The sequence below is a fragment of the Chryseobacterium sp. HNCC26DJ240 genome (genome assembly GCF_057180485.1).
This window is the reverse complement of the sequence record NZ_JBXUGK010000002.1, coordinates 57,672-173,014: the sequence shown is the minus strand read 5'-3', so window position 1 is coordinate 173,014 and position 115,343 is coordinate 57,672. Positions and strand designations below refer to the sequence as shown.

The following is a 115,343-nucleotide window of genomic DNA, read 5'->3' as shown; positions in this document are numbered from 1 at the left end:
ACCAGGTAAAGCTGTTGCAACTGTATCTGAGTTTGCCAAAAACTCAATATCCTCATCGATTGTTGCTTCCAAATGGTCTGCAGATTTTGCGCCGACTTCCACAGCGATTCTCGAACTTCCCGGCGTAAATTGGTCGGCATGAACGGTAATTTCAAAACCTAAATCTTTAGTTTTAAGTAAAAATTCTTTACTTTCTTCCGGCTGAAATGCTGATTTTTCAATAAAAATATCAACGCGGTTTGCGAGTTTTTCTTCTTTTACTTTTGGTAAAATTTCTGTTAAAATATAATTCAAATATTCTTCGTTCGTTCCCTCAAAATCTCTCGGTTTTAAATGAGCTGAAAGACAGGTCGGAACTAAAGTCGCTTTTGTCTGCTGCTGTGCTTTTTTAATGATCCGAAGCATTTTAAGTTCATTTTCTACATCTAAACCGTAACCGCTTTTTACTTCAATCGTTGTAATTCCAAGAGAAATTAAAAAATCAATTCTTTCCAAAAGTGTTTTGAGTAATTCTTCTTCTGAAGCTTTTCTCGTATGTTGAACGGAACTCCATATTCCGCCTCCACTTTCGGCAATTTCAAGATATGTTTTTCCGGCATTTCTCATGGCAAAATCATTCGCCCGGTTTCCGCCGAAGCAAATATGGGTGTGAGAATCTACAAAAGCCGGAAGCACAATTTGCTCACCATCCACAGCTTCAATTTCTATACTTTGATTTTCAGATTTTAATAATTCGAAATTTCCGATTTGCTGAATTTTATTATTTTTAATTAAAATTCCACCATCAGCAATAATTTCGAGTTGTTCGTCTGAAAGTTTTCCTCTTAACGGGAGATTGGCAAGTGTAACGACCTGCCTGAAAGGACCAATTAGTTTCATTAAAAATTAGGTTAAGGTTGACGTTGAGGCTGAAAAGCGCAACTCATCAATTTCATTTCAAAAATACTTAAAATATATCAATTGGTTTACTGTAAAACATTCCGGATTCCAAACTTTGAATTTGACGAAAATTTATACAATCTCAACCTTTGCCTAAACCTAAAATTGTTATCTTTACGGTAAATGAAACTGAATTAATGCCCGATTTTTTACATCCAGACAAAGACAATTACTCCAATGAGGAGCTGATGCAGGAAGAACAGATTCGCCCGCAAAGCTTTAAAGATTTCGCAGGACAGCGAAAAACACTGGAGAATCTTGAAGTTTTCGTGACCGCCGCCAAAAGACGTGGCGGTGCTCTTGATCATGTCTTGTTGCACGGCCCGCCCGGTTTGGGGAAAACTACTTTGGCGAATATTATTGCCAATGAATTGGGAGTTGGCTGCAAAATCACTTCAGGTCCTGTTTTGGATAAGCCCGGAAGTTTAGCCGGCTTGCTGACGAATCTTGAGGAAAACGATGTACTGTTCATCGATGAAATTCACAGACTTTCACCTGTTGTAGAAGAATATCTCTATTCTGCGATGGAAGATTATAAAATCGACATCATGCTGGAAAGCGGCCCGAATGCGAGAAGTGTTCAGATTGGTCTGAATCCTTTTACCTTGGTGGGAGCAACCACCAGAAGCGGAATGCTGACCAAGCCGATGCTGGCAAGATTCGGTATTCAAAGCAGGCTGGAATATTACACGATTGAACTTTTATCGATGATAATCATCAGAAGTGCAAGGGTTTTAGGTGTGAAAATTTATGAAGATGCTGCAATTGAAATTGCCAGAAGAAGCCGCGGAACACCGAGAATCGCCAATGCTTTACTGCGTAGAGTTCGTGATTTCGCCGAAATCAAAGGTGACGGTGAAATTGAAATTGAAATCACAAAATATGCCCTGAATTCTCTGAACGTTGATGAATTTGGACTGGATGAAATGGACAATAAAATCATGCGTGTGATGATTGAAAACTTCAGAGGAAAGCCTGTGGGAATTTCAGCTTTGGCAACATCCATCGCTGAAAACCCTGAAACGCTGGAAGAAGTGTATGAACCGTTCTTGATTCAGGAAGGCTTTATCATCAGAACTCCGAGAGGAAGAGAAGTGACTGAAAAGGCTTATAAACATTTGAATATTGCTGTGCCGAGAAATCCGGGGGAACTTTTTTAAAGGAAAAAGATTTTGATGTGCTCATTCTTTTAACTTAAAAAATTGGAAATTCATTCAATATTACTGCAGCGCCATAATTTAAAATCAATAACATAAAATAATAAACTTATATGAAACTATATCCAATTCAATGCGGAAAATTTAAGCTCGACGGCGGAGCGATGTTTGGGGTCGTCCCAAAAAGTCTGTGGGAAAAAACCAATCCTGCAGACGAAAGAAATTTAATTGAACTCGGAACAAGATCTCTGCTTGTGGAAGACGGCAAAAAATTAATTTTAATTGATTGCGGCCTGGGAAATAAGCAGGACGATAAATTCTTTGGTCACTATTCGCTTTGGGGCGACGATACTTTGGATAAAAATTTGAAGAAGTATGGTTTTGTGAAGGAAGACATTACTGATGTTTTTCTTACCCATCTTCACTTCGATCACTGCGGTGGTGCAATTGAATGGAATGACGACAGATCAGGCTACAGACCGGCTTTTAAAAATGCACAGTTCTGGACAAATGAAAACCACTGGCAATGGGCAACTGAACCCAACCCAAGAGAGAAAGCCAGCTTTTTAAAAGAAAATATTTTACCTATTCAGGAAAGCGGACAGTTGAATTTTCTACCACTTCCAACCAACGGAAATTATGGTTTCGCTCCGGATTTAAAAATGGATGTGATTTTTGTTGACGGGCACACCGAAAAACAGATGCTTCCGGTGATTCAGTATCAGGAGAAAACAATTGTTTTTGCAGCTGATTTAATTCCGACGACAGGACACATTCCGCAGGTGTACGTGATGGGTTATGATACAAGACCGCTTTTGACAGTGGAAGAAAAAGCTAAGTTTCTGAAACAGTGTGTGGATAATGATTACCTGTTGTTTTTTGAGCATGATGCACACCACGAACTGGCAAGTTTAAAAATGACTGAAAAAGGAGTTCGATTGGATGAGACTTTCAGTTTTAATGATGTTTTTGGATATTAATTTTGAGCTATGGAAGAATTAATTTCAGAAAATCAGAAAAGCGAACCCGATCCCTTATCTGCGCCTAAAATAATTGGTTTAACAGGAGGCATTGGTTCAGGAAAAACCACGGTGGCAAAATTCATTGAAGAGTGTGGATTTCCTGTTTATTATTCAGATGACCGTGCTAAAGAGATTGTGAACGATAACGAAGAATTAAAATTAAAAATCAAAGCACTTCTGGGTCCGCAATCCTATAATGAAAAAGGACTGTACGACCGCAAGTTTGTATCAGAAATGGTTTTTAATGACAGTGAGCTGCTTCAGGCTCTTAATGAAATCATTCATCCTGCAGTACGCATCGATTTTGAAGATTGGGTAAAGAAACAGGAAAAATATCTGGTATTCAAAGAAACGGCTTTGCTGTTTGAGTTAAAATTAAATAAGCAATGTTACCGCTCGATTTTAGTAACTGCCGAAGACAATATCAGAATCAAAAGGGTGATGGATAGAGACGGAAAAACATATCGTGAAGTACAATCGGTTATGGAAAAACAAATGCCGGAAAAGGATAAGATAAAGCTGGCAGATTATGTTATCTACAACAACATAAATCTTGATGACCTGAAAGATCAAACCGAAAAAATCATCTTTGATATTGAATAACAAAATCCCGCTGAATTTTTCAGCGGGATTTTTAATTACTATATGTACTGATAGGATTGCATCCTATCCTTTGTTAAGGCGTCCCTTTGGGACTTTTACATATCCTATCAAAAAAAATAAGCTCCCATTTCTGAGAGCTTATTCTATTTAAATTTAATTTATTATTCTTTAATAAATTTCTTCTGAACTGTTTTGTCGCCATCAACCAATTCAATCACGTAAAGTCCGTTGATCAATCTGCTAACGTCAATCTTATTGTTCAGGATCAATCCATCTGAGATTAACTGACCTGCTGAGCTGTAGATTTTGTAATTAGCTTTTTTGCTAATGTTTTTCACGTTCAGTACAGTCGCTACCGGGTTAGGGTAAATCATAATGTCAGTTTGGTTAAGAGGATTTACAACAGCCTGCTTAACGATTCTTACACGATAATCTTCAACTTCACCGTTTGCAAAATTAGTACAGTTCACAGGGATACCGTCTTTTTGCATTGCTACTCTCATCATAACATACTTATAATCTGTTAAACTTACGAAAGCATCATCAGGAACTGTAAATGCTGCACTTGCAGTATCTGCACTGTTGGGTCCGTTTGAAAGGATTTTTTCGTTGATATCAAAATATCCGTTTCTGTTGAAGTCAATCCAAACTGCTACACCTGTATTAGAACCAGAAGATGAAGTTTTATCAATTTTAACAACGTTACCCTGGCTTCCCTGAACCAAAACAATCTCCTTATTGTCTGGGTCAGTTGTATAGTATTGGTATCCAAGATTAACAGATGGATTCGCAAATGCTGCACCCTGAAGAGGAGTTACTGTAACTTTGTTGATATAATCTGGTCCTCCAGGAGTTCCTCCTGTTTGGCAATATGTTACAGTAGGAGTTGTGAAATAGTAAAGCGGAGTAAAGTTACCCGGAGTACCAGTACAAACATTCGCAACCTGCATTTCGTATTTAGTCAATTCTAATAAACCATTAATAGTATACGTATTGGCGTTATTAACATTAATAGTTGTCCAGCTAGGAATTCCTACTTTTCTGTATCTTAAGATATAGCTGTTTGTAGCACCGGTACCTGTATAAGGTTCCCAAGTTACTTCAGCACTTGTAGGGTTCAGTTGAGTAATCGTTAATCCCGGAGGCGGAATAGAACAAACTCTTACAGTGGTAAACACCTGTGGATTAGACCAAGGGTTTCCTGTAGTTGAACCTACACATATAGTTCTAACCTGTACCTCATAGGTTTTATAAGACTCTAAACCTTGCATTAAATAACTGTTCAATGGAGGCTGAGGAGTAGTTCCACCTGTAGTCTGCGGAGTAAACCAACCTGGTGTACCCACTTCTCTCCATCTGATTTCGTACACAGCACTAATCACTAAAGGCCCCCAAGTCGCCAATGCAGAATTTGAAGTTACATTGCTTACAACAACGTTTGGAGGTGTAGGGTCACAAGTTGTAGAGAATGGAACTGAAGGTGCCGCACCTTCATTAGCATTACAAAGCGCTACAACTTTCACTTCATAATTCTTAGCCGGCTGTAAACCAGTATTTATTACAAAAGATGTAGTTGGAGGATTTAAAACCGGTGAAGAGTTTGGCCATGTCGTTAATCCTGCTTCTCTCCAATATACTTTGTAACTTAAGTTATCTGGTGATTGAGTCCAATTTACCTGCGCAGAAATATGATTGATATTTGTAACATTTACGTTTGTAGGAGCTGTGGTTGAACATGGTCTGATTATAAATGTATAATCAACATAGTTTCCATAAGCTGCAGGTCCACAAGGAGTAACAGCACCCAACCAATTTGAAGCAAATCTTACTCTATAAGAACCAGAGGGTCTACCCACTGAGCTTATCGGAAATGATACTGAAGTAAGGTATCCCGTTGGAGTATATACACTTTCATTTGAATCAAATACCATGTTTTGGTTCCAATCCACCCAAGCATGATAATAATGCGTTCCGGAAGGTGTCGCCAAATTTACAGTTACAGAATTTCCTGGCAATACAGAGAAACTTTGGGCGGAATTATTTACATAGGCACTATAAGAATTTGCTGTGTAAGCTATGTTTGTAAAACCTGTTGTTCCGGTATTGATATTATTTAGATAATACGTAGTAGATGAAGATCCACCAGCAGGCACACAATAGTTTGTATATATTTGAAGTGGTCCCGTCCAGTCACCAATATCTGTAGCACTACATTTTGCTCTGATCCAGATATAATAGGTTGTACTTGGAATAAGAGGGCTAATTAATTGAGTAGGACCAGCAACCCCAACATACTGAGGAGTAACCGTTGCAAGCGGAGTTGCAGGGTTTGTAGCGTAATAGATATCATATCCATTTGCCGGTGCAGTAGCTGGTACCGTCCACTGTACAGTAGTACTTGTAGTAGTAGTATTTGTTACCGTAAATCCTTGAGGATCTAAACAAGTTGGTGCTACTCTCAATTTGAAATCATCAACACCTAAGTACCAAGGAGCACCTGTAGATGATACATTTACAGCAAAATTATAAGTAGCTGAAACTGTTGGAGTAAAGTACACTTTATGCTGTGTATAACTGTTAGTTCCCTGAGTGGCAGTTATAAAGCCTCCTAAATTAGTTGCTCCGGTAGATGACTGCGATGTGTTCACTAAAACATTACCGGTATATCCTACATTTGAAGAACCAGTACCACCAGTATGATAGTAAAATGAATATTCATAGGTCACACCTGCTGTTAAAGTAAAACCTGGAGTCCAGAGCTGGCTTGCAGTTGTATTACCATATTGGATTCTTACATAGTTTGGTGTAGATCTTGGACCAGGAGAGGTCGTAGAAGCTGTAGCATTTGAAGAAGTCCAGGCACTTGTACCTGTCACGTTTTTCCAACAAGAAGGAAGAACTGCTGCTCCTAAGCCAGTCATTGCATCAAAATTTTCTGTCCAAGGAAGCACAGTTACAGCAACACAAAGCGTTGTGAATGACGATGCCGGCATCCAGATACTCTGTCCTGATGCACATTTTGCTCTTACCCAAACGGAGTATGTTGTAGAACCAGCCAAGCCAGGAATTACTACACTGGTAGCATTTGTCTGTACAGAGTTTGTTGCATTTAAAACTGTTGCGCTTGTAGGTGGAGTTCCTGTAGTATTGTAATAAACATCATAACCGTTTACAGGTACAGGAGTTGGTGCCGTCCAGCTTACCTGAGCTGAAGCTGCCGTTACCGTTCCAACAGTTACACCTGTAGGATATGGACAGGTTGATGGAGTATCACCATTAAATTGTAGTCGAGGTATAGACCCTACCCTGCTGCTCGCTGTTGGAGGAGAAGCCGGGTTGGGATTTGTACCATCACTATAATAGTAGATCCCGCTGTTCGTTGTTGATGTATATGCTCCCCAGGTAGCAGTACATGACCAGTTTGCGGCATTTTCATCTACAGCAATTACAAGGTTGTCTGTACCATTCCATACAAAAGGTGTACTTAAAGGAATGTCAACCCAAGTTCCCGCAGTCATATTAGGTAATGTTCCGCTATAAACCGAAGTCATTGAGGCAAGTGGAACCCAATCCGTTGTTGATGCAAATGCGGTCTTGTTTGTATTACCCATATAAACCACCCATTGATTGTAGTTGGCTTGAGTAGCAGCGGTTTCACTTACAAAAAATTTTACTTTTGTAATTACAGTGTTGGTACCTAAAGCTGTTGTAAGCTCGGAAGCCTTGTACAATTGCTGTGAATAGTTGTATCCAAAACAAGAGTATACCGGAAGATTGCTTGAAGTAGCAGTACCGGCTCCAATCTGCCAAGTCTGTCCCGAAAGTTTGGGCATAAATGCTAGCAAAAAGGTAAAAAATAGTAATATTCTTTTCATATTTTAGGAATATTTTAAATATTAGCGGATATCAGTATATCCTTATTGTTAATGAATTCTTCATCAATACAAAGTGCTTTTTTCGAGACAATGCAAAACTGTACTGACAGATAAAGTGTAAAAGTTTTTTCCATAGGCTATAAAATTTTATATTAAATACAAATCTAAACATTTTTAATGACTATCATAAAATTTAAATATATTTTTTTATGAAAATTTTACCAAAATCAGTAAATAATACTCGAATAATAAATTATATTTTTATTAAAGTACGAATACACAAGCATTTCAAAAGTTTTAATCAGAATATTTCAAAACAAAAAACCTCAGAAATTTCTGAGGTTTTAAATAATTTTAGAGAAAATTTACTTTTTTATAAACTTAAAGGTCTCTGTAAGTTCTTTATCTTTAATTGTAATCAAATATGTACCTTTCACCAATTCGGCTACTCTTACTTGATTATCATTAATAACTCCTGATTTAACCAATTGCCCAACTGCACTGTAGATCTCATATTTTGCATTAGCTGATACTTTTGTAATATTTAAGACATCAGTTGCAGGATTAGGATAAATCTGAACGTTATTTTTAATTAATGAAGTTTCATCAGTGCTAAGTACAGGTATTTTCACAGTGTAATCTTCAATCTCACCATATCCCCAAGTACCACATCCTGCAAAAGTAGAACCTAAAGACCCACCAGCATTTGTAGATCCGTAATACGCAAGGATAACTCTCATTCTGAGTGATGTATTAACTGCAGCAGTTGCAGGTACGGTGAAAGTTCCTGTGATTGGCGACAATGGCACTGCAACAGGATAATTTAAAACTCTTTCACTATTTTCAAAAATACCATTGTTATTAAAGTCTATAAATACAACTGCAGTATCATAATCCGGATCCGTAACCGTAATCGATAATCCATAAGTATTACCTGTTGCTAAGCTCGGCTGAAGTAAAGTATTTGTACTGTAGTTGGTATAATTTGAAGGACCTGATGTATTGCTCATCAAAGCCACAGCATTGTAACTAAGTGTAACATTTGAAATATATTCATATTGCACTGTGTTTGTTGCTGTTGCTGTACAATAAGATAAAGTAATTGTACTAAAATTAGTACTTGCAGAAAATGGTCCCTGTGTGGTACAAACTGCCGCAACCTGTACTTCGTAAGCTGAAGCTTCAGCAAGACCTGAAAGTCCTACCGTATTTGTCGTAGAAGTTGTTTGCTGCCAAACCGTTTCACTTGTTTTCTTATAACGAATAACGTATGAGACAGCACCACTTACTGCCGGCCAAGTAACTGTAGCCTGAGAAGCACTAATATTTGACACTGAAACTCCCGTAATTGCAGCACCGCATACCGCTTGTGCAGCAACAGTCATTTTCTTTAGTGCATAGAAAACGTTCCCTATTGAAGAAATTCTCAAAGCGACATTCTGGCCATTCAATGCTGCGGGGAATGCAGCAATAGATTCTGTTCCGTCATTAGCTGTTGATGCTAAAAGCACCGTCCAGGTTAAACCGTTATCTGCAGAATAATCTATTTTAACATTCGGTGAGTTATAAGCTCCTCCTGCCGTATTTGCAACATCCCAAGTTACTGCATTTGCAGCATTACTATATAAATATGTGCCTGTAGTCAATTTGAAAGGACCATCAGCACCAACAGTAATATCCTGTTCAGCAAATGAAGTCTGTTGCTGTGTAGTTGCAGGATTATTGTCTCTTACGGTAACAGCGAACTTCATTGTTCTTGCAACCATTGGTACAGATTCCCAACCGTCATTTGAGTTGTCTAAGACACCATTAAGTACAGATGCTAACTTAGGAAAATACCTTATTGGGCTTGCAGTAGGTGTGAATGACCTGAAAGAAGGACCAAAAGTAGTGGTTCCCAGATTAGTCTTGTTAATCAACTGAGTTGTAGCAGTAATACTGTTCACCTGCTCCCAAGTATAAGTCATTGGGTCGTTTTGAGCATCTGTAGCAGATGCTGTAAGAACAAACGCCGTTCCTTTCGGAATTGTATAAGCCGGTAAAGCTGCAATTACAGGTGGGTCATTGGCAACCGAAGTCTCTACGTCACACGCTTTAGTATTTAAATTTGTCTGCACTTGAGTAATACTACCCTTGTGGAAATACGCATCTGAATTTGCCTGTACATCTGTAGTAGCACCCGTAATCCCTGCATATCCCATAATTGTAGAACCAGATCCCGGCTCCATATTTACACCTGAACCTTCATATCCTGTTGTAAATGTATGGTTTGCACCCAATTGATGGCCAAGCTCATGAGCTACGTAATCTATATCAAAAGTATCTCCCTGTGGAATAGAATTCGCTGGAGATGTATATCCGGAACCCTTACCTTTAGGTACTGCTGTTGTAGGATTTACACACACACAACCAATACAGCCAGCATTACCTCCTCCGCCGGAAGCACCAAAAAGGTGACCAACATCATAATTATTATTTCCTACATTTGCTGTAAGTGTAGTCTGCAATTCTAGATTCCATCCACCTTGAGCTCCTGTAGCAGCATCCTGATAAGGGTCTGTTGCAGCGTTGGTATAAATAACATTAGGATAATTCTGTAAATTTAAATGCAATGCAAAATCTTTTTCAAAAACAAAATTCACCCTTGTCATAGTAGCATTAATTGCCGCCAATGCACCAGCAACAGTACCACCGTGGAATGTTGTATACTCACCCGTTACAGACATTGCCAATCTCATTGTTCGGTATTTTTTGTCTGACATCTTAGAGAAATCTGAAAATTGGTTATTGAAAGAACTTCCTTTTTTCGCCATCTCTTCGATTTGCTTCACAGCCCCCAAACCTTCATCTGTACTGCAAATAAAACTTTTAGTGCCTGTAGCTTTAGACTTCGGATGTACTCTGTATGTAGATTTATCCGTAGCTAAAGGGTCAATAAATTCATATTCGCCAGATCCTCCAATCATCATCGATTGAAAATCATTAGGAGCAAGTGAAAATCTTACAGATTTTGATGGATCATCAATTCCGACTCCCACATAAGAGCCTAAATCGTATTGTTCAGCAAGCTCTTTTACCACTACAGGAAAACTGTAGACAGCAAATCTTTCCATTTTCCCACGAAGTGTAGGAAGTATAATTTCTACAGGCTTGGCACCCAATCCTGTTTCTTGAGCATTTTTAAGCTGGCTCTTGATTTTCGCAATATCAAGTTTATATTCTGCTTGCATAGGATCTGATACCATGCCTCTCTTCTGATTGACTGGAGACCACTGTCCGAAAGCAAAACTACCGACAGTACTTAAAAATAAAGCAGTAATAAGTTTTTTCATGAAAATGAACTATTTTTGAATTATTTGTAAACTTTTAACCTCCAAATGTAAGCATTATCATACAATTCATGTATAAGAATTATGAATTTAACATTTTATACATACATTAGCTACATACTTAAACCAAAAAAACCTCTGGAAAGCCAGAGGTTTTCAATAAATCAAAAAATGATCTTTACTTTTTTATAAACTTAAGTGTTTCTGTAAGATTTTTATCTTTTACAGTAATCACATAAGTACCTTTTACAAAATCGGCTACTCTTACTTGTCCGTTTTCAATTTTACCGGATTTTACAAGCTGACCAACTGCATTATGAATTTCAAATGTAGCTTTGTCTGAAACTTTAGTTACATTAAGAATTTCTGTTACAGGGTTCGGATATATTTGAATATCGCTTTTTACTGAACCATTTGCTTCTTTAGTATTTAAAACCAATATTTTGAACGCTTTAGATTGAGTAGAACCAAAATCAACAGATCCTTCAGAAATCAATACATTTCCAACAGCATCCTGCACATTATAATATCCATACAATTCTATACCATCTCCATAACTATCATTGATTGTAAATACATAACAATCCGGCACTAAATTCCAGGTCTGTGTAACCAAAGCAGGCAATGATACGATTTGAGTACCCGAAGCAACACCATCCAAGTATGGTCCTCCAGAATACAAAGTAGTTCCAGCACTGTTTTTCAATGTCCATGTAGTTTCTGTACCGTAGAAGTCAGGCTGAAGTGTGAAAGTTACCGCTGTGGTAGCCGCAGGTGTCGTTGTAAAGTTTCCAACCGCTGAAAATGCACTATTATTAGTCGCTCTAGCATCAGAAGTACCATTTACTGATGTTATCTGTGCAGAAATTATAGAGGTTTCAGTCCCCGCAAATGAAATAATAGCATACTTATCCTGAGCAAGATTTCCTGTCCAGTTAAAAGTTTGTGCAGGACCACCGCTTACAGTGTAGGTAATTACTGCAGATGTAAGATTCGCTGTACCTCTGTTGTATAAACTAAACGGAAAAGTAACAGGAGCCGTACCACCACAAGTTGTTGCCGAGCTACAGATCTTTTCTGCTTTCAGCTCAGCATCATTTGGAAATAATGGAATTGCAACATCTTTTGTAGAAGTTTTGAGTTCTACTCTTCTCGGCGAATTGTTCATTACTGCAGTTATTCTGGATTTCTGATCAACAGTAAATATGTTCATACACGTGTCATTGGTGTAATCCATATAATTTTGAACCATTTCAAAAACACTCGTACTTGTACAACTTGCGATATTGGGATTACATGTGTAGTTTGAAGTATGTGCAGTTGGTGTATCAGCACAATAGTCTGTACCACAAGTTGCATCACCCCATATATGTCTTAGACCTAAAAAGTGACCTACCTCATGAGTCATTGTTCTACCCTTATCATATGGTGCACTCAACAAGAATGTTCCATCATTAAAAGCAGAACTCCCAAAAGTTGCATAATTAGCAACCACACCATCTGTATTGGCAGCTCCACCGTTTGCATTCATACCAGCCAAACCTGAGTTTGAAGGAAACTGTGCGTAACCAAGGATCCCTGCACTACCACCTCCTAGCTGCACACTCCACATATTCATATACTGAGCAGGATTCCAGATAGTAGCAGGTTTTACGATAGCATCAACTTCATCAGTTTCCCAAAATGCTTTACACATATTGACACGGTTAATTCCATTGGTAGGATTTCCGTTAGGATCTACTTTTGCCAACGCAAACTGAATCATTGTATCTGCTCCTACAGCATTAGTATTAAAACCAGGAGTACCAGTCATTTTTCTGAAATCCTGGTTCATTACTGTAATTTGTGAAATAACCTGATTGTCTGTAATATTCGGTGCTGCACCTAAAGCCTGCCCGTTGTGAATAACGTGTACTACCACGGGAATAGTTACAATACCTCCATTTTGAGATTTATTTGCCTTAGCATTTTCTATCAAAGGAGCAATCCAAGATTCAAACTGCTCATCTGTCATTCTTTTAGGGTCTTTCTTCTGCAACATAGTTTCGTACTCTGTAGAAGCACATCTAATAAACCCATTCATCTTCTTTAAATCTTCTATTGTGTAGGTTTTGCCAAATACAATCTGATCTTCACCATTTTGTTTTGAAAGTCTTTGACCAAAAACTGAACAAACCAATAACACAGAAAGTAAAAGAGATACTTTAAATGTAATTTTACTACTCATATTATAAATTATCTTTAAAATTGAAGCTTCAAAAATACGATTTTTTTATAGCTAAAACACCAAAACTATCAAAATATTAGTGAAATCAATCGATACTTATCATTAAAATCTCCAAATTCTGATAGAATTATTAAATAAAAAAACCTCCGGGAGGAGGTTTTATAATGATCTGATTTTAAATTTATTTTTTTATAAATTTCAATCTCTCTGTAAGATTTTTATCATTTACAGTAATTACATAAACACCTTTTACAAAATCTGCAACATTTACCTGTGCATTTTCAATATTTCCGGCTTTTACAAGCTGCCCAACTGCATTATGAATTTCAAATGTAGCTTTATCGGAAACGTTTTTAATATTCAAGACATCAGTAGCAGGATTAGGATAAATGCTGAAAGTATTTTTTGTAGCCTCGGATGTACCAAGTGTCTGTATTTTGAAATATTTAGTCTGGCTGGATGCGAAATGAGATCCTGTTACCAAAGTAGATCCAGTAGTAGATTGGATATTATAATAACCCCCATAAGGATAAAGACCGTCGCCATAAGAATCTGAGATCACAAAAGTGTAACATTCATTGGCATTCAAAGTCCAGTTTTGAGTAATTAATGGCGGATTTGCCTGATCTGTATATGGCCCTCCGCTGTACACTGTTACACCACCACTGTTTTTAAGAGTCCAGGAAGTTTCACTTCCATATTGATCTCTCTGAAGATTAAAGACCACACTTTCATTTAATCTGGTAGGAGCACCCATGTAATTAACAAATATATTGCTGTTTGATGCCCTTTGATCTGCAACTCCATTTACTGTAGTTACTGTAATATTCATATATCCACCAGAAGCAGTAGTAGGCATTGGCAAAGTAACGATAGCGTACTTATCCTGAGCAAGGCTTCCAGTCCAGTTGAAAGTTTGTGATAGATTGTTAACAGAATAAGTAATAACTGCTGACGTCATTGTAGTATTTCCTCTGTTATAAAGAGATACTTTGACACTTTGAGCAGTTGTTGTAGCACAGCTTAAAGTTGTACAATCTCTCTCTAATTTAACTTCTGCATCATTTGGAAACAACGGAATTGCAACATCTTTTGTAGAAGTCTTTAATTCAAGTCTTCTCGGAGAATTATTCATTACGGCAGTAATTCTATCCTTTTGATTAATTGTATAGATATTCATACAGGTATCATTAGTATAATCCATATAATTCTGAACCATATCATTTCCTGTAGCTGCCGGACACGTATCTATCGTTACACAATTATAATTGGCTGCTGCTGCTGCCGGTGTATCAGGGCAATAATCTTTATTACTATCTGTAGCATTCACTACACAAGAAGCATTATCTCCCCAAATATGTCTTAAACCAAGAAAGTGACCAACCTCATGAGTCATTGTACGTCCTTTGTCGTACGGTGCACCTAACAAAAACGGCCCTGTAGTTGAGTTGCTGAAATCACTGCTTCCAAAAGTAGCATAATTGGCAACTACTCCATCTGTGTAAGCCTCTCCGCCCACAGGATCAAGCCCGCCTAATCCAGAACCGGAAGGGAACTGAGCATAGCCGAGAAGTGATGTACTTGTAAACTGTACACTCCACATATTCATATACTGTGTAGGATCCCAAATAGTTTCAGGTTTTACAAATGAATTTATCTGAGCCTGAGACCAGCTCGCCTGACAAAGATTTACTCTATTGATACCATTGGTAGGGTTACCAGCCGGATCTGATTTCGCCAAAGCAAACTGAATCTGGGTATCAGCTCCCACAGCATTACTATTAAAACCAGGTGTACCTGCAAGTCTTCTAAAATCCTGATTCATTACCGTAATCTGAGAAATAACCTGTTCATCAATAATATTAGGTGCAGTACCATAAGCCTGACCGGCATGAATAACATGTACTACCACAGGGATAGTCACTATGTTTCCGTTCTGAGATTTATTATTTCTTTCTTTTTCAATTAAGGGTGCAAGCCACGCCTCAAATTGTTCTGCAGTCATTCTGCCTGGAAAATGTTTTTGCAAAAACGCTTCATATTCGGTAGATGAACATCTTTCTATGCCCCCAGACTTTGATAATTCTTCAGCAGAAGGATGTGAAAACTCAGCGTGCTTATCCCCTTTTACAGATTGACCGAAAAGCATTCCGCCACCATAAAAAGCAAATAAAACTGCCGTTTTGAAGATTGTAGATTTTATATTCATGTAGATTCTATTTTTACTACAAATATAATTCAAAATTGGAATTTGTATAAATATTTAATAAAAAAAATTAGAAAAAATAAAAATATGGCATTATTATTAGTGTATTTTTACAAAAAATTTAAAATGAAATTACATTTTGCATTGGCTATAAGTTTATTTACTTTAATTAACTGCAATACAACCAAAACTACCGGAAGCACGATGAATGAAGACAAAACTGTGGTAGGAAAACTCTCTGTTCAAAGAATTTCGTTGTCTGAAAAGACTCGTGGTACCAATAGATTATTCACCATCACTCCGACTAAAATTGAGACTGATATGAACGGTAATATGACTAATAAAAGCATATCTTCTGAGAGTTGGAAAATAATTTCGGGCAAAATTGCTCAGATAAATCTTGAAGAAATAGACTCTTACAAGTCTCCAACCACCAAAAGATACAGTGATGCTGCATTGTCTTCTGTCATCAGTATTGAAAAAGATGGCAAAACATACAGTTCATCAGATTTTGATTCAGGAAATCCTCCCCAGCAAGTTGCAGATCTTTATCAAGAAATTAGAAATGCAATAGAAAATAAAAAAGGTGAAAAATAATTTCACCTTTTTTTTATTTAAATTGATAAGCCAGACTCCAGGAGAAGCCCATATTGAATTTATTTGAACTTCTACCAAATCCCGGAACAATCATCGGCTCCACCTCATCCTGTTTTGATGTAGCAACAAGATATCTTGGCTGCATATTGACATCAATGAAAAAATGGGATCCAAAAAGCTGAACCCTGCCTCCTATTATTCCTTCAAGCCAAAATGAAGACTGTGATGATGCAGGCATAGAAACACTTGCAGAACTTCCGCCGAAACCTCTTACAGGAATCGCCTTATATTCCTGATTGTAAAACGATCCTGCAACTTTTCCTCCGGCATAAAAACCATTAAATTCGTTTTCTTTATCTACTGCCAACATATAAAATGCACCAATTTTTGCAAACGGACCATTTACTGCTGCATCGTAGCCATTTTTCTGATATACATTTTTTTCAAAACCTGCTTCAATAATGGCGTGGGTATTTCCTTTTACTTTTGATGAAATAAAACCCTGAAAAAGCTGGCGGTCCGAGAAAAACGAAACTGTGGTATTCAATACATCCACACCCACCATAAAGTTGGGTTCGTATTTCCATTTTTCTTTTACTTCTTCTTCCTTTTTGTTTTGTGCAGAAAACTGCAGTGCGATTGCACTAAAAAGTAAGGAAAAGATTAGTCTTGTCTTCATTTTCAATAAAGTTTTGTCCGTTTGCCACTTCCAGTACCTTTCCGGGAGTTATAAGCTGTGAATTCACATTCTGATACGTTTTTTTTACACCGCATCCGGGAGAAACATAGGTCGCAGTCGTGGTATAATTTACTCTGACCTTAGATTCCGCTTCCGCTCTTCTGGTCTTGAAATACATATCTGTATAGGGTGCATCGTCTACTCTTAAAGGAATTAAAAGCGAATCTGCGTTTGTTGTTCTGCCAAAATCCACTACGCGCGTTCCGTAGTCTACTCTCAGATAAAGAGAGTCAACTGTTCTCAGCTGGCCCCCGACGTTTCTGAATCTCACCTTCATTCTCGGTGTTCCTTCACCGCTTTCGCAGATATCGTCGTCACCACCGCAACTTACAGCAGTTCCGAGACAAAAAATAAGGAATGTATATTTTAAAAACTGCTTCATTTTATTTTGGGTCTAGCGCTTTTTCTATTCTGAAAACCAAATCTTCGTAATGGTATTTATTTACCGTATTTGAATCTGTTTTTGCTGCCAGTTCTTTTTTAATTGAATTTAAATTTCCTCTTGCAATTGCCGAAACATCAGTTTTATCGAAAGATTTTGAATCTGCCAGTTTTATCTGCTGATCTACATAGCTTCTCTGAAGATTTCTCACATAAACATCAGGATTATCTTTTCTGATAATTGAAGTATTTAAATCTGAAAACAGTTCGATTAAAGTGTACGTTTTTGGATCAACTGTTTCCATCTGAGCCATTTTCTGTAAAACCATCGGGCTTAAAATTCTTGCCAGAACTGCGTTTTGTACATCCGAAACTGTTCCCGCAGGTGTTTTTCCTGTTTTTTCGAAAATTTCTTTTTTAATCAACCAGTTTGGCGTCGTGAAAATATTTTCATCTAAAAACTTCATCGCTTCCTTTTGGTCTTTTTTAGAAACCGGTTCGTAAACCGCTCCCGACTGCTCTACATTTTTAGGCGTTTCCATTTCACCACCGATGTATTTTGAAACGTGACCGGAATATCTCTTCAACTGAGTTACGACCTGATCATACATCATTCCTAAGTTATCGTAATCTTCATTTGGTTTTTCAGTCCATTTTTCAAGATTATCAACTATTCTTTTCAGGTTTTTAATTCCATAAGTGCTTGCAATCATGGCGTTATCACCTACCTGTTCGCTCTGAGATCTCGGATCAAAAGGATTCATTTCTGTTCCAAACCAAAGTCTTTCGTTTTTAAGGTTTTTGATGACCCATTTATTTAAAAATTCCTTTTCAGCTTCAGGAGTTTTATATTCATTAAATCTTCTGTAACCCCATTCAATTGCCCAGTCATCATAGTCACCAATTCTAGGCATGATTCCCGCATCGCCGATGTTGTCTTCCGGCTGTGCAACATAATTAAATCTTGCATAATCCATGATTGATGGTGTGTGACCATTTTTTTCAACCCATTTTTTATCTCTCAGTTTTTCAACAGGAACTGTCGAACTTGAACCATAATTGTGTCTTAAACCTAAAGTGTGACCAACCTCGTGAGAAGAAACGAATCTGATCAGTTCTCCCATCAGTTTATCATCGAAATCCACCATTCTCGCTCTCGGATCGTTCGGAGAGGCTTGTACAAAGTACCAGTTTCTCAGCAACAACATCACGTTGTGATACCAGTTGATATGACTTTCCAAAATTTCACCAGTTCTCGGATCTGAAATTGATGGTCCGGAAGCATTGGGAACATCTGATGGTTTGTAAACAATCGCAGAAAATCTTGCATCTTCAAGGCTCCAGTCGGGATTTGTTTTTAAATCAGGAACTTTTGCAACGATAGCATTTTTGAAACCTGCCTTTTCGAAAGCTTTTTGCCAGTCATTCACACCCTGCATTAAATAAGGAACCCATTTTTTAGGAGTTGCAGGATCGATGTAAAATACGATAGGTTTCGCTGGCTCTACCAATTCACCTTTTTTATATTTTTCCAGATCCTGAGGCTTAGGCTCAAGTCTCCATCTTTTAACTAAAGAAACTTTCTTCACACCTTGAGGATCCAAATCGAAATCTGTGTATCCAACAGCAAAATATCCAACTCTCGGGTCAAAATATCTTGCCTGCATTTTGTTTTCAGGAAGGAGAACGAATGAAGAGTTCACTTCCACTGTATAATTTCCGCTGATTTTAGGAGCATCTTTTGCCAGTTCCGGCGGTAATTTGCCTAAAGTTCTTGCGAAAGTTTTAGTGGTATTAATTTCAATATTTGTAGGATAAGATTTCACAAAATTAACGAAAGACATATCTTTCTGAAAAGCTCCTACGCGGAAAGCGTCTTTTGCCCAAACGGAAAACGATGTGAGCTCGGTGTCGGCATTCAAAACATCCGTTACCTCAATTACTGTTGTCTTTTTGTTGACTCCGTACGTTTTTACGTCAAAAGATTTGATAATCGACTGAACGTTGTTTCTCGTTACCGAATTGTACATAGCTGAAGTAGAATCTTTCGCATAATCTACGAAGGAAATCGATCTCAAAAGAATTTTGTCTTTCGGACCTCTTTCGAAAGCGACAACCTGCTGCCCAATTTGATCACCTGCATAACCGGACATTCCGGAACGCATTCCTGCAGCGGCTTTGGTTAATCTTGTTACCAAAAGAAACTCTTTTTTCAGTACAGAATCCGGAATTTCAAAGTAATATTTATCGTCAACTTTATGAACTGTGAAAACGCCGTCGTCGGAAACCGCTTTATCTGTGATGATTTCTTTATAAGGCTTTATCGGAGATTTCTTCTTTTCATCTTCCTTTTTCGCACCAGCAGCAGCCGGTTCTTTTTTTGTAGTGGCAGAATCTTTTTCCTGAGCAAATAAAGTCTGCGTTGACAACATCATTGCAGCGGCAGCCATTGCTAAGCTTATGTTTTTCACGTTTTTCATTCAGTTCTTAAAATTTATAATTTCAAAATTAAGCAATTATTTCTTGATAAGTAAAGCAATATTCTCCACGTGGTGCGTCTGCGGGAACATATCTACTGGAAGAATCTTTACGACATCATAATCCTCTTTCATCAAAGCTAAATCTCTTGCCTGAGTAGCCGAATTACAGCTTACATACACCACTTTTTTAGGAGCTAATTTTAAAATCTGCTCTACCACTTTCTGGTGCATTCCGTCTCTTGGCGGATCGGTAATTAATACATCTGCCGGTGGGTGGTTTTCTAAAAACTCGTCGTTGAAAACGTTTTTCATATCTCCACAGTAGAACGTTGTGTTGGTTAAGCCGTTCAGTTCAGCATGCTCAATGGCTGCATCGATGGCTTCCTGTACAGATTCGATGCCGATAACATGTTTTGCATTTCTTGCAACGTATTGAGCGATGGTTCCTGTTCCGGTGTACAAATCGTAAACGACTTCATCACCTTTCAGATCAGCAAATTCGAGTGTCTTTCTATATAATTCTAAGGCTTGCTTATAATTCGTCTGGAAGAATGATTTAGGTCCGATTTTAAATTTCAAACCATCCATTTCTTCCATTAAGAAACCTTCCCCGAAATAAGTTTTCACATCTAAATCATAAATGGAATCGTTCTGTTTTGGATTGATGGCATACACCAAAGTTTTAATCTGCGGGAACTGCTCCAAAAGAAAATCAAACAGCTCGATGCGGTTTTCTCTTTCTTCTCTGTGAAGCTGGAATAAAACCATCCATTCACCTTTAGAGTTTTGTCTCATCATCAAAGTTCTCAGGAAACCTTTCTGAATTTTAACATCAAAAAAATCAAGTCCTTTGTTCTCAGCAAATTTCTTCACCGCCAAACGGATTGCATTGGACGGATCTTCCTGCAGCCAGCATTCCTTTAAATCCAAAATCTTGCTCCACATGCCCGGAATATGAAATCCTAAAGCATCTCTGCTTCCGAAATTTTCTTCTGAACTGATTTCGTACTGTGTGAGCCAGCGTGCGTTTGAGAAAGAAAATTCCATTTTATTTCTGTAGAAATACTGTTCTTCAGCACCTAAAATAGGAACGGTTTCAAAGTTTTCAATACCGCCAATTCTTTTAATATTGTTATAAACCTCTTCCTGCTTAATTTCAAGCTGTTTTTCATAACTCATATTTTGCCATTTGCAACCGCCACACACACCGAAGTGAATACATTTTGGCTCAACTCTGAACGGAGATTTCTCAACGACTTCCTTTACTTCTGCCTCGTAATATTTTGACTTTGATTTTTTAACTCTGGCATTCACCACATCGCCTGGGATTGCTCCGGAAACCAAAACAGTTTTACCTTCTTCGGTTTTTCCAATGGCAACACCTTTTGCACCGGCAGCAAAAAGCTTTATATTCTCAAGAATGACGTCTTTCTTCTTTCTCATAACAATTTCTATCGCTACGGATCTAACATTCTATTTTTATCTCCGTAAAATTTCTATTTTTTCTAATAAACTTTCAGAAACTTTTCAGTTTCAGTCTGCAAAAGTACAAATAAAAAAAACCTTATCCGAAGACAAGGTTTTGATCTATTTTGAAATTTATATTATTTTGTCTGAGCAGGTTGTTGTTGCTGTTGTTGCGCCGCCATTTCCTGCATCTGCTGCATTTGCTCTGGCGTTAACATTTGCTGTTGCTGCTGAGGATTTGGTGCAGCCATTGGCGCAGACAATCCTGTTTGCTTATCAAGAATAGTTACAATTTCCTGCTCGCCAAGATTCATGTATGGTCTGCTTGCTACTTTTCCTGTTTTATCTAAAACGATGAAACAAGGTAGTTTGAAACCATAGATTCCGAATTTTTTAGCAGCATCAGAATTAAGACCTCCTTCTCCGTAAACATTTGTACCAGCAACTCCACTGAACATTGCTTTGCTTGTTTTTGCGAACTGATCTTTGGTATCATCAAGATTTACGAATACGAAATTCATTTTAGCTTTATAGAAATTTACCACTTCTTTTACAATTGGTGCAGTTCCTTCAGCAAAGTATGGATTCCATGATGCGTAGAACATTACCAAAGTTGGTTTACCTCCGTTATCAGAAAGTTTAAATGCGCTACCATCCTGCTTCGTTAATTTTACATCTGGAGCAACTTCACCGATTTTAACACCGTTGATGGCAAACTGCATTTTCTTAAGATCTTCTTTTACTGAAGAGTCTTTAATATCTTTTTCGATAATTTCTGAAATCTTCGCTGAAGCTTTTGCAGGTGTTCCCAAATGCATATCAGACTGAGCAATCACGAATGCCAAAAGATAATCTTTGGTAGTTTGAGAAAGGTCTTTCTTAGTTTTAAGGAAATCATTGAAAAGTTCTGAAGTAGAAATGTCAGTTTTTCCTTTCGCTTTAGCTTCAGCAAATTTTTGGAAATCCATGCTGATTTTTGTCAAAAGATACTGTCTGAAGAATGGGCTTGAAGTTACCATTTTTTCTTTATCTTCCTGAAGCTTGTTTTCGTAATCTGTGAAAGCTTTAGAAACTTTGAAAGAAGGATTTCCTGCATTCTGCTGTTTCTTAGACATTTCGTAACCTGCCATTACGTTAAGAATTGCAGTGTTTACATCATTCTTTTTCCACTCAACAACCTCATTTCCAGGATTGAATTTCTTCACGTTTTCTTCAACGTTTTTATTTAAATCTGCTGCAATTTTCTGAATTCCTTTAATGAAAGCATCTTCAGTTCCGCTGCTTAAAGTCGCAATATCAATCGTCTGACCGTAAGTCATTAAGAATTTCTGACAAGCCTGGTAAAATTCGTTATCCGCTTTACCATCTCCGGCAACCGTAAATTCGTTTGGAAACGTAGCAGAATTCCCTGAAATATTGATATTCTGACCACCTTTCAAGAAAATAAGGTTAGACTTTCCTGCGTAATTCATCAGGTACATTCCGTCTTTAGGAGCTTCAAAAGTTCCCGTGAAATTTCCATCTTTATCTAAACCGATGTTGGTTAACGGTAAAGTAGCAACACCAGAAGCCTCTACAAACTCTATCCTTTCGAGTGGAGAACTTCCTGCGATCTTTCCTTTGATCTCAACTTTTTTTGAACAAGACATTACAAATATTGCAATGACAAATAACAAAAGATATTTCTTCATTTTTGAATTTAATAATTAGGCAAAAATAAGTTTTTCAAATCAACTAAGAATACTGTTTAAACTTATTTTATGAAAGATTTAACTAAAAAAACAAATTTATTTTATTCTTGAAATTTTACTGTCTTTTAAATATAAAACTTCATCAGAAATTTCTTCTAAATGTTCTAAATTGTGACTAATCACAAAAATTATTTTATCTTTTTTTATTCTTTCAATGAGTTGATAAATAAAATCTCTGTTGTCTTTGTCTAATGATGATGTTGGTTCATCTAAAATTAAGAATTGCGGATTATGATACAATGCTCTCATCCAGCCTAGCAATTGCTTTTGACCGCCTGATAAATTTATACCTTCTTCACCTACAATTGTCATCAAGCCTTGAGGCAAAGAATTAATAAATTTATCAAAACCTAAATTAATTATATGATTGAGTTTTTTACTATCAAAATTTTCTTCTAAAGTTATGTTTTCCAAAAAACTTATATTAAATAATTGTATATCTTGTGAAACGATTGAAATATTATTTCTCCAATCTTCTGTAGAAATTTCTTTTAATGAAACATTATCATTAATTAGTACACTACCACTTTCTTGCTCATAATTTTTCTGCAAAATCTCTGTAAATGTTGTTTTTCCGCTTCCGCTTTCACCTAAAAGACAAGTGATTTTACCTTTCTCTAATGTTAAAGTAATATTTTCTAACAATTTACGCCTTCCTTTAAATCTAAAATCCAGCTGTCGAATTTCTATTTTTTGAATATCATTAGTTTCTATTCCTTCTAATTTTTCCTTTGGTATTGATGCATATTCAAACATTCTGTCAAAAGCAACTTTTGCCTCTTGAATAGTAATGCTTACTAAAGCCAAATTTGTAATAGATCCCAATAATGAACTGGAAATACCAATGATAGCCATCAGCTCACCGATTTTAATTTCTTTGCTTAAAACATGATAGGATGAAAAACCCAAAATTGCAACAAGAAAAGCAACCAAAGCCAAACCAGAGTATAATGTAATCTTAATATTTAATTTTCCTAAATCAAATATTTTATTTTGGAAGTTCTCAAAAATAAATAGATTTTTTCTTAAGAATAAATCATGTTTTCCAAATCCTTTTATTACACCTATTCCCCTTATGCTATCTATGTAGTTTGCCTGATTGATGCTATAAGAGTGCATCACTTCTTTTTGAGCTACAATAATTTTCTTATTGAATCTGGAAATAATATAAAAAACAACAGGTGAAATAATCAAACAGATTAACGCTAACTTCCAAGAGTAATAAAATAAGAAACCTATAGAAATAAAAACTCCTAAAATATCTACTGCAGTATTGGTTATCAAATGTCTTATTACATTTTGTATTCTTTGGGTATCGTTTAATCTTGCAACAAAATCACCAATTTTTCTTGTATCAAAAAAAGATTTGGGGAGATGAAGTAAAGAGCTAAAAAATGATTTGTTAATTCTCTTGTTAAACTCCTTACTTTGTCTAATAATATAATAATCGCGCAATGTTTGTATTATAACTTTGCCTAATAAAAGAAAACTTAGAAAACCTATACTTAAAAAAAGAATATTTAGTTTTCTTTTGGGCAGAATATCATCTATAAGTTTTTGCGAAAAAATGGACATTGCCATGCCTAATAAAGTGGTAACAACGCCTAAGACAATTATGGTGTATATTGACTCTTGATCTTCTTTTACTAAATTATACAACCATGTTTTCTTATCTGAAACTGCTTTCTCTTTTTTCTCAAATTTAGCGTTTGGTTCTAATGTAAGACAGGTTTTAGTAAGCCAAGCTTCTACCAACTTTTCTTCACTCCAATATTCTAAACCTTTGGCAGGATCTCCAATAAGAAATTCATTATTTCTAGCAGAATCTCTGTAATAACAAACCACATAATGCTCGTACTTATTTTCTAAAATAACATGTAAAATAACCGGTTGATTATGCTCTATCAAAGCAATAACATCTGCTTCACAACCTTCTGCATCAAAACCTATTTCCTTTGCACACTGATACAACCCTAAAAGTGTAGTTCCTGATGTAGCAGTACCACTTTTTTCTCGTAAAGTTTCTAATGAAACATCTCCACCATAATATTTTACCAAAGACTGAAGACAACCCACGCCACAGTCTGTCTGATCTTTTTGGAGGGAAAAAGTTTTCTGAATTCTCTTATTTTGTATCATCTAAAAGCTTTTCGAGTTTTATAGCTCCTGAATTACGTTTTATAAGCCTATTATTTTTGTCATAAACTAAAAAATTGGGCACACTTTTCAGTTTGAAATTTCTGTAAAAGCTTGCTTTTTCATCATGACACCAGTAAATATTCTCTTCCTTATCTAAGTGATACTTCTGTGCAAATACTTTCGTTTCTCCAATTGGTTCACTTGCCACCCAAATCCATTGCATTTTATTGTATTTTTCAATATTTTCATATAATTCCGCAGCTTCCGCATGACAGAAATGACATTCAGGGCTAAAATATATTATGACTTTAACTGAGCTTTTTACATTATCTAAAGTAAATGTTCGGTCATCAATTGTTTTGAAATTAATCGGAGGGATTGTTTCAAGTAATTTTATACTTTCCTTTTTCTGCTGAAAATTAAAAAACAGACATACTACTATTCCAATGATAGAAACTGGAATAATCACCGCAAGTGTTTTTAATTGATTTTTTTTCATCAAGATTGTGCATTTAGAATTAAAAAACATACTGTCATTACCCAAAAAATCAGACCAACGCCATAGGTAAGACAAACTAATCCAAAGGATTTTATGTAACTTATTTTTTCATTTAAAAAATCTCTAACTCCCCATGCAAGAAGTCCCCAATAAAATAATTCAAAAAGATTAACGAGCTGTAAAGGATAAGCCAACCATTTTTCATCTGAAATATATTCCTTTATATTTATCAAAGAGATAGGATAATAAGTTTGTAGATCTTCAATTGTATAATCTGTCTGGATAAAATAGAAGTTCACAAACTTGTAAAATGCTGCAATAATAAAAACAGACTCTGCAATAAGTGCTAAGAAAACAAAATCCCCAAATTTAATCTTATCGACATCTGGAAGCTCAAATAATTTAAGGAAATTGAGACAAAATGCTACTAACAATACTTTAAGACCAATTATTAATGGCGTAAAGGCATAAGACACCCACCACCATTTCTTCTGACTTTCCATGTAGTTTTGCACAATCTCACTGGGATAATCTTTTGTAAGGAAATCAATCATTTTGGAATTAGTTGTGATAAAACTCTTATCCAAATACGTAAGTACGATATACAGAAGAATTACAACTATATATATTGAAAAATTTTTCATAATAAGTGTTTAAAAATGGCTGTATCAAAATAAGAAACAGCCACATTTATATCAAAATATTAAAAAATATAAAGAATTTTTAATATTTTTATTAATGATTATTATTCCAACATTGAAGAGTAGATTTTACATCAACAAATAATGGAGACAATACTGCGTAAGACAACATAAGCCCATGCAAAATACAAGATAAGCCACCTTCGACCTTAACCATTTCACAATTATTTAATTTTCTCATTTTTATTTATTTTTTTGTTTAATAAAACTTCTAAAGCAACACCCATTGAACAGTATAAAATAATTTTATAACTATCATCTATATCGAAAACTTGGTTAATAACTAATAGCAGTATTAAAAAAGCCAAATAAATAAATAACTTATTTTTACTATTCATAACGTACACTTTTACCAACAATCCGCAGAGGCAACACCTATTCCTATTGCTGGACCCCACAAACCAAGACCTATGGTTCCCAGCAATCCAACACCAGCTAACAAGCATTGTCTTTGTGACAATCCACCTTGCAAATTTTCCATTTGCGAAACATTTAATTTTTTCATAATGTTCTTTTTTAATTTTTATGGCTTTTACTTTAAAAGCCTAAACAAATTTGAAAATAAAAACTTTCATAACCTATTCTATATTAGAATAATCGTACACCTTAAAAACATTTTTTTTTTGCATGTGAATTATTTTTTTTTACATTTGTACAACACAAAATGATAAAAAATGACTCACAAAGAAAGAGGTTTTCGTCTACGAAAACTTAGAGAAAGAAAAAATATTTCCCAGGAAACATTAGCCATAGACTTAGGCATTCCCCAAAGCAAGGTTTCTAAAATCGAGAATGGCAACGAAAAAGCCACTTTGGAATACCTCGAAAAAATTAAAGCTTATTTTTCATTATCATGTAATGAAATGAAAGAATTTTTAGAAGAAGATTAAAATACAAAAAACGGCTTCAAAAATATTGAAGCCGTTTTTACATTTATTTTAAAACAGATTATCCTCTGTCTGCATAAGCAGCCATGTACTCTCTGTTCATTCTTGCGATATTTTCAAGAGAAATTCCTTTAGGACATTCTACTTCGCAAGCTCCTGTATTTGAACAGTTACCGAAACCTTCTTCGTCCATAGCTTTCACCATGTTCAAAACTCTTCTCTTCGCTTCTACTCTACCTTGAGGTAATAGGGCGTACTGAGAAACTTTAGCTCCTACGAACAACATTGCAGAACCGTTTTTACAGGTTGCTACACAAGCTCCACATCCGATACAAGCTGCAGCATCCATTGCTTTGTCTGCATCTTCTTTAGGAACCGGAATTGCGTTGGCATCCAATGTATTTCCAGAAGTATTTACCGAGATGAAACCACCTGCAGCCATTACTCTGTCGAATGCACTTCTGTCTACCATCAAATCTTTGATTACAGGGAACGCAGCACTTCTCCATGGCTCAATAACGATGGTTTCACCGTCTTTGAACATTCTCATGTGAAGCTGACATGTTGTAATTCCCGTATCAGGACCGTGAGCTCTACCATTGATGTAAAGAGAACACATACCGCAGATTCCTTCACGACAGTCGTGATCGAAAGCGATTGGTTCTTTTCCTTCGTTGATAAGGTTTTCGTTCAGAATATCCAACATCTCCAAGAAAGAAGAATCTGTAGATACATCTGATATTTTGTAGGTCTCAAACTGACCTTTAGTTTTCGTATTTTTTTGTCTCCAAATTTTCAGCGTAAGATGAAGGCCTTTTTTTGCACTCATAATTTTATATTTATAGGTTGGAGATTATTTATAACTTCTCGCTTTAACTTCGATGTTCTCGTAAACAAGATCTTCTTTATGCAGAACTTCATTTTTAATATCATCACCTTGATATTCCCAAGCTCCTACATATTTGAAGTTAACGTCATCTCTTTCTGCTTCACCTTCAGGCGTAGCGTGATCTTCTCTGAAGTGACCTCCACAAGATTCGTTTCTGTGTAAAGCATCGATAGCCATTAACTGTCCTAATTCGATAAAGTCTGCCACTCTGAAAGCTTTTTCAAGTTCAGTGTTCATACCTTCGGCTTCACCCATTACTTTTACATTTTGCCAGAAATCTTTTTTCACTTCATCAATTTCTGCAATTGCCTCTCTTAAACCTTCAGGAGTTCTTCCCATTCCAACTTTATTCCACATGATGTGTCCTAATTTTTTGTGGAAATGATCTACTGAATTTGTTCCTTTATTATTAACGAAGAAGTTTACTTTGTCTTTAATTTCTTTTTCAGCTTGGTCAAATTCAGCAGAATTTGTAGGAATTGTGCCCGTTCTGATGTCTGCAGAAAGGTAATCTGCAATTGTGTAAGGAAGAACGAAATATCCGTCTGCCAAACCTTGCATCAAAGCAGAAGCTCCCAATCTGTTGGCTCCATGGTCTGAGAAGTTAGCTTCCCCAACAACGAAACATCCAGGAATTGTGGATTGTAAGTTATAATCAACCCAAACACCACCCATGGTGTAGTGAACTGCAGGATAAATCTTCATTGGAGTTTTGTAAGGATCATCCGCAGTAATTTTTTCATACATTACGAATAAGTTACCGTATTTCTCCTCGATCCAGGCTTTTCCTAAATCATAGATTTGCTGATCTGTAGGATTGTGAATATGCTTTTCGATAGCAGCTTCCTTACCTTTTTTAATGATTTCTGTAGAGAAATCTAAGTAAACACCTTCTTTAGTATCGTTATTTTCGATTCCGAAACCAGCATCACATCTTTCTTTACCAGCTCTGGACGCAACGTCACGAGGAACCAAGTTTCCAAATGCAGGATATCTTCTCTCTAGATAGTAATCTCTGTCTTCTTCTTTAATATTTTCAGGTCTCAATTTACCTTCTCTGATCGCTACTGAATCTTCAATTTTCTTAGGAACCCAGATTCTTCCAGAGTTTCTAAGAGATTCAGACATCAAAGTCAGTTTAGACTGCTGTGTTCCGTGAACCGGAATACAAGTTGGGTGAATCTGAACATAACAAGGATTTGCGAAGTACGCTCCTTTTTTGTGAATCTTCCAAGCCGCAGAAACGTTTGATCCCATAGCGTTGGTAGACAAGAAATACACATTTCCGTAACCTCCTGATGCAATAACCACTGCGTGAGCTGAATGTCTTTCGATTTCACCTGTTACCAAGTTTCTTGCGATAATTCCTCTTGCTTTTCCGTCTACGATTACCAATTCAAGCATTTCGTGACGGTTATACATTTTTACTCTTCCTTTTCCGATCTGACGGCTCAATGAAGAATATGCACCCAATAATAACTGTTGACCAGTTTGTCCTTTTGCGTAGAAAGTTCTTTTTACCTGAACCCCACCAAATGAACGGTTATCTAATTGTCCGCCGTAATCTCTACCGAAAGGAACTCCCTGAGAAACACATTGATCGATAATATTTGCAGAAACTTCTGCTAAACGGTAAACGTTTGCCTCTCTTGCTCTATAATCACCACCTTTGATAGTGTCATAAAATAGTCTGTAAGTTGAGTCACCGTCTCCCTGATAATTTTTAGCTGCATTAATACCCCCTTGAGCAGCAATTGAGTGCGCTCTTCTTGGAGAATCCTGATAGCAGAATGCTTTTACATTATACCCTTGCTCAGCCAAAGTAGCTGCAGCAGAACCACCTGCCAAACCTGTACCTACAACAATAATATCAATCTTGTCTCTGTTGTTTGGTGCAACAAGGTTCATATGGTCTTTATGATTTTTCCATTTATCCTTAAGTGGACCAGCAGGAATTTTCGAATCTAATTTACTCATATTAGTATATTGATAATTATTGAGTTACGTAATGAAAAATTGCGATAATAATGAATCCTAACGGAACAATTACTGAAAACCAAAAACCAACCGCCTTAATAACCGGTGTGTACTTTGGATGTCTTGCCCCAACAGATTGGAATGATGATTGGAAACCGTGAGCCAAATGCAGTCCTAAAAGCACAAATGAAATCACATAAAGCACCACTCTCCAGATATCATGGAATTTATGGTGAAGTTCATCCCAATATCTTGTTTCGTCTATCGCATTTTTGGCTACAAATTTATAATCTAATTCTGGAAACCAGAAGTCATAAAAATGCAATGCAAAGAATGCTAAAATTACAGCTCCTGAAATAATCATATTTCTGGAAACCCATGTAGAATTGGCAGCTCCATTATTGCTGGCATACTTTACAGGACGTGCCTTGTTGTTTTTGATTTCAAGAATGAATCCCATAATAAAATGGAAAAGAATCCCGATGGTAAGCACAGGTTGCAATACATACTGAACCAAAGGATTGTAACCCATGAAATGAGCTACTTCATTGTAAACATCAACGCTGAAAATCGATGTGATGTTAGACGACACGTGGATCACCAAGAAACTCAGCAGAAACATTGCCGAAAGTGCCATTGCATACTTCCTACCTATAGTAGAACTTGTTAAACCTGCCATAATTAGCTTTTAATTTGAATTTCCACAAAATTAGGAAATGTTAACAATACTAAAAAGTGAGAAATCTCACTATTAGGCAGTTTGTAATGTTTCTAAATAAGATTTGTAACGATATTTAATTCAAGAAAAACCTATAAAATTTGAGATTACTTTAATTGATAATTTTGATTATTAAACTTTACCATTCTTGCAGAGGTTGGAATATTTTTAACTTCCATATTTTTTATTCTTCGTGAAGACAAATATGGATTGATAATATACTGCTGGATTTTAGCCTTTTCATTTTCAGAATCCATCCAAAACTCTACTTTATTTCCTTTTTTTACAGAGACGATAATTTCTTTTTTATAATGATGAACCAGCATCTCATCTCTTTGATATTCAATTAAATTGAAAGAAATCCGGACTATTAAAAATGCAAAAATAATCATGATCAGATTTGTACAATTTTTAAAATTAAATCTATCTAAAACAAATCTCAGAAAATAGACAATTCCAAACAGAGCAAAAACTTCGGTCAAGTTTAGCGGAATATTTTCAAAAAACACCGAATCAAAATCGGCAAACCAGTGAATGATTTTCAGCAAAATCTGAATGATGAAATCGTAGGTTAAATTGATGAATTCAAAATCCAGATTTAAACCAATCATAGCGGTCATCACAAAAGAAAAAACAATGATTAATTCTGAAAACGGAACGATAAAAAAATTTGCCAAAACCGAAATCAAAGAAAACTGATGAAAATAGTATAAAACCAAAGGCAAAGTTGCCAACTGTGCTGCGATGGAAATTGAAATTGTATTAAATATCAGCTTTTTAAAATAATTATCCTGCCTTGGAAGGTGTTTCAAAATAGGTTGATTCAACCAATAAATTCCTAAAACCGCCAAAAAGCTCAATTGAAAACCGACATCAAAAATCTGCTGCGTATCAATCATTAAAATAACAAATGCAGAAAGTGCCAATGAATGCAGTAAATCCGGTTTTCTTTGGAGTAAAACATAAGTAAAGTAAACCGATATCATAATACAGGAACGTACTACAGAATTTCCAAATCCGATGAATACAGCAAAAATCCAGATAAAAATTAAACTGATTACGATTGCATATTTTTTGAACTTAACGGGTGAAAACCTCATTATCAAAAAATAAAACATTCCGAAAATCACAACAATATGCGTCCCTGAAATTGCCAGAAAATGCACCAAACCTGAGCGGTTAAAGTCCTGAACGGTTTCGGAATCAATTTCTGTGCGGTCTGCAAGAATAATTCCTTTTAAAAATTCACGGCTTCGGAAATTCATTTCAGAATGGCCAATTTCCTGTAAAGTTTCTAAACGTTTCTTTTTAATTTTTTCAGAAAAACTCAGATCATTTCTTTTTGAAGAAGAAATTTCCCCGTTGATAAAACATTGATAATAGATATTTTTTCGCTGCAGATATTTAGAATAATCAAACTGAAAATCATGCTCAGGAGATTTGGGTTGAACAATATAAGCTTTTGCCTTGTAATAATGATTGAAATCTAATTCTTTCTCGTCTTTTTCAACGCTTACAATAGCATCAAACGGCTTTTTTCCAACCTGAGCTACAATTTCATATTTTTTATACTTTTCGTTAGAGTTTAATTTTTTTGAAATTTTAAAGACGATGGTTTCATTGGTTTTTAAATTAAATTTTTCGTCATTCAGTTGATTATAAAAGTGAAACGAAATTCCTAAACCGAAAAATAAACTTATAAGAAAAACATTTCTAAACTTAAATAAAATCTGATTTTTCAGAAAAAGTAATCCTGAAATTATTAATGAGAAAATTAAAATCAGATAAACAGAATTTTGAGCAAAAGAAAAATAATCCTGAAAAAAAATTCCTAGGATAAAGGAGAGAACAAGAATCAAAAGAGGCTGTCTGTTCAAAATCACTTGTGTTTGAACAAACTAAGTTAGAAAATTTTAGAATATGAAAACTAAAATATTTTATTTTTTTAGATTTAAAATAATATCTGCAGCATTTTCGCTTGCCCCTTTCCCACCTAACTTTTCTTTTAAAAGCCTGAAATCCCCAAGCATTTCATCTCTTTCTCCGCCTTCAACAATAAGTTTAAGCTCGCTGACAAGATTTTTTGTATTGAGTTCACTTTGAATTAATTCTTTCACCACTTCCCTGTCCATAATCAAATTCACCAAAGAAATATATTTGATGTTTTTAACCAGTCTTTTGGCGATAGCGTAGGAAATTTTGCTTCCACGATAGCAAACCACTTCAGGAATATTCAGCAAAGCAGTTTCCAGAGTTGCCGTTCCTGAAGTAACTAAAGCTGCTTTCGAACACCTCAGCAAGTCGTACGTTTTATTGGAAACAAAATGTACATTTTCATCCACATATTTTTGATAAAATTCTTTATCCAAACTTGGTGCACCGGCAATCACAAACTGATAATTTTCGAAATGGGGACGAACAGAAAGCATGATTTCAAGCATTTTTTCGACTTCCTGTTTTCTGGAACCTGGCAAAAGAGCGATGATTTCTTTATCATTTAAACCATTTTCACATTTAAAATCATCCACATCAATTTCATTTAAATTTGAAATGGCATCCAAAAGCGGGTGTCCTACAAAATGAGATTTTACGTTATGCTTTTGGTAAAATTCTTCCTCAAAAGGCAAAATGACCATCATTTCATCAACATATTTTTTGATGATTTCCACACGGCCCTCCTTCCAAGCCCAAAGTTGAGGAGAAATATAATAAACCACTTTGATTCCGAGTTCTTTTGCAAATTTTGCAATTCTAAGATTGAAACCAGGGTAGTCTACCAAAATCAAAACATCAGGTTTGTTGTTTTTGATGTCTTCTTTACAGATTTTAATATTGTTTAAAATTGTTCTGAGGTTCATCGCTACTTCAAGAAAGCCCATGAATGCGAGATCGCGGTAGTGTTTTACCAAAGTCCCGCCCTGTTTCTGCATCAAATCTCCACCCCAAAATCTGAATTCTGCGTTGGAATCTTTTTCTTTTAAAGCTTTCATTAAATTGCTCCCGTGCAAATCTCCGGAAGCTTCTCCTGCGATGATGTAATACTTCATAAGTGATAAATGATCAGTGATGAATGATTTTATCTATTGAATCAAAATTAAATATCGTGTTTCAAACCTCAAATTTCAAATTAGAAATGAGTAAATTTGCTTCAAAGATAATGATTAAAAATGTCAGAAGAATTTGAAATAAAAAATAAAGTAGCCGCCAGCGGATTAATCAATTTTGATCTTACCGATCTTGTTCCGAAAGGTGCAAGAAAAGGGATTGACCTTAAAGATTTCCTGTTTATGGAAATGGTTTTAAAGGAAAAAGATTTTCGTGAAAAAGTAGCACAAATCAATACTGAAGATTACAGAGATTCTTACGTTTATGTTTACAATTCTGCAGATGCGATTGTTCCGCTTTGGGCCTATTTTTTAATAACGGCCAAACTGACTGATGTTACCAAAAAAATCGTTTTCGGTAACTTAGAAAATTTAGAAATAATTTTGATGCACGACGCTATCACCAACCATGATTTTTCAGAAATGAACGGAAAAAGAGTTTTGGTGAAAGGCTGTTCAGACAAACTGATTCCCGAAAATGCTTATGTGGAACTGGTAGAAAAAATTCAGCCGATTGTAAAATCGCTGATGTTTGGCGAAGCCTGCTCGAATGTTCCTATTTTGAAAAATTAATTGATGAACAAATATCTGACGGGGCTTTTATTATTTTTAATTTTTCTTGGAGTTTATACTTGGGGCAGCTTTGCAAGAGTTCCCTTTGGTGATGGAATTGCATTTGCCCACATGGTTGAAGAGGGAAAATACATAACAACAGCTACAGCCACCTCTCACTTTTTATATGTTAATATCTGTATATTTATTAAAAATATTTTTAATATTTCAGCAATTGATGCCAACAGGACACTCATTTTACTTTCTGCAGCAACAACGGTTTCTTTCGTTTATTTTTCTATAGATATTCTCACAAAAAAAATTCTTCCATCTGTAATTGGTGCAGTCGTTTTTGGTTTTAGTTTTAGTTTCTGGAAAAATGCCGAAATTTTGGAAGTTTATACCTTAAACGCTCTAGTAATTTCTATATTTCTATATTTTACAATTAAAAGTTTTATAGACTCTTGTGAAAAAAGTATTTTTTTAAGTGGTCTCTTTTTGGGCATAAGTCTTTGGGCACACATTCAGAATGTTTTATTTATCCCTGCATTTCTGCTTTTTTTATATTACTTCAAAAATAAAAGAAAATGGGTAGGCCTTTCTTTGGCAGTATTTATCATTCTTTTTTCGTCACTTTTTATTTTAAATACCATTCAGGGATTACCTTTTAATTCCCCTTATTCATCGGGACAAGGCAGTTGGGTAGAAAATTCTTTCAAAAAAACAGCAACACAGTATTTATCTGACTTTGTAAAATCAGTACTTTACCTGATTTACAATTTCACAATCTTTATATTTTTTGCTTTCGTGGGAATAAAAATGCTTTTCAGAGAAAACAAAAAGATGTTTTATACTTTTTTCGTGGCATCTTTGTGCGTCTATGGATTTGCAACTTTTTATGCTGTTTCAGATAATTATGTTTTTTTCATTCCGTTTAATTTAATTTTTGCGGTAGCGATTGGTTATGGTATTTCATTTAAAAATGTACACATATACAAAACTGCTGTTCTTGCCTTGATGATCCCTTTGTTTTACTTAAGTTCTTATAAATTAGCTTTTTTCAGTGAGAAAGCGAGAGAATTTAATGATTTTAAAAGTTATAAAGGCGGACTTGAATTTTATTTGCTTCCATGGATGAATACAAACAAAGGAATCATAGAGTTTGTAATTGATAAAAAAGAAAGCCCGGAAATCAACTGGATGAAAGAAGGTACACAGGATTACATCAATTTCCTGAAATCTAAAGGTCACACTGAAAAGGAGATCCGGAAATTGTAGCTACAATAAATTCTTATACCACGAATCATTTTTTTGTACTAAATTTGAAATCTAACAATAAAATTTAAACACAATATGAGTTTATTAGACCTTTTAACAGGAAACACAGGAAATCAGGTTGCTGAGCAGGCAGAAAACAAATTCGGAGTGAGCAAAACTCAGATTTTAGCACTTCTTGCAGTGGCTGCACCTTTGGTAATTTCTTATCTTAGAAACAAATCTCAGGATGCTAAAGAAGCCGAATCTCTAAACAATGCTTTAGACAAAGATCACGACGGAAGTATTCTGGATGACGTTTCTCAGGCAGATGCAAGACAAGGTGAAGGAGGTTCTATTCTTTCGCACATTTTCGGAAACGACAAAAATACTGTAGAAAATAATCTTTCTCAAAACACAGGGATTTCGATGGATAAAATCGGACCTATTCTTGCGATGTTAGCTCCTGTAATTATGGGTTACATTGGTAAAGAAAAACAACAAAATAATGTAGGAGCCGGAGGCATCGGCGATCTTTTGGGCGGAATTCTAGGAAATGCACAAAGCCAATCTCAGGCATCAAGCGACCCACTCAGCAATATCTTAGGAAGCGTTCTTGGTGGCGGTGGCGCACAATCTTCTGGTGGCGGACTTGGCGATATCCTTGGAAGCGTTCTCGGCGGAGGCGGAAACAACAAACAAGGAGGCGGACTGGGAGATATCTTAGGCGGTTTTCTTGGAGGAAAATAATAGAAATTAGATTTAATTATAAAATACCGGAGATTTTTTATCCGGTATTTTTTTGTTTTATTTTTTTAAATTTTAATAATTATTTATTGTTTTACGATAATTAATTATATATTTGCAGTAATAAAACATTAAAACAATGAAATTACTCGGACCAAAATCTATTTCTACAGGATTATCCTATTTATTCCTTTTACTGTTTACCTTTTTGTTATTACACGCAGTTTATATGACTTTTTTATTTGGAGTTAGCTATTATAATCACACTTACTCAGAAAATCTATTACCTTCACTAATTGAAATTGGAAAATCAAAAGGAAATTATGCTCCACCTTTTGATGTCTATTTCATCTTCAAATACCCATTTTCTAATCAACACATGATGATGGGATTTTTCACCAAGCAAACCGTAATGTTCCATTCTTTTCAGAATGTGTTCTTCTGTTTATTTTTTTTCTTTTTGTATAAAATCTTTACTCAGTTGAGCAATCAAAGGCTTTTCACAGAAAAAATAATAAAGCAGCTAAAAGCCTTTTCAATTATAAATACTCTTTACGCTCCCATATACTTTTTCATTTGGCTTTATCTTTTTAATGCCAAAATAGACAGTGGAATATTTATCACTTGTTTTATTTTCTTCTTTTTAGGAATTACCATGTATTTTACTTCTGCATTCTTCAAAAGAGGATATCAATTACAATCTGAAAACGATTTAACCATATAAGCCATGCCAATCATCATTAACGTAGACGTCATGTTGGCGAAAAGAAAAATGCAGTCTCAGGAATTGGCAGAAAAAATAGGAATAACGCAGGCAAATCTTTCCATTTTAAAAACAGGAAAAGCAAAAGCGGTAAAACTTTCTACATTGGAAGCCATCTGTAAAGCTTTGGATTGCCAACCGGGCGATATCTTGGAATACAAAGAAAACTAAATCTTCAAAATTTCTTTCACGAAAAAAAAACATTTCTATTGAGAGTAGTTCTCAATACAGGATTCTTTTTGTCTGAATTCAAACCAATAGACAGTTAATATCAAAACAAAAGTACGAATCTTCTTATTTAAAAATTGATAAGTAATTGAATTTGATATCAATCATGATGAATTAAAATCAATCAAGTATAAACGTCAATACTAGCAAATGGAAACTATACTAAGATTAAAAGAACCAATACAATCCTTTTAAACCAGAATTATTTTTTAAAAAAAACACATCTAAAAGGTTTTTAATAATCGATAATTAAGATAAAATCACATGAAAACAAAATTACTAATAATCCACCTATTCATATTAACGGTAACATTCGGTCAAACAAAAGAAATTCGTTTTAATGCACAACTTCAAAACCAAAACTCAGACTCTCTCGTAATCCATAATAAAGAATTTAAAATCACCATTAAAGGACACAACGGAATATTTTCAGATAATTTCATAGCACCAAAGGGATTTTATCAACTTTTCGACGGTGCAAAATTTGCAAATCTTTACCTAAGTGATGGATTTAATATAAATATAAAGGCTGATGGAAAACGCTTCGAAGAAACACTTGCATTTTCTGGGAATGGTGCATTAGAAAACAATTACCTACTGCAGAAAAAAGCAAATGACAACAAAATTAAACAAAGTTTTGGCAATAGGTTACCAGAGAATAGTGTGTTGCAATCAGTACTGGATAAACGCTTTGCAGATGCAAAACAACAGTTACTTTCCAATTCCTATGAAACAGATTTTCCGGCATTGATGTTAGCAGAATATCTAAATGAAAATCAAAAAATCATAGACCAGCTCAACAAAGCAAAAGATATAGAAAATAGACTTTTAGAATTGAAAAACAAACCAGCTCCAGACTTTGAATTTACAAATCAAAAAGGTGGCAAAACAACATTATCGTCTTTGAGAGGAAAAATTATCTATGTCGACATTTGGGCATTATGGTGTAATCCTTGTCGAACTGAAATTCCACATTTGAAAAAACTCGAAAATGATTTTAAAAAACAGAACATTGAGTTTGTAAGTCTATCTATCGACGAACCAAAAGACATAGATAAATGGAAAAAATTTGTATTAGAAAAAAATCTTAAAGGATTACAACTTATTGCTGACAATACGTGGGAAACACCATGGATTAAATATTTTAAAATCACCGGTATTCCTCGATTTATTATCATCAACAAAGAAGGAAAAGTTGTCGACCCTGATGCCCCAAGACCTTCATCAAAGGAAATAACTGAGATATTATCAACACTTTTAAAATAAAAATAGAAAGATAGTCATTTTAAAGATGGTAATCACGAAGCTCCGGCAAAAATGCTTAACATATTCAACAAAACGATTATTGATTTTTTCAAAAAATTAAAGTTTGAATCTTACAACGTCTGAAATTTTTCATAATTCCGTACAATTTCAGATAAAATAGAAAACTGTTTATGATAATTTGTCAAAAAAATATGTAGATTTGTAACTAATATATCAAGATTTGGTCTATGAAAAATATAATCTCTACTTTTTTATCTTTAGCATTTGTAATTATCTCAGTAACTGTAAATGCCCAACAAATCACGAAAGAACAGCAAAAACGTTTCCAGACAGGAAATGTGGAAGAGTTTAAAAAAGCTTTCCCTGCGGGTTCTTACAACACATGCATCAATGTGAAAGGTGAATCTTTCACACCGCTTGCATACAGCACGAGATACAACAAAACTGAAATTTTCAATTATCTTTTAGCCAATGGTGCAGATGTGAATCTTGCCTGTAAAGGAAATACAGCTCTAATGGAAGCTGCAAAATTTGATGCTCCCGCTCTTGCAAAAACACTTTTGAAGAAAGGTGCGAACAAAGACGTTAAAGACGCTGATGGTCTTACCGCAAAAGATTATGCTGTAAAATATAAGCGTACAGAAATTTTGAAACTTCTGAAATAGAAAAATCATCCAAACTATATCTAAAACTTCCTCCGGGGAGTTTTTTTTATTTAAAAAAGCCCTCAAAAATCTTATCTTTGCACACGAAAATTCAAAGTTCAAAATTCAGTCATTCAAAGTTGATACACTGAACATTAAACCTTGAACCATAAACTTTAAACTTTATACAAGCATGTTTCGATCACACACAAACGGAGAATTATCTCTGAAAAATCTTAATGAAGAAGTTACACTTTCAGGATGGGTACAGACCATTCGTGATAAAGGATTTATGATTTGGATAGATCTTCGGGACCGTTACGGAATTACGCAGTTGGTTTTCGACCAAGACCGTTCTACAACAGAACTGATGGAAAATGCAAAGAAACTGGGACGTGAATTTGTGATTCAGGTTTCCGGAAAAGTGATTGAAAGAGTCAGCAAAAACCCAAATATTCCAACAGGAGAAATTGAAATTCTTGTTGAAAAATTATCTGTTCTGAATGAATCTCAACTTCCACCTTTCACCATTGAAGATGAAACGGACGGTGGGGAAGAATTAAGAATGAAATACAGATATCTCGACATCAGAAGAGCTCCGGTAAGAGATAAACTGATTTTCCGTCACAAAATGGCGCAGAAAGTAAGAAATTATCTTTCAGACGAAGGTTTTATCGAAGTTGAAACGCCTGTTTTAATTAAATCTACTCCGGAAGGAGCGAGAGATTTCGTCGTTCCGAGCAGAATGAATCCTGGACAGTTTTATGCATTGCCACAATCGCCACAAACTTTCAAACAATTGTTGATGGTCGGTGGAATGGACCGATATTTTCAAATCGTAAAATGTTTCCGTGACGAGGATTTGAGAGCCGACAGACAGCCGGAATTCACCCAAATCGATTGCGAAATGGCGTTCGTAGAGCAGGAAGATATTATGAATGTTTTCGAAGGCATGACAAAAGTTCTTTTGAAAGACATCACCGGAAACGAATTCGGAGATTTTCCGAGAATGACCTTTGCCGATGCGATGCAGAAATATGGAAATGACAAACCGGACATCCGTTTCGGAATGGAATTTCATGAGTTGAATGACTTAACGAAAGGAAAAGATTTTAAAATATTCGACGAAGCAGAATTGGTTGTCGGAATCAATGTTGAAGGAATTGCAGATTATACAAGAAAGCAAATCGACGAACTGGTGGATTGGGTAAAACGCCCTCAAATCGGCGCAACAGGATTGGTTTGGATTAAGTTCCAAAATGATGGAGTTGTAACTTCTTCTGTAAATAAATTTTACAATGAGGAAGATTTAAAGAAAATCACAGAAAAATTCGGAGCAAAAGCGGGAGATTTAATGTTCGTAATGAGCGGAAACGCAGACAAAGTAAGAACGCAACTTTCTGCATTGAGAATGGAACTCGGAAACCGTCTTGGCTTAAGAAAAGGAAACGAATTTGCTCCACTTTGGGTTGTAGATTTCCCGTTATTGGAATTTGATGAAGAATCCGGAAGATATCACGCAATGCACCACCCTTTCACCTCTCCGAAAACCGAAGATTTCCATCTTTTAGAAACCGATCCAGGAAAAGCAAGAGCCAACGCTTACGATTTGGTTTTGAACGGAAACGAAATTGGTGGCGGTTCTATCAGAATTTTTGATAAAGATTTACAATCCAGAATGTTTGATTTGTTAGGATTCTCAAAAGAAGAAGCAGAAGCTCAGTTCGGATTCTTAATGAACGCCTTCAAATATGGCGCTCCGCCTCACGGTGGTTTGGCTTTCGGATTCGATAGATTGGTAGCAATTCTTGATGGAAACGAAGTGATTAGAGATTATATCGCTTTCCCGAAAAATAATTCTGGACGGGATGTGATGATTGATGCGCCGGCTAAAATTGCTGATGAGCAGTTGGATGAACTTGAACTGAAATTAAATTTAAAATCATAAATTAGAAGCGGAGATTATTCTCCGCTTTTTTATTTTATTGATATGAAAAAATTAAATTATCTTTTTCTTCTGATAGGATTTTTCAGTTCAGCACAAAATTATATAGTTGAAAATGAAAAATTAAAAGGCAATATAAAATCTATTGATCTGTTTATTATCGAATATGGTAATAAAGAAAAACCTGTTGAATTAAAAACTTTCGACATTAAAGGAAGACCTCTCGTTATAAAAAAATACAGTGATGGATATTTCAGAAGCGAAGAACGAAACGAGTACAAACCCAATCAAATTATCACGACGCTTTGTGAACATTGTGGTGATAATTTCGAACAATATTTTTCTAAATTTTCTATTAAAGAAAATCAAAAATACCCTTATTCTGGTTATGCAACAAATGATCCCAGTGTAAGAAATAAAACCTACAAAACCATTGATAAAAAAGGCAATATTGTTTTGGAAAAATATTATACAGAAGAAGGGTACCTGACTTCTATCGTAAAATCTACTTACAATGCTCAATCTAAACTTCTTTCAAGAGAAAGCTATGACGATGAAAATAAATTGCTTTCGAGCACTAAAAGTATTTATAACAAAAGTAATTTGATAACCGAAGAAGTAAGTAAAAGTGAACACCGACCTGTATTAAAAATGAATTATTTCTACGATAATCTGGGAAGAATAACACTTGAAAAACAAAACTATAACAATAGCCTTTATGAAACATCTTATGATTATCTTAAAGAAAAAGACACTGCAAAAATTTTAAGATACTCTGCAAGTCCACCCAAAGATAAAAAACTGTATCAAATTGAATTAACATATCCCAAACAAAAAGGTAAAATAATAGAAAAACAAAATGTGTCTGATAATAAAGTTGGTTACAGAACAGTTTATGAATATGATGAAACCCAAAAACTAGTTGTACAGAAATATTACGATGACAAAAATGAACTTATCAGAGAAGCGCATTATTCTTATGATAAAAATAGTAATTGGATTGAAATCAATATTTCAGAAACCATAAATGTAATTTATAATAACGATTCTCCTAAAAAAGAGATTCAAAAAAAGAAATACATCAGAAAGATTGAATATTATTGATTTTAAGGCAATTTTATCTTTTCCAGTACGACAAGCAACAATCTATCTTGAAAACAAAAACCGGAGGATATTTCTCCGGTTTTTTTAACTTTTATATAAAATTGCTTTACAAATACCCATTTTGCACCAGCCACGCTGTAATTCTTTTCAGAGTAAGAGCATTCGGATCTACAGCAGACGAAAGAAATTTCACATTATCCTTTTGAGGAATAGAAACCACTTTTCTCACATTATCTTTAGCGCTAAACAGTTCAAAATTCTGAGCGTTATTACCACCTGCAAAATTTACTTTAGCAACCAAAATTCCTCCCGGAATAAAAAATTCATAAAAATCCTGACCGTTTCTTTTTCCTGTAGGATTAAAAAATCCAATTTGTTCTCCACCTTGCTCAATAGCTTTCGATTCCTTTAACTCAATTGGCCAACTTTTGTTACGTGAAACTAATGTGTAATTAACGGCAGTTCTCGGCGATACACCTTTAGATGCAATAAGCTCGGTAATCTTGGCTTCATTCAAATTATTTCCTTCAACGACTCCGCCTTTTCCGATCAGATTTACAAAACCTTTTTCCATACCTAATGTTGATAATTTGAAAATCCCCACTTGATTGGTTGGTAGAAACGTAAAGCGATAATACATTGTTGTATTGTCATTTTTATCGCCTTCAAACTCAGTACTCAAAACTGCAATGACCAATTTTTCGCCTTCCATTGAGTAAAGGTTAAAATTTTTGGTTAAGCCAAGATTCTGTTTCTGTACTTCGACTTTCCCTATTTTCTGACCATCGACAGTAATAATATTATTCTTGTAATCAACTTTTTGCGCTAAAAGAAAAATATTTATTCCTAGTACGCATAAAAACGTAAAAATTGTTTTCATCTAAAAATTTTTTAATTGTGCTCAAATTACAAATAATTTTCCACGGCACAATCATTGTAAGTTTTACTGAAAAGAAAGACAATGAAAGCAATTTGGAACGGTGCCATTGGCTTTGGCTTAGTCAATATTCCTGTGAAGATTTATTCTGCTACAGAAACCAGCAAACTGGATCTTGACATGCTGGATAAATCTGATTTTTCTAATATTAAATTTAAAAGAGTTAACGAAAAAACGGGTAAGGAAGTCAAGTGGGCAAACATTGTGAAAGGTTTTCTGATCGACGATAAATATGTTGTCCTCGAAGATGAAGATTACGAAGCTGCCAGTCCGGAAAAAACAAAAATTCTGGGCATCGAACATTTCGTTAAAGAAGTGGAGGTGGATTCTGTTTATTTTGAAACTCCTTATTTTCTCGAGCCACAGAAAAACGGTGAAAACGCGTACAGACTTTTAATCAAGGCTTTGCAGCAGACTAAAATGGTCGGTATCGGAACTTTTGTTTTGCGTGATACTGAAGCGATTGGAATGATTCGACCTTACAATGATGATGTTTTGGTTTTAAACCGTTTGAGATTCGATCAGGAAATCAGGGATTACAAACAGCTGAAAATCCCTGCCAAGAAAGCACCGAAACCAGCCGAACTGAAAATGGCTAAAAATCTGATCGAGCAACTTTCAGAACCATTTGATCCTACATTTTATAAAAATACCTATTCCGAATCACTGCTTAAAATCATTAAGAAAAAAGCGAAAGGAAAATCTGTTAAAGTGAAAAAATCTGAACCTGCAAAACAGGGTAAAGTAATTGATTTAATGGCACAGCTGAAAGCCAGTTTACAAACTCCAAAATCTAAAAACGCTTCCTGATCATGGCTCTTAAAGACTACAACGACAAACGGAAATTCGATGAAACCACCGAACCGAAAGGCAAAACCAAAAAGAGTGATGACAAACTTATTTTTGTGATCCAAAGACATGCTGCGTCAAGGTTGCACTACGATTTTCGTCTGGAGATGGAAGGTGTTCTGAAAAGCTGGGCAGTTCCGAAGGGACCATCACTGAATCCTGAAGACAAGCGTCTTGCAATGATGGTGGAAGATCATCCGTACGATTACAAAGATTTTGAAGGAAATATTCCGGAAGGAAATTATGGTGCCGGACAGGTTGAAATATGGGACAGCGGGACATACGAGCCTTTGGACGATACCAGCAAACTTTCGGATGAAAAAGAACTTTTGAAAGAATTAAAAGGTGGTTCGCTTAAATTTATCTTACACGGTAAAAAACTGAAAGGAGAATTTGCTTTGGTTAAAATGAAAAATGCAGAAAACAATTCATGGCTTTTAATTAAACATAAAGACAAATTTGCCAAAGATGAATATGATGCTGAAGAAAACGTATCACCTAAATCGTTAGTTTCAAAATTCATCGAGGAAAAAAAAAGCCTAAAAAGCAACAAAAAAGAGAAGTAATCACTTCAGAGATAAAATCAAAATTTCAACGATTCAATTCTTTGGTTGATGAGAAGAAATTGGAGAAGTTCATCAAACCGATGCTCGCAAAATCTTCTGATGATGCGTTTGATGATGAGGACTGGATTTTCGAAATTAAATGGGACGGTTACCGTGCCGTAGCCGATCTCAGCAATAAGCAACCACTTTTTTACTCCCGAAACGGAATTTCATTTTTATCTAAATTCAATTCTATCACCGAAGATTTTAGTCAGCAAAAACATCACATGATTTTGGATGGTGAAATTGTAGCTTATGACGAAAACGGAAAACCAAGCTTTCAGCTTTTACAACAGATTGGCGACAATCCGGATTTGGCTCTAACCTATCAGGTTTTTGATCTTTTGTGGCTGAATGGTCATTCTACCGAAGAACTTCCTTTAATTCAACGAAAGGAGCTTTTAAAAGACGCGTTAATTGAAACGGATCTGATTAAATTCTGCGATCACGTTCCTGAAAAAGGAATTGACTTTTTTAATCAAATGAAAAAAATGGAGCTTGAAGGAATGATTGCTAAAAAAGCCGACAGCGTTTATACCGAAAATTCCCGAAGCACAGATTGGCTCAAAATAAAATTCACCAACACCGAAGAAGCGATTATCTGTGGTTTTACCGAACCAAAAGGTTCAAGGCAAGGCTTTGGTGCTTTGATTTTAGGAAAATATATAAACGGAAAATTAACCTATTCCGGACATACGGGAACAGGCTTTAATAACGAACTGTTGAATTCTCTTCATGCGCGGTTGAATAAATTAGTAGTAAAAACTTCACCTTTTGAGACAATTCCCAAAACCAATATGCCCGTGACATGGACGAAACCCGAATTGGTCTGTGAAATAAAATTTTCGGAAATTACCAAAGACGGAATGTTCCGCCACCCTGTTTTTGTGGCACTTCGTGAAGATAAGGAAGCGAAGGAAATCAGTAATTCAGTTAAAAAACCTGCTCAGAAAACTTCAAAATCCAAAACTATGACGACAAAAAAAACATCCGAAAAGTCAGAAGATGAAAACGAAAAAGACAGCGAAATTACACTGAACCGACATAAAATAAAACTCACCAATCAGGATAAAATCTACTTTCCAAAAGATAAAATAAGCAAAGGCGATGTCGTGGAATATTACCAATCGGTAGCGGATTATATTTTACCGCACCTTAAAAACCGACCGCTTTCCCTCAACCGTTTTCCCAGCGGAATCGATCATTCCGGATTTTACCAGAAAGACGCGGGAGATTCCTTTCCGGATTGGATTAAAACGACCAAAGTACATTCTGAATCTACCGATAAATACATTGATTACGCCATCTGCAATGACAAAGCAACCTTAGCTTATCTCAACAATTTGGGCTGCATCGATTTCAATCCGTGGAACTCATCACTTCCCGATCTGGATCATCCCGATTATCTGGTTTTAGACCTCGATCCGTCAAAGAAAAATACTTTTGATCATGTGATCGAAACAGCACAGCAGGTGAAGGAAATTTTAGACCTAATTAAAATAAAAGGCTACTGCAAAACTTCCGGAAGCACGGGAATTCACATCTACATTCCGATGGGTGGCGGTTACGATTACGATCAGGTGAAAGATTTTGCACTGATTCTGATGCAGCAGGTTCACGAAAAACTCCCAAAAATTACAACACTGGAACGCAGTCTTCAAAAAAGAGACGACAAAAAAATATATCTCGACTACCTTCAAAACAGACAGGGTCAAACTCTAGCCAGCGTTTACAGCCTCAGACCGAAAGAAGGCGCCGCCGTTTCAATGCCACTGAAATGGGATGAACTGAAAAAAGGTTTGAAACCAACAGACTTTAATATTGAAAATGCTTTGGAAAGAATTAAGGCAAAAGGAGATTTGTTTAAACCTGTTTTTGGAAAAGGAATTGATATGATGAAGGCGTTGGAGATGTTGGAAGGGATGAATTGATGTTCGCAAATATTAACATTCTATTTCTTTAAGGTAAGTTTGTCATTCTGAAAGAATCTAGCACAAATTGCTATATAAAATCTCTAATGCTTTGTTGAGATCCCTACGGGATGACAAACTGAGTGCTGATATTGAACTAAAATAAAGAATCAAGGCAATTTCGCCACCAAACTCTCCGGCAGAATTTTTAAAATAAAATAAATCATTTTCCACTTAAAATTGGGAACGATGGTGAAAGAATTTCCGGCATCAACGATATGTGTTGCCACATAATCAGGTTCCATGAGAAGATTTTTATTTAATTCTAAACCTGCATTGATTTTAGTATTGATGTATCCGCTGACCAAAACGTTCACTGTAATATTTCGTTGAGCCAATTCCTGTCTTAAACCTGCCAGATAGGTTGTGAACGCAGCCTTTGTACTTCCGTAAACAAAATTGCTTTTCCTTCCACGAACACCCGATAGTGAAGACAACCCGATGATTCTTTCTAAATTTTTATTGGATTGATCCATCGCAACGATATTCAGAATCGAAACACCGCCCATGTAATTGACCTGCATCATTTGCTGAGTTCCTTTAAAATCTTTTAGAGCATCAACGTTTTCAACCAAAAATCCTGCAGTGTAAACGACGATGTGAGGCTTCACCAACAATTCATCATAAAATTTTTGATGGGAATCAAAATCCGCTGCGTCAAAATATAAAACAGAAACTTTATCTGACAAATTATTTTCTGCAACAAAATCTTCCAAAGAATCTGTACTTCTGGAAGCGGCGGCGATGGCAAAACCTTTTTCAACATATTGCAAGATGCACTGCTTTGCCACATCGGAATTGGCACCAAGAATAAGAACGTTTTTGGCTTTATTTTGACTCATTGGGCAAAGATATTTTTTAAAATAGGGTTTTACAAATCGTTGTTTGCATTAAACAGAAATTTCACAACTGTTTTACACAAATAACCACGGTTTTTGATTCTCTTTTAGAAGTATTTTCATTAAAAATCTCTTTAAAAGTTAATAAGCATCAGATGAACGCAAACTCTTGAAACACCCATAAACAAAAGGATTTCCATTCCGAAACCGAAATGATGTGTTACGAAAACCAGTTTTCCTTATCAGAAGCAGTAAATCTTCAGTCCGAAGCTCTGGCGCATCAGTCCGAAGCATTAAATCCGCATTCCGAAGCATTGGCGCGTCATTCCGAAGCCTCCGGGAGGGCATCTTTTTGTCTTCGGAATAAGGATTTTTCTTTACGGACTATTTTTAAGTCGTTTTTATATTGTAAGATGAATTAATGAAGAACAAAGCTAATTTATAAAGATACTTTCAGGAGTTGTTTTTTCGTTCCTTTTCTTCCGATGAAGAAGGTAGAATTTCCTGACAGAGCGCCATTGGAAACCATAAACGGAACTTCATTTTCTTTGTCATCCAAGATTTCCTGATAATCAAAATCGCCGTTTTCGCTGATTTTGATTACATTAAGATTGGATCTTTTAACGCCCGTCTGCCCAAACTGAATTCTGTCGTTGCTTAATTTTCTCACTTTTTCACCGGTATTGATAAAAAAGTAGGCATCGTTTCCGACAGCAGTGGATGTATAGGAAATATAAGCTTCATCATCGCCGGTTTTCTGTCTTTTATTAATATTCCTTGCCCACACAATTTCACCGTTTGAATTGATTCTTGCGCTTACAATATCATCATAATGATAAATCATCTGCGTAGAACCGCCACCGTAGGGCGATGCGTAATAATGCGAAGTGATATAAAATTCTTCTGCATTAAAAATGATATCTCCATTTGGAGTCGTAATTATTTTTCTGAAGAAAAGATTTTTCAGTTCTTTATCTTTGTCTGTACCGTATTTATCGATCATAAACTGCTCGGTAAACGGATTGAATTTTACTTTTTTTACCTCTAAATCTGTTGGGTTCAGTTCAAAATAACAGATTCCTTTGAACCTTGTATCTTTTCTGTCCGAATAAAAGCCAAGACAAATCAGGCGGTTATCCAGAACAATGGTTTTTAGAGAGGCGGCATAATGTTCGTTAGAATCAAAAACCTGTGTTTTTACATTTTCTCCGGTGATGCTGGTCAGTTCGTACTGGTATTTTCCTCCTTCTTTTTTCTTCTTCTGTTCATCGGTGTATACTTTTCCGAGAACGTAGATTGTTTTTCCGTCTTTAGAAACATCGATATTCTCATAAACGAATTTCCGGTCTTTGATATCTCTTTTAAAGGTATGGTCAATATTTTTGTGAAGGGATTTATCAAAGACAAACATCTTGTGTGTTTCCACATTTCTGTCTTTAATATCGACAGTTACAGCAAATGCAGTTCTGTCTTCATTTACAATCATTCTTGCACCCGAGTCACGGTCAAAAACTCCGAAACCGAGAAAAGCAAACTGCTTAATCTCATCACTGTTCACACGGAACAGTTCATTTTTTTTGAAATTAAAATCATTGATATTGGCAGTCATCGAGGAGCAGATATAGGCTTTCTGATCTTTTTCGTACATAAAATCGATGATATTTACATTTTCGCCATCCATGATCACTCCTAAAACAGAGCTTTGTCTCACAGCTTTTGAGTATTTTAATTCATATTCAAATTCCTTGATCAGTTTTAGATTGGCGTCGTAGTGTTCGAAATAATAACCCAAACCGGTTGAGAATGCACCGCCAACATACGAGCGGACAACAACTACTCCACCTTTTCCGTCATCTTCCACCAAGGCGATTGACGAATGTTTGTATTCGTCTTTAAAAACAGAACTTTTTTTAATATCAAACGGAATTTTCTGTGCGAAAGAAATGAAGCTTACGAAAGCCAAAACAAAGCAGAGGAGATTTTTTTTCATGGAAAAATAGTTTATCAGCAGCAAAGATATTTTTTTAACCTATATATTCATCATATTTTAATTGCAATTGTAATATTTATCAGTATTAATTAAATATTGTTCAAAAGATTAGTCATCTTACTTCAAGAATCGGTAATTCCAATAAAACAAAAACGGCGGTGAAACACTTGGTTCCATCGCCGTTTTGATTTTATTTTAAATCTGAAAATTACTTCTTTTCAGTATCTATCGCTTCTTTTTTGTCAGCTTCTTTCGTTGCTTTTTCACCGAAACGGGCATCTGTAAACTCTCTTGAGATCGCTGCCTTTTCGAATTTCAATTTTCCTGAAAGAGTTTCAATTACGATTCCGTCATCATGGATTTGGGCAATTCTTCCGTGAAGACCAGATGTAAGCACTACTCTGCTTCCCACTTTCAGCTCTTCCTGAAATTTTTTCTCCTGCTTCTGCTTTTTCATCTGAGGTCTGATCATCAGGAAATAAAACCCGACAACCATTGCTGCCATCATGATTGGCATCATGTAAGGATTGCTGTTTGGAGCTGCTGCCTGTAAAAATACTGTTAACATAATTAATTCTGGATATTAGCTGTGAATGTAAGTTTGATAGGTGCTTTCTCCACGTTGGCAAAAACATCAGCATATTTATTTACCATTCCTGCATCGAAGGAAGAAGAATCAAAACTTAAAGTAATCTGTCCTTTTTTACCCGGCAGGATTGGATCTTTCGTAAACTCGGGAGCTGTACATCCGCAACCAGGCTTCACTTCAGAAATAACCAAAGGATTTTTCCCTGTGTTGGTGATTTCGTAAACGTGGTTTACTTTATCTCCTTTTTTAATTTTTCCGAAATCAAAATTGCTTTCAGAAAGGGCAACTGATGTGGTTGGCTGATTAGAAACCGGTGCCGCCGCAGTGGTAGAATCTCCTGAAACAGCCGGAGCCGTAAGAGAATCCTGAGCTGGTGCTGCAGTGGAATCTGCGCTTATACCTGATGAATTTGTAGTTTCTGTAGTTTCTTTTTTACACGAAACCAAACCAAAACCTATAACCGACAATGCGATGATTGATAATGTCTTTTTCATATTAGATTTATTATTTATATTCTGTTTAAATCTTTGCAATATTTATCTAAAATTCCGTTGATGAAAATGTTTGAACGGTCTGTAGCAAACACTTTGGCAATCTCGATATATTCGTTGATGATTACTCTTGAAGGTGTAAGAGGAAATTTATCGATTTCAGAAATTGCGCATGATAAAATCACTTTATCCATTACAGCAACTCTTTCCAAATCCCAGTTTTCAAGTCTTTCGGTAAGCACTTTTTCGGTACTTTCCCATGCATTAAGTGTTTCGCGTAGCAGTTTTCCGGCAAAAGCTTTGTCATCCTGATCTTTGATCATTTTTATCAGCGTTTTGCTTTCCTGATCTTCCTTTAAAAAACCGATTGTTTTCTGTACCATAGAATTGGCGATGTGTACATCATCAGACCATGAAAGTTCCTTGTCTGAAATATAGTCCTGAAAATCTTCATTTTCTGCCATATATCTTAGGAAAAGCTTACCGATGAATTTCTGATCAGCTTCGAAAGAATATCCTTCCTCTTTCATAAAATCCTGATATCTTTTTCCGGCAGTCATTCTCTGGAATGTTTTCTTTAAAAGATCGTCATGCAAATCCCATTTGAGTTCTTTGTGCTGACCTGTGAAAAACAATCTCTCCGGATTTTCTTCCAGCTTTTTAAGAACCTGATTGTTGATGAATTTCTGATTAGGATTGGTGTCTGAATCAGTCTTCAGATATTTGTTTTTACTGATTTCGATCTGGTTTTCTGCCAAATCTTTCAGGGCTACCAAAAAATTCAGTTCATAGATATACAGATGGTAGATCTTTTCGATTGAGGAGAACATATTTTTCTCCAAAACATCAAATTTGATCGGGTTTTGACAGTACGAGTACACCGATTCTACAACTTTCTCACGGATTTGTCTTCTTCCTAACATTCAAAGAGCTTTTTATGGGTGCAAAGATATGAAATTTAAAATTATTGAAATTCGTAGTCTGAACCTATTTTCGTAATTTTGTAAAACTTTATGAAAGCGCTTAAAACCTTAAATCCATATTTCTGGAAACACAAAATACTCTTATTTTGGGGATTACTTTTCATCATTGCAAGTAATTTTTTCAACATTTACAAAGTACAGTTTATTGGAAAATCTGTGGATGAGCTTACCAAAAGCGGGCATCTGGGATTCAACAGACAGGTATTGATTTATGTTGCAATTATTGTCGGTTGCTCACTTCTCACAGGTGTTTTTACTTTTATGATGAGGCAGACCATCATTGTCGCATCCCGAAGAATTGAATACGAACTGAAAAATAAAATCTACAGCCATTATCAGGATCTTTCGCTGACGGATTATAAGCAGACAACGATTGGTGATTTGATGAACAGACTCAGTGAGGACGTTGTAGCTGTAAGAATGTATCTCGGCCCAGGCGTGATGTATGTGGTGAATCTTTTTATTTTGCTCATTATCACGAGCATTTATATGTTGACCACTGATGTTTCGATGACGTTGTGGACCTTGCTGCCATTGCCCGTTTTGTCGTATGTGATTTTTAAGGTAAGCTCTATCATCAATCAGAAATCCAAGATTATGCAGAAAAGCCAGTCGGGGATTTCTACATTTGTTCAGGACAGTTTTTCGGGAATAAGGGTGGTGAAATTTTTTGCCAAAGAAAATTACATCAAGAAAAATTATGGTCTTAAAGTTTCCGATTATCAGGATAAGGCACTGGATTTAGCTAAAACCGAAGCGTATTTTTTCACTATTATTCTTTTCGTCATCGGACTTCTGAATGTTTTGGTAATCCTTGTTGGTGGACAGAAATACATCAACGGAGAATTGAGTATCGGAAAGATTGCAGATTTCTTCATGTACATCAATATTCTGATCTGGCCATTTTCGATGGTGGGCTGGGTAACTTCTATCAACCAACGTGCAGAAGCATCAATGCAAAGAATTAATGAATTTTTAGATAAAAAATCAGATATCGTTAATACTAATTTTGAAGACTATCCGATAAAAGGTGATATTGAATTCAGGAATGTATCTTATGTTTATCCCAATACAGGTATTCGCGCTTTAGATAAATTAAATTTTAAAATAAATTCAGGTGAATCTCTTGCTATCATGGGAAAAACAGGAAGTGGAAAATCTACCATTGCACTGCTTTTATGCCGACTTATCGATCCTACAGAAGGTGAAATTCTGATTGACGGAAAAAATCTCAAAGAGCATAATTTAGAAAATTACAGAAAATTCATCGGTTACATTCCGCAGGAAAGTTATCTTTTTTCGGACACGATCGAGCATAATATCGGTTTCTCTATCGAAAATCCTACTCATGAAAAAGTGGTTGAATACGCTAAAATCGCCGATGTTCATAAAAATATTGTTGGCTTTAAAGATCAGTATGAAACGACGGTTGGCGAACGTGGCGTGATGCTTTCCGGAGGGCAGAAGCAGAGGATTTGTATTGCCCGTGCTTTGATTAAAAATCCTAATATTATTATTTTTGATGACTCATTATCTGCTTTAGATACAGAGACTGAGCAGAATATTCTTGAAAACATTGACCGCAAAATTCAGAATGCGACGTCAATTATCATTACGCACAGAGAATCGAGTGCACAGCGGGCAAATGTGATTATCAACTTGTCTGAAATTAACAATTCTGTAATTCCTTAACAGTTTCTTTCATAATTGTTAAATAAATCATAAAAAAAATTTTGTGGTTGAAAGAAAACTTTTATATTTGTTCTGAACAAGATTAAAAATTTATCTAACAATGAGTGATTACAAGGAACGCCATGAAAATGAAATTTTCACGAAGGTGTTAAAGGCAGGAAGAAGGACGTATTTCTTTGATGTGCGCGAGACGAAAGCAGGAGATTATTATCTTACGATTACCGAAAGCAAAAAGAACTTCGGAGACAATGGAGAGGCTACTTTTGAGAAGCACAAAATATATCTCTACAAAGAAGATTTCAAAAATTTTCAGGATATGTTTAATGAATCAACAGATTTTATCATCAATGAAAAAGGTGAAGATGTAATCTCTGAAAAGCATGATAAAGACTTTAAAAGCAGAACTTTCACGATCGATTCTGACGACGAGGTTTAAATTTCAGAAAAATAAAAATATACAGCATCTTTTTGAGATGCTTTTTTTGTGTGTGAAACTATGGTTTTGGAAATCCCTGAGAATACAAAATAAAAAAGTACACTATAAAAGTGTACTTTTCTGGGGTGAATGAGGGGTCTCGAACCCCCGACCTCCGGAACCACAATCCGGCGCTCTAACCAACTGAGCTACAATCACCGTTTTTGGTGGTGCAAATATAAGAAAGATTTTTTAATTACAAAATTATTCCGTCAAAATTTTTCAAAGCCATTAACTTTTCTGTTGTAAAGCCCTCTGCATAGGTTACTCCGGATAATCTTCCCAAATCCTGTGCGCGATAAGTTAAACTTTCATAGAAGTCTTTTGACGTAATCGGCGTTTCTGGCTCTGTTGATTTTGGATCATAGAATTGAGTTTTGAATGCCATACATGCTTCAATCTTCTTATCAAGGTGTTCTGAGATATCAATCACAAAATCCGGCTGTACATCTTTCCATTGAATGTAGTGATAAATCTGCTTTGGTCTCCAGACATCCTGAGCTTCTCCATCCAGAATTGTTTCTATCTTTCTTAAACCTGCTAAAAAGCAAGCATCTGACTCTAATTTTGCCGCTTTCGCATGATCCGGATGTCTGTCATCAATGGCATTTGCCAAAACGATTTCCGGTTTGTATTTGCGAATCATTTTCACCAATTCCATTCGGTATTCTTCAGAATTAACTAAAAAACCATCTTTCAGACCTAAATTTTCTCTCGCTGCTACTCCTAAAATCTTTGCAGCTTCAGTAGCTTCTTCTTTTCTGGTTTGATCTGTCCCTCGTGTGCCCAATTCCCCTTTAGTTAAATCAACTATAACACAGGTTTTCCCTTCTGAAATTAATTTAGCTATTGTTCCGCCACAACCCAATTCCACATCGTCGGGATGAGCTCCAAAAGCGAGTATATCTGTTTTCATATTTCAAAGATAATTACTTTAGATGAAAGTAAAAAGAGACTGCTAAAAAGCAGTCTCTTTCATTTATGGTAATCTAAAATTATTTAGATAGTTTCTCCTTCAGTGCAACAGCATCCGGTGTAGAGAAAGTTTCAATAGATTTGTTAATGTATTGTAAACTTCTCTCCTTGTCACTCGTAGTAAGGTTTGCGAGATTGTAATAAACATTTGCCAAAGTTTCTTTAGCATTTGCTTTTTCTTCTGCAGTTTTTGCTCCCAAAACAGATACGAATCTTTCGTAAGAAGCAATTGCGTTTTCAGCATCTCCAGCTTTCTGGAACGCAAAACCTAAACCATAGAAACCAGATTCCCAAGTAGGAAGCTCTACAGTAAGTTTTTGCCAAGCATAAGCTGCTCCTTTCCAGTTTTCAACTGCCTGATATTCGTTAGCTAATTTAAACAGTGCATCAGAATCATTAGGTTTAGCTGCAAGTTGCTTATTTAATGCGTCGATTGTCGCATTGGTTGCTCCTTCAGTTGGTGCTGAAACCTGAGCAATTGCTTTTTTAGCTCCGCTTGCAATATCAAACTCTTCATCCCAATTGAACGTCGTGTCTTTTGCTGCCTTTGCTGCTGCTATTTTTGTCTTCGCATCCTGCATCATGGCCTGATCGTTATTAACTTTTGCCAAACCTGCCTGCACAAGACCTAAAAGACCTGTATCGCTCACCTGAACTCTTGATTTTTCAGCTTGAGAAATAAAGTTTTCTATATTTGTTTTTGCTCCTGCATAGTCTTTTTTCTGATATAGAAGATAAGCTTTAATTCTATACTTAGATGGATCCTGAACTTTATCAAAAACTGTATCCAATGCATTTCCTGCACCTGTATAATCTTTAGTTAAAAAGGCTAATTTTGAATAATCCAAAACTGTATTTGGGTCATTATCTGCTAATGACAAATATTTCTTGTAGTTGGCAGATGCCTGATCCCAATCCTGATATAAACTAAAATAATTTCCTAATAGCTTATATGTTGGAGCAAAACTTGGATCTGCTTTTGCAGCCTGATCAAGATTTGCCTTTGCTTTATCCACTGCTTTGGCATTCAACCAAAGAGAACCCATTCTTGTGTATACTACCGCTTTAGATTTCGCTACCGGCAAAGCCTTTTCATAAGCTGTCATTGCGTTACCATAGTCTACCCCACTTTTAGTTTGCACACCCAATGCAGTATATGCGTCACCCAAACTGTACAGGTAAGACGCAGGAGCACCAGATTTCTCAGATTTCTCAATAGCTTTATTCAATAATTCTATCGCTAACCTTGGGTCGTTGCTCTTATCATATTTAACTAAAGTTTTACCTGCTTCAGCAAGCAAATCTGCATCTTTTTCACGAGAATCTTTTACAATAGCGTTAATTTCTGCAACTGCTGCAGCTTTCTCTCCTTTTCCTAATTTTACAGAAGCTAAACCTAATCTGCTGTAGAAAGATTTTTTAGCATCTAATGCCAAACCTTTATTGAACGCTTCAGTTGCCTGAGCAAAATCTGGCTCAGCCTGAGAAAGATAAGTATTACCTAAATAGAAAAAGTTTTTATCTGTAGGCTCTTTTGCAATTAACTGAGTAAATACCTCTTTAGCCTGACCAAATTTATAGCTTTCCACCAAAATTTCACCTTGCTGAACGCTTTGTGCATACGCTACATTTAAAAAAGAAAATGCTGCAACTCCTCCTAATGCTAATTTTTTTGATATTCCAACTCTTATTTCCATTGACATATTTTTGAAATTATAATTATTTTTTAAATTTAACCTTTTATATTTTATCAATTATCAGACCATTTGTGTTACTCCTGGCTAATCTTCACTTCTCTCGGAATGATGTAAAATGGCTGTAAGCCTTGTTTTTTAACTATTATTTGCCCGGGCTGCGAGCATGAGAACCTAATAAATCCATTACCTAAACCAAAATAAGCTTCGTTAGTAAGAAAATACAAAACTCTTGTAAAAGGATAAGTATTGTTTTTCATTGTCTCCGTCGAAATACTGATACTCTTTCCTTTGGAATCAACAATTGGTAATATATTTACAGATTCACGGAACATTTTAGATTCTGTATTGTGGGGACGACTCAATGCGTTGTAACCAATTACTCCAATACTGTTTGGATATTTATTGATTTCTTTAATAATGTCTTCGTTATTGGGAAGCGAAGAATATTTTAAATCATTAGGTGAAATCCCAAGTCTTTTTGCAATAAAACTGGTATTTGCGGAATTTGAACCGTCAAAAATGAGACTGTTTTTACCATCCAATAATCTCCCTTTAATTTCATCTACTGAAAGTTGTGTGATTGTGGAATTTTTTGAAACTATAAAAACCAAGCCGTCAGCAGCAAATCTCGCTGGTTCAACTTCAGAATTAAATTTTTGCTTAAATGCAGTTTTTTCGTCATTAGTAAGCTCTCGGGACATTACAATAACTCTTGCTTTACCGTTTAGAAGATCCTGTAAAGCAACATTTTCTTTTTTAATAACAAAATTAATTTTTGTCTTTGGATAAAAAAGCATGTACCGATCCTTTAAAACGCGAGTCACATTTTCGAAAGATTCATCTGCAACTACAGTGATAGCACCCGTTTGAGGTGAATCTGTTTTGTCTTTTGAGCAAGATGATAAAAATATTAATACAAAAAGAAGATATACTAAACTCTTATTCATCCTGATCAGATTTTTTTATTTGATAGTAGCCTCTCGTAATTCTAAAAATACCATATCCAATAAGCACAGCACCTAGTGGGTAAGCAGTCATTTGCTCCAGTGGAAAAACGATAAATGCTTTGTAAACAATGGTAAAAATTCCTACAACAATGTAGCATAAGCCTACCAAAATTGATAAATATCTAAACAACATAAAGCAAAAATACTAAAATAAAATCAGTCTGAAAGTTAAAAAAAGTTAATAAAAAAGAGCAACAAACTAAATTGCTGCTCTTTTATTATTTAATTAAGAATCAGATTATTCGAAAGCCATTTTCAATGGTAATCTAAATCTGGATCTTACATTTTCTCCCTGCATTTTACCCGGAGTCCATTTTCCTTTGATACCTCTTACTGTTCTTTCTGCTTCTTTGTTGAATGCAGAATTAGGACCAGAAGCTTTCACATCAGAAATAGTACCATCTCTTTCTACAACGAAACTGATACTTGTACTGATAGTTTCACCAGCACCTTCAAAATCAGACTGATCGAAGTTTTCACCTACTAATCTTCTGAATTTTTCGATACCCCCCACAAAGTCGGCTTGTTGCTCAAGTTGCCCGTCAAAAACTTTATTTTTATCAACCGGCTGTACATCTAAAGCTTTACCCTGACCTGTACTTTCAGGTGGTTTCTGTTGAACGTAAGTAGTTTTCTTCTCACCTTCAACATCTTTAGTACCAATTGTAGTTTCTTTCACTTCTTCCATTTTCTTAGGTGGTTCCTCGATTTTTGGATTCGGTTTAGGCTCAGGAATCATATCCTTCACAATTTCCACTTTCGGTGGCTCCACTGGTGGAGGTGGTGGTGGAGGTGGCAATTCTTTTTCTACTGGTGGCGGAGGTAAATCTTTGATATCATCTAAATTTACTTCCACAATTTTCTCCTCTTTAGCTTTTTCCTGAGTCATTTTTAAATATAAAAACGGCCCAACAACCAAAAGAACGAAAATAAGAGTACCCAAAAGAAATGCCTTTGTTAACAATGATCTGTACGCCTGTCTCAGGTCATACGCACCATATTCTTTATTTCTGTGCTCGAATACCACCTCATCAAGAGTAGGCGTTGCAGCAGTATAATTATCTGTTGACATACTTTTAAATTTAATTGTTAAACTTATTTATTACCAACTTTTTGGTCATAAACAGTCTTTTCCCAAGGCTTTACTTCACCGATACCGTAGTGATCAGTTTTAGTAATTGCCATCTCATCTAATATATCCACAAAATTCTCATAAGTAGAATCATCGGTAGGTTTGATGATTACTGTGAAAATCTCAGGCTTCTTAGCTCTAGCCTTCGCAGTAGCGATAACTTTTGCAATATCTTCAGAATCTAAAGTAGATTGCGTCAACTTTCCAGGATCTGTAAGACCTGTCTGGTCATACTGATGATAGTACATTTTATCATCTTTTCCCAACAGGAATGTAATTGCATTTGAAAGATCGATTTGAGGTTCGTCTATCTTCTGAGTCTCATCAGGTTTAGCCGGCAACTTCATATCCATAATATTGGGTTTGCTGAAAGTTGTGGTAAACATAAAGAATGTAATCAAAAGAAAACCTAAATCCACCATCGGAGTCATATCTACTCTGGCGTTATGTTTCTTGGAGCGTACCTTGCCGCCCTTGCCGCCTTTTTCTTGTACTTGTACTTCTGCCATTTCTCTTCTTTTTTAAATCCGACTACTCTGTAGATGTAATCAGTACAAATTTATAAAACTCAATTTCTTTCAATCCGTCAAAAAGAGCTTTGAACTGAGGATACTGTGCTTTTGCGTCACCTTTGATTGCTAATTTAGCATCAGGATTTGCCTGCAGAGAATATTTAACCCAATTTGTAAGTTCTTTATTCACAGAATCCATAGGAATTGACACTCCTTTGATTTCCTGTCTCACATCTTCCGGCTTATCAAGATAAGATGGAAGCTGCTTCATTGCAACACCGATTGCACTTGCGTTTCTGAAAGCTTTTTTCTGAGCATCAGAAAAACCGATTCTATATTCTCCAGCCATCATGTCTAATAACTCGTCTCTTTCAGCTGGAGCAACAGTAGGTGTAAAAAAGAATCTTCCATCCGGCGTTACACTTATTGTCATCAAGTTGGTATCATCCAACTTTTGTGTTGAAACTGAAGATGGCGTAGTAATCTGCTCTGCATCCGGTTTTTTAAACTGCGTTGTAAGGATGAAGAACGTAAGGAGCAGGAAAGCAACGTCGCACATTGCCGTCATATCCGTAACTACCCCGTGTCTTTTTGGTTTGACTCTCGCCATATTAAATATTTATAAAATTTAACAAAATAAGATTGTGTCTGTTTGCAGACCAAATTCAACTCTTAGTTGAATTCTGCAAAAGATTGCTGAATGCTTAATCCGATTTCGTCTATTTTATAAGTTAATCCATCAATTTTAGATGTAAAATAGTTGTAAAGGATAATTGCAATCGCAGAAGTACCAATACCTAAAGCCGTGTTGATCAATGCTTCAGAGATACCTGTTGATAGAGCAGCAGCATCCGGAGATCCTCCACCTGCACCTAACGCAGCAAATGCTTTAATCATACCAAGTACTGTACCTAAAAGTGCAATCAAAGTTGCTACAGTACCTAAAGTAGAAAGAATCATCATGTTTTTCTCAAGCATTGGCATTTCTAAAGTTGTAGCCTCTTCTAAAGACTTGCTTAGTGCAACCAATTTCTGCTCTTTGTTTAAAGTGGCGTCTTTCTCAAGAATTTTGTAAGTAGTAAGACCTTCTTTTACAACATTCCCTACAGAACCTTGTTGTTTGTCACACTCTTCCAAAGCTTCGTTGATTTGGTTTTTGTTCAGATACGTTCTGATTGTTGTAACAAAGTTATCCAAATTGTTTTTACCGCTTGCTCTACCTAATACCAAAGCTCTCTCGATTGAGAACACCAATACCGTGATCATAAATGTAAGCAAGATTGGAACTACAGGACCTCCTTTGTAAACGATACCCATCATTGATCCTTCAGCTGGTTCAATTTTTTTACCCTCAACATCAGACAAAGCTACAGAAGCTGCACCTTTAAACTGATCTGGATGTTGGAAGTTTGAAGGGTTACCCAATACAAACATATAAATAGCAACTCCAATTACGAATAAAATAGGAATTACAATTGCAGGGTTAAGACCACCCATCTTTTTAGCAACTACTTGCTCATCATTTTTTGAAACATTCATTTCCATATTTAACTAAATTATATTGTTTAAAAATTTCAGATTGTAAAATAAAGATAAAATAAATTAACATGCAAGAGACATAAATAAACATTTTGTATTTTTAGAATAACATTTAATTAATATGTTTCATTTCATCTAAAAATAAAAAATTATTTTGTCAACTTTATACCAACAATTGAAAAAACATTGAATATTCAAAAAAATAGATTGCGTATTTTTTTGAATATTCTAATGTTAATTATTTTTTAAATTACTATGTTCACGATTCTTTTCGGTACAACAATGATTTTTTTCGGAGTTTTACCCTCCAAAATCTGTTCCATTTTGTCATTTTGAAGCACTAAATCTTCAACTTCTTTTGCAGAAAGTTGTGCAGACAGCGATATTTTAAATTTCACCCTCCCATTTACACTGATTGGATACTCAATTTCATCCTCTTCAAGGTATTTTTCTTCCAATTTCGGGAACTCAACATATTCAATTGATCCTTCTTTGCCCATAAGACTCCACAACTCTTCACAGATATGCGGTGCATAGGGAGAAATTACAACGGCTAAAGGCTCTAAAATATTGCGTTTGTTACATTTTATTTTTTGCAATTCATTTACAGCAATCATAAATGAAGATACAGAAGTATTGAAAGAGAAGTTTTCGATATCGTAAACGACTTTCTTTATTAATGTATGTAATATTTTATATTCTGCTTTTGTCGGCTCTTCGTCAGATACTTCAAAAACCTCTCCATTAAAATACAAATTCCAGAATTTCTTAAGAAAACCGTAAACTCCGCTCAAACCCTGTGTGTTCCAAGGCTTGGATTGTTCCAACGGACCTAAGAACATTTCATACAATCTTAAACCGTCCGCACCGTACTCTTCACAGATATCGTCAGGATTTACAACGTTGTATTTTGATTTGGACATTTTTTCTACTTCACGATCAACGATATATTTGCCATTTTCTGTGATTATAATAGCATCTGCAAAATCTTTATTATAAAGTCCATCATTTTTAAATGCGTCAATATCAAGTTCGTCTGTTGTACCTTTTAACAAAGAAATATTGATATGAAATCTTTGAGGAGAAAAACCACTAAACTTTTCAATTTCAATTCCTATTTGTTCTTGAATTTGTTTAATGACTTCTTTTTCATGTTTTTGACCAATAACAAAAACTTCTTTTACTTCTTTTCCATCTGGATTTTCCCAAAAACTAAGATATTTAGAAGGAATTACTAAATTCAACCTTTTCTTTTCAAGAGTTTTATCTTTTAGTTCATAATATTTTGGATCAAGAAAAATTCTATTACCCAAAGCACTCATCCCCAAAATCATCCCTTGATTAATCAACTTTTGGAAAGGTTCATCATTTTTAATATATCCTCTATCCTTTAAGAACATATTCCAAAAACGGGAATACAATAAGTGACCGGTTGCGTGTTCGCTACCTCCAATATATAAATCTACCTGTCCCCAATAATCAGAAAGATCTTTGTTGGTGAAAACATCTTCATTTTTAGGATCCATGTATCTCAAGAAATACCATGAGCTTCCTGCCCAACCCGGCATTGTAGATAATTCTAATGGGAAAATAGTCTTCTCATCAATTAAATTAGTATCAACAATTTTTTGATTCGCTTCGTCCCATGCAAAAGTTTTGGCATTTCCTAATGGAGGATCTCCATCTTCTGTCGGTAAATATTTTTCAACTTCAGGAAGTTCCAAAGGCAAAGCGGAAGTCGGCAACGTGTAAGGCATTCCATCCTTATAATATATAGGAACGGGCTCGCCCCAATAACGTTGTCTTGAGAAAATCGCATCACGTTGTCTGTAGTTCGTAGTGCCGTGACCAATTCCTTTGTTTTCAATCTCTGCAATTATTTTTGATTTTGCATCATTATAATTTAAACCGTTTAAGAAATCAGAATTTACACAAACAGAGTCTTTAGAATCAAAAGATTTTTCCTGAACGTCTTCTTCTGTTTCTACAACTTTTTTAATTTCAAGATTAAATTTCTTTGCAAATCTGTGATCGCGCTCATCGTGTGCAGGAACAGCCATTACAGCTCCCGTTCCGTAACCCATCAAAACATAATCTGAAATATAAACCGGCATTTTTTCTCCGCTGAACGGATTGATTGCATAACTTCCTGTGAAAGCTCCTGAAACATTTTTCACGTCTGCCATTCTATCGCGTTCGGTTTTCTTGGAAGTTTCTGCGATGTAATTTTCCACTTCAGCTTTCTGTTCTGCTGTAGTAATATTTTCTACTAAAGGATTTTCAGGAGCCAAAACCATAAAAGTCGCTCCGAAAATGGTATCAGGTCTTGTTGTGAAAACCTCAACGATTTCGTTATGACCTTCAACATTGAATCTAACCTGTGCTCCCTGAGATTTTCCGATCCAGTACTCTTGTGAATCTTTCAAAGGTTGTGGCCAGTCTAAAGTTTTTAAACCTTGCAACAATCTTTCAGAGTAAGCAGAAATTCTCATGCTCCACTGCATCATTTTCTTTTGGAAAACAGGGTAACCTCCTCTTTCAGATTTTCCATCTTTAATTTCGTCGTTTGCCAAAACTGTTCCTAATGCAGGACACCAGTTGACAGTTGTTTCTGCTCTGTAGGCTAAACGGTAATTTAAAAGAATATCTTCTTTATCCATTTCAGAAGCAGATTTCCATTCTTCTGCCGTGAAATTTAATTCATCATTTTGATTGGCATTTAGACCTTCCGTTCCTTGTTCTTCAAAATGCTTAATCAAAGTTGAGATCGGTTCTGCCTTGTTTGTATCTTTATTATACCAAGAGTGGAACAACTCAATGAAAATCCATTGTGTCCATTTATAATAAGAAGCGTCAGAAGTTCTTACCTCTCTGCTCCAGTCGAAAGAGAAACCGATTTTTCTTAACTGCTCTTCGTATCTTGTAATGTTTTGCTCAGTAGTTACAGCAGGATGTTGCCCTGTCTGAATCGCATACTGTTCAGCAGGAAGTCCGAAAGAATCATAACCAACCGGGTGAAGCACATTGAAACCTTGGTGTCTTTTATATCTCGCATAAATATCTGATGCAATATATCCAAGCGGATGACCTACATGAAGCCCCGCTCCCGATGGATACGGAAACATATCGAGAACATAAAATTTCGGTTTATCGGTTTTATCGGAAGTCTTATAGGTTTGATTTTCTTCCCAGTATTTCTGCCACTTTTTTTCTATCTGCTGATGATCGTAAAACACGTTTCTTAATTTGTTAGATGTTAGATGAAGGATGCCAGATGTTTTTTAAATCTAAAATCCTGATTCACAAAAATAATGATTTTAAAAGAAATAATACTTAAAATAAACAATGCTTAAAACAAAAAATCTCATCCGAAGATGAGAGTTTATATGGTAATTGAATATATTCAAAAAATTATTGCGGAATTCTTTTGAAAGAATAAGTCACCGTTTTATATACTAAAGGATCAGTTTTATCTTCAATCATCAGGTTTAATGCATCTGCATCCAATCTGGTAATTTTACCTTTATCTGAAACAACCGTTCCCTGATATTTAAGCTCTATAGTTTTAGCACCTTTATCATAAGCGTAAGAGAAAGTACGGTTTGAAGTCTGAGTACAAACCACTGGTGACACTCCAGATTCTTCAAAGGTAGTACGGGTACCAGAAGCGTTTTCTTTAAAAACCCATCTCGCCTGTTGCTGGCAAGTGCTGTATGTAACCTGATCGCTGAAACCGTCTCCGTTTACATCAACCTCAGTTCTTACTTCGGCTAAGGGTTGCCAAGTTCCTACCAAAGGAACTTCAGGAGCTGTATTTTCGTCGTCGTTACAAGCCGTTGTTGTTGCAAACAAAGCTAATCCCGCAAATAATAATGCTAATTTCTTCATAGATCATTTTTTCAAGGCCTAAAATTATGATTTTTTTTAAATACTTTGTTATTTTTTTTTAATATTTGGAATCATATTTTACAATTTCTTATCATTTTGCTTTATTTGAACACGTTTTAAAAAGTTTATATTTGCAAAAACCCGCAAATGCCCGAAATTTCTATCATCACTCCTTGCTACAATTCTTCAAAATTTTTGAAAGAAACGATAGACTCGGTACTCAACCAAACCTATACAGATTGGGAATGGCTGATTACAGATGACTGCTCCAAAGACGATTCTGTAGAAATCATCAATAGTATTTCTGATCCAAGGATTAAACTTACAGTTGCTGAAAAAAACGGTGGAGCGGGTCATGCAAGAAATATTTCTCTGCAAAAAGCTTCAGGAAGATATATTACTTTTTTAGACGCAGACGACTTTTGGAATCCCGATTTCTTAGCAGAGATGATTACTTTTATGAAAAAAGAAAATACCGAGCTCGCCTACTCTAATTATGCGAGATGTGACGAAAATCTGAATCCACAAATTGAAGATTTTAAAGCTGATAAAACAGTAACTTTTCAAAACTTACTTAAAACCTGCAGACTTTCGCTTCTTTCCTCGATGTATGATTCAAAAAGAGTTGGGAAAGAATTTTTCCCAGAAGGAAGTAAACGTGAAGATCACGTGATGTGGCTTAATTTGTTAAAGAAAATCCCCGAAGGAAAAGCTTTGCCGAAAACGATGGCAAAGTACCGCATGCACGCTACAAGCATTTCCAGAAAAAAGCAGAATATCATAAAGGATCAATATTTGGTGTACAAGGATTTTATGAATTTTTCGACAGTAAAATCGATGTATTACACTTTGAACTGGGCGTTTAATGGTTTTAAAAAATATTCAAAATTATTTAACTGATGGAATATTCTAAAGAATTTAAAACAGCTTTAAGTCTGCTAACTCCGGTAGAAAAAGACAGACTGATTTTCAGATTGCTGAAAAAGGATAAAATTTTATCTAAAAAACTTTATTTTGAACTGATTGACACCGAAACTGCCGACCAGAAGCGTGATGCAATGGAAGAACATATCAAAGAAAAAGTAGAATTCGCTTCTAAATACATCAGTAATCAAAAATATTTTGTTGTTTTAATAAGGAAAATCAGCGCTGAAATTACGGAACACGTGAAAGTTACTACAGATAAATTTGGTGATGTTTCTCTGAATCTTTTTCTCATCAACCAGATTTTAGAATCTAATGATAAATTGAGCCGACAAAGGTTTAATGACATTTATAAACTTTACCTATACCTTATTAATAAAGTGGTGAAATCTCTTCTGCTTATCAAAAAACTGGACGAAGATTACTGGATGGAATTAGACGGATTGCTATCGGAACTTCACGATAAAATTACATCAAACGTTTATCTGGAAAAGCTCTTCATCAACAACGGAATAGATTTCAACTGGCTTACCATCGAAAGAATTCCGGATCATTTTGATTTAATTATTAAAGATATCAAGAATCACGGTTTTTTAAAGTGACAGAATTTTCTGAACAATCAATTCTGAGGAGTTTGGTTTTTCACTGACGAATTTTGAAGCATTTTGAGACATTTCAGTCAGCAACTTTTCATTTTTAACAAGTTTTAAAATAAAATCTGCCGCTTCTTTTTCAGTTTCAAAAGATTTTCCGCCATTGGCTTTTATTAAATCATCCGCTTCAGGATTTTTGCGATACTGATTTCCGAAAATCACGGGCACTCCAAATGTTGCAGCTTCAAGAATATTGTGCAATCCGGCATCATGAAAACCACCGCCAACAACGGCGAAGTCGGCATACGAATATAATTTTGAAAGTAAGCCGATGCTATCTATAATTAAGATGTTGGATGTTGGATGATGGATGATGGGTGTTTGCAATTCGCTGGATGAAATGTTGGATGCGGGATTCTGGATGTGGGATACCTGCAATTCGCTGTACAAGATTGCGTTTGGGAAGATTTCTTTTAAATTTTGAACTCTTTTTAGATCATGAGGGGCAATGATGAGTTTTAAATTTTTATTTTTTTCTGAAATATTCTTTGCAATTTTCTCTTCTGCCTGCCACGAGCTTCCAAAGACAACTGTTTTATTTCCGGAAATAAAATCTGTTATAAAATCAACATTATTATCCCTGTTTTTAATCTGTTTTACACGGTCAAATCTTGTATCTCCGGTTACAGATGATTTTTCAAGACCAATACTTTTCGCTAAAACATAAGAATGTTTAGTCTGATGGAAAAACCAGTCAACATTTTCTTTCAATTGCTTTACAAACCATTTTCCGTAAGATTTGAAGAAACTCTGTCTTTCATAAAACAGTGCCGAAACTACAAATATTTTCGCATCGTTTTCTTTTAACTGCCTCAATAAATTATACCAGAAATCGTATTTTACCGTAAAAAACAGTTTAGGTTTAAAAGCTTGTAAAAACTCCTTTACATCTGAATTTCTGTCAAACGGAAGATAGCAGACAGCATCAGCAATTGTTGTCTTTTTAATCACATTTTCGTAGCCAGAAGGAGAAAAAAAAGTGACTAAAACTTTATAATCAGGAAATTTATTTTTCAGTTTTTCAAGAACAGGAAGTCCCTGTTCATATTCGCCAAGACTTGCAGCATGCATCCACAAGACTTCATCATCAGAAGAAAATTTAGATTTTATGATACTCAAAGACTGCTTTCTTCCTTCAACGCCTTTTTTAGTTTTGGTATTGAAAAGAGCAAAAACCTTCATCCCGAAGATCATAAGACTGACAAAAATAGAATATAAAAATTTCAACTGTTCAGATTTAAGGTTTCTTTCTGTCCTTCTTTTATCATCCTGAAAATATGAAATCCTATGGTAAAAAACATTAAGCCTAAAAGGAAAAATACAGCATCGGACATTTCAGTTAATTTCCCCTGCGCAATGAGAATGCTTTCCAACACTGTATCTGCGATCAAAAAAAGTACTGTAAAAAGAATACTGTAAGAAATCACTTTCAGCTTTTCCTTATTTCTGAAGCTTTGAGGAACATTCAGCATCGGCGATTCCGGATTTTGCTGCATTCCTGCCAAAAGCAAAAAAAGGAATGATCCGATTGCAGGAAGAAACCAAATGGTCTTTTTATGATCTTCCCCGTTTACCGTCCCATTTACTGCAAAATGAGTAGGCACAATTTCCGGCAGATTTGAATACGAAAAAATGGTGAACCCCCAGATAAAGCTCAACAAAACAATGTTTGCAATAAAAAAGACAGTGGAAATTTTCATTTTTTTTAAATCAATTTTTTGATCACACGAAGTTTATGGGTATGCTTATTCAGTTCTTTATTAAAAATCCCTGTGGAATCTAAAGTATCAATTCTCACTTTTCCCGATGCGTGAATGATTTTTTGATTTTCAAGCATAATCCCAACGTGAATAATTTTACCTTCTGCATTTTCAAAAAAAGCTAAATCGCCCGGCTCACTTTCTTCCACAAAAGTCAAAGACTCCCCCACCTCAACCTGCTGTGAAGTATCACGGGGAAGCTTAATATTATGAACTTTATAAACCAACTGCGTGAAACCGGAACAGTCTACGGCAAAAAAGCTTTTTCCACCCCACAAATAAGGAACATTGATAAATTCTTTGGCTGTAAGTACTATACTTTCTCTCAAATCATGACTTCGTTGAGAAGCTACGACAGGAAATTCAACCTCAGAACCCATCGACAGAAGCGTTTTTCCATCTCTCATCAGGACAGAAGAAAAATCTTCGGTTACCACAGTTACTTTTCGTTTTGCAAAATCTTCGTCAGAAATTGGCTTTAGCTGTTTGGTATCCATCCAGCCCTCGTAGCCGTCGTAGTGCATTTTTATCTTGGTCCAGTTTTTATTTACCTCCAAAATATTGGCACTTTCACCAAAAAGAATCTCGGTTACGATTTCTGCTTTATCCGAATTTTCTGCACGCACCGGCGCTACAGTTACTGTACAAATTCCTTTATCCATCATTGATAGGTTATAAATTAAGGTTGAGAATTCTATTTTCTCAATTTATTTTCTTCTCAGAAAATTTACTCCGTCACGCAAAGGTAAAATAAGATTATCAAAATCTTCGTCCTGAGCCGTCAAATCATTCAGTTCTTTTATGATTTGTGTAGATTTTTGCTTAGGATTTTCATCTAAAACTTTTCCGTACCACAAAACATTGTCAAACAAAACCACAGAACCGGATTTGGTTTTAGGTTTTATTAATCTGAAATATTCTGCATAATTTTCTTTATCTGCATCAATAAAAACGAGGTCAAAAATTTCTTCTGTGTTTTTTAGAAATTCTTTAGCATCCTGAATTTTAAAATCAATTTGAGAAGAAAATTCACTTTCTGTAAAATATTTTTTCGGGAGATAAGCTAAATCTTCGTTAACGTCTAAAGTTGTAATTTTCCCGTCAGCAGATAATCCTTCAGCTAAAGACAATGTTGCGTAACCTGTAAAGGTTCCTATCTCCAGAATATTTTTAGGATTGAGCATTTTAGAGATAATACTCAAAAGTCTTCCCTGCTGATAGCCGGAAATCATGTGTGGATGCGTGGTTTTCTGAAAAGTTTCTCTTCTCAGTTTTTTAAGAATTTCAGGTTCGGAAGAAGTGTGATTTTCCAGATACCTGTCCATTTCAGGATGTTTTTCTTCGAAATAACTCATTTTCTAATTTTTAATAACACGAATTTAAAAAAATCTCTATACGAAAATTTTCCCATTTAAAATACCGTAAAAATACGGATTGTATATGTAAAATAAGGCTTGTACTTTTGACACATCAATGATATAGGTAAAAATACTGTATTAAAGGTGATGAAAAAAAATAAACTAGGGTTTACAAACCTGCAAAATTTCCTCGATTACATTTTCAGCTTGATTGAAAGAGAAAATGTAGTTTAACTAAATTAAAAAAAGATCCCGATGAAAATCGAGATCTTTTGTTTTTTATCAATGGAAGATATTATTTCTTAGGCGTAATATCCATCAGTTTCATAAATTCATCCAGCTTAGGCATGATGATAATCTCCGTTCTTCTGTTTTCAGCTCTTCCGGAAACGCTCATGTTTGTCGCTTTAGGATTGTATTCAGAACGTCCACCCGCTGTAATTCTTGCAGGATCTACTCCAAACTGAGTCTGCAGAACTTTAGCAATTGACGTACCTCTCAAAGCAGAAAGATCCCAGTTGTCTCTCGGTAAGCTTGAAGAATTCAGAGCAACATTATCTGTGTTACCTTCGATCAGTACAGAATATTTGTCGTAGTCGTTGATTACTTTAGCTACTTTACCCAAAACTTCCTGAGCTGCAGGCAAAACGTTGTAGTCTCCTGTTTTGTACAACATTTTGTCTGATAATGAAATCATTACCACACCTTTAAGAACTTTTACCTGAACATCCTGATCAGTTACGTTATCCAAAGATCTTTTCAGTTTGTTTGATAAAGCTAAATTTAAACTGTCGTTTTTAGCATTTGAAGCGATAAGTTGCTTGATGTAAGAGTTTGAAGAGTTAATCTCTCCCACCAATTTGTCAATATTTGCAGAACTTTTTCCTGAATTTGAAAGACATGCATCCAAAGAAGACTTCAAAGCATCATGCTGACTTTTCAATAAATTGTTTTCGCTAGACAGGCTTGCATTTTGAGATTTCAGATCCTGAATTTCTCTTTGTCTTTCTCCGATGTTTTCGATACACTGCTTGTAATTTGAACTTAAAGCTTCGTACTGTTTTTTACTGACACACGAAGTCATTCCCAAAACTACAGCAGAAGCTGCTAAGATTTTAAAAATTTTCATAAACAATTTTTTTTAATTTTTAAGATAGCTCCAAAGGTAGAAAAATTCAATTAAATGGTAAATGCTATCTTTGTTAGGTCAAAACCCGAAGCAAATGCTGAGCCTAAAATCGGTACAATCTAAAATTTCAAACCTGATTTCTGAATTTAAAACCAAAAAATATCTCTTAGCAGTGAGCGGAGGTGCCGATTCTATGGTTTTGACGCATATTTTCAGAGATTTACAGCTTTCTTTTGAAGTTGCACACATCAATTATAAACTGCGTGGAAATGATTCAGATTTGGATCAGAAAACGGTGGAAGACTTCTGTAAAAATTTTAATATTAAATTTCATTTATACAAAGTTTCAGAGGAAGATCATAAACCTAAAAACTCTGTTCAGCTTTGGGCGAGGGATCTGAGGTATCAGTTTTTCAGAAAAATTCAGGAGGAAGAAAATATTGATTTTTTGGTGACAGCGCATCATCTGAATGACCAGCTTGAAACATTTATTATCAATCTTTCAAAAGCTTCAGGTGTAAAAGGTTTGAGTGGAATTCCATCGAATGAAAATCAAATTCTGAGACCACTTTTAGATTTTACTAAACAGGAAATCTATGATTTTGCTAATGAAAACAAAATTGAATTTCGTGAGGATCTTTCCAATCAGAAAAATGATTATCTGAGGAACAGAATCCGTAATGAAATTGTTCCGAAATTGCTTGAGACAAATGAACATTTTCTTCAGAACTTCAGTAAAAGTTTAGATTATTTAAATCAAACCAAAAATTTTGTCGAGGAAAAAATCGCTGAAATTGAATCTAAAATCACTATTTCAAACCAAAATCATCAAATTTTATCTAAAGAAAAACTGGCAAAGGAATCAGATTTTGTGAAATTTGAGATTTTGAAAAAGTATGGTTTCAACAAACCTGAGGAAATTGCTAAAATCTTTTCGGCAGATAACGGAAGTTCATTCTTTTCTGAAAGTCATCAGATTGTCATTCACAGAAACGACTTAATCATCCGGAACAAAATTGAAAATCAGGAGTTTAATAAAGATGAAATTGTTTTAATTGATAGTTTTGACTTTTCTGAAAACCATTTCACGTTCAATATCGAAGATAGAATTGAACACGTCGAAGGAATTATAAATGATTTTAACTGGAATTTTGATGCTGAAAAATTAAAATTTCCATTAAAGATAAGACGGCCGCAAGATGGAGACCAATTTTCCCCATCAGGTTTTTCGGGCAAAAAGAAGGTTTCTAAGTTTCTCAGAGATGAAAAATTGTCTATTTTAGCGAGGCAAAAAATCTGGCTGATCTGCGATGCCGAAAATTCGGTTTTGGGTGTGATTCCCTTACGACAGGACAGACGTTTTTTAGCGCTTGAGAACACTGAAAAAGTTCTTGTAATCAATAATAAAAAGTAAAATGAAATTCAGAAGTTGGTTTTTATTCACGCTGTTATTCCTTGCAACAGCGATCAACGCACAGATTAAAGATCCTGTAAAATTTAAATTTTCCATCAACGAACTCGGCAACAATGAGTACGAAGCTGTACTGAACGGAACCATTGAGAAAGGATGGCACATTTACTCCAGAGACATCCCGGAAGATACGGGTATTCCCACTGAGTACAAGGTTTCAGGTAAAAACGTTGAGCTGATTGGTAAATTTGTAGAAACCGGAAAGAAACATTCAGAATTTTCTGAAGCTTTCGGCGGAACAATCGTGTATTATTCCGATGCTGCCGGATTTAAACAAAAATTCAAACTTAAAGACGGCACAAAACCGGCTGATGTTGTTGCAGAAATCATGTATCAGACTTGTGATGACAGAGTTTGTCTTGCCCCAAATACTTTAGAATTCACCAAAAAAGTTACCCCAAAAGGTGCGACGGAAGTAGTTACTGATGAAAAAACTGTTGCAAAAGACTCTTTAAGTCCGATTATAGACACTTTAGAGGAAACCGCAACTACAACAAAAACTACTGTTGCCGCTGCTTCAAAACTTGACCCTAAACAGCTGAAAATTCCATCAATCGACATTACAAAACCTTTAACAGACTGCGGAATCGGCACCAAACTCGAAACGAATTACTGGAAAATTTTAATTTTAGGTTTCATTGGTGGATTGATCGCTTTATTGACACCATGCGTGTTCCCGATGATTCCACTTACAGTTTCTTTCTTTACAAAAGGAAATAAAAACCCGGCAAAAGGGAAAAGAGACGCTTTTGTCTATGGCTTTTTTATCTTACTGATATTTGTTTTATTAAGTGTTCCATTTCATTTAATTGATGGAATTGCAGGAAATATTTTCAATGAAATTTCTACCAACGTCTGGCTGAATATTTTATTCTTTGTCGTATTCATATTTTTTGCAGGAAGCTTTTTCGGGTACTACGATATCACTTTGCCAAGTTCAATCGCCAACAAATCTTCAAAAGCTGAGGAAGTAGGTGGAATGATTGGAATTTTCTTTATGGCGCTGACCTTGGTTATCGTTTCCTTCTCCTGTACAGGTCCTATTTTGGGAAGTATTCTGGGAAGTATATTAAGCGATAATTCGGTGGATATTCCTACGGTTCTTACATTTGCTTTAGCTGGTTTCGGCTTGGCTTGGGCGATTGTTTTCGGACTTTTAGCATTGTTTCCACAGGCTTTACAAAGTCTTCCGAAATCCGGTGGATGGATGAATACGGTGAAAGTTGTTTTAGGATTTATTGAACTGGCATTAGCCTTAAAATTCCTTTCAAAAGCAGATTTAGTTTCCAAAACATTCTTTATCAAAAGAGAATTGTTCATTGCTATCTGGATTATCATCGCGATCGGTTTGGTAATCTATTTATTTGGGTTGATAAGATTTCCACATGATGATAAAAAACCGAAAATTTCAATTGGAAGAAAAATTATTGGGGTCTTAGGAATTGGGTTTGTCGCTTATTTAATCCAAGGATTAATTCCTGCCGAGCGACCAAAACTGCAGCTTTTAAGCGGAATTTTGCCTCCGTTGAATGTAAGTTATTTCCATGACGAAAAAGACGGAATTTTAGGAATGCATCCTGAACACGATTTCTTTAACGCAATCGAACTGGCCAAAAAAGAGAATAAACCAATTTTAATTGACTTCACAGGTTATGGTTGCGAAAACTGCCGTAAAATGGAAGAATTCGTATGGAGCGAACCGGATATTTTACCGATTCTTCAGAACGACATTGTTCTGGCCTCATTATATGTTGACGATAAAGAAGAACTTCCGGAAGACCAAAAAACCAAGATTGAAATGGGAGACGGACAAGTGAAAAAAGTAAAAACAATTGGCGACAGATGGAGCTTATTCCAAACCGTTAATTTCAATAACAATTCGCAACCTCATTATGTTTTAATTACACCTGATGGAAAGGTCATTAACACACCGGTATCAGGATATATGGATAAGGAAGACTTCAAAAAATTCCTTGAATGCGGAGTGAATTTTTATAAGAATAATAAGTAGTATTTTCTAAATATTTTATTGAAACTCATGTCGAAAGGCGTGAGTTTTTTTGTTTTAAATATCAAAGTAAATTGCAGCAATGCCATATTAAGAAAAATTATTAAATTTGGTAATACTCACAAATTCAGACGTATGAAATACAAAATCTTTATTTTTTCATTTCTTTTACTTTGTTCATTTGCCAGAAGTCAGGCGCCAAATATTGTGTGGCAAAGTGCATTCGGTGGCTCAAATGATGATATGGCCAACTCTGTAGCACAAACTTCTGATGGTGGTTACATTATTGCCGGAACATCAACGTCCACACAAGGAAATCTCACGGTAAACTACGGCGGCAACGACGTCTGGATTGTAAAAACCAACGGTTTGGGAATTTTACAGTGGCAGAAATCTTTTGGAGGCTCAGGAGATGACCAGGCAAAATCTATCACCACAACAGCCGACGGCGGGTACATTCTTGCAGGTACCACAAACTCATCCAACGGGCACATCACCCAAAACAAAGGTCAATATGATTATTGGGTTATAAAATTAGATATAAACGGAAATATTCAATGGCAAAAAACCTATGGCGGCAACGGAAATGATCAGGCACACTGCATAAGGCAAACCGCAGACGGAGGTTACATCATTGCAGGATTTTCAAGCTCAAACTCAGGAGATATCACCAACCATCATGGCGATCGTGACTTCTGGATTGTAAAAACTGATAATTCAGGAAATTTAACATGGCAAAAAGCACTTGGCGGATCCTCATCAGACACTGCCTGGGAGATTCAGCAGCTAAAAGATGGTGGCTACATCGTGGTAGGTGACACTTCGTCAGGTGATGGAGACCATTCCACAGGCAATTACGGAGCGGCAGATATCTGGGTCGTAAAGCTTACTTCTTCGGGAAATATCAGTTGGGAAAAAAGATTGGGCGGCTCTACAAATGATTATGGAACCTCCATAAAACAGACTTTCGACAACGGCTTTATTGTTGCCGGATATACCCATTCTCAAAATGGCGACATTGCGTCTAACAACGGAGGCAGTGATTTTTGGATTATCAAACTGAATCCGCAGGGCAATATTACCTGGGAAAATACTTTTGGCGGTATTGGGAACGAAAACGCAAGATCAGTTTTTCAAACTACCGATGGGAACTATGTGGCTTCCGGCTGGACAGTCTCCCATGGAGGCGACGTTTCCGGAAACAACGGAGCTGTAGACTACTGGGTAATAAAAATTAATCCTGACGGGAACCTGCTTTGGCAAAAATGTCTTGGCGGCGACAATCAGGATTTTTCCAATCAGATTATTCAGACATCAGATGGCGGTGCAGTGGTTGTAGGAGAAGCCAATACTTTTAATAACGGTCAGGTATCAGGAAGTTTTGGTAGTAAAGACTTTTGGGTGGTCAAGTTAGAGACAGTTTTAAGTACAGATGAAGTATTATCAAAAAATAAAATCTCAATATACCCGAATCCTGCAAAAGACTACATTTATATTGAAAACCTTCTGAATAATTCGACAATTACGATTACCGATATTTCCGGACGAAAAATATTTTCTGAAAAATATTCAGATTCCAAAATTTCAATTGACGTTTCGCAATACCAACCCGGAATTTATGTTTTACAGGCAGAGCACCAAGGAAAGCAAATACTTACTCATAAAATTATACTTTCAAAATAATTTACTTCTAATAATAAAAGAGTTTATATTCCTATTTTTTATAATCGAACAGATTTGAATTAATCAGATTAGAAATTTTTTAAGTTGGGTGAGCTTCTTTTTTTAATACTATGGAAAGAAACACAGTATTTCCTTCAACTCAATTTAGAATCAATATCATGAAATAAATATCTAATATTCAAAAATTAACTGACAATTCAATAAACCATTAAAACTTAAGGTATCAAATTTGCATCAAATTCAGAAATAATCCAATTTTATAATAATCTAAAAATTGAAAATTATGGCAGAAGTAATTACAACTGAAAAAGAAGGAAGACGCAGACCAAGACAAGCCTCAATCCGTGTAGACATGACCCCTATGGTCGATTTAGGATTCTTATTGATTACATTTTTTATGTTTACCACCAATTTTTCAAAACCCAATACAATGGATGTGAAATTGCCCGCTAAAAGTATTAAAGGAACCGAAACAGAAATCAACGAGAAAAATCAGATTACTTTTATTTTGGGTAAAAACAACAGAGTTTTTTATCATCAAAGCAGTGACGGAAGATTGAATGCAGGGAATTTCAGGGAAACTGAATTTACAGACAGCAGCATCAACAAAATTATTGACGGAGCTTACAAAAACGCACCGGTAAAAGAGAATTTCACAGTAATTATTGAGCCTACTGACGACGCAAATTACAAAAATGTTGTAGACATTCTAGATAATGTTTCGTCAGCTGAAAAACACCGCTACGGAATTGCAGACATGAAACCTTGGGAAAAGAAAGTTTACGAAACCATTGCTGAGTAAAAACTGATACAAACTGCCCCTTTCGAGGGGTGCTTTTTTGTAGATAAAAGTCATTTAAAAAGAAAATTTTCCCTCTAGGATTTTAATTAACTTTACCTCGTTCAAAACATCAAAAAGACCGATAAAGCCTGATGAATCGGCTTAATATTTGATGCTAAACCAAAAATCAAACTGAAGACTATGCTACACTTCGAAAAAACAGGAAACGGCAAGGAAATCCTCGTTCTTCTTCATGGTTTCATGGAAAACACAACCATCTGGAAAGACATGGAAAAACATCTGTCTGATGAATTTTCTCTTTTAAAAATCGATCTTCCCGGTCACGGAAAATCTGATATTCTTGATGATGTACAAACCATGGAAATGATGGCGGATGAAGTGAACCAAGTTTTAGAAGATCAAAATTTAGAACAGATTCATTTGCTTGGCCATTCGATGGGAGGGTATGTTTCTCTCGCTTTTGCTGAAAAACATGCTGAAAAATTAAAAACTCTGACTTTGTTTTTCTCAACCTTTCTCGAAGATGATGATGAGAAAAAACAACAGCGCATCAAAAGCTACAGAATCATCAAAGATGCTTTTCCGCATTACGCAAGGGCTGGAGTTCCGAATCTTTTTAACCCCAATGAAAGAGATGTTTTGGAAGGAAAAATTGAAATTGCGCTCGAAACAGCACTTTCAACAAATAATCTTGGCGCCTTAGCTTCTGTAAAAGGAATGGTAGAAAGGACAGACAAAAAACACATTCTCGAAAATCTAGGAGCAAAAATTCTAGTTCTTGCAGGCAAACACGACAACGCCGTAAAAACCGAAGCTTTGCTTAAAAACCTCCCGGACAGAACCAATATCAAATCTTATGTTCTCGACTGTGGACACAACGGGCATTGGGAAAAGCCTTCCATCTGCGCCGAAATCATTAATACAGAACTCCTGCACCACTTACCGAAAAAATTTATTCTTTAATATAATGAAATTAATAATTATTTCCGCCATCGTCACCTTGATGACAGGCTTTACCAAAGCAACTCCAAAAAATTATGCATTCGAAAAATCTTTTATTACACCACAAAAGATTGCCGACACTTTAGACAAAAAAACAAGTCAGACAGCAATTTTCCCTTTTGTTACGGAGCTATGCGAAAGTAAAGGATATTATAATCCTAAAAAATATCAGTTAAAAGAACTGGAGGGAACTTACAGATTATGGTTCGGAAGCAACGAAGCCTCTCTTACAGGACCATCACTATACAGACCGGAAGACTTAGACCTTACCCGCCAAAACATTAAACAGATACTTTCAACATTTGACAAAGATTACGCTGTTGCAAAAAAGAATTTTCAAAATTTAACCGTCGTAAATACTCCTTATTGGCAGAACATTAAAAAACTGCACATGAAGGAGCTGGATCAGGACTACGAAAAAGAAAAAATAATGCACGAAAGTTTTGTAAATCCTAAAGTTTTACTCAATAACCGATACAGCAAATCCTGCGGAAATTTCGCGAATGCATTAAATGGTTCAGAAGAAAATTTAAAAGCAGAATGGAGAAAACTCCGTGAGCTAATGAGCAAAAGAAACTCAGACCCGCAAAGAATTATCAGAGAATTTGAAAGCCGCCTGCAGTCTGCTGACTGGAAAAAATATGCTATTCTCGATCTCACTGTTTATGGCTGGGGAAATTGCGCCAACGAACTCATAGAAAGACCTATGCATGACGAAAAAATGACAAAAGAATTTGAATCTCTTTTCATTAAAATTACTGCTGAATGCGACGAACCTTAATGTTTTCGTTTCGAAAAAAAATGTATTTTAGTAGAGCATAAAACGATTCATGGGATTATTCTCTTTTCAAAAAAAGAAACCGGTCATCGGTCTCACACTTTCTGGCGGCGGAATGCGCGGCATTGCTCATATCGCCGTCCTTAAAGCTCTTGAAGAATACAATCTAAAACCTGATATTATTTCGGGAACCAGTGCAGGATCCATCATTGCAGCCTTCTATTCATTCGGGAAAACACCTGATGAGATGATGGAAATTGTAAGAAAAACCACTTTTTTTTCAAGATCATTTTTAAGACTTTCCAAAAACGGAATTTTTAGTTCAAACTTTATTTTAAAATTATTTCATGATTATTTTCCTGAAGATGATTTTAAAATCTTAAAAATCCCAGTGTACGTGGCCACAACAGAACTTACTCACGGAATTGTAGATTTCTTTTCCGAAGGCGAACTTTTTGGGCCGCTTCTCGCTTCGTCGAGCGTTCCTTTTGTATTACCTCCCGTGAAAATGAACGACAGAATCTACGTTGACGGTGGGGTTTTAGATAATTTACCCATCGAACCGATTGTTGATAAATGTGATTTTTTGATTGCTTCACACGTCAATTCAATAAGCTACGACAGCCTTGAAAAAATGAGTTTAATGAAAGAATTTGACAGAATTTTACACCTCGCCATCGCCAAATCTGTATATGCAAAAGTGAATACCTGTGATATTTTTTTAGACCCACCGAAAATGACAAAATTCAGTCTCTTTAATAAAAAATCTCTTGACATTATGTTTGAAGAGGTTTATGAATACACCTGTAAAGAGCTTGAGGAAAAGGGATATAGGAAGATTTAGGTTAAGATTGAGGTTAAGGTTAAAATTGAGGCTAAGATTGAGACTAAGGCTGAGTTTAAAAATCTATCTTTCTCCGGAGGAGAATAACTTTTGTAGTTAAACCATATCAAGTCAAGCGAAGCTCCGCAGGTGCGACACCTTTGATCTTTACTTCAAGAAATTTTTAATTGATTTAAATAATTAGGTTTTGAATTAAAACCCTTCCTCTCCTACTCTTTCTTTGAATGTTTCAATCGTGTCCTGCAAAGACTGAAGAGATTTTCCTCCGGCTGCATTGATATGCCCGCCACCATTGAAATATTTTCTTGAAAACTGGTTCACATCAATCGCATCTTTACTTCTGAAAGAAATTTTGATGAAATCTTCATACAGATCTTCCATGAAAAACGCTGCCATTTTTACACCTAGAATACTCAGTCCGTAATTGACAAAACCTTCGGTATCCCCTTTCTGAAAGCCATACTCTTTCAATTCGTTTCTTGTAAGATAAAGAACAGCAACGGTATCATTTACCACTTCAATTCTGCCTAAAATCAAGGCTAAAAGCTGAAGACGTGTTACCGTATTCGTATCCCAGGTATTGGAAGTAATCAAAGCCGGATCAGCTCCTTTTTCAATTAAATTAGCGACAATTCTATGTGTAGTTGCACTCGTAGAACGGAATCTGAACCCACCTGTATCAGTCATTATTCCTGTATAAAGACAATCTGCAACTTCCTTATTAACCAAATTTTCATCGCCCATCACCTCAATAAAATGATAAATCATCTGGCAGGTTGCAGGGATTATGGTATCAGAATACACAAAATCAAAATTTTCTGGTTGCTGATGATGGTCAATCAAAATCTTTTTTGCCGTTGCTTTTGTAAGCCAATCTCCTAAAATACCAATTCTTGAAGGAGAATTGAAATCCAGACAGAAAATAACATCAGCCTCAAAAACCAAGTCTGCAGCTACCTTTCTTTTGTATTCGGCAATGACGTTCTTCTTAGCATCGGGCATCCACTTTAGAAATTTAGGAAAATCATTAGGAACCACAACCTCAGCAGAAATTCCTTTAGCAGCAAGATAATGCTTCAATCCTAAACTTGACCCAATTGCGTCACCATCTGGATTGTAGTGGGTCAGGATAACGATTTTGTTTTCAGGGGTTAAAAGATTTTTAATTTCTAAAAGCTCTGCAGGTGTAAACATTGAAGTATTGTTTTGAATTTTGAGTCTCCAAAGATATGCCTTTTTCGGAAACGTCTGATGAAAGATGAATTATTTAGCTAAATTTGCAGAAATAAAATTCAGAAAAACCAATCTGAAAATATTTTAAAAAAAACACCTTTAAGTTTGTAAAGTATAAAAATTTACATATCTTTGCAACCTGAAAATTAATAGATAATTACGATTTAAACATATAGTAATGAGTAAAAGAACATTCCAGCCATCAGAGAGAAAAAAGAGAAACAAACACGGTTTCAGAGAAAGAATGTCTACGCCAAACGGTAGAAGAGTTTTGGCTGCGAGAAGAGCTAAAGGCAGAAAGAGTTTAACTGTAAGTGCTGCACGCGCTAAGAGATAATTCTTTATTATCATATACAAAACATGCTTGGAAATTATTTTTTCAGGCATTTTTTGTTGTTAAAATTTACTAAAATTCTATAAAGTAAAATTTCTTTTTGCTATTTTTAAAATCTTAAAACTGAAACATGCCACATAGCAATATTACGGGAGAAAACATCATCAATCTGGAGCACGCAAAAATTGCCCAGAAAAACTTTACCGTTTTATCTGATGTCAATTTAAATATCAAAAAAGGAAGATTCTGCTACCTCATCGGGAAGACAGGATCCGGGAAAAGCTCTTTATTAAAAACACTTTACGGGCACATTCCTTTGGCTTCCGGCCACGGTGCTGTTGTAGGATTTGATCTTGCAAAACTCAGAGCTTCAGAAATTCCTAACCTCAGAAGAAAATTAGGAATTGTATTTCAGGATTTCCAGCTTCTGTCTGACAGAACGGTTGAGAAAAACCTGAAATTCGTATTGGAAGCTACTGGATGGAGCGACAAACCTAAAATGGATGAACGCATCAACGAAGTATTGAACAGTGTAAATATGAAGAGTAAAAAGCACAAAATGCCTCACGAGCTTTCTGGTGGTGAGCAACAACGTATTGCCATCGCAAGAGCTCTTCTGAATCACCCTGATTTAATTTTAGCAGATGAGCCTACAGGAAATTTAGATCCTGAAACTTCGAACGAGATTATGACGCTTTTGAAAAAAGTAGCTGAAGACAATCACGCTGCTGTTGTAATGGCTACGCACGATTATCACATGATTCAAAACTTCCCCGGAGAAGCTATTAGATGTGAAGACGGAAAAGTTTCTGTGCTGGATACAGCAGAATTATTTGAGTAGAAATTCACTTATTTTTGAAAATATGAAACTGTTTTGTGAGTTCAAGATATTGGTCCGAGTATTGTCTCGGACTTTTTTCTATCACAAATTCTGATTCTTCAAGGATATTTTCATTCAGTGAAAATTCAAGAATTAATCTTTTTGTTTTAGAATTTTCAATTCCTTTAATGTTGATTTTTCGATTTAAGAATAATTTATTTTCTTTAGAAATTTCAATAAAATCATCTCCAATTTCGGCAGGAATAATGACTGAAAAAATACCATTCTCCGAAAGAAGTTTTGCAGATTTAGAAATCAACTGATTGAAATTTAATTCTACAGTCTGTCTTGCTATTTTGTCTTTTTCAGAAGAAGATTCTTCGAAATAAGGTGGATTTGAGACAATTAAATCAAACTTATCTTCCGTTTCAAAAGTTTTGAAATCCTGCAGAATATTTTTTAACCTTAAATGAAAAGGAGAGTTTTTAAAATTAATTTGAGTAAGATTTACTGCTTCCTCACTGATATCAAGACCTGAAAATTCTGCCTTAGCATTTCTCTGAGCCAACATTAAAGAAATCAAACCTGTTCCCGTGCCTATTTCCAACACTTTTGAAGCAGATTCTACGTTTGCCAAAGCACCAAGCAAAACACCGTCTGTTCCAACCCGAAAGACGTCTTTTGACTGCTGGATATCAAATTTTTTAAAACTAAAAGGTTTCACTAAAGATTGGTGGGTAAAGTAATGATAAAAGTTGCACCTTTGCCAATTTCAGATTTCACAGTAATTTCACCTTTGTAATCTTCAATCATTTTTCGCACCATGGCAAGCCCAAGACCCATCCCGCTGTTTTTCGAGGTAAAATTGGGTTCAAATATTTTTTCAAACATCGCCTGGTCGATTCCTACTCCATTATCCTGAACTGAGATTACGACACGGCGTTGGTATTGCTCAATATCAATATTAATCATCATTTCCCGCTCATCACTTCTGGCCTGCGTGGCATTGGTAACGAGATTGGTGATGATTCTGGAAAGGTAAATCCTGTCCATATTAATCATGATATTATTTTTGTTGGCGTGTAAATAAATTAAATCATCATTGAAAACACCAAGGATATCGTGAATTTCAGAATTAAGATTGATGACTTCATTATTTTTTTCGGGCAATTTGGCAAATTCAGAAAACGCAGATGCTACAGTGGCGATTACATCAATCTGATCAACCATTGTTTTGCTAAGCTGCTTCACTTTATCTGTAATATTTGGATCTTGGGGATCAAATTTTCTTTCAAAATTCTGAATCGTCAGTTTCATTGGCGTTAAAGGATTTTTAACCTCATGGGCAACCTGTTTTGCCATTTCCCTCCAAGCCTCCTCCGACGCTTTAAACCTCAAACGCTCTTTCTGATCCTGAATCTGAAGAATCATTCTGTTATAAGCCTTTGCCAAAGCATTCAACTCATCATTTTTATAATATTTGATGGGATGCATATCGTTTTCAAACAACGTAATCCGGGTAATCATATCCGAAAACTTCGTGATGTTTTTAGCAAGACTGTTAGACATTACCCAACTGAACCAGATGCTGAACACAATCAAAATTAAATCTACAATAATCATGTAAATAAGAAACTGATGCAGTACATCGAAATAAGCAGACTCATTGTGATACAGCGGAATATACATTATCCCAACCGGTTGCAGGTCATTATTCTGAAGCAATAAGTATGAAGAAGTGAAAACCGCATCCCTTTTTTCATCATACCCCCTCACATCATACCTTGCCTTATTCGACAGGATTTTATTAACAGTGGCCATCGGAATTTTTTTATGATCCACCAGACTGATATCTTTATTTGATAAAAGATAATTTCCTTTAAGATCATAAATCACAATATCATGCTGATTGATATCGGCGATTTCGAGAATTTTATTTTTTAAAACCCGTGGTAAGTCTGATGTATTTACAGACTCACGACTTATGGCATAATCCAGATATGCCATTACAGTATTGGTCTTATTCTGCATATCTGTACGACTTTGCTTCAGGGAATTATTCCGTAAAACAAAGTACGGCACCAGAGACGATGCTGTGACACTTAAAAGACAGACAAACAGAAAACCGAAGAAAAACCGGTTTCTGAGGCTGTACCCTTTATACTTATTTAATGGCATTCTTTTGTAGAAGTTTAGCTATATATTTACCTATAATATCAAATTCCAGGTTTACCTTGTCCCCGGTTTTCAAAGAATTCATATTGGTAAATTCCCATGTGTATGGGATAATAGCCACCGAAAATTCGAAATCATCGCTTTTTGCAACCGTCAAACTGATTCCATTCAAAGTGATTGATCCCTGAGGCACAGTAACAAAGTTACCTTCTGAATTATATTGTACAGTAACAAAATAACTGCCATCTTTATTTTCAATTCCGGTAATTTCGCCAGTTTTATCCACATGCCCTTGCACAATATGTCCGTCAAGGCGACCATTCATCACCGTACAACGCTCCAGATTAACAACCGAGCCAACTTCCCATTTGCCCAAATTTGTTTTTTCTAAAGTTTCATTAATAGCAGTAACCACATATTTGTCTCCTTCGGTTTTCACTACCGTGAGACAACAACCGTTATGAGCTAGACTTTGGTCGATTTTTAATTCCTGAGTAAACGGACAAGATAATGTGAAATCTATATTGCTGCCGTTCGCTTCTATTTTCTCTACAACACCTACTGCTTCAATAATTCCTGTGAACATATTATTTTTTGCTAAATTTGTAAACTTATAATCTTCAAAGATAATCAAAATGACCCCAAAAAACCATAAAGTACGAGTAGGAATTTCAATTGGTGACTTCAACGGCATTGGTCCGGAAATCATCATGAAATCTCTTCAGGACAGAAGTATTACAGATTTTTTCACTCCTGTAATTTTTGGTTCGGGCAAGCTTTTTACATACCAGAAGAATATTTTTAAATTAAATTTAAACTTCAACTACATCACAGAGGCATCACAGGCTCAGGCCGGAAAACTGAATATGGTGAATCTTGTGAAAGATAATTCAAATGTAGAATTAGGAAAACCAACAGAAGAATCAACAAAAATGGCAATAGATTCTCTTGAAGCAGCAACTGAAGCTTTAATGAAAGGAGAAATTGATGTTTTGGTCACCGCTCCAATCAACAAAGACGAAATGGTAAAGGGTGGATTCAAACATGCTGGTCATACCGGATATTTTGAAGAGAAATTCAATAAAAAAGGATTAATGTTTCTGGTCACTGATGGATTGAAAGTAGCTGTTTCTACGCACCACATTCCTATTTCCCAAGTTGCTGAAAATATTTCTAAAGAAAAAATTAAAAAGCAGATTCGAGCCTTAAACCAGACTTTGATTGAAGATTTTGCGGTGACAAGACCAAAGATTGCAGTTTTAGGTTTAAATCCTCACTCTGGTGATGGCGGGGTTATTGGAAATGAAGAAATAGAAATTATATCTCCCGCCATAAAAGAACTTTATGATAATGGAATTCTAGCTTTCGGACCTTTTCCTGCAGACAGCTTCTTCCAGCCGGAAAAATATAAAAACTACGACGCAGTTTTAGCGATGTATCATGATCAGGGATTAGCACCTTTCAAAACAATAGCTTATGAAGAAGGCGTAAATTATACCGCAGGATTGCCTTTCATCAGAACTTCTCCGGATCACGGTACCGCTTACGATATTGCAGGAAAAAACATTGCGGATGAGCAAAGCTTTAGTGAAGCGATTTTTACTGCTGTTAAAATATTCAGACACCGTGCAGAGTACAAAGATTTAATGGAAAACCGTCTCAGACCCAAAAGAATGTCATCTGACAACGGAATTGATGAAGATTTACCTGTAGGAAACGAAATGTAAAATTACTGAACGAATAAATATTAATTTGTTATGAATTTTATTTGTAATATTAAAAAAATTGCATATTTTTGCACACTCATTTTATGGACAAGTTAAGAAACTATGATGTAAGCTTTTCCGGACTGAAAACCGGCAAGCACGAGTTCAAATTTGAGATAGATAAGGAGTTCTTTCAATTATTTGACACTGAACAGGAATTTACAAATCCTAAGATTGAAGTAGATGTTTTACTTGATAAACATACAACTTTTTTAGAATTTGAAATAAAAACTAAAGGTACGGTAGAATTGGTTTGTGATATTACAAACGAAAATTTCACTCATCCTATAGAAAACCAAATCGGTATTTTGGTAAAGTTTGGAGAAGAATATGATGACAGCGAAGAAGATGTAATCACCATTCCTACCAACGATCACGCTTTTAACATTTCTCAATTGATATATGAAAACGTGGCACTTTCTATACCTATGAAAAAAGTATCACCCAATATAAGTGATGAAGATTTGAAAATCCTGGAAAAGTTCAGTCCAAAAGAAACAGAAACAGAGGAAGAACACGAAAGCGACCCAAGATGGGACGCACTGAAAAATTTAAAGAATAAAAATTAAATAATTTAATGATGAGATGATGAGTCTCATCGCTCATCACTAAAAAAAGTTATTACAAAATGGCACATCCAAAGAGAAGACAATCGTCTACAAGAAGAGATAAGAGAAGAACTCACTACAAAGCTGTAGTTCCTCAATTGGCTAAAGATGCAACATCAGGAGAGATGCACCTTTACCACAGAGCTCACTGGCATGAAGGAAAATTATACTACAGAGGAAAAGTAGTAATGGAAAAAGAAGTAGCTACTACTGAAGAAAACTAAGAGTCGATTTTTCACCCGAAAACACTCATTTTAATACAAAAACCGCCCGATTTTGATAAAATTTGGCGGTTTTTTGTTGTTTTTTATGTTTTTTTGGTATCTTTGGCACAAATCAAATATCAATTTTTATGGACATTAAAGACATACAGAATCTTATCAAGTTTGTATCTAAAGCTGAAGTTTCAGAAGTAAAATACAAGACTAAAGATTTCGAAATCACCATTAAAACACCACTTGGAGGTAACGAAGTGAGCTATGTTGCTCAACCGCAAATGTATCAGCAGGCTCCACAACAGCAAGCTCCGGGACACGCTCCTGCTGCAGTTTCTGCAACTCCTGAAAAAACTGAAGCAGCTTCTGACGACAGTAAGTTTATCACTATCAAATCTCCAATGATCGGAACTTTCTACAGAAAACCATCTCCTGATAAAGATGTTTTTGCTAATGTAGGCGACGAAGTTTCTGTTGGGAAAGTGGTTTGTGTAATTGAAGCAATGAAGTTATTCAACCAAATTGAGTCTGAAGTAAGCGGTAAAATCGTTAAAATTTTAGTTGACGATGCTACTCCGGTAGAATATGACCAACCTTTATTCTTAGTAGATCCATCTTAATTATAATTGATTAATGATGATTGATAATTGAAGAAAAAATCAATTTCAAATTTCAAAATTTCAAATTTCAAATCAAATTAAGATGTTCAAAAAAATATTAATTGCCAATCGTGGCGAGATTGCAATGCGTATTTTACGTACTTGCAAAGAAATGGGAATCAAAACTGTTGCGGTATATTCTACTGCCGACAAAGACAGTCTTCACGTAAGATTTGCTGACGAAGCGGTATGCATCGGCCCGGCAATGAGCAAAGATTCTTATTTAAAAATCCCCAATATCATTGCAGCGGCAGAAATTACCAATGCAGACGCCATTCACCCGGGATACGGTTTCTTATCTGAAAACGCTAATTTCTCCAGAATCTGTGCTAAAAACGGAATCAAATTTATTGGTGCAAGTCCTGAGCAAATTGAAAGAATGGGAGACAAAGCGAATGCTAAGGCAACCATGAAAGCCGCAAACGTACCTTGCGTACCAGGTTCTGAAGGTTTAATTGAATCTTACGAGCACGCCGTAAAAACAGCTGAAGAAACAGGTTATCCTGTCATGATCAAAGCTACTGCCGGAGGTGGTGGTAAAGGGATGAGAGCGGTATGGAAAGCTGAAGACCTTAAAGAACACTGGGAATCTGCAATTCAGGAAGCTGTTGCAGCCTTCGGAAACGGAGGTATGTACATGGAAAAACTGATTGAAGAACCTAGACACATCGAAATTCAGGTTGCTGGCGACCAGTTTGGTAAAGCTTGTCACCTTTCTGAAAGAGACTGCTCTGTACAGAGAAGAAACCAAAAATTAACTGAGGAAACTCCTTCTCCATTCATGACTGACGAACTTCGTGAGAAAATGGGTGAAGCAGCAGTAAAAGCAGCAGAATTTATCGGTTACGAAGGTGTAGGAACCATCGAATTCCTTGTGGACAAGCACAGAAATTTCTATTTCATGGAAATGAACACCAGAATTCAGGTAGAGCACCCGATTACGGAGCAGGTTATCGATTATGACTTGATCAGAGAGCAGATTCTTTTGGCAGCAGGAACTCCTATTTCAGGAATCAACCACTTCCCGAAACTGCACTCTATCGAATGCAGAATCAATGCTGAAGATCCTTACGCTGATTTCAGACCTTCACCGGGAAAAATCACAGGATTAAACATTCCTGGCGGACACGGAATCAGAGTTGACACACACGTTTATTCAGGTTATACAATTCCCTCTAACTACGATTCAATGATTGCAAAACTGATTACTACGGCACAGACCCGTGAAGAAGCGATTGCAAAAATGAAACGTGCCTTGGAAGAATTCTACATTGAAGGTGTAAAAACCACGATTCCTTTCCACAGACAGTTGATGGAAGATGAAGATTATCTTTCCGGAAACTACACCACAAAATTCATGGAGAGTTTTGTAATGGACAGAAAATATGATAATCATTAAGATTATTTTTAAAATAAATTTTAAACCGTCTCAATTTTGAGGCGGTTTTTTTGTGAAAACATCCTAAAAATAACCCTTTTGAGTGATTGCCTCATAATAGTCTGTACTTTATCTTTGATAAAAATTTATTACTAAAACTTTAAACTATGAAAAATTTAACAGTACTCTTATTTTGCCTTTTTGCAAATCTTATTTTTGGTCAGACAAAATTTGACACTGAAAAACTAATGCTTGTTCAGGACATCTACAACAACTCCGCAAAGAATAAGATCAATTCCTTTATGGAAGGCAAAGGCTATATTGTGGCAGAAGTTGAAAAAAATGAAGAAGAGGGGGACGCTCACAGTTTTAAATCTGAATTTAATCGTATACAGGTTATGTACATGCCTTCAGGTAAAACTCAAGGTGTTATTATGCTTTATGCAGGAGCACTCAATAATGCCTTTATAGAAATCAAGCTTAAAGATGCAGGATATACCTTTGAAGAACACTCAAGTACTATTGATGGAGAAGAGTTTAAAAGAAAACAGTGGTCTAAAAAAGGAGAAAAAATGTCTTTCGTTACCTACTCAGAAGAAATAGAAAAAATTGGCTTTTTAGGCTATGGCGAGTTTACAGACTAAAAATCTCCTGATAAGAAAAATACACTGCAACACCCATAAAGTTGTGTTATGAGCAGAGAATAGATTAATCATTTAATTGAATTGTAAACCGTTTTAACTTGAGACGGTTTTTTTTGTATAAATAACCTAAAAATAACCCTTTTGAGTGATTGCCTCATAACAGTCTGAACTATATCTTTGATAAAAAATTTATTAAAACTAATACTTAAAACTATGAAAAATTTAAACTTACTTTTATTTTGCCTTTTTGCCAATCTTATTTTTGGACAAACAAAATTTGACAACGAAAAACTGACTCTTGTTCAGGATATTTACCATAATTCTACCAAAAAGAATATCAATACTTTTATGGAAGGTAAAGGCTACACTGTAGGAGAAGTAGAAAAAAGCGAGGAAGATGGCGATGCGCACAGTTTCAAATCAGAATTAACCCGTGTACAGGTTTTGTATACACCACAGGGCAAAACCGACGGCATAATAATGCTGTACATAGGTGCAGTTAACAATGCTTTTATCGAAATGAAGATAAAAGATGCCGGATATACTTTCGAAGAGCATTCAAACGTTATTGATGGGATAGATTTCAAAAGAAAACAATGGTCTAAAAAGGGCGAGAAATTGTCTTTTGTAACTTACGCAGACGATGCTGAAAAAATTGGCTTTCTGGGCTATGGCGAATTTCACGATTAAAAACTGATTCTTTTCTATTCAGAATTCTAATTTTCAGCTAAAAGTTCACAAAACTTTTCGGCAGGACAATTATTAGGATTAATGGATAATAAAATAAACCGTCTAAAAATTGTGGCGGCTTTAGTTTAAAACAGCCTAAAAATAGCCCTTTTGAGTGATTGTCACTTCACTTTGGGTAGCCTATATTTGATAAAAATTTAGTGAACCACTCCTTACAACTATGAAAAAAACACTTCTTCTCTTCGCCTTTATTCTGAGCAATCTTACTTACAGCCAAATACAGTTTCAAGAATATACACTTGCAGCTTTACAAATTTTCGCATACGACTCCAACTATGACAATTTAATCAAGAATTTAGAAAGTTCACAAATAAAATATTCTAAAGAGACCAATGCTGACAAAACAGAAATCTTTCATTTTCCGTTGGGAAATAAACGTGGTGCTATATTATACTCTAAAGATAAAGAACTTATTTACGCAAAAATATATATTACTACCAATGAAAAATGGGAGAAAAGAGGCTCTGGCCAAAGAATTGAAAACTTAAAGGAAAACAGTTTTGAAGAATACGAGCCCAACCCGGCAAAAACAATTAGTGAAACTTTCAAAAACCGAATATTACACTACAGAAAAAACGACTATCCTTATGAATTTGTAATAGATCTGAGGAATAAAACTGCTGGTGAATATTGTGACACTTATATATTCAGTAAAAAATTTGGTACCCTAGAAAAGTACGTAAAATTCAACTCAATGTTTGAGTAAAAATCATAAACTGATATTTGAAACTATGAAAAATTTAAACTTACTTCCATTTTGTCTGTTTGCAAATCTGATTTTTGGTCAGACAAATTTTGACAATAATAAATTAACGCCTGTTCAGGACATCTACTTTTCTTCATAATGCTAATTTTCAGCTAAAAGGTCACATAACTTTTCGGCAGGACAATTATTAGGATTAATGGATAATAAAATAAACCGCCCCAATTCTGTGGCGGTTTTTTGTTTTTAACAGTAAGCTTTCCTGGTTTTTAAAAGAAAATATTTCGAAACGGTTACATTTTACGTTATTTTTGATTCAGGATTATTGTTATGAAAAAAATATTTCTTTTACTGATGTTAATGTTGCATATTTCAGCACCATCGCAATTCAGAGGAATTTCCAAAATTACAGACGACACCATATTAGATCACCGCTATCAGCCTTTAGAAAACCCCTTTGGAAACAGATATTTGATCACCGGATCTTTCTTACCCGTAAAGAAAGATTCAAAAATAAAACTTGCAAAAATATTGACTTCCGGCGGATGGGGATTAATTGACGAAAAAGGCGAAACCGTGCTTCCCCCTCAATACTACAACATCTCTGAATTCAGAGGTGGACTGGTGGATGTAACTCTAGCCATTCCAAGGCAGTCGGATAAGTTCAGATTCGACCCATGCTATGCTGTTTTTAATGCAAAAGGAAAAATGATTACTCCAAAATGCTTTTTTCAGAATGGTTATTCTGTATTAAATGATGCCGACGGATTTACGCGACTCCAAATCAAAAATACTTCTGAATTAGCAGATGGTTTCCTGAAAGTACGCATAGACAAGCTGACAAGTATTTATGATGAGAATGGAGAACAGATTATTCCGGCAGAATATTCTGAGATACGCTTTTCCGGTAAGTATTTTTTAGCTCAAAAAGAAACCCCGGCAAGACACTATGTAATCTATGACCGTACCGGAAAAAAAATGAAAACCGTAAACTCAAAGGACGTTTATGTACATGGAGAACTGCTGCTCATTAATCAAAATGGCAAGACTTATATTGAGCACCTCATCACAGGAAAAAAACATCTGGAAAATCAATTCAGCAGCATAAGCCCAATCAGCTATGAAAAAGAACCGGATGGCGAAAAAATCATACTTTCAGCATCTAACTATGATGATAAGTCACGAAAATTAGTATCAACTGTTTATATCAACAGTGACTTTGAAGTTATAAAAAACGACAATTTCCCTAAAACTTTAAACCGGTTTGGAAAAGACAACATTTTAGCAGAAAACCCCGAAAGGAAAAGTTTTGCTATTATCAACCATAAAGGCAAAATTCTGCAACAGTATACAGAAAAGGAATTTTATGATTTTTCATCCCTCAGCAGTGAGGGTTATCAGAATAAAATTAACCTCGAGAAAAACCTCATCAAATATCATCCATCATGGTCTTCCTATTCAATTTCTTCCCCCGCATTGGAAATGGGAAATCTTATTATTTTAAAAATCAGAGACAGTAAAGATTACAACAATAATCTCAATGTTTTTATCAACAAAAAAGACGGCAAGGTCATCCGCAAAATTAAAGGAAGAACAGATTTTCACGCAGCATTTAATAAAAACAATAATTTTATAGCTTACGATGGTGTGCAGGCGGTGATTACAGATAAGGAAGGGCGCATTATAAAAAGATCTGTGGGTACACAGGCATATACCACAAATTTGGATCAGCTCTTTATTGAAGAATCATGGAATGTTTATTTTACAGATAAAAATTTTGATGCCATCCCCTCTATGAAATATTCCCGCATCAACCAGCTGGGAAAAACAAAATACCATCTGGCCTACACAGCGGATACAACAGAAATATTAGATGAGAACGGAAAAGCTTTGGTCTCCATTAAAGAACCTTATTACAATCATTCCGACTACATCAACGGTGCCATAGATAAAGATGTTCTCTACCTGATCACCGGGAAAAGCCGCGCAATCTACAGCACAAAAACATGGAAGCCAGAGCACCGTTTCAATTTTAAATCAAATTATGACGGTCAGATTGAGGGTGGCATTTATGTGCATGAAGAATACAACTCATCGGGCTACGCAAAAACGTACATAGACCCATACATGAACGTTGTTAAAATATTTTACTAAAAAAATCCGTCTCACAGCAAGATTTAAGTAGGTTCCAATTTGCGAAACTTTACACGTCAGAATTGACTTCGTCGCATGACATTTCGTACAGTGTCTGTTGCAAAATTTTCTATTGAAATCATCTACAAATACCACATAAAAGGCTAAAATCAAATTTTTCTCTACGAAAAATAGCCCTTTCTGGGGATTTCGTATCCAATATAGTAAAACTACCTTTGAAGTATAGACTATTAATCCATTAATAATACCACTTAAGAATATGAGATCAAATATTTTAACACTGCGACAACTTTTTACAAAAATTTGTTTTCTTTCCATGGTATGTTTCGCTTATCTGTCGGCTTTTGCTCAGATAAAGTTTGAAAACCAGACATTATTTGGCTTCACCCAACTGGCAGGTGAGGTTACCACTGACAATGTGATTGAAGGGATGAAAGCTTCCGGATTTAATTTAGAGTCAGAAACAAAAGACAGAAACGGAAACCGTCTACTGACTTTTGAAATGCCAGCCGGGCTCATGAAATTCTGCTTTTCGTCTTCTGATAAAAAACTTATTTATCTGCGTGCCGATTTCCCAAAGGCAAATGGGCAGATGCTTTTATCCATGATAGATGACTTAAAGAAAAACGGATTTAAACAGGAGGTCGAAAGAACTAACACTTTTTCGGATAATCCTATGACAATAAGTTATAAAAACCCAGATTATCCTAAGGAATATTGGGTGTACGATGTCTATCAAGATGTGTATACCTTATATGTCTTCAGTAAAGAATATGGTTCACTGGAGAGTTTTGAACTTAAATAAATAATTTCTGAGAACCACTAAAAGTATCTGTTGCGAGGATATCAAAAGTTCACAGGAGAATATAGCTATCATTTTTTTTCCGAAATGATATTAAAAAATGACAGATATCTTTTTGAAAATATGATACTTCCGCTGCCGCACGAATCCCTTCGTGTGGTCAATCCTAAAAACCAAACATCCTAGACTAAACTTTAAATTGATCTGAAAAAAGATATAAAATCCAAAACTCAATTATACTCCATCAAATATCTTCCGAATTATTTATCAATTCTTTACAATAGTTCTGAATCTGGATTTTAAACAGAAATTATTTACTTTAGCCAAGTTATTTATAATAGTTAAATTTGTGCAAAAGCAAAAAGAATATGTCAACAGCAGAACAAACAAAAAATTCGCAATACTTCATTGAGCTCGAAGAGAAACATGGCGCACACAATTATCATCCGCTTCCTGTGGTTTTGGATAAAGGTGAAGGCGTTTTTGTTTGGGATGTTGAAGGCAAAAAATACTATGACTTTCTTTCTGCTTATTCGGCAGTAAACCAAGGGCATTCTCACCCGAAAATTGTAGATGCTTTGGTGAATCAGGCTAAAAAACTGGCTTTAACTTCAAGAGCATTTTACAATTCAGGTTTGGGAGAATACGAGAAAAAGATCACTACCCTTTTCGGTTTTGATAAGGTTTTACCGATGAACTCAGGAGCTGAGGCGGTGGAAACTGCGGTAAAATTAGCCAGAAAATGGAGCTATGAAGTAAAAGGAATTGCTGAAAATGCAGCAAAAATTGTAGTTTGTGAGAACAACTTCCACGGAAGAACAACAACGATTGTTTCTTTCTCGAATGATCCAGATGCCAATAAAAACTACGGTCCTTTCACGCCAGGTTTTGTGAAAATTCCTTACAATGATTTGACTGCTCTGGAAGACGTTCTGAAAAATGACGCTCAGAATATTGCCGCATTTTTGGTGGAACCGATTCAGGGAGAAGCCGGGGTTTATGTTCCGGATGAAAACTTCCTTAAAAACGCTTCAGAATTATGTAAAAAACACAATGTTCTTTTCATTGCGGACGAAGTTCAGACCGGTATTGCAAGAACAGGTAAATTAATTGCCTGTCATCACGAAGATGTACAGCCTGATATTTTAATTTTAGGAAAAGCCCTTTCCGGAGGAATGTATCCTGTGTCTGCAGTTTTGGCGAACGACGACATTATGAATGTAATTAAACCGGGACAGCACGGTTCTACTTTCGGTGGAAACCCGATTGCCTGCGCTGTCGCGATTGCGGCTTTGGATGTTGTTGCTGAAGAAAATTTATCTGAAAGAGCTGAAGAATTAGGCAAATTATTCAGATCTGAAATTGAAAAAGTAATTGAAAATTCTGATTTGATTACCAAAGTAAGAGGAAAAGGATTATTGAATGCAATTCTGATCAATGACACACCGGAAAGTTCTACCGCCTGGAATCTTTGTTTAAAATTAAAAGAAAACGGATTGCTTGCAAAACCAACCCACGGAAACATCATCAGATTAGCACCACCTTTGGTTATTACTGAAGAGCAATTGCTGGATTGTGTGAAGATTATTGAGAAAACTGTTTTGGAATATTAATAGATTTTCGATCCGGAAAATATTTTATAATACTTATATAAATAACACTCTTTTGGGTGTTATTTTTTTGTAATTGATTTAGTTTTAAAATAAACTGTATTTTTGCTGAAATTACTCGGTTAAAAATGAAGCTTTCGGTTGCTATTATTACTTTTAACGAAGACAGAATCATCGAAAAAACGCTCAGTTCGGTTCATGATATTGCAGACGAAATTGTCGTGATCGACAGTTTTTCGGATGACAGAACGGTGGAGATTTGTCAGAAATTCCCTAAAGTAAAACTGATTCAGCAGAAATTTTTGGGTTTCGGAAAGCAGAAAAATTTTGCCATCAGCCAATGCTCCGGAGAATGGATTCTGTTTCTGGATGCCGACGAAATTCCGGATGAAACTGCTTTAAAATCAATTAAAAACATTACAAGTCAGAACCAGTCAGATTATTCAGTTTATAATATTTCATTTAATAATATTTTTCTCGGCAAATCACTGAAATACGGAGGTTGGGGAAATCTTAAAAGGGAAAGACTGTTCAGGAAAAACGCAGGAAAATATTCTGAAGACATCGTCCACGAAATGTTTTTAACTGAAGAAAAAACCGGACTTTTAGAAGGAAAATTAAATCATTACACTTACAAAGACATTCATCATCACATCGAAAAATCGAACAAATACACGACGATGATGGCTGAAAAAATGTTTAACAGAGGTAAAAAGTCGAGTGTTTTGAAAATTATTTTCAAACCGATCTATCAATTTATCAAATCCTATTTTATACGCTTGGGCTTTCTTGACGGATTGGTGGGCTACTACGCCGCAAAAACTGCCGGATTTTATACTTTTCTGAAATATCAGAAACTCTACGAACTACAGAAGGTTAAAAAATAATGTTGCTCAATTTCATTAAAGGTGTTTTTGGAATAAAGTTTTCCACTGACCTTAGAATTTTAATGTACCATCAAATCATGCCTGAAAAAGACAGGATTGATAACGACCTGATTATTTCTGTTGAGAAACTTGATGAGCAACTGAAATATATCCAGCAGAACTTTGAAACGGTTTTCTTCAGTGAGCTTGGTGAAAAAAACGACACGAAAAATAAACTCATTATCACATTTGATGACGGTTATTACAACAATCTGGTTTATCTGATTCCGCTTCTCATAAAATATCAGTTGAAGGCTACCATATGCATTCCGACAGAACTTATAGAAAAAGATCTTGAAAATATTCCAGGTACATTTATGAGTTTTGATGAGATTAAATCTTTGCCAAAAGAGCACGTAGAAATTGCTTTGCACAGCCACAGTCATAAGAACTACGCTGAAATGAATATTGATGAAGCCGAAAAAGACATCAGAGAAAACATCGCAACACTGGAAAAACATCAGATTCAATTCTCAAATGTTTTGGTTTATCCGTATGGGAAGTATCAAAAAAGAGGATCGCAGAAAAAGAGATTTTTTGAATTACTTGAAAAGCTCAATATTTCTGCAGGATTACGCATCGGTAATAATCTCAGTTCTTTTCCGTGGAAGCACAAATTTGAGGTAAAAAGAATCAATATCAAAGGCAGCGACAGCTTTGCTACATTTAAAAGGAAACTCCGTTTTGGGAAAATCAAACTTTAGGAAAGAAGTTTTTTATACAGATTTTCATAAGACTCTGCCATCGATTTGTAACTGAATTTCAAAGCGTGCTGATGAAGTTTCTTAGGCATTTCGGAATCATTTTTAAAGTCTTCTATTCCCTTCAGATACAGTTCATTCATTTTTTCCGCATCGAAATTATCAAAATAAAAAGCGAGATTTCCACCAATTTCAGGGAGACTTGTAAAACGGCTGAGAAATACCGGTTTGCCAAAATACATTGCTTCCACAGGCGGAATTCCGAAACCTTCTGCCAATGACGGATGACAATACGCTTCACAGTTTTTCAGGAAGAAAAATTTCTCTTCATTGCTCACATTTTCCAGAATATGCACTCTTTTTTCAAGTCTTAATTCCCTGATTTTAGCTAAAAAAAGCTCTTTGTAATCTGATTTCGCAGCAGAAGTAATTAAAACCAAATCTCTGTCGTTATTATTCATCATTTCAAGCAAAACATGCTGGTTCTTTTTCGGATAAAGAACGCCGATGGTTAGAATGAACTTTTTATTTTGAAAATCAAGCATTCTCCCTGAACTAAAATTTTCGTTTTCAGGAAAAATCAGTCCATTGTAAATCACATCAATTACAACATTCTCCTTCAGTTTAAATAAGTCCCTATTTTTAATAAAATCTTCTTTCACAAATTCTGAAATACAGACAATTGCATCTGCATTGCCGACATTTTTCTGAACTAAGTTTGTAAACTTTTTAACTTTTTTAACTGAACTTTTATCATGAAGAAAATTCAAATCGTGTAAGGTTACGACTTTTTTCTGTCGCGATTTTTTATTGTGAAAATACTCTGAAAGCTGATGTGTCGTGTGGATCAGATCAAATCCTGAAGTTTTAACAGGAAATCGTTTTTGCCAGAATTTCCAGTTTATGATTTTAAAATCGGACTTTGTCTTGGGAATATTTTTTGCCGGACCGTAAAAAGTGAAGTGAAAATCGGATTTAAGCTCGTCTAATCCTTTAATCAGGGAAATGCAGACGTTGGCAATTCCCGATTTAGGATATTTCAGGCGTTCAACGTCAATCAGGATTTTATTTTTCATAGCGAAATACGACTTTAAGCCAAAAATATAAATTTAAAGTTTAAAATCTTTACTTTTGTTTCACGAATCGGCATTTTGGCAATATTGATAAGAAAATATTCTGCGATTGCACAGGTTGTTCCGAATATTTGGAACAACCATTAAAAACAATAAACAGCTGCACATGAAAATTTGTTTAATCAGTTTTGATTTCTGGCATTATGACGGGCACATCGTGAATAAGCTGAAGGAAAAAGGCGTTGATGCACACCACATTAATATTGGCGCATTCACGCACAAAAATTTGTCTGCAAGATTAAAAAACACCTTCAGCAAAGTTTTTTTAGGTAAAAATCTGAAGAACGAGCAAAGACAAAATTTCATTATCAATTCATTACAAAAGATAGGAAAGCAAGATCAGATTCTGGTGATCAATCCCGAAGCCATTGAAAACCGCGTTCACCAGGTTATCAGAAGCAACACAGATCGTAATATAGCTTACCTTTATGACAGCATGCAAAGAAATCCGGCTGAGCATATTCTGCATTATTTTGATGAGGTTTTTTCTTTTGATGATAATGATGTACATAAATTTGGATTCGAGAAAATCAACAATTACAACTACTTAAAATACATTCCTGCCGAAGAGCAAAATCCCGAACTGGATCTTTTTTATATCACTTCTTTTGATAAAACAAGAATTGCAAGACTCATCAACCTCAGCGAAAAGCTTAGAATTTTAAATATTAAATTTAAAGCCATTATCGCCGGAAAAAAGAGCTGGAAAAAGCAGATTCAGCAGATTTTCGATAAAAAAATTGATAAGAACCTTGAATTTCAAAGAGAAAATATCCCGCAGAATGAAGTTTTGAAACATTACAGTAAAGCAAAAGCAATCTTAGATTTTCAGAGAAATCATCAGGCAGGGCTGAGTTTCAGGGTTTTTGAAGCGATGGCATTGGAAAAGAAATTCGTAACTGACAATCAGGATATTAAAAACTATGATTTTTATAATCCTGAAAATATTTTAATCCTGAACAAAGATTTCAGCAATATTGAAAAGTCTTTTTTTGAAACTGAATATCAAAAACTGCCGGAAGAGATTTACTATAAATACACTTTGGATCATTGGGTGAATACGGTTTTTAATTTAAAATAAATGATGACAACTTCCGTAGCAATGTGCACCTATTATGGTGAAAGCTTTTTAAGAAAACAGATCGACAGCATCTTGAATCAGACCATTCCGGTAAATGAGATTATTATTTGTGACGACAGGTCTACCGATGAAACTCAAAATATACTTTCAGATTATCAAAAAAGACATCCTGATATTTTTAAAATCTACATTAATGAGAAAAATTTAAAAAGTGTAAAAAACTTTGAAAAAGCCATATCACTTTGCTCAGGTGATATTATATTTTTGAGTGATCAGGATGATGTTTGGGAAGAAGATAAAATAAAAATTGTTTGTGATTTCTTTGATAAGCATCAAAATATTGACGTTTTGTGCTCTAATGGATTTATTATTGATGAAAAAAATGTACGACAAGATCAATATACTGTTTGGGACGTTCCGAAATTTTTAGAGGAAGTTCAATATGAAATAGACTATTTCAAAATTTTTGCAACTATTGGAAATTTTGCAACCGGTGCATCAATGGCAATCAGAAAATCATTTCTTAATCAGGCTTTACCATTTCCGAATATCGAGGGATTGCATCATGATGAATGGATTGCTCTTGTATCTTCCGAACGGAAAAAGTTTTCTTTTCTACATGACAAACTCTTTTCATACCGTATTCATCAAGAGCAGCAGGTTGGAGGAATTACTTACTGTAAAGATGTAGCATCCAAGGAGAAACTTATTCGTAAATTTAATTACACAAAAGAGCCGGAAATATTCAGAGATTTTAAAATCAAACTAAGAACGCTAAATGATAAAGAAAGAAAATTCACAGCTTATCTTCAAGAAAATTCCAATGAGAATGTAAAAAGATTTTTGGGAAAAATTCAAAATGAAAAAGCGAGTTTATACCAAAAACTAAAGTCTGAACATATAACTTTCTTCTTGTTTTTTAAATATATCTACCGATGAATAAGATTCTCATCATCATGCACAACTACGCAGGTATTGCAGACCTCATTAAAAAAAATCTGGAATATTTGAATTTTGGCAATGTGGATTTCTTGTTGTATTCTGAAGAGAAATTCAGGTATAAAAACAGTTTGGAAAAGCTAACCAATCTTTACCGAAAAACGTTTTTAGGAGATAAAAAATACAAAGAAAAATTACGAACTTCTTTTATCGAAAACACTTTGCTTCAGAAAGCACAAAATCTTTCTGAATACGATACAATTCTGGTAATGACAGTTGATTTTTTTTCTGACGAATTTTTAAGCATCATCAGAACCAAAACCAAAAATTTAGTCGGTAATCATTGGGACGGACTTAAAAGAACACCTAATGTTTATTCTAAATTGAAATTCTTTAACAGGTTTTTTGTATTTGATAAAGATGATGTTGATGAATATAAAAACATCTTCTTTCTTACGAATTTCTTTTTTAATTTTAAAGAAGAACAACATCAAACAACGATTAAAAATGACGTTTTTTACATCGGAACATTTATGGAAGAAAGGTTTAATGCTTTGAAAAACATATCAACAGTTTTGAGTAAGCAAAAAATATCTCAAAAAATACTTCTTTTCAATTGGGATAAAAAAGACAGTGATGGGGAAATTCATTTCACAAATCAATTTTTGACGTATGACGAAAACATTAATTTTGTAAAAAGTTCAAAAGCACTTTTAGATTTAAAACTAAAAGAACACAATGGATTATCATTCCGGTTTTTTGAGGCTTTGAAGTACAACAAAAAATTGATTACTGATAATTCTGATGTAAAAAATTACGATTTTTACAACTCTGAAAATATATTTATAATCGGTGAAAATCGAGAGGAAGAATTAAAAAATTTCGTAGAAAGTTCTTATCAGGAAATTTCTTCGGAAATTAAAAACAAATATAGTTTTGAAAACTGGTTTAAAACACTTATTTCTTAAAACATGAACGAAAAAATTTCAATCATTATTCCATATTATAAAGGCGAAGATTATATACATGAAACTCTGAAAAGTGTTTATGAACAGACCTATCAGGATTTTGAAGTTATATTGGTAAATGATGGTTCAGAACGAAATGCATTAGATTTAATTGAGAGGGATACAGCTTTCAAAAACCTTTCAATTATTCATCAGGAAAATCAAGGACAATCTTCTGCAAGAAATAATGGCGTACAATCGGCAACAGGAAAATATATTCTGTTTTTAGATTGTGATGATCTTATTGAAAAAACATTTTTAGAAAAAACGTACGCTGTTCTTTCACAAAAACCAGAAGTCAGAATCTGTTACACCAAAGGAAAATTTTTCGAAAAAACTGATAAAGAATGGGTTTTACAACCTTTCAACACATATGATTTCTTAATTGAAAACTGCATACCGATTACCGCACTTATTTATAAAGATGATTTTCAGAAAGCGGGAGGTTTTGACACTCAGCTGAATTATTACGAAGATTGGGATTTTTGGATTTCCTTAATTGAAATAGGCGCAAATGTTCATAAAATTGATGAGTTGTTATTCTTCTATCGAATCAGAAATACAACAGATTCCCTTACCAATACAAGCATTGATAACAGCTCAAGATTATCTGATAACTTCTTTGAAATCTATAAAAAACATTATACTTTCTACAAACAAAACGGACTTGATTTTCATAATATTATGAGCTTAATCCGTGAGAATAAAAAGTATAAAGCGAAATATTACGGTGAATGGTACAGAAAATTGCTCTATCAGTTTTTTAAGCCTAAAAAGTATCAGAAAATTTACAAGAATTAATTTTAGAACCCCAAATATGCAAGCATTTGTGTGATATTATCTTCCTGAGTTTCTATGGAAAATTTTGACAGTGGCAAAAGACTGTTTTCATGTAAAGTCTTCCACAAAGTTTCATTATCGTAAAGCTCAAGTATTTTATCCGCAAAATTCTGAGGATTTTCATCCGAAATCAGGGCTGTTTTGTTATCTTCAAGACTCATTCCCTCCGCTCCGATTCCTGTGGTAACTACGGGTAATTTATATTCTAAGGCCTGTCCTATTTTCCCTTTTACTCCTGCTCCGTAACGAAGCGGAGCAACAAATACTCTGGAATTTATGAACCAAAAATCTACTTTTTCCTGATAACCTAAAATCTGAAACTGATCAGAATGGTATTTTTGCTTTAAATCTGGAGGAAAGTCTGGTCCTAAAATGTAGATTTTAATCTTGTCATTCTTCGCCCATACCAAAGGCATTATTTGATCATGTAAAAACTTTACGGCATCAATATTTGGTAAATGATTGTATCCACCTATGAAAAGTAGCCCTTCCCTTTCGGAGAAACTCAACGGAACAATATCCACAGGTTTGTGAATATTACTTACAGTAAATATTTTTTCATGTTTCACTCCGTTTTGGGAAACCGTATTCTTTTCTTCATCACTTATCGAAAGAACAGCGTCTGCAGTATTCATCCCGAAATATTCCTTTTCTTTGAAGAAATCTATTTCTTTTTTACGCTCTTTTGTTATGGTATCTATATAATTATTTTCTCTCTCCATCCGTAGGTAATGAAGATCTACCATATCATAGACTAGTTTCTTACCTGAAATTTTATTTTTAATTTGTTTGTACCAATGGTCAAAACCTATAGGACGGAAAATCCAGATGACATCAATATAGTGCATTGCTTCTTCTATCTGATCTGCTACTGTTACAATTTTATCTTTTGTAGTGACGTAATCCATACAAACCTCAACACCTACTGACCTAAAAAAACTTACATAAGGTTCATCAACTGCATCTTCAAAATGACGCACGGCCAAAATAATTCTATGTCCGTTTTTTTGCAAAATCTTTATAATTTCAAAAAACCTCCTTGATCCAGAATCCTGATCCGGTTTTGGCATATTTTCCTCCAAGAAAAGAAAATTTGGCTTTGTGAAATGAGCATTGTAATTGATTTTACCATTGGATAAAAACATCTCATTAGTAAAGTATTTATCCCATCTGCTTTTAAAAACTTCTCTGTTTTTTTCAAGTAAACGCTCTTTTCCTGAACTGTCTTTTCCTGTATAGGAAATATTTTCAAAATGCACAATTTCCGAAAGAGGCTGGTAATAAACATCTAATTTTTGCTTATACTTCAATCTTTGACAAAGGTCTGTTTCTTCATAATAAGCGGGAAGAAATGCTTCATCCAAAAGATTGAGATCTCCTTCATTATTCACTTTACGGAATAGCAAACTGCATCCTGAACAATAATCTACTTTTCTTAAAAAATTATATTGAGGAGCATCAATTGCATCCCTCCTTCCTATATTAATTATTTCTGAATTCTTGAAAACAAGGCATCCTGCTTCTTGCAGTGTATTATCTGCAAAAACCATTTTAGAACCTACAGCGCCAACATTTTCTTTTGATTTAAAAACATTTAGAAGACTTGAAAGATAATTATCCTGAACCTCCACATCATTATTGAGTAAATATACATAATCACCTTTTGCCTTCTCAATTCCTTTATTAATATTTTTTAAAAAACCTAAATTTTCAGGATTATCAATTACAATGATTCCTGGAATTTTATTTAAATATGCTAAGGTCTCATCTGTACTTTTATCATTAATAATAATGATTTCTTTCGAAACATTTTTATCATATTGATCTAATGTATACAGGCAATTAAGTGTATATCTGATTTGGTTATAAACAGGGATGATAATAGAAACTTGTGGCTGATTATTCACTTTAAAATCAAATTGATAATCATTAAAAAAACTCAGCTCATGATGATTAATTTTTAGTTTCCTTTTATTCTTTATAAAATTTCGATTCTTTATTTTATTTTTAAAAAACCTTTTTATTCCCATTTTAAATTTATTATTTTGCTGGTCATTTATATAACGAAAAACGAAATTAAGCAATTATTACAAATTATGGGAGATAAAAAAAACATTATTAAAGCTGGTTATTTACTTTCCTATGACTACATCTATATCTTTACTTCCATAAAATATATTTATGATGATGTTGACAGTATTGTAATAAGTTATGATGCAAATAACAAAACATGGGTTGGTAATGATATTTTAATACCTGAAAAATTTTTTTTGGACATAAAAAAAATCGATACTAAAAATAAAATCACATTTTACAAAGATGAATTTTATATCTCCGGCACCCCTCCAATGGATTTAGAAACCAGACAAAGAAATATGATGGCTGAAAAAATGGGTCAAGGGGGCTGGCATATACAGATAGATGGCGATGAGTATGCCTACGGTTTTAAAAAACTAGCCCAATTTTTAAGACAAAACAAATATCTTTTAGCTCATCCTGAAAATAACCCAATTAACTTTCAGGTTGATTTAGTAACATTATTCCGGCATGATGAAAATGGTTTTTATATTATCAATCCTTTTGAAGAAAAATGCCTTTTTATAACTAATTACCCAAAATACAAATACGCAAGACGTGTAACTACCGGTAGAACATTATCCCTAAAATATTACCTGATTCACCAATCGTGGGCAAGAGACGAAAATGAAATTCTTGAAAAAATTACAAATTGGGGGCATAAAAATGATTTTGACACGATGAAATTTTTTGACTTTTGGAAAAGCATTAAATCAAGTAATTACAAAGAATTTGTTAACTTTCATCCTTTGACGGGTTCAGATTGGCATAAACTCTCTTTTTTTCCTGCAAAAAATATTGAAGATTTCATTTCTGCTTTTGAAAAAAAATATTCGCAGCCCGAATTAATATTAAATCTTTCCATAACAAAAAAAATCAAGCTTTGGCTAAAAAGCCTGTTTTAAAGTTTATCTGAAAAAACATTGATTTTGTTTTAATATTTCAGGATAATTACACTATTGTATAAAAAATCCCAACTTCCAAAATTTTAAACAGGCGCAAAATATTTTATTTAAGTAAATTTGCAAAAATTTTATTTAAAAATGAGCAAAGTAAGAGTACGTTTTGCACCAAGTCCTACGGGACCATTGCATTTGGGAGGCGTAAGAACCGCATTATATGATTATCTTTTTGCAAAAAATCAGGGTGGAGAATTTGTTTTGAGAATCGAAGATACCGATACTGCAAGATATGTTGAAGGTGCTGAAGAATACATCGAAGAAGCTTTGGAATGGTGCGGAATTATTCCGGATGAGAGCCCAAAGAAAGGCGGAAAATTTGCTCCTTACAAACAGTCTGAAAGACGAGATATTTACGACAGATATACTGAGCAGATCTTAAAAACAGACTATGCTTACATTGCTTTTGATACCGCTGAAGAGTTAGATGCTATCCGGGCTGAATATGAAGCCAAAGGAGATGTATTTTCTTACGATAACAAAACCAGAAACCGTTTAAGAAACAGCCTTTCCCTTTCTGAAGAGGACGTTCAAAAGCTTTTGGATGAAAAAACACCTTACGTGGTGAGATTTAATATGCCCGTTGACCGAACTTTAGGTTTGGTAGATATCATCAGAGGAAATTCTGCGGTGAATACAGATTCTTTAGACGATAAAGTTCTGGTAAAAAATGACGGAATGCCTACGTACCACTTCGCCAACATCATCGATGACCACGAGATGGAAATCACACACGTTATCCGTGGTGAAGAATGGTTGCCATCATTAGGTTTACATACTTTATTATATGAAGCAATGGGTTGGGAAGCGCCTGAGTTTGCACATCTTTCTTTGATTTTAAAACCTGAAGGAAAAGGAAAACTAAGCAAAAGAGACGGTGACAAATTCGGATTCCCTGTTTTTCCTTTGAATTTCACAGATCCTGCAACCGGAAATGTTTCTAAAGGGTACAGAGAAAGCGGTTATTTGCCTGAAGCGTTCATCAATATGGTGGCACTTTTGGGTTGGTCTCCTGCAGACGATAAAGAGATTTTGTCTCTGGAAGAAATGGCAAAAGAATTTGATTTAAATAAAGTTCATAAAGCCGGGGCAAGATTCAGTAAAGAAAAATCTGAGTGGTTCAATCACCAATACATTCAGTTGAAATCGGATGAAGAATTATTAAATATTCTGAAAGATTCAGATTTAAATTTAAATATCGAAGATGAAAAGTTGTTGAAAATCATTCATTTAATGAAAGAAAGAGCAACTTTCCCTAATGATATTTACGAAAACGGAAAGTTTTTCTTTGAAACGCCAACTTCCTACGACGAAAAAGCTTCTAAAAAGGCATGGAATGATGAAACTTCAACTCTTTTGACTGAATTTTCTTCTGTTTTAAATGAAACCGAAGTATTCACTTCAGAAAACATCAAACAAAAATTACACGATTTTGCCGAAAACAAAGGTGTTGGAATGGGAAAAGTGATGATGCCGCTCCGTTTGGCTTTGGTGGGAGAATTGAAAGGCCCTGACGTTCCGGATATCCTCGAACTAGTTGGTAAAGAAGAAAGTATCGCCAGAATAAGCAATGCTGTAAATAATATTAAATAGATTTATCATATTTTTCATACATTTGAAAGATTTAATTTACTTCAAGAATGGAATATTTAAGTTTCGAACTTCCTATAAAAGAGCTGATGGATCAGTATCAAACCTGTTCATTGGTAGGAGAAGAAAGTGGTGTTGATGTAAAATTAGCATGCAGCCAGATCGAAGACAAGATCAGAGATACCAAAAAAGAAATCTACGGAAATCTTACGCCTTGGCAGAGAGTACAGCTTTCCCGTCATCCGGATCGTCCATATACCTTAGATTACATCAATGGTATGGTAGATAAAGGAAGTTTCCTTGAACTTCACGGCGACAGAAATTTCGCTGATGATCCTGCATTGATTGGGGGTTTAGCAACACTTGACGGTCAGAGAATCATGATTCTTGGAACTCAAAAAGGAAGAACTACCAAAGAAAGACAACACAGAAGATTCGGAATGCCTAATCCTGAAGGATACAGAAAAGCTTTGAGACTGATGAAGCTTGCAGAAAAATTCAAAATTCCTGTAGTTACTTTGGTGGATACACCGGGAGCTTATCCTGGATTGGAAGCCGAAGAAAGAGGACAAGGTGAAGCAATTGCAAGAAACATTTTCGAAATGACCATGCTTAAAACTCCAATTTTCACTTACATTATCGGTGAAGGAGCAAGTGGCGGTGCATTGGGAATTGGTGTTGGAAACAAAGTGTATATGCTTGAAAACACCTGGTACACAGTAATTGCACCGGAAAGTTGCTCTTCAATCCTATGGAGAAACTGGGATCACAAAGAAGATGCTGCAAATGCATTAAATCTTACTCCAAATGACGCTTTGAGAGAAAAATTCATCGACGGAATCATTGAAGAACCACTCGGTGGCGCACATTACGACCCTGAGACAACTTATTTAAATTTAAAAGCTTCAATTTTACAGAATATTAAAGCTTTCTCTAAATTTACAGGTAAAGAATTAGAAACTCACAGACAGGATAAGTTTATTGCGATGGGGCAATTTAAAGGATAAAATTAAATATCAAAACATAAAAAAACGCAGTGAAGTTATTTTTCGCTGCGTTTTTCTTTTCTAAATCATGCCTTAATCGTTTACACTCAACTCAAGCTCGATATCTTTTGCAATTCTTTTCAGAGAAGAATATTTCGCATCACAAACCATCGTCGTTAAAACATATTCGCCTTTTTCTACCTGCACATAGTTTTGTCCGTTGGCGGGAACATTCAGATTATAATATTTCTTTCCGGTAATTTTTACGATAAGATTACATTTTGATCTGTTTTTAATATTGATATAAGCATTAGGATCAGAATCATCCTGATTGAAAATATGTGATAAATAATCTGCCGTTTTTTTATGCTCTGCATTCGGCCCGGATTTTTTACTGCTGGTACTTGCATAATTCACGGTTTTTTTCGGTGCAGTATTAGAAGCTACAGATTTACTTGCCAAGTCAGTATTTTTTGTGATTTTCTCCACTTTCTCTTTACTCATCGGGGTAATAGTAGGTTTCGCTTCCGGGCTGTTGTCTGCCATAATGATACCGATAAGTTTTCTTTTAAAATAATCTGTTTTTGCGTGCCCCGGATTCTGTTTCAGAAAACCTGCAATAATTCTTGCTTCGTTTGAAATTTCTGCGTCCTGCTCTGTATATATAATCAATGTCTCTTTTTCTGCAACAGCTTTCGCTTTTGATTTAGATTTTTTCTTCTGAGCAAAACCTAAGCTGAAAATGCAGACAAAAAGGATAAGAAATATTTTGTTCATTAAAATTATTATTAAAAATTTGTCAAATAAATACTATAACGCAAAAAGTCATTTTTTAGTTTATCATTAAAACATTATCTTTGCGCCACAAAATTTAAACGAATATAAACAATTATAAATTTAAATAAAAAATTATAAATATTATGTCTTATTCACCAGCTGCTGCAGACGTAGCAAAATTAAGAAATCAAACAGGTGCAGGTATGATGGACTGCAAGAAAGCTTTAGTTGAAGCAGAAGGAGACTTCGAAAAAGCAGTTGACATCCTTAGAAAAAAAGGACAGAAAGTTGCAGCTAACAGAGCAGACAGAGATTCTTCTGAAGGTGCTGTAATCGCTAGAGTAAACGAAGATAACACTTTAGGTGTTGTAATCTCTCTTAACTGTGAGACTGACTTCGTTGCGAAAAACGAAGCTTTCATTGAGCTAGCATACGAATTGGCTGAAATGGCTATTTTCGCTGCTACTAAAGAAGAATTATTGGCTACAGATTTCCACGGATTAACTGTTGCTGATAAATTAATCGAGCAAACAGGTGTTATAGGTGAGAAAATCGAAATCGGTGCATTCGAAAGAATTGAAGGACCTTTCTTGGGAGCTTACATCCACGCTGGAAACAAAATTGCTGCAATCACTGCACTTTCTGCAAAAGTAGACGGAGCTGACGAAGCTGCAAAATCTGTTTCTATGCAAGCTGCTGCAATGAACCCAATTGCTCTTGACGAAACTAAAGTTTCTCAGGAAACAATCGACAAAGAATTGGAAATCGAAAGACACAAACTTACTGAAGAAGGTAAGCCTGCAAACATTATCGACAATATCTTGAAAGGTAAAATGCAGAGATTCTACAAAGACAACACTTTGGTTCACCAGGATTTCATCAAAGACAGCTCTATTTCTGTAGCTGATTACGTGAAGTCTGTAAACGGAGACCTTAAAGTAACCGGATTTATCAGAGTTAGCTTATAATAACTTTTTCAAGTTTTAAAATATCAGTCCCGGTGAAAATTTCATCGGGATTTTTTATTTGATGATTTCTTTATTTTATCAAAGAAATATTAAAATAAAATTAATAATTTCCATCATCAATGAAAAGAAATAAAAAGATGTAAAAATTTGATTATTAATCTGTAAATTTGCATCCCTATAATTTCTGTATGAAAAGATTTTTACTAAGTGTTTTCGCATTTTTATGCTTATCCCTTAACGCTCAGCTTGATACCGATCACTGGTTTGCTCCCATGGCAGCAAAAGCAGGAACAGCTAATTTACAGAGTGTACTGTATCTTTCCACTAATGAAACCACACCTTTCAGCGTACAGATTTATAACAATAATACTGTTTTTACAACAGTACAGGTGAGCAAAAACAATCCCGCTCAGGTGAATATTCCTGAAGGATTCATGTTTGCAACCAATCAGACAAATCTTTTCGTTCCCAACAACATGGGAATTTACGTAAAAGGAGCTAAAAGATTCTTTGCCAACTTCAGATTTTCGGTAACCAATCACGCAGAAATCATTACCTCAAAAGGCCTTGCAAGTCTTGGCACTCAATTTTATGCAGCTATGGCTCCTCTTACGGGAAGTAATTTTTATATCAATTCCATGATTGGAATTTCAGCAACAGAAGACAACACCAATGTTGTTATTTCAGGCTATAATCCCAATATTATCTTCAGTGACGGAGTTACAGCTCCCACAAGAACATTTACACTCAATAAAGGTCAATCCTATATTTTAGATGCTGTAAGTTCTGATGCTGCAGAAAATATGAATGGGCTCGTAGGCGCAAAAATAGAATCTACAAAACCCATTTCTGTTACCAATGGTAATTTTAATGGTATTTATACCAATAATAATTTCACCAACAATGATATCCTGATGGATCAGGCTGTGCCAGTGGATAAACTTGGAAAAGATTTCGCTTTGGTAAAAGGCAATGGTTCTTTGAACACAGGAATGGAAACAGCTTTAATTGTAGCCACAGAAAACAATACTACCTTTACGATAAACGGGACAGCTTCTGGTATCACTTTAAATGCTGGACAGTATTTTCTGCTTCCTGTAAACTATTATGTTAATCAGGGAAACAATGTTTATAATTTAGGTATCACTGCCACAAAAAATGTATATGTATATCAGCTTTTAGCAGGTGCAAGCACAGGAACGGAATATGCAACTGGTGGTTTTAATTTTATTCCACCGTTGAGCTGTTTTATGCCCAACAAAATTGATGAGATTGCTCAAATCAACAGGATTGGCAATACTACTTATGCTACCAAGCTTAATATTCTTACCCAAACAGGAGCAACAGTCACTATTAATGGTGCCAATGTAGCCGCCACAACCGGACCATATCCTGTACCAGGAAATGCGAACTGGGTTACTTATTCTGTCCCTAACGTTACAGGTAATATCACTGTAAATTCTACCAAATCTGTCACCGCAGGAATTGCTGCAGGAAGTGGCGCAGTTGGCTACGGTGGCTATTTTGCGGGATTTTCTTCTGTTCCGGCAATTACAAAAACAGGTGACTGTTATCTGGGCGTAGTACTTCAGGTAGACAGCAGTTATGATGCTTACCAGTGGTTTTTAAACGGTGTTGCAATTCCGGGGGCGACATCTTATTCATTAAATCCAGAAACTTATGGTTCCGGAAATTACACTTGTCAGATTACAAAAAACAATTGCGAAACTAAGCTTACTGCAATTTATACTTACGTAACCTGTCCGCCAATCCCTACAGCAACTTATACAATTGGAAGTTGCCAGACCAAACAAATCAATCCAGCACTTTTGGTTTCCACTCAAACTATGGTTCCTTCAAGTGTAACTGTAGTCCAGACTCCCACCTCTGGAACAACATCTGTAAATTCTTCCACAGGGCAAATTACTTATACACCAAACTCGACTTTGACAGCGGATGTGACAGATAGTTTTATCTATTCAGTTCAGGGAAATGGAAATCCTGCTGATATTGAATATTTTAAAGTAATCATTAATATCGATGTTTTGCAGATAAATAATGCTACACTTTCTGTCTGCTCAAATGCTAACGGAACAGGAACTTTTGACCTGACTTCAGCTGTAGTAACTTCAGATACAGGAACAACGGTAACTTATTATACAGACGCTGCTCTAAGTAATTTAATCGGAATCTCTAATGCATATAACAGCAACGCAACAACGGTTTATGCCAAAGTAACCTCACAGTACGGATGTTCCAAAACTGCTCAAATTACATTAGTTGTAAACCCGTCACCGAATATTAATACAGCTAGCTATAATGCTAATTTATGTGATGATAATTTAGATGGAATTATTAACATTAATTTTTCTACAATTACACCACAAATCGTAACCAACTCAGCTAGTTTTACAGTAAAATATTACTTAAATCAAGCTGATGCTACTGCAGGAAACAATACAAACCTCCCAAATAACTGGACGTACACAGCAAACACTACTGTTTACGTAAGAGTAGAATCCACAAATGGCTGCCCACCAGCTTTCGGACAAATCAATTTTACTATTGGAACAAAAATCTCGTTACTAACGCAAGATTACAGCACTTTGGTCTGCGATACCAATTGGGATGCAACTGAATCGGTAGATTTAAACACTTACAAAAACAATTTTACAACGGATCCTGCAGTTTCGCTGACATTTTATAACACCTTGGCTGATGCACAAAATGCAACAGGTGCTATTAGTGCAAACCAGACTATTGCTCCTACTCAGGTCTTTTATGTAAGATTCCAAAATACAAACGGTTGCCCGAATGTTGCTAAACTGACACTCACTCTTGATCAAATTTTCACAACCAATGCAATGCTTACATTGTGTGCAGGAACTAACGGAACCGCTGTTTTTGATTTAACCTCTACAACCATAACAACGACACCCGGGGCTTCTCTAACGTATTTCTCTGATGCGGCATTAACCATACCTATCCCGATTCCTACCGCTTATCCATCTGCCGGAGGTACGGTTTACGTAAAGGTTACTTCGACATTCGGATGTACTAAAACTGCACAGATTACTTTAGTCGTTAACCCTTTACCAAATATCAATACGGCCAATTTTAACGGAGCACTCTGTGATGATAATTTAGACGGAATTGTAAATGTTACTTTTTCTACGATAACACCGCAGATTGTAACGAATTCTGCAAATTTTATAGTTAAATATTATCTTACGGCGGCTGCGGCTACAGCCGGAGGAACAAATAACCTTCCGAATAACTGGACCTACACCGCAAATACTATAATTTATATAAGGGTAGAATCTGCAAATGGATGTCCACCTGCATTCGGGCAGATTAATTTTACGATTGGAGCAAAAATTCCTTTAATCACCACTAATGTCATCGCACAGGTCTGTGATCTCGACTTAAGTGGTGCAGAATCTGTTAATTTAAATGATTATAAAAATCTTTTCACTACAGACCCTTCAGTTTCACTGACATTTTATTCCACTTTAGCTAATGCTCAAAATGGCACTCTTCCAATTAATGCTGTTCAGAATATTACTGGCGCTCATGTATTTTTCGTAAGATTTACCAGCACAAATGCATGTCCTGTAGTTGCGCAAATAAGCATTACTCTGAAAGCAGGAAAAAAATCTGATGTGTTGAAAAATCAAATTGTCTGTCCTGGACAAAGAGTGGTTTTAGACGCAGGGTCAGGCTTCACTTCTTACTTGTGGAATACCGGAGCAACCACACAGAGTATTTTGGCTGGTGAAGGCAATTATTATGTTGATCTTACATTCAACGGATGCGTTTACAGACAAAATGTAACGGTAACAAATGCTGTTTTACCAACCATTACAAGCATTATCGTAACAGCAGGAACTGCCACTATCAATGTAAGCGGTGGAACGCCTCCTTATCAGTACTCCATCAATGGATTTGACTATCAGACAAGCAATATTTTCACAGGACTTTCCAGAGGTCCATACAAAGCATACGTAAAAAGTGCCGACGGATGCGAGCCTATTGTGAAAGACTTCCTGATTATTAATCTGATCAATGCAATTACACCAAACGGTGACGGTCATAATGATTATCTGGATTACACAGATCTCAATATCAAACAGAACGTAAGCATTGAAGTGGTAGACAGATACGGAGCACCGCTTTACAGGTCTACAGCCAAAGATTACAAATGGGATGGAAAAGTTGGAAACAGAAACCTGCCAACCGGAACTTATTGGTATGTTATTAAATGGATAGAGCCTGATACTAAACTTCCTGTTTCGTATTCTGGTTGGTTATTAATCAAGAATAGAGAATAAATTCTGAGTTTTAAAAATATCAATCCCGGTGAAATTCATCGGGATTTTTTATTAAATCAATGGTTTTAATTATCAGAATAGCAATATTTTTACAGGTCTTTCCAAAAGTCCATACAAAGTGTACGTAAAAAGTGCCGACGGATGTGAGCCTGTAGTGAAAGACTTCCTGATCATTAACCTCATCAACACTGTCACTCCAAATGGTGACGGTCATAATGAGTATCTGGATTATACCGATCTTCAGATAAAACAGAATGTAAGCATTGAAGTGGTAGACAGATACGGAGCACCGCTTTACAGGTCTACAGCCAAAGATTACAAATGGGATGGAAAAGTTGGAAACAGAAACCTACCAACCGGAACTTATTGGTATGTTATTAAATGGACGGAACCTGACACCAAACTTCCGGTTTCCTATTCTGGTTGGTTATTAATAAAGAATAGAGAATAATCTTTAAATTTTTGTTAATATTTTTTAATAATATCTTAATATTTTGTATTACTTTTGTAGAAATCCTAATTCCAACTACTATGAAAAGATTTCTACTAAGTTTTGCTTTAGTGTTTCTGACGTTCACAAGTCTATTTGCACAAAGGGACACAGATCACTGGATAGCACCCTATTACAACTCCAGTAGTACATATGTTAACAGGCTTTATCTTTCCACAGATTCTGTGACGCCTTTTACTGTAGACATATACAGTAACAATGTTGTTATAGAGACCGTAACAATCAGCAAAGGAAATCCTGCAACATATACTGTAGATAATAGTATAATTACAGCAACAACGTCAACACAGGCATTTACAGTGATAAATAAAGGACTCTATCTAAAGGGCTCAAAACCTTTTTACTGTACTTTGAGATTGGCACAATCTGCACATGGAGAAGTCATTACAAGTAAAGGGAAAGCAGGTATTGGTAAAGAATTCTATGTTGCCAACACACCCTCTCCAGCAAATTTCACATCAAATAACTTCACTGCTGGAGTTATGGCTACCGAAAACAACACTTCAGTTACAGTAACATGGAATGGATCAATAACTTTTATCGGTGGGCCAGCCGGAACACAAAACACACACACATTTACGCTCAATAAGGGTCAATCCTTTCTGTTTGCAGGTGCGGTAGGTACCACTGCACCGTTTATGGGAGCAAAGATTGTATCAGACAAACCTATTACCCTTACCAATGGAAATGCTAATGGAAATTTTGGAGACAATGCTACAGGATCTTCATCAGATGGAATTTTAGACCAGTCTGTACCCGTAGAAAGATTAGGAAACACCTTTGCAATGGTGAGAACGAGATCCACTACTTCAGATCTTGAAGGTGGAATTGTAATTGCAACCGAAAACAATACCCAAATTTTTCTAAATGGATCCTCAATTGCCGTAGCAACTATTAATCAGGGACAATGGTATAGAATTTCTGGCGATGCATATCAGGCACAAGGAACCAATGGTCATTACAATATGCTGGTATCGACTTCGAAAAATGTTTACCTGTATCAACTTGTATCTGTAGATAATAATAATGCAACATGCGGATTTAACTATATACCACCTCTCAACTGCTTCCTCCCAAGAAGAATTGACGAAATTGGACTCGTTAATGAAATGCCAAATATCAGTACATCTATATCGTTAAAATTAAATATTATAACAGAAGCTGGCGCAACTGTTACGTATAGCACCAATGGAGGCACACCTATAACACCCACAGCAGCACAGGGACCTTACACTCTTACAGGAAATACAAATTGGGTTTCATATGCAGTGGAGGGAATAAGTGGAAACTTAACAATTATCTCTAATAAAGCTGTAACCGCAGGTATTAATGGCGGATATAGTACAGCCGGTTATGGCGGATACTTTGCAGGATTCAACTCTGTTCCGGTAATTTCAAAGAAAACAGGAGATTGTATTCCAGGAATTATTCTTGAAGTAGAAAGCGGATATGACACGTATCAGTGGTTTCTTAACGGTGTAGCGATTCCGGGAGCAACTTCTAACACATACACGCCGACAGTAGCAGGAAATTATACCGTTACCGTAACAATGGGAACATGTCAGGCTTTAACAACTCCTATTTATAAAGTATTTACATGTTTAGCGAATACTACTCAGTCAATTAATGTCTGTGCAACAAAAGTAATTATCCCAGCATTTACAGGTTCTACACAAACGCCGGTAGCCAGCACAGTAACTATCATTACATACCCATCTCACGGAACCGTAACTGTAAATCCTTCTACAGGACACATTACTTATATTCCAGTTGCGGGATACTTAGGCGCCGATTCTTTCACTTATCAATTCTGCGGTAACGCGCCTGAATTTGTAGATTGTGAGAAAATTACATTAAACCTAACTGTAGTTCCTTTCATTTTAAAAGATGTCACC

At 35.3% G+C, this 115,343-nt stretch carries 102 protein-coding genes and 1 tRNA gene (2 of these 103 cut by a window edge); 54 read left to right on the top strand and 49 right to left on the bottom strand.

Annotated features, from left to right (window positions below; translation table 11 throughout):
- Nucleotides 1-879, bottom strand: partial view of an imidazolonepropionase gene (hutI, locus tag AC2A1G_RS03870; RefSeq protein ID WP_484045641.1) — the 5' portion only. Its footprint begins 348 nt before the window's first position; only the first 879 of its 1,227 coding nucleotides appear in the window; its start codon is at nt 877-879; its stop codon lies beyond the left edge, outside the window.
- Between the two features lie 197 nt (nt 880-1,076).
- On the opposite strand from hutI, the gene ruvB reads away from it, so the two are divergent.
- From ruvB to coaE, 3 genes are all read left to right on the top strand, one after another.
- Nucleotides 1,077-2,099, top strand: a complete 1,023-nt coding sequence (ruvB, locus tag AC2A1G_RS03865; protein WP_484045640.1) for a Holliday junction branch migration DNA helicase RuvB — start codon at nt 1,077-1,079, stop codon at nt 2,097-2,099.
- 110 nt (nt 2,100-2,209) lie between these two features.
- Nucleotides 2,210-3,076, top strand: a complete 867-nt coding sequence (locus tag AC2A1G_RS03860) for an MBL fold metallo-hydrolase (protein WP_484045639.1) — start codon at nt 2,210-2,212, stop codon at nt 3,074-3,076.
- Between the two features lie 9 nt (nt 3,077-3,085).
- Nucleotides 3,086-3,721 carry a dephospho-CoA kinase gene (gene coaE / locus AC2A1G_RS03855; protein WP_484045638.1) on the top strand — a complete coding sequence of 212 codons (636 nt, stop codon included), beginning with the start codon at nt 3,086-3,088 and terminating at the stop codon, nt 3,719-3,721.
- Nucleotides 3,722-3,882: 161 nt separating this feature from the next.
- Here coaE and AC2A1G_RS03850 read toward each other — a convergent pair whose 3' ends face one another.
- The 4 genes from AC2A1G_RS03850 to AC2A1G_RS03835 form a co-directional block, all read right to left on the bottom strand.
- On the bottom strand, nt 3,883-7,596 hold the full coding sequence (locus tag AC2A1G_RS03850; RefSeq protein ID WP_484045637.1) for a fibronectin type III domain-containing protein: 3,714 nt from the start codon (nt 7,594-7,596) through the stop codon (nt 3,883-3,885).
- Between the two features lie 365 nt (nt 7,597-7,961).
- Nucleotides 7,962-10,928 (bottom strand): reprolysin-like metallopeptidase, encoded by a 2,967-nt coding sequence (locus AC2A1G_RS03845; RefSeq protein ID WP_484045636.1) that lies wholly within the window; start codon nt 10,926-10,928, stop codon nt 7,962-7,964.
- Between the two features lie 175 nt (nt 10,929-11,103).
- Nucleotides 11,104-13,152 (bottom strand): M43 family zinc metalloprotease, encoded by a 2,049-nt coding sequence (locus AC2A1G_RS03840; RefSeq protein ID WP_484045635.1) that lies wholly within the window; start codon nt 13,150-13,152, stop codon nt 11,104-11,106.
- Nucleotides 13,153-13,333: 181 nt separating this feature from the next.
- Nucleotides 13,334-15,361, bottom strand: coding sequence for a M43 family zinc metalloprotease (locus AC2A1G_RS03835; RefSeq protein WP_484045634.1), 2,028 nt, complete (start codon nt 15,359-15,361; stop codon nt 13,334-13,336).
- A gap of 123 nt (nt 15,362-15,484) precedes the next feature.
- Between AC2A1G_RS03835 and AC2A1G_RS03830 the strand changes: the two genes are divergently transcribed.
- On the top strand, nt 15,485-15,955 hold the full coding sequence (locus tag AC2A1G_RS03830; RefSeq protein ID WP_484045633.1) for a hypothetical protein: 471 nt from the start codon (nt 15,485-15,487) through the stop codon (nt 15,953-15,955).
- 13 nt (nt 15,956-15,968) lie between these two features.
- Here the strand turns inward: AC2A1G_RS03830 and AC2A1G_RS03825 are convergent, their stop codons facing one another.
- The 10 genes from AC2A1G_RS03825 to AC2A1G_RS03780 form a co-directional block, all read right to left on the bottom strand.
- Nucleotides 15,969-16,634 carry a DUF6048 family protein gene (locus tag AC2A1G_RS03825; protein WP_484045632.1) on the bottom strand — a complete coding sequence of 222 codons (666 nt, stop codon included), beginning with the start codon at nt 16,632-16,634 and terminating at the stop codon, nt 15,969-15,971.
- On the bottom strand, nt 16,600-17,076 hold the full coding sequence (locus AC2A1G_RS03820; RefSeq protein WP_484045631.1) for a DUF6452 family protein: 477 nt from the start codon (nt 17,074-17,076) through the stop codon (nt 16,600-16,602). The genes AC2A1G_RS03825 and AC2A1G_RS03820 overlap by 35 nt, the downstream gene beginning before the upstream one ends.
- 1 nt (nt 17,077) lies before the next feature.
- Nucleotides 17,078-19,555 carry a zinc-dependent metalloprotease gene (locus AC2A1G_RS03815; protein ID WP_484045630.1) on the bottom strand — a complete coding sequence of 826 codons (2,478 nt, stop codon included), beginning with the start codon at nt 19,553-19,555 and terminating at the stop codon, nt 17,078-17,080.
- A 36-nt stretch (nt 19,556-19,591) separates the two neighbouring features.
- Complete coding sequence (rlmD, locus tag AC2A1G_RS03810) at nt 19,592-20,998, bottom strand: 23S rRNA (uracil(1939)-C(5))-methyltransferase RlmD (RefSeq protein ID WP_484045629.1); 1,407 nt, start codon at nt 20,996-20,998, stop codon at nt 19,592-19,594.
- Between the two features lie 161 nt (nt 20,999-21,159).
- Nucleotides 21,160-22,713 (bottom strand): TlpA family protein disulfide reductase, encoded by a 1,554-nt coding sequence (locus AC2A1G_RS03805; protein WP_484045628.1) that lies wholly within the window; start codon nt 22,711-22,713, stop codon nt 21,160-21,162.
- Nucleotides 22,714-22,809: 96 nt separating this feature from the next.
- A complete protein-coding gene (locus tag AC2A1G_RS03800) occupies nt 22,810-24,912 on the bottom strand; it encodes a peptidase domain-containing ABC transporter (RefSeq protein WP_484045627.1) in 2,103 nt (700 codons plus the stop codon).
- The gene (locus AC2A1G_RS03795; RefSeq protein ID WP_484045626.1) at nt 24,899-25,411 is read right to left on the bottom strand and encodes a TlpA family protein disulfide reductase; all 513 of its coding nucleotides are present in this window, start codon (nt 25,409-25,411) and stop codon (nt 24,899-24,901) included. The genes AC2A1G_RS03800 and AC2A1G_RS03795 overlap by 14 nt, the downstream gene beginning before the upstream one ends.
- Nucleotides 25,411-25,965: a hypothetical protein gene (locus AC2A1G_RS03790; protein WP_484045625.1), complete on the bottom strand. Its 555-nt coding sequence runs from the start codon at nt 25,963-25,965 to the stop codon at nt 25,411-25,413. The genes AC2A1G_RS03795 and AC2A1G_RS03790 overlap by 1 nt, the downstream gene beginning before the upstream one ends.
- A 311-nt stretch (nt 25,966-26,276) precedes the next feature.
- Nucleotides 26,277-26,450 (bottom strand): hypothetical protein, encoded by a 174-nt coding sequence (locus AC2A1G_RS03785; protein ID WP_484045624.1) that lies wholly within the window; start codon nt 26,448-26,450, stop codon nt 26,277-26,279.
- Nucleotides 26,451-26,461: 11 nt separating this feature from the next.
- Nucleotides 26,462-26,617: a hypothetical protein gene (locus tag AC2A1G_RS03780; RefSeq protein WP_484045623.1), complete on the bottom strand. Its 156-nt coding sequence runs from the start codon at nt 26,615-26,617 to the stop codon at nt 26,462-26,464.
- Between the two features lie 169 nt (nt 26,618-26,786).
- Here AC2A1G_RS03780 and AC2A1G_RS03775 point away from each other — a divergent pair, with 169 nt between their 5' ends.
- The gene (locus tag AC2A1G_RS03775) at nt 26,787-27,002 is read left to right on the top strand and encodes a helix-turn-helix domain-containing protein (RefSeq protein WP_484045622.1); all 216 of its coding nucleotides are present in this window, start codon (nt 26,787-26,789) and stop codon (nt 27,000-27,002) included.
- 58 nt (nt 27,003-27,060) lie between these two features.
- Here the strand turns inward: AC2A1G_RS03775 and AC2A1G_RS03770 are convergent, their stop codons facing one another.
- From AC2A1G_RS03770 to lpxB, 5 genes are all read right to left on the bottom strand, one after another.
- Nucleotides 27,061-27,828, bottom strand: coding sequence for a succinate dehydrogenase/fumarate reductase iron-sulfur subunit (locus AC2A1G_RS03770; protein WP_074232040.1), 768 nt, complete (start codon nt 27,826-27,828; stop codon nt 27,061-27,063).
- Between the two features lie 24 nt (nt 27,829-27,852).
- A complete protein-coding gene (locus tag AC2A1G_RS03765; RefSeq protein ID WP_484045621.1) occupies nt 27,853-29,865 on the bottom strand; it encodes a fumarate reductase/succinate dehydrogenase flavoprotein subunit in 2,013 nt (670 codons plus the stop codon).
- Between the two features lie 16 nt (nt 29,866-29,881).
- A complete protein-coding gene (locus AC2A1G_RS03760; RefSeq protein WP_484045620.1) occupies nt 29,882-30,544 on the bottom strand; it encodes a succinate dehydrogenase cytochrome b subunit in 663 nt (220 codons plus the stop codon).
- Nucleotides 30,545-30,690: 146 nt separating this feature from the next.
- The gene (locus AC2A1G_RS03755) at nt 30,691-32,466 is read right to left on the bottom strand and encodes a ComEC/Rec2 family competence protein (protein ID WP_484045619.1); all 1,776 of its coding nucleotides are present in this window, start codon (nt 32,464-32,466) and stop codon (nt 30,691-30,693) included.
- 54 nt (nt 32,467-32,520) lie between these two features.
- Nucleotides 32,521-33,630 (bottom strand): lipid-A-disaccharide synthase, encoded by a 1,110-nt coding sequence (gene lpxB / locus AC2A1G_RS03750; protein WP_484045618.1) that lies wholly within the window; start codon nt 33,628-33,630, stop codon nt 32,521-32,523.
- A 120-nt stretch (nt 33,631-33,750) separates the two neighbouring features.
- On the opposite strand from lpxB, the gene AC2A1G_RS03745 reads away from it, so the two are divergent.
- The 9 genes from AC2A1G_RS03745 to AC2A1G_RS03705 all read left to right on the top strand — a co-directional run bounded on the left by AC2A1G_RS03745 (nt 33,751) and on the right by AC2A1G_RS03705 (nt 42,190).
- A complete protein-coding gene (locus AC2A1G_RS03745; protein ID WP_484045617.1) occupies nt 33,751-34,260 on the top strand; it encodes a DUF2480 family protein in 510 nt (169 codons plus the stop codon).
- 3 nt (nt 34,261-34,263) lie between these two features.
- Complete coding sequence (locus AC2A1G_RS03740; protein ID WP_484045616.1) at nt 34,264-35,517, top strand: protein O-mannosyl-transferase family; 1,254 nt, start codon at nt 34,264-34,266, stop codon at nt 35,515-35,517.
- Between the two features lie 75 nt (nt 35,518-35,592).
- A complete protein-coding gene (locus AC2A1G_RS03735; protein WP_484045615.1) occupies nt 35,593-36,243 on the top strand; it encodes a DUF937 domain-containing protein in 651 nt (216 codons plus the stop codon).
- Nucleotides 36,244-36,379: 136 nt separating this feature from the next.
- Nucleotides 36,380-36,964, top strand: coding sequence for a DUF2975 domain-containing protein (locus AC2A1G_RS03730; protein ID WP_484045614.1), 585 nt, complete (start codon nt 36,380-36,382; stop codon nt 36,962-36,964).
- Nucleotides 36,965-36,967: 3 nt separating this feature from the next.
- Nucleotides 36,968-37,174 carry a helix-turn-helix domain-containing protein gene (locus tag AC2A1G_RS03725; protein WP_484045613.1) on the top strand — a complete coding sequence of 69 codons (207 nt, stop codon included), beginning with the start codon at nt 36,968-36,970 and terminating at the stop codon, nt 37,172-37,174.
- Between the two features lie 321 nt (nt 37,175-37,495).
- Nucleotides 37,496-38,497, top strand: a complete 1,002-nt coding sequence (locus AC2A1G_RS03720; protein ID WP_484045612.1) for a TlpA family protein disulfide reductase — start codon at nt 37,496-37,498, stop codon at nt 38,495-38,497.
- 227 nt (nt 38,498-38,724) lie between these two features.
- Entirely contained in the window at nt 38,725-39,162 is a 438-nt protein-coding gene (locus AC2A1G_RS03715; RefSeq protein WP_484045611.1) for an ankyrin repeat domain-containing protein, read from the top strand.
- A gap of 172 nt (nt 39,163-39,334) precedes the next feature.
- Nucleotides 39,335-41,089 (top strand): aspartate--tRNA ligase, encoded by a 1,755-nt coding sequence (aspS, locus tag AC2A1G_RS03710; RefSeq protein WP_484045610.1) that lies wholly within the window; start codon nt 39,335-39,337, stop codon nt 41,087-41,089.
- Nucleotides 41,090-41,131: 42 nt separating this feature from the next.
- Nucleotides 41,132-42,190 (top strand): hypothetical protein, encoded by a 1,059-nt coding sequence (locus AC2A1G_RS03705; protein WP_484045609.1) that lies wholly within the window; start codon nt 41,132-41,134, stop codon nt 42,188-42,190.
- A gap of 106 nt (nt 42,191-42,296) precedes the next feature.
- Here AC2A1G_RS03705 and AC2A1G_RS03700 read toward each other — a convergent pair whose 3' ends face one another.
- Nucleotides 42,297-43,070 carry a hypothetical protein gene (locus AC2A1G_RS03700; RefSeq protein WP_484045608.1) on the bottom strand — a complete coding sequence of 258 codons (774 nt, stop codon included), beginning with the start codon at nt 43,068-43,070 and terminating at the stop codon, nt 42,297-42,299.
- Nucleotides 43,071-43,151: 81 nt separating this feature from the next.
- Between AC2A1G_RS03700 and ku the strand changes: the two genes are divergently transcribed.
- From ku to ligD, 3 genes are read left to right on the top strand one after another with little or no spacing between them, the layout of a single operon-like run.
- Nucleotides 43,152-43,937 carry a non-homologous end joining protein Ku gene (gene ku / locus AC2A1G_RS03695; RefSeq protein ID WP_484045607.1) on the top strand — a complete coding sequence of 262 codons (786 nt, stop codon included), beginning with the start codon at nt 43,152-43,154 and terminating at the stop codon, nt 43,935-43,937.
- A 2-nt stretch (nt 43,938-43,939) separates the two neighbouring features.
- Nucleotides 43,940-44,542, top strand: a complete 603-nt coding sequence (locus AC2A1G_RS03690) for a DNA polymerase ligase N-terminal domain-containing protein (protein WP_484045606.1) — start codon at nt 43,940-43,942, stop codon at nt 44,540-44,542.
- Nucleotides 44,543-44,601: 59 nt separating this feature from the next.
- Complete coding sequence (gene ligD / locus AC2A1G_RS03685) at nt 44,602-46,512, top strand: DNA ligase D (protein ID WP_484045605.1); 1,911 nt, start codon at nt 44,602-44,604, stop codon at nt 46,510-46,512.
- Nucleotides 46,513-46,661: 149 nt separating this feature from the next.
- On the opposite strand, the gene AC2A1G_RS03680 is transcribed toward ligD, so the two are convergent.
- The 5 genes from AC2A1G_RS03680 to AC2A1G_RS03660 form a co-directional block, all read right to left on the bottom strand.
- The gene (locus AC2A1G_RS03680) at nt 46,662-47,393 is read right to left on the bottom strand and encodes an SDR family NAD(P)-dependent oxidoreductase (protein ID WP_484045604.1); all 732 of its coding nucleotides are present in this window, start codon (nt 47,391-47,393) and stop codon (nt 46,662-46,664) included.
- A gap of 436 nt (nt 47,394-47,829) precedes the next feature.
- Nucleotides 47,830-49,380: a hypothetical protein gene (locus AC2A1G_RS03675; RefSeq protein ID WP_484045603.1), complete on the bottom strand. Its 1,551-nt coding sequence runs from the start codon at nt 49,378-49,380 to the stop codon at nt 47,830-47,832.
- A gap of 208 nt (nt 49,381-49,588) precedes the next feature.
- Entirely contained in the window at nt 49,589-49,948 is a 360-nt protein-coding gene (gene yajC / locus AC2A1G_RS03670) for a preprotein translocase subunit YajC (RefSeq protein ID WP_484045602.1), read from the bottom strand.
- Nucleotides 49,949-49,950: 2 nt separating this feature from the next.
- A complete protein-coding gene (locus tag AC2A1G_RS03665) occupies nt 49,951-50,463 on the bottom strand; it encodes a DUF1573 domain-containing protein (RefSeq protein ID WP_484045601.1) in 513 nt (170 codons plus the stop codon).
- A 14-nt stretch (nt 50,464-50,477) separates the two neighbouring features.
- Nucleotides 50,478-51,383: a transcription antitermination protein NusB gene (locus tag AC2A1G_RS03660; protein WP_484045600.1), complete on the bottom strand. Its 906-nt coding sequence runs from the start codon at nt 51,381-51,383 to the stop codon at nt 50,478-50,480.
- A 90-nt stretch (nt 51,384-51,473) separates the two neighbouring features.
- Between AC2A1G_RS03660 and AC2A1G_RS03655 the strand changes: the two genes are divergently transcribed.
- Nucleotides 51,474-53,135, top strand: coding sequence for an ABC transporter ATP-binding protein (locus AC2A1G_RS03655; protein ID WP_484045599.1), 1,662 nt, complete (start codon nt 51,474-51,476; stop codon nt 53,133-53,135).
- Between the two features lie 100 nt (nt 53,136-53,235).
- Complete coding sequence (locus tag AC2A1G_RS03650; RefSeq protein WP_262149354.1) at nt 53,236-53,571, top strand: DUF3276 family protein; 336 nt, start codon at nt 53,236-53,238, stop codon at nt 53,569-53,571.
- Between the two features lie 121 nt (nt 53,572-53,692).
- On the opposite strand, the gene AC2A1G_RS03645 is transcribed toward AC2A1G_RS03650, so the two are convergent.
- The 11 genes from AC2A1G_RS03645 to AC2A1G_RS03595 all read right to left on the bottom strand — a co-directional run bounded on the left by AC2A1G_RS03645 (nt 53,693) and on the right by AC2A1G_RS03595 (nt 64,360).
- Nucleotides 53,693-53,769 (bottom strand) — tRNA-His (locus AC2A1G_RS03645).
- 37 nt (nt 53,770-53,806) lie between these two features.
- Entirely contained in the window at nt 53,807-54,526 is a 720-nt protein-coding gene (bshB1, locus tag AC2A1G_RS03640) for a bacillithiol biosynthesis deacetylase BshB1 (RefSeq protein WP_484045598.1), read from the bottom strand.
- Nucleotides 54,527-54,605: 79 nt separating this feature from the next.
- Nucleotides 54,606-56,282 carry a tetratricopeptide repeat protein gene (locus AC2A1G_RS03635; RefSeq protein WP_484045597.1) on the bottom strand — a complete coding sequence of 559 codons (1,677 nt, stop codon included), beginning with the start codon at nt 56,280-56,282 and terminating at the stop codon, nt 54,606-54,608.
- 74 nt (nt 56,283-56,356) lie between these two features.
- Nucleotides 56,357-57,229, bottom strand: coding sequence for a PstS family phosphate ABC transporter substrate-binding protein (locus tag AC2A1G_RS03630; RefSeq protein ID WP_484045596.1), 873 nt, complete (start codon nt 57,227-57,229; stop codon nt 56,357-56,359).
- Nucleotides 57,222-57,422, bottom strand: coding sequence for a C4-dicarboxylate ABC transporter (locus tag AC2A1G_RS03625; RefSeq protein WP_484045595.1), 201 nt, complete (start codon nt 57,420-57,422; stop codon nt 57,222-57,224). Before AC2A1G_RS03625 ends, AC2A1G_RS03630 begins: the two co-directional genes overlap by 8 nt.
- A 105-nt stretch (nt 57,423-57,527) precedes the next feature.
- On the bottom strand, nt 57,528-58,361 hold the full coding sequence (locus AC2A1G_RS03620; protein WP_484045594.1) for an energy transducer TonB: 834 nt from the start codon (nt 58,359-58,361) through the stop codon (nt 57,528-57,530).
- 23 nt (nt 58,362-58,384) lie between these two features.
- Nucleotides 58,385-58,930, bottom strand: a complete 546-nt coding sequence (locus tag AC2A1G_RS03615; protein WP_484045593.1) for an ExbD/TolR family protein — start codon at nt 58,928-58,930, stop codon at nt 58,385-58,387.
- Nucleotides 58,931-58,952: 22 nt separating this feature from the next.
- Nucleotides 58,953-59,543, bottom strand: coding sequence for an ExbD/TolR family protein (locus AC2A1G_RS03610; protein WP_484045592.1), 591 nt, complete (start codon nt 59,541-59,543; stop codon nt 58,953-58,955).
- Nucleotides 59,544-59,605: 62 nt separating this feature from the next.
- Nucleotides 59,606-60,478, bottom strand: a complete 873-nt coding sequence (locus AC2A1G_RS03605) for a MotA/TolQ/ExbB proton channel family protein (protein WP_484045591.1) — start codon at nt 60,476-60,478, stop codon at nt 59,606-59,608.
- Nucleotides 60,479-60,717: 239 nt separating this feature from the next.
- On the bottom strand, nt 60,718-63,708 hold the full coding sequence (locus AC2A1G_RS03600) for a leucine--tRNA ligase (RefSeq protein ID WP_484045590.1): 2,991 nt from the start codon (nt 63,706-63,708) through the stop codon (nt 60,718-60,720).
- A 175-nt stretch (nt 63,709-63,883) separates the two neighbouring features.
- On the bottom strand, nt 63,884-64,360 hold the full coding sequence (locus AC2A1G_RS03595; protein WP_484045589.1) for a lipocalin family protein: 477 nt from the start codon (nt 64,358-64,360) through the stop codon (nt 63,884-63,886).
- A gap of 147 nt (nt 64,361-64,507) precedes the next feature.
- Here AC2A1G_RS03595 and AC2A1G_RS03590 point away from each other — a divergent pair, with 147 nt between their 5' ends.
- A complete protein-coding gene (locus AC2A1G_RS03590) occupies nt 64,508-65,260 on the top strand; it encodes a glycosyltransferase family 2 protein (protein ID WP_484045588.1) in 753 nt (250 codons plus the stop codon).
- On the top strand, nt 65,260-65,886 hold the full coding sequence (locus tag AC2A1G_RS03585; RefSeq protein ID WP_484045587.1) for a deoxyuridine 5'-triphosphate nucleotidohydrolase: 627 nt from the start codon (nt 65,260-65,262) through the stop codon (nt 65,884-65,886). The genes AC2A1G_RS03590 and AC2A1G_RS03585 overlap by 1 nt, the downstream gene beginning before the upstream one ends.
- Here AC2A1G_RS03585 and AC2A1G_RS03580 read toward each other — a convergent pair.
- The 5 genes from AC2A1G_RS03580 to AC2A1G_RS03560 all read right to left on the bottom strand — a co-directional run bounded on the left by AC2A1G_RS03580 (nt 65,878) and on the right by AC2A1G_RS03560 (nt 70,184).
- Nucleotides 65,878-67,164 (bottom strand): 3-deoxy-D-manno-octulosonic acid transferase, encoded by a 1,287-nt coding sequence (locus AC2A1G_RS03580; protein ID WP_484045586.1) that lies wholly within the window; start codon nt 67,162-67,164, stop codon nt 65,878-65,880. The two genes, AC2A1G_RS03585 and AC2A1G_RS03580, sit on opposite strands and share 9 nt — an antisense overlap.
- Nucleotides 67,161-67,637: a DUF1648 domain-containing protein gene (locus tag AC2A1G_RS03575; RefSeq protein WP_484045585.1), complete on the bottom strand. Its 477-nt coding sequence runs from the start codon at nt 67,635-67,637 to the stop codon at nt 67,161-67,163. The genes AC2A1G_RS03580 and AC2A1G_RS03575 overlap by 4 nt, the downstream gene beginning before the upstream one ends.
- A gap of 5 nt (nt 67,638-67,642) precedes the next feature.
- Complete coding sequence (locus AC2A1G_RS03570) at nt 67,643-68,359, bottom strand: C40 family peptidase (protein ID WP_484045584.1); 717 nt, start codon at nt 68,357-68,359, stop codon at nt 67,643-67,645.
- A gap of 45 nt (nt 68,360-68,404) precedes the next feature.
- The gene (locus tag AC2A1G_RS03565) at nt 68,405-69,052 is read right to left on the bottom strand and encodes an O-methyltransferase (protein ID WP_484045583.1); all 648 of its coding nucleotides are present in this window, start codon (nt 69,050-69,052) and stop codon (nt 68,405-68,407) included.
- Between the two features lie 298 nt (nt 69,053-69,350).
- Nucleotides 69,351-70,184: an OmpA family protein gene (locus AC2A1G_RS03560; RefSeq protein WP_484045582.1), complete on the bottom strand. Its 834-nt coding sequence runs from the start codon at nt 70,182-70,184 to the stop codon at nt 69,351-69,353.
- A 94-nt stretch (nt 70,185-70,278) separates the two neighbouring features.
- Here AC2A1G_RS03560 and tilS point away from each other — a divergent pair, with 94 nt between their 5' ends.
- The 7 genes from tilS (at nt 70,279) to AC2A1G_RS03525 (ending at nt 78,772) form a co-directional block, all read left to right on the top strand.
- Nucleotides 70,279-71,598: a tRNA lysidine(34) synthetase TilS gene (gene tilS / locus AC2A1G_RS03555; RefSeq protein ID WP_484045581.1), complete on the top strand. Its 1,320-nt coding sequence runs from the start codon at nt 70,279-70,281 to the stop codon at nt 71,596-71,598.
- Nucleotide 71,599: 1 nt separating this feature from the next.
- Nucleotides 71,600-73,666: a protein-disulfide reductase DsbD family protein gene (locus tag AC2A1G_RS03550; RefSeq protein WP_484045580.1), complete on the top strand. Its 2,067-nt coding sequence runs from the start codon at nt 71,600-71,602 to the stop codon at nt 73,664-73,666.
- A 132-nt stretch (nt 73,667-73,798) separates the two neighbouring features.
- Entirely contained in the window at nt 73,799-75,346 is a 1,548-nt protein-coding gene (locus AC2A1G_RS03545) for a T9SS type A sorting domain-containing protein (RefSeq protein WP_484045579.1), read from the top strand.
- Between the two features lie 283 nt (nt 75,347-75,629).
- On the top strand, nt 75,630-76,148 hold the full coding sequence (locus AC2A1G_RS03540) for an ExbD/TolR family protein (protein WP_484045578.1): 519 nt from the start codon (nt 75,630-75,632) through the stop codon (nt 76,146-76,148).
- Between the two features lie 180 nt (nt 76,149-76,328).
- On the top strand, nt 76,329-77,111 hold the full coding sequence (locus AC2A1G_RS03535; RefSeq protein ID WP_484045577.1) for an alpha/beta fold hydrolase: 783 nt from the start codon (nt 76,329-76,331) through the stop codon (nt 77,109-77,111).
- Between the two features lie 4 nt (nt 77,112-77,115).
- Nucleotides 77,116-77,931: a hypothetical protein gene (locus AC2A1G_RS03530; protein ID WP_484045576.1), complete on the top strand. Its 816-nt coding sequence runs from the start codon at nt 77,116-77,118 to the stop codon at nt 77,929-77,931.
- A 49-nt stretch (nt 77,932-77,980) separates the two neighbouring features.
- Nucleotides 77,981-78,772, top strand: a complete 792-nt coding sequence (locus AC2A1G_RS03525; RefSeq protein ID WP_484045575.1) for a patatin-like phospholipase family protein — start codon at nt 77,981-77,983, stop codon at nt 78,770-78,772.
- Between the two features lie 192 nt (nt 78,773-78,964).
- Here the strand turns inward: AC2A1G_RS03525 and AC2A1G_RS03520 are convergent, their stop codons facing one another.
- A complete protein-coding gene (locus AC2A1G_RS03520) occupies nt 78,965-79,966 on the bottom strand; it encodes a DHH family phosphoesterase (RefSeq protein ID WP_484045574.1) in 1,002 nt (333 codons plus the stop codon).
- Between the two features lie 217 nt (nt 79,967-80,183).
- Here AC2A1G_RS03520 and rpmH point away from each other — a divergent pair, with 217 nt between their 5' ends.
- Both rpmH and AC2A1G_RS03510 read left to right on the top strand, forming a co-directional pair.
- Nucleotides 80,184-80,342: a 50S ribosomal protein L34 gene (gene rpmH / locus AC2A1G_RS03515; RefSeq protein WP_034701860.1), complete on the top strand. Its 159-nt coding sequence runs from the start codon at nt 80,184-80,186 to the stop codon at nt 80,340-80,342.
- 127 nt (nt 80,343-80,469) lie between these two features.
- On the top strand, nt 80,470-81,180 hold the full coding sequence (locus AC2A1G_RS03510) for a cell division ATP-binding protein FtsE (RefSeq protein WP_484045573.1): 711 nt from the start codon (nt 80,470-80,472) through the stop codon (nt 81,178-81,180).
- Between the two features lie 4 nt (nt 81,181-81,184).
- Here AC2A1G_RS03510 and AC2A1G_RS03505 read toward each other — a convergent pair whose 3' ends face one another.
- Genes AC2A1G_RS03505 through AC2A1G_RS03495 form a run of 3 tightly spaced genes read right to left on the bottom strand, consistent with a single transcriptional unit; the run spans nt 81,185 to nt 83,920 of the window.
- The gene (locus tag AC2A1G_RS03505) at nt 81,185-81,883 is read right to left on the bottom strand and encodes a tRNA1(Val) (adenine(37)-N6)-methyltransferase (protein WP_484045572.1); all 699 of its coding nucleotides are present in this window, start codon (nt 81,881-81,883) and stop codon (nt 81,185-81,187) included.
- The gene (locus AC2A1G_RS03500) at nt 81,883-83,337 is read right to left on the bottom strand and encodes a sensor histidine kinase (RefSeq protein WP_484045571.1); all 1,455 of its coding nucleotides are present in this window, start codon (nt 83,335-83,337) and stop codon (nt 81,883-81,885) included. The genes AC2A1G_RS03505 and AC2A1G_RS03500 overlap by 1 nt, the downstream gene beginning before the upstream one ends.
- Nucleotides 83,324-83,920 (bottom strand): riboflavin synthase, encoded by a 597-nt coding sequence (locus AC2A1G_RS03495; RefSeq protein WP_484045570.1) that lies wholly within the window; start codon nt 83,918-83,920, stop codon nt 83,324-83,326. Before AC2A1G_RS03495 ends, AC2A1G_RS03500 begins: the two co-directional genes overlap by 14 nt.
- 49 nt (nt 83,921-83,969) lie before the next feature.
- On the opposite strand from AC2A1G_RS03495, the gene pdxA reads away from it, so the two are divergent.
- The 13 genes from pdxA (at nt 83,970) to AC2A1G_RS03430 (ending at nt 96,253) form a co-directional block, all read left to right on the top strand.
- Nucleotides 83,970-85,061, top strand: coding sequence for a 4-hydroxythreonine-4-phosphate dehydrogenase PdxA (gene pdxA / locus AC2A1G_RS03490; RefSeq protein WP_484045569.1), 1,092 nt, complete (start codon nt 83,970-83,972; stop codon nt 85,059-85,061).
- Between the two features lie 83 nt (nt 85,062-85,144).
- Complete coding sequence (locus AC2A1G_RS03485; RefSeq protein WP_484045568.1) at nt 85,145-85,669, top strand: YceD family protein; 525 nt, start codon at nt 85,145-85,147, stop codon at nt 85,667-85,669.
- Between the two features lie 59 nt (nt 85,670-85,728).
- Nucleotides 85,729-85,932, top strand: a complete 204-nt coding sequence (gene rpmF, locus AC2A1G_RS03480; protein ID WP_066674711.1) for a 50S ribosomal protein L32 — start codon at nt 85,729-85,731, stop codon at nt 85,930-85,932.
- 128 nt (nt 85,933-86,060) lie between these two features.
- Nucleotides 86,061-86,543, top strand: a complete 483-nt coding sequence (accB, locus tag AC2A1G_RS03475; RefSeq protein ID WP_056075033.1) for an acetyl-CoA carboxylase biotin carboxyl carrier protein — start codon at nt 86,061-86,063, stop codon at nt 86,541-86,543.
- A gap of 82 nt (nt 86,544-86,625) precedes the next feature.
- Nucleotides 86,626-87,981: an acetyl-CoA carboxylase biotin carboxylase subunit gene (gene accC / locus AC2A1G_RS03470; protein WP_484045567.1), complete on the top strand. Its 1,356-nt coding sequence runs from the start codon at nt 86,626-86,628 to the stop codon at nt 87,979-87,981.
- Nucleotides 87,982-88,127: 146 nt separating this feature from the next.
- Nucleotides 88,128-88,604 carry a hypothetical protein gene (locus tag AC2A1G_RS03465; protein ID WP_484045566.1) on the top strand — a complete coding sequence of 159 codons (477 nt, stop codon included), beginning with the start codon at nt 88,128-88,130 and terminating at the stop codon, nt 88,602-88,604.
- A gap of 213 nt (nt 88,605-88,817) precedes the next feature.
- Nucleotides 88,818-89,294: a hypothetical protein gene (locus AC2A1G_RS03460; RefSeq protein ID WP_484045565.1), complete on the top strand. Its 477-nt coding sequence runs from the start codon at nt 88,818-88,820 to the stop codon at nt 89,292-89,294.
- Between the two features lie 220 nt (nt 89,295-89,514).
- Nucleotides 89,515-90,060, top strand: coding sequence for a hypothetical protein (locus tag AC2A1G_RS03455; protein WP_484045564.1), 546 nt, complete (start codon nt 89,515-89,517; stop codon nt 90,058-90,060).
- A gap of 327 nt (nt 90,061-90,387) precedes the next feature.
- Nucleotides 90,388-92,211 (top strand): WG repeat-containing protein, encoded by a 1,824-nt coding sequence (locus tag AC2A1G_RS03450; protein WP_484045563.1) that lies wholly within the window; start codon nt 90,388-90,390, stop codon nt 92,209-92,211.
- A 316-nt stretch (nt 92,212-92,527) separates the two neighbouring features.
- Nucleotides 92,528-93,016, top strand: coding sequence for a hypothetical protein (locus AC2A1G_RS03445; RefSeq protein ID WP_484045562.1), 489 nt, complete (start codon nt 92,528-92,530; stop codon nt 93,014-93,016).
- Nucleotides 93,017-93,381: 365 nt separating this feature from the next.
- Nucleotides 93,382-94,626 carry an ornithine--oxo-acid transaminase gene (rocD, locus tag AC2A1G_RS03440; RefSeq protein ID WP_484045561.1) on the top strand — a complete coding sequence of 415 codons (1,245 nt, stop codon included), beginning with the start codon at nt 93,382-93,384 and terminating at the stop codon, nt 94,624-94,626.
- Nucleotides 94,627-94,751: 125 nt separating this feature from the next.
- Entirely contained in the window at nt 94,752-95,510 is a 759-nt protein-coding gene (locus AC2A1G_RS03435) for a glycosyltransferase family 2 protein (RefSeq protein ID WP_484045560.1), read from the top strand.
- On the top strand, nt 95,510-96,253 hold the full coding sequence (locus tag AC2A1G_RS03430) for a polysaccharide deacetylase family protein (RefSeq protein WP_484045559.1): 744 nt from the start codon (nt 95,510-95,512) through the stop codon (nt 96,251-96,253). The genes AC2A1G_RS03435 and AC2A1G_RS03430 overlap by 1 nt, the downstream gene beginning before the upstream one ends.
- Here AC2A1G_RS03430 and AC2A1G_RS03425 read toward each other — a convergent pair.
- Nucleotides 96,250-97,326 (bottom strand): glycosyltransferase family 4 protein, encoded by a 1,077-nt coding sequence (locus AC2A1G_RS03425; protein ID WP_484045558.1) that lies wholly within the window; start codon nt 97,324-97,326, stop codon nt 96,250-96,252. The genes AC2A1G_RS03430 and AC2A1G_RS03425 overlap by 4 nt on opposite strands.
- A 163-nt stretch (nt 97,327-97,489) precedes the next feature.
- Here AC2A1G_RS03425 and AC2A1G_RS03420 point away from each other — a divergent pair, with 163 nt between their 5' ends.
- The 4 genes from AC2A1G_RS03420 to AC2A1G_RS03405 are packed head-to-tail and all read left to right on the top strand — an operon-like array spanning nt 97,490 to nt 101,211.
- Nucleotides 97,490-98,464, top strand: coding sequence for a WaaS/CpsH family glycosyltransferase (locus AC2A1G_RS03420; protein ID WP_484045557.1), 975 nt, complete (start codon nt 97,490-97,492; stop codon nt 98,462-98,464).
- The gene (locus AC2A1G_RS03415; RefSeq protein WP_484045556.1) at nt 98,465-99,403 is read left to right on the top strand and encodes a glycosyltransferase family 2 protein; all 939 of its coding nucleotides are present in this window, start codon (nt 98,465-98,467) and stop codon (nt 99,401-99,403) included. It abuts the gene before it with no gap.
- On the top strand, nt 99,400-100,371 hold the full coding sequence (locus tag AC2A1G_RS03410; RefSeq protein WP_484045555.1) for a WaaS/CpsH family glycosyltransferase: 972 nt from the start codon (nt 99,400-99,402) through the stop codon (nt 100,369-100,371). The genes AC2A1G_RS03415 and AC2A1G_RS03410 overlap by 4 nt, the downstream gene beginning before the upstream one ends.
- A gap of 3 nt (nt 100,372-100,374) precedes the next feature.
- Nucleotides 100,375-101,211, top strand: coding sequence for a glycosyltransferase family A protein (locus AC2A1G_RS03405; protein WP_484045554.1), 837 nt, complete (start codon nt 100,375-100,377; stop codon nt 101,209-101,211).
- A gap of 2 nt (nt 101,212-101,213) precedes the next feature.
- Here the strand turns inward: AC2A1G_RS03405 and AC2A1G_RS03400 are convergent, their stop codons facing one another.
- Nucleotides 101,214-103,157 (bottom strand): glycosyltransferase, encoded by a 1,944-nt coding sequence (locus AC2A1G_RS03400; protein ID WP_484045553.1) that lies wholly within the window; start codon nt 103,155-103,157, stop codon nt 101,214-101,216.
- A gap of 189 nt (nt 103,158-103,346) precedes the next feature.
- On the opposite strand from AC2A1G_RS03400, the gene AC2A1G_RS03395 reads away from it, so the two are divergent.
- The 3 genes from AC2A1G_RS03395 to AC2A1G_RS03385 all read left to right on the top strand — a co-directional run bounded on the left by AC2A1G_RS03395 (nt 103,347) and on the right by AC2A1G_RS03385 (nt 106,882).
- Nucleotides 103,347-104,231 carry a hypothetical protein gene (locus tag AC2A1G_RS03395; RefSeq protein ID WP_484045552.1) on the top strand — a complete coding sequence of 295 codons (885 nt, stop codon included), beginning with the start codon at nt 103,347-103,349 and terminating at the stop codon, nt 104,229-104,231.
- 138 nt (nt 104,232-104,369) lie between these two features.
- Nucleotides 104,370-105,878, top strand: a complete 1,509-nt coding sequence (gltX, locus tag AC2A1G_RS03390; protein WP_484045551.1) for a glutamate--tRNA ligase — start codon at nt 104,370-104,372, stop codon at nt 105,876-105,878.
- Between the two features lie 47 nt (nt 105,879-105,925).
- On the top strand, nt 105,926-106,882 hold the full coding sequence (locus AC2A1G_RS03385) for an acetyl-CoA carboxylase carboxyltransferase subunit alpha (RefSeq protein ID WP_484045550.1): 957 nt from the start codon (nt 105,926-105,928) through the stop codon (nt 106,880-106,882).
- Nucleotides 106,883-106,954: 72 nt separating this feature from the next.
- On the opposite strand, the gene AC2A1G_RS03380 is transcribed toward AC2A1G_RS03385, so the two are convergent.
- A complete protein-coding gene (locus tag AC2A1G_RS03380; RefSeq protein WP_484045549.1) occupies nt 106,955-107,638 on the bottom strand; it encodes a DUF6759 domain-containing protein in 684 nt (227 codons plus the stop codon).
- A gap of 143 nt (nt 107,639-107,781) precedes the next feature.
- Between AC2A1G_RS03380 and tsf the strand changes: the two genes are divergently transcribed.
- From tsf to AC2A1G_RS03360, 4 genes are all read left to right on the top strand, one after another.
- Nucleotides 107,782-108,606: a translation elongation factor Ts gene (gene tsf, locus AC2A1G_RS03375; RefSeq protein ID WP_484045548.1), complete on the top strand. Its 825-nt coding sequence runs from the start codon at nt 107,782-107,784 to the stop codon at nt 108,604-108,606.
- A 188-nt stretch (nt 108,607-108,794) separates the two neighbouring features.
- Nucleotides 108,795-112,937: a T9SS type B sorting domain-containing protein gene (locus AC2A1G_RS03370; RefSeq protein WP_484045547.1), complete on the top strand. Its 4,143-nt coding sequence runs from the start codon at nt 108,795-108,797 to the stop codon at nt 112,935-112,937.
- A 118-nt stretch (nt 112,938-113,055) separates the two neighbouring features.
- Entirely contained in the window at nt 113,056-113,388 is a 333-nt protein-coding gene (locus AC2A1G_RS03365; protein WP_484045546.1) for a T9SS type B sorting domain-containing protein, read from the top strand.
- An 80-nt stretch (nt 113,389-113,468) separates the two neighbouring features.
- Nucleotides 113,469-115,343: the 5' portion of a T9SS type B sorting domain-containing protein gene (locus AC2A1G_RS03360; RefSeq protein WP_484045545.1), read on the top strand. 1,200 nt of this gene lie beyond the right edge of the window; 1,875 of the gene's 3,075 nt are visible here — the first part of the coding sequence; the start codon lies at nt 113,469-113,471; the stop codon falls past the right edge of the window.

Excerpts from the sequence above, each read along its gene's own strand:
- gltX (WP_484045551.1), top strand. The coding sequence starts at position 104,370 with ATGAGCAAAGTAAGAGTACGTTTTGCACCAAGTCCTACGGGACCATTG.
- AC2A1G_RS03815 (WP_484045630.1), bottom strand. The coding sequence starts at position 19,555 with ATGAAAAACGTGAAAAACATAAGCTTAGCAATGGCTGCCGCTGCAATG.
- AC2A1G_RS03720 (WP_484045612.1), top strand. The coding sequence starts at position 37,496 with ATGAAAACAAAATTACTAATAATCCACCTATTCATATTAACGGTAACA.
- AC2A1G_RS03575 (WP_484045585.1), bottom strand. The coding sequence starts at position 67,637 with ATGAAAATTTCCACTGTCTTTTTTATTGCAAACATTGTTTTGTTGAGC.
- AC2A1G_RS03650 (WP_262149354.1), top strand. The coding sequence starts at position 53,236 with ATGAGTGATTACAAGGAACGCCATGAAAATGAAATTTTCACGAAGGTG.
- AC2A1G_RS03605 (WP_484045591.1), bottom strand. The coding sequence starts at position 60,478 with ATGGAAATGAATGTTTCAAAAAATGATGAGCAAGTAGTTGCTAAAAAG.
- AC2A1G_RS03790 (WP_484045625.1), bottom strand. The coding sequence starts at position 25,965 with ATGATTGATTTCCTTACAAAAGATTATCCCAGTGAGATTGTGCAAAAC.
- tilS (WP_484045581.1), top strand. The coding sequence starts at position 70,279 with ATGCTGAGCCTAAAATCGGTACAATCTAAAATTTCAAACCTGATTTCT.
- AC2A1G_RS03820 (WP_484045631.1), bottom strand. The coding sequence starts at position 17,076 with ATGAAGCAGTTTTTAAAATATACATTCCTTATTTTTTGTCTCGGAACT.
- AC2A1G_RS03535 (WP_484045577.1), top strand. The coding sequence starts at position 76,329 with ATGCTACACTTCGAAAAAACAGGAAACGGCAAGGAAATCCTCGTTCTT.
- AC2A1G_RS03435 (WP_484045560.1), top strand. The coding sequence starts at position 94,752 with ATGAAGCTTTCGGTTGCTATTATTACTTTTAACGAAGACAGAATCATC.
- bshB1 (WP_484045598.1), bottom strand. The coding sequence starts at position 54,526 with ATGAAAACAGATATACTCGCTTTTGGAGCTCATCCCGACGATGTGGAA.
- AC2A1G_RS03485 (WP_484045568.1), top strand. The coding sequence starts at position 85,145 with ATGGACAAGTTAAGAAACTATGATGTAAGCTTTTCCGGACTGAAAACC.
- AC2A1G_RS03830 (WP_484045633.1), top strand. The coding sequence starts at position 15,485 with ATGAAATTACATTTTGCATTGGCTATAAGTTTATTTACTTTAATTAAC.
- AC2A1G_RS03675 (WP_484045603.1), bottom strand. The coding sequence starts at position 49,380 with ATGAAAAAAAATCTCCTCTGCTTTGTTTTGGCTTTCGTAAGCTTCATT.
- AC2A1G_RS03560 (WP_484045582.1), bottom strand. The coding sequence starts at position 70,184 with ATGAAAATTTTTAAAATCTTAGCAGCTTCTGCTGTAGTTTTGGGAATG.
- AC2A1G_RS03660 (WP_484045600.1), bottom strand. The coding sequence starts at position 51,383 with ATGTTAGGAAGAAGACAAATCCGTGAGAAAGTTGTAGAATCGGTGTAC.
- AC2A1G_RS03800 (WP_484045627.1), bottom strand. The coding sequence starts at position 24,912 with ATGATACAAAATAAGAGAATTCAGAAAACTTTTTCCCTCCAAAAAGAT.
- AC2A1G_RS03860 (WP_484045639.1), top strand. The coding sequence starts at position 2,210 with ATGAAACTATATCCAATTCAATGCGGAAAATTTAAGCTCGACGGCGGA.
- AC2A1G_RS03770 (WP_074232040.1), bottom strand. The coding sequence starts at position 27,828 with ATGAGTGCAAAAAAAGGCCTTCATCTTACGCTGAAAATTTGGAGACAA.
- AC2A1G_RS03775 (WP_484045622.1), top strand. The coding sequence starts at position 26,787 with ATGACTCACAAAGAAAGAGGTTTTCGTCTACGAAAACTTAGAGAAAGA.
- AC2A1G_RS03705 (WP_484045609.1), top strand. The coding sequence starts at position 41,132 with ATGAAAAAATTAAATTATCTTTTTCTTCTGATAGGATTTTTCAGTTCA.
- rpmH (WP_034701860.1), top strand. The coding sequence starts at position 80,184 with ATGAGTAAAAGAACATTCCAGCCATCAGAGAGAAAAAAGAGAAACAAA.
- AC2A1G_RS03700 (WP_484045608.1), bottom strand. The coding sequence starts at position 43,070 with ATGAAAACAATTTTTACGTTTTTATGCGTACTAGGAATAAATATTTTT.
- AC2A1G_RS03500 (WP_484045571.1), bottom strand. The coding sequence starts at position 83,337 with ATGCCATTAAATAAGTATAAAGGGTACAGCCTCAGAAACCGGTTTTTC.
- AC2A1G_RS03780 (WP_484045623.1), bottom strand. The coding sequence starts at position 26,617 with ATGAAAAAATTAAATGTTTCGCAAATGGAAAATTTGCAAGGTGGATTG.
- ku (WP_484045607.1), top strand. The coding sequence starts at position 43,152 with ATGAAAGCAATTTGGAACGGTGCCATTGGCTTTGGCTTAGTCAATATT.
- AC2A1G_RS03760 (WP_484045620.1), bottom strand. The coding sequence starts at position 30,544 with ATGGCAGGTTTAACAAGTTCTACTATAGGTAGGAAGTATGCAATGGCA.
- AC2A1G_RS03550 (WP_484045580.1), top strand. The coding sequence starts at position 71,600 with ATGAAATTCAGAAGTTGGTTTTTATTCACGCTGTTATTCCTTGCAACA.
- aspS (WP_484045610.1), top strand. The coding sequence starts at position 39,335 with ATGTTTCGATCACACACAAACGGAGAATTATCTCTGAAAAATCTTAAT.
- AC2A1G_RS03415 (WP_484045556.1), top strand. The coding sequence starts at position 98,465 with ATGATGACAACTTCCGTAGCAATGTGCACCTATTATGGTGAAAGCTTT.
- AC2A1G_RS03420 (WP_484045557.1), top strand. The coding sequence starts at position 97,490 with ATGAAAATTTGTTTAATCAGTTTTGATTTCTGGCATTATGACGGGCAC.
- rpmF (WP_066674711.1), top strand. The coding sequence starts at position 85,729 with ATGGCACATCCAAAGAGAAGACAATCGTCTACAAGAAGAGATAAGAGA.
- rocD (WP_484045561.1), top strand. The coding sequence starts at position 93,382 with ATGTCAACAGCAGAACAAACAAAAAATTCGCAATACTTCATTGAGCTC.
- AC2A1G_RS03665 (WP_484045601.1), bottom strand. The coding sequence starts at position 50,463 with ATGAAAAAGACATTATCAATCATCGCATTGTCGGTTATAGGTTTTGGT.
- AC2A1G_RS03610 (WP_484045592.1), bottom strand. The coding sequence starts at position 59,543 with ATGGCGAGAGTCAAACCAAAAAGACACGGGGTAGTTACGGATATGACG.
- AC2A1G_RS03690 (WP_484045606.1), top strand. The coding sequence starts at position 43,940 with ATGGCTCTTAAAGACTACAACGACAAACGGAAATTCGATGAAACCACC.
- AC2A1G_RS03735 (WP_484045615.1), top strand. The coding sequence starts at position 35,593 with ATGAGTTTATTAGACCTTTTAACAGGAAACACAGGAAATCAGGTTGCT.
- AC2A1G_RS03840 (WP_484045635.1), bottom strand. The coding sequence starts at position 13,152 with ATGAGTAGTAAAATTACATTTAAAGTATCTCTTTTACTTTCTGTGTTA.
- rlmD (WP_484045629.1), bottom strand. The coding sequence starts at position 20,998 with ATGAGAAAGAAGAAAGACGTCATTCTTGAGAATATAAAGCTTTTTGCT.
- AC2A1G_RS03530 (WP_484045576.1), top strand. The coding sequence starts at position 77,116 with ATGAAATTAATAATTATTTCCGCCATCGTCACCTTGATGACAGGCTTT.
- AC2A1G_RS03455 (WP_484045564.1), top strand. The coding sequence starts at position 89,515 with ATGAAAAAAACACTTCTTCTCTTCGCCTTTATTCTGAGCAATCTTACT.
- AC2A1G_RS03730 (WP_484045614.1), top strand. The coding sequence starts at position 36,380 with ATGAAATTACTCGGACCAAAATCTATTTCTACAGGATTATCCTATTTA.
- AC2A1G_RS03850 (WP_484045637.1), bottom strand. The coding sequence starts at position 7,596 with ATGAAAAGAATATTACTATTTTTTACCTTTTTGCTAGCATTTATGCCC.
- AC2A1G_RS03585 (WP_484045587.1), top strand. The coding sequence starts at position 65,260 with ATGGAATATTCTAAAGAATTTAAAACAGCTTTAAGTCTGCTAACTCCG.
- AC2A1G_RS03510 (WP_484045573.1), top strand. The coding sequence starts at position 80,470 with ATGCCACATAGCAATATTACGGGAGAAAACATCATCAATCTGGAGCAC.
- AC2A1G_RS03410 (WP_484045555.1), top strand. The coding sequence starts at position 99,400 with ATGAATAAGATTCTCATCATCATGCACAACTACGCAGGTATTGCAGAC.
- AC2A1G_RS03595 (WP_484045589.1), bottom strand. The coding sequence starts at position 64,360 with ATGAAGAAATTAGCATTATTATTTGCGGGATTAGCTTTGTTTGCAACA.
- AC2A1G_RS03805 (WP_484045628.1), bottom strand. The coding sequence starts at position 22,713 with ATGAAGAAATATCTTTTGTTATTTGTCATTGCAATATTTGTAATGTCT.
- AC2A1G_RS03795 (WP_484045626.1), bottom strand. The coding sequence starts at position 25,411 with ATGAAAAAAAATCAATTAAAAACACTTGCGGTGATTATTCCAGTTTCT.
- AC2A1G_RS03785 (WP_484045624.1), bottom strand. The coding sequence starts at position 26,450 with ATGAATAGTAAAAATAAGTTATTTATTTATTTGGCTTTTTTAATACTG.
- AC2A1G_RS03715 (WP_484045611.1), top strand. The coding sequence starts at position 38,725 with ATGAAAAATATAATCTCTACTTTTTTATCTTTAGCATTTGTAATTATC.
- tsf (WP_484045548.1), top strand. The coding sequence starts at position 107,782 with ATGTCTTATTCACCAGCTGCTGCAGACGTAGCAAAATTAAGAAATCAA.
- AC2A1G_RS03425 (WP_484045558.1), bottom strand. The coding sequence starts at position 97,326 with ATGAAAAATAAAATCCTGATTGACGTTGAACGCCTGAAATATCCTAAA.
- AC2A1G_RS03395 (WP_484045552.1), top strand. The coding sequence starts at position 103,347 with ATGGGAGATAAAAAAAACATTATTAAAGCTGGTTATTTACTTTCCTAT.
- AC2A1G_RS03540 (WP_484045578.1), top strand. The coding sequence starts at position 75,630 with ATGGCAGAAGTAATTACAACTGAAAAAGAAGGAAGACGCAGACCAAGA.
- AC2A1G_RS03385 (WP_484045550.1), top strand. The coding sequence starts at position 105,926 with ATGGAATATTTAAGTTTCGAACTTCCTATAAAAGAGCTGATGGATCAG.
- AC2A1G_RS03520 (WP_484045574.1), bottom strand. The coding sequence starts at position 79,966 with ATGTTTACACCTGCAGAGCTTTTAGAAATTAAAAATCTTTTAACCCCT.
- coaE (WP_484045638.1), top strand. The coding sequence starts at position 3,086 with ATGGAAGAATTAATTTCAGAAAATCAGAAAAGCGAACCCGATCCCTTA.
- AC2A1G_RS03495 (WP_484045570.1), bottom strand. The coding sequence starts at position 83,920 with ATGTTCACAGGAATTATTGAAGCAGTAGGTGTTGTAGAGAAAATAGAA.
- AC2A1G_RS03445 (WP_484045562.1), top strand. The coding sequence starts at position 92,528 with ATGGTATGTTTCGCTTATCTGTCGGCTTTTGCTCAGATAAAGTTTGAA.
- AC2A1G_RS03405 (WP_484045554.1), top strand. The coding sequence starts at position 100,375 with ATGAACGAAAAAATTTCAATCATTATTCCATATTATAAAGGCGAAGAT.
- AC2A1G_RS03725 (WP_484045613.1), top strand. The coding sequence starts at position 36,968 with ATGCCAATCATCATTAACGTAGACGTCATGTTGGCGAAAAGAAAAATG.
- AC2A1G_RS03460 (WP_484045565.1), top strand. The coding sequence starts at position 88,818 with ATGAAAAATTTAAACTTACTTTTATTTTGCCTTTTTGCCAATCTTATT.
- AC2A1G_RS03740 (WP_484045616.1), top strand. The coding sequence starts at position 34,264 with ATGAACAAATATCTGACGGGGCTTTTATTATTTTTAATTTTTCTTGGA.
- AC2A1G_RS03625 (WP_484045595.1), bottom strand. The coding sequence starts at position 57,422 with ATGTTGTTTAGATATTTATCAATTTTGGTAGGCTTATGCTACATTGTT.
- AC2A1G_RS03825 (WP_484045632.1), bottom strand. The coding sequence starts at position 16,634 with ATGAAGACAAGACTAATCTTTTCCTTACTTTTTAGTGCAATCGCACTG.
- AC2A1G_RS03570 (WP_484045584.1), bottom strand. The coding sequence starts at position 68,359 with ATGGATAAAGGAATTTGTACAGTAACTGTAGCGCCGGTGCGTGCAGAA.
- AC2A1G_RS03465 (WP_484045566.1), top strand. The coding sequence starts at position 88,128 with ATGAAAAATTTAACAGTACTCTTATTTTGCCTTTTTGCAAATCTTATT.
- AC2A1G_RS03370 (WP_484045547.1), top strand. The coding sequence starts at position 108,795 with ATGAAAAGATTTTTACTAAGTGTTTTCGCATTTTTATGCTTATCCCTT.
- AC2A1G_RS03545 (WP_484045579.1), top strand. The coding sequence starts at position 73,799 with ATGAAATACAAAATCTTTATTTTTTCATTTCTTTTACTTTGTTCATTT.
- AC2A1G_RS03745 (WP_484045617.1), top strand. The coding sequence starts at position 33,751 with ATGTCAGAAGAATTTGAAATAAAAAATAAAGTAGCCGCCAGCGGATTA.
- AC2A1G_RS03565 (WP_484045583.1), bottom strand. The coding sequence starts at position 69,052 with ATGAGTTATTTCGAAGAAAAACATCCTGAAATGGACAGGTATCTGGAA.
- accC (WP_484045567.1), top strand. The coding sequence starts at position 86,626 with ATGTTCAAAAAAATATTAATTGCCAATCGTGGCGAGATTGCAATGCGT.
- AC2A1G_RS03590 (WP_484045588.1), top strand. The coding sequence starts at position 64,508 with ATGCCCGAAATTTCTATCATCACTCCTTGCTACAATTCTTCAAAATTT.
- AC2A1G_RS03680 (WP_484045604.1), bottom strand. The coding sequence starts at position 47,393 with ATGAGTCAAAATAAAGCCAAAAACGTTCTTATTCTTGGTGCCAATTCC.
- AC2A1G_RS03380 (WP_484045549.1), bottom strand. The coding sequence starts at position 107,638 with ATGAACAAAATATTTCTTATCCTTTTTGTCTGCATTTTCAGCTTAGGT.
- AC2A1G_RS03630 (WP_484045596.1), bottom strand. The coding sequence starts at position 57,229 with ATGAATAAGAGTTTAGTATATCTTCTTTTTGTATTAATATTTTTATCA.
- AC2A1G_RS03430 (WP_484045559.1), top strand. The coding sequence starts at position 95,510 with ATGTTGCTCAATTTCATTAAAGGTGTTTTTGGAATAAAGTTTTCCACT.
- pdxA (WP_484045569.1), top strand. The coding sequence starts at position 83,970 with ATGACCCCAAAAAACCATAAAGTACGAGTAGGAATTTCAATTGGTGAC.
- ruvB (WP_484045640.1), top strand. The coding sequence starts at position 1,077 with ATGCCCGATTTTTTACATCCAGACAAAGACAATTACTCCAATGAGGAG.
- AC2A1G_RS03835 (WP_484045634.1), bottom strand. The coding sequence starts at position 15,361 with ATGAATATAAAATCTACAATCTTCAAAACGGCAGTTTTATTTGCTTTT.
- AC2A1G_RS03635 (WP_484045597.1), bottom strand. The coding sequence starts at position 56,282 with ATGGAAATAAGAGTTGGAATATCAAAAAAATTAGCATTAGGAGGAGTT.
- AC2A1G_RS03450 (WP_484045563.1), top strand. The coding sequence starts at position 90,388 with ATGAAAAAAATATTTCTTTTACTGATGTTAATGTTGCATATTTCAGCA.
- accB (WP_056075033.1), top strand. The coding sequence starts at position 86,061 with ATGGACATTAAAGACATACAGAATCTTATCAAGTTTGTATCTAAAGCT.
- AC2A1G_RS03765 (WP_484045621.1), bottom strand. The coding sequence starts at position 29,865 with ATGAGTAAATTAGATTCGAAAATTCCTGCTGGTCCACTTAAGGATAAA.
- AC2A1G_RS03525 (WP_484045575.1), top strand. The coding sequence starts at position 77,981 with ATGGGATTATTCTCTTTTCAAAAAAAGAAACCGGTCATCGGTCTCACA.
- yajC (WP_484045602.1), bottom strand. The coding sequence starts at position 49,948 with ATGTTAACAGTATTTTTACAGGCAGCAGCTCCAAACAGCAATCCTTAC.
- AC2A1G_RS03655 (WP_484045599.1), top strand. The coding sequence starts at position 51,474 with ATGAAAGCGCTTAAAACCTTAAATCCATATTTCTGGAAACACAAAATA.
- AC2A1G_RS03615 (WP_484045593.1), bottom strand. The coding sequence starts at position 58,930 with ATGGCAGAAGTACAAGTACAAGAAAAAGGCGGCAAGGGCGGCAAGGTA.
- lpxB (WP_484045618.1), bottom strand. The coding sequence starts at position 33,630 with ATGAAGTATTACATCATCGCAGGAGAAGCTTCCGGAGATTTGCACGGG.
- AC2A1G_RS03845 (WP_484045636.1), bottom strand. The coding sequence starts at position 10,928 with ATGAAAAAACTTATTACTGCTTTATTTTTAAGTACTGTCGGTAGTTTT.
- AC2A1G_RS03620 (WP_484045594.1), bottom strand. The coding sequence starts at position 58,361 with ATGTCAACAGATAATTATACTGCTGCAACGCCTACTCTTGATGAGGTG.